Source organism: Brucella sp. 22210 (assembly GCF_052045675.1).
In the GTDB taxonomy this organism is placed as follows: domain Bacteria; phylum Pseudomonadota; class Alphaproteobacteria; order Rhizobiales; family Rhizobiaceae; genus Brucella.
On record NZ_JBQEPD010000004.1, the window covers coordinates 112,539 to 225,877 of the forward strand.

The window sequence follows — 113,339 nt, forward strand, 5'->3', positions numbered from 1 at the left end:
CTGCATTTCCAGCAAAAGTGCGAAGCGGTTTGGCGCGGGATAATGCGTGAAAACAAAGCTATAAGAGGCAAGACATGGACACCGGATTGATCGAACGTTTTGCCACTATCGTGGGTGAAAAGAACGCGCTCACCGCGCCGGAAGACATTGCGCCTTATCTGATCGAGCAACGCGATCTTTATAAAGGCAATTCGCCGCTGGTGCTGCGTCCGGGTTCGACGCAGGAAGTCGCGGCGATCATGAAGCTTGCCAGCGAAACGAAAACGCCGGTTGTGCCGCAGGGCGGCAATACGGGCCTTGTCGGCGCGCAGACGCCGGATGAGAGTGGCACGACGGTTGTGCTGGCCCTTGGCCGCATGAACAAGATCCGCGCGCTCGACACGGTCGGCAATCTGGTGACCGTCGAGGCAGGCGTCATCCTGAAAAATCTTCAGGACGCGACCGAGAAGGCGGGACGTCTTTTCCCGCTGTCGCTGGGCGCGGAAGGTTCTTGCCAGATTGGCGGCAATCTTGGCTCCAATGCAGGCGGCACCGCAGTGCTCGCCTATGGCAATATGCGTGAGCTATGCCTCGGTCTCGAAGTGGTTTTGCCAACCGGCGAAATTCTGGACGACCTCCGCTATGTGAAGAAAGACAATACCGGCTACGACCTGAAAGACCTGTTCGTGGGGTCCGAAGGTACGCTTGGCGTCATCACGGCGGCTGTGCTGAAAATCTTCCCGCAGCCGAAGGGCAAAGGCGTCGCCTATGCCGGAATGCGCAGCCCGGAAGATGCGCTGCGCCTGTTCCAGCTCGCAACCGAACATGCAGGCACGTCACTGACCGGGTTTGAGCTGATGCCGCGTGTCGGGGTCGAGTTCACCGTGCGCCATGTCGATGGCGCACGCGATCCGCTGGAAAGCCCGCATGACTGGTATGTGCTGATCGATATTTCCTCCACGCGCTCGGAAGAAGATGCGCGCACCACGCTGGAAACCATTCTGCACGAGGCCTTCGAAGCGGATATTCTTCAGGATGCGGCGATTGCAGAAAGTGTCGCGCAGGCGCAGTCCTTCTGGAAAATGCGCGAGGAAATGTCCTGGGCGCAAAAGCCGGAAGGCGGCTCGATCAAGCACGATATTTCCGTGCCGGTTTCATCCATCCCGGCCTTTATCCGCGAAGCCAATGCCGCGACGCTGGAAATGATCCCCGGCGCACGCATTGTCTGCTTCGGCCATATTGGCGATGGCAACCTGCATTATAACGTGTCGCAGCCGGTTGGCGCCGACAAGCAGGAATTCCTCTCGCATTGGGGCGCGCTCAATCATCGTATCCACACAATTGTTGCAAGTTACAGGGGATCGATTTCCGCCGAACATGGCATCGGTCGTCTGAAACGCGATGAGCTTGCGCATTTCAAACAGCCATTTGCGCTTGATCTGATGCGTCGCATCAAGAAGGCCTTCGATCCGGCGGGGATTATGAACCCCGGCAAGACGCTGTAAAACAAACAGAATTGCGATTTGCATGACGGGCGGTTTCTCCGCCCGTTTTGCTATCGGTAAACGCATATTAGGAAGAATTTCTGAATTCTTACACCTGGTTGCATTCTGATAACCAAAGGGAAAAGCAGGGAAAAGTTAACCCAACTCCTTAAGGCCGTCGGTAACAAACGCGGTCTATTCTCCATCTCAACGAGGGCAGAAAGCCCAATCAAAGAGAAGCTGGAATAACCGGCTCTCGAAAGAGACAGAGAGACAGAGGCGTTGACAATGATGAGCAAGGGACTGAAGCCAGACTGGGCAGGCCGTGAACTGCGGCTCGATCCGTTTCACTTTCCACAGGTGGTGAGCTACGCATCGCATGACGGCAATACTGACGTCACCTTCACCATCAACGAGCGTGGCGCGGTCATCCGGCAGGTTCTGCCGTCGAGCGGCCTGCCCATGTCGATTGCACTGCCGATCCATGCGTTTGTCGGTGTTGTGGCCCGTGCTGTCGAAGACGAATATGGCGAAATCACTGTTACGCTGGAACTGATGCATCAGGACCCGCAGCTTTCCGTGCCGCTTCTGGTGGCGCATGATCTGACCGATGTTGCTGCCGACTGGCGCGCCTGGGCGGCTGCGTTCAACCTGCCGATGATGCTGGTGGAAGAAGACGGCGTTGCCCGTCCGCTTTACGAAAGCACCGGCCCGGTTCGCACCGGCCAGCCGCAGGCTCGCCGTCAGGGACATGAAACACGCCGTCGCCGCCCGCGCTTCCTCGCACGCCGCAAGGCTGGCACGCTGGGCGTCCGTCTGGTGATCGAAGGCAAGGAAATCATCGCTCGCAATTGAGCTGACTAGAGGCGGTGCATTACCCGGACGGTTCACATTCTCGTGTGATCACGATCTTGACCCATTCTGCCGCTAGCTTTGAGAAACTGCTTCTTTGGAAGCTAAATTAATTGGCTGACCTCCAGACAAAGCCACCCGGATGGGTTTCCCCATCCGGGTTCTTTTTTATCGATCAGAGCCCGGATTTACTTCTTGCGGCTGAGAAAGGCCATGATGGCCTCACGCGCTTCGCTGGAGGTCAGGCGTTCGCCAAAAAGCTTCGCTTCCCGCGCAATACGATCTGCAATGTTTTCAGCCGGCAAGCGCATCAGTGAGCGGGCGATCTGCATGGCTTCCGGTGGCTTGGCGGCGATTTCTTCCGCAGCCTTCAGCACTTCCGTTTCCAGCTCGCCGCTTTCCACGATTTTATAGACGATACCCGCTTCAAGGGCGGCTTCCGCACTGAAACCATGGCCGAGCGCCAGAAGGGCAAAGGCCTTCTGATGCCCCATCAGCGGCGGCGCAAGCAGGCTGGAACCGGCTTCCGGCACCAGACCAAGATCGACGAATGGCGTGCGGAACAAGGCGTGCGACGTTGCAAATGTCAGGTCGCAATGAAAATGGATCGTTGTGCCCACGCCAATTGCGAGGCCATCAACGCCTGAGACGACCGGCTTTTTGGCGCTCGACAGGGCGTAGAGAAAATCCAGAATGTCCTTGCCCATATCGCCGCCGCCTGCGGCCGCAGCCATGAAGTCCTGCATGTCGTTGCCGGATGAAAACGCGCCCGGCACGCCAAGGAAAACATGGACGCGCACTGCATCATCGGCATCGCCATCCTTCAGCGCTTTGGCCATGGTGGCATACATGGCGCGGGTGATGGCGTTTTTCTTGTCGGCCCGGTTCAGCCGGATAATCTGCACCGCATCGCGACGTTCAACGAGAATATGTTCGCTCACGCTCAAGCCTCCAGCGCGGATTTGGCGGCAGCAAGGCTGGCTGCGCCGGTGATGACGGTGTCTTTCAGCGACGATACTTCAGCCAGCATGTTCTCGGCGAAGAAGCGGCAGAGAACAGCGCGCCCATTATCGTCGCCTGCAAGCGCCGCGCGGGCCAGATAGGCGCCGCCGGAAACGAGCGACAGAAGGCGCTGATAAGGCGTTGCACCGGCAAGTGCTGCCTCTGCGCCACCTTCGGCGACGGTCTTCTGCAGCCAGTCGGTTGCTTCTCGTGCTTCGGTCAATGCCTTTGCAAGACGTGCGCCGGTTTCGCCCAGTTCCGGGCGATTGGATGCGGTGGCCTTATCGGCATCCTGCTGCAATTCGTTGAGGAAACCCTTGATATGCTCGCCATTGCCGAGCGGCAGCTTGCGCATCACCAGATCGATGGCCTGAATGCCGTTGGTGCCTTCGTAAATCGGCGTGATGCGGGCATCGCGCAACAACTGCGCTGCGCCGGTTTCCTCGATAAAGCCCATGCCGCCATGAATCTGCACGCCGAGCGACGCGACATCGACACCGACATCCGTCGAAAAACTTTTGGCCAGCGGCGTGAGCAGACCGGCGCGGTCGCCCCAATGTTGCTTGTCTGCGCCCTCAGTCACATGGCTCATGTCGATGGCATGGGCGCAAGCATAGGTGATGGAGCGGGCGGCCTGCGTCAGCGCCTTCATGGTCAAAAGCATGCGCTGCACATCGGGATGCTCGATGATCGGACTCATGCCGTTCTTCGGGTCAGCACCGATGGCGCGGCCCTGCTTGCGCTCCTTCGCGTAAATAAGCGCCTGTTGATAGGCCGCTTCCGCAACGCCGACGCCCTGAATGCCGACCAGCAGGCGGGCATTGTTCATCATGGTGAACATGCAGGCGAGGCCGCGATTTTCTTCGCCGATCAGATAGCCGACCGCGCCCTGTTCCTCGCCCTTCACGAAGCCGTCGCCATAGATCATGGTGCAGGTCGGTGAGGCGTGAATGCCCAGCTTGTGTTCAAGGCCGGAGCAGAACAAATCATTGCGGCGACCGAGCGAACCATCCTCATTGACGAGGAATTTCGGCACGAGAAACAGCGAAATGCCCTTGGTGCCCGCAGGCGCATCGGGCAGGCGGGCCAGCACCAGATGCACGATATTGTCGGTCAGGTCATGCTCGCCATAGGTGATGAAGATTTTCTGGCCGAAAATGCGATAGGTGCCGTCATTGCTGCGTTCGGCGCGGCTGCGCAACGCGCCAAGGTCGGAGCCGGCCTGCGGCTCGGTCAGGTTCATCGTGCCCATCCACTCGCCGGAAATGAGCTTTTCGAGATAAATATCCTTCAATTCCTTGGAGGCGTGCTTTTCCAGCGCTTCGACAGCACCCATGGTCAGCGTCGGCGCAATGGCGAATGCAAGCGTGCCGGAATTCCACATTTCGCTGACGGCGACCGACATCATGGTCGGCAGGCCCTGGCCGCCATAATCCGGCGTGCCGGTTAGCGAGTTCCAGCCGCCCGCGATCCAGTCGCGGTAAAGGTCTTTCCAGCCCGGGGCGGTGGTGACGACACCGTCCTTGACGGTAGCGCCGTTGCGGTCGCCGGAAATGCGCAGAGGCTCGACGCGCTCGGCTGCAAATCTTCCGGCTTCTTCGAGAATGGCTTCGGCCAGATCGGCGGAAAATTCGGGAAAGCGGTTGTCTTCCAGCGCTTTCTCAAGCCCCGCAACCTTCATCAGCGTATGGGAAATTTCAGAAACCGGCGCGCGATACATCTTTCCTCCACATCGTGCTCATCGAGGCTCCTCCTCGGGAACCCCGGCCTCCAATCTGCCAGCGGGCAGAGGGAGTATCAGTCTTCTTCATGACAAGAGCTACCGGCTTATTACGTAAACGTCAATATTTTCCAGTGCTTTTATATTGCTTTGGCGCGGGCGAGGAGCAGGGCGCGTTCGCGCGCATTGCTTGTCAGTTCGGCTGCCCGGCGAAATTCTGCGCTGGCTTCCGCACTTCGCCCAAGTTTTTCCAGAAGATCGCCGCGCACGGTCGGCAGCAGATGCGAGTCTTTCAGGCGTGGCTCGTCGGCAAGCGCATCGACAATGGCCAATCCCTGCATGGGGCCAAAAGCCATGCCGACAGCCACAGCGCGATTCAATTCGACAATGGGTGAGGGCGCGACGAGAGCCAGCGCCTGATAATAGGCGGCAATGGCGATCCAGTCGGTCTCGGCGGCAGTGGCGGCGCGGGCATGGCAGGATGCGATCATCGCCTGAAGCTGATAGGCGCCGGGCGTTGGGGTGAGGGCCATGGCGCGGGTCAGTCCGTCGAGGCCGCGCCTAATCTGCGACCAGTCCCAGCGGCTGCGATACTGATCCAGCAGCAGGATCGGGTTTCCGGCCTTGCCGGTGCGGGCGGCAAAGCGCGATGCCTGCAATTCCATAAGGGCGGCAAGGCCGTGGACTTCGGGCTCGTTTGGCATCAATGCGGCAAGCGAGCGCCCGAGGCGCAGGGCTTCATGGCAAAGATCGGCACGCAGCCAGTGCGCGCCTTCACTTGCCACATAACCCTCGTTGAAAATGAGATAGACCACCTCCAGCACGGCGGCGAGACGCTGCCGCCGCCCGTCGCCCTGCGGTGTTTCGAAGACGGCTGCCGTTTCGCGCAACGTCCGTTTGGCGCGCACGATGCGTTGCGCCACGGTGGCTTCCGGCACGAGAAAGGCGCGTGCCACTTCCGGCGTCGACAGGCCGCCCAAGAGCCGCAAGGCCAGCGCTACCCGCTGCTCGGCGGGCAGCGCGGGATGGCAGGCTGTAAAGATCAGCCGCAATAGGTCATCGTCAATGTCTTCATCAAGCTTGGCTTCGATATTGGGATCGACCTGTTCCAGTTCCGTGAGGTCGATTGCCAGTTCGCGATACTTGCTGTCGATCAGCGTGGTGCGGCGCAGCCGGTCGAGCGCGCGGTTCTTCGCCACCTGCATCAACCAGGCGGCGGGGTTGCGCGGTATGCCGTCCTGTCGCCAGCGTTCCAGAGCCAGCACAAAGGCATCCTGCGCGATCTCTTCGGCAAGGCCGATATCGCGCAGCATACGCGCCAGTCTGGCGGTGAGCCTTGTCTGCTCGATCCGCCAGACCGCTTCTATGGTGGCGTCTGTCGTCACCTCTTGAGATCGCCGAAGCCTTCGGCGGCCTTTTGCACATCTTCGGGAAAGTCGCTCATTTCCTGAACGCGACGGACTTCGATAATGTCATTTTCCGAGGCCGGGCAGCGGCGCGCCCATTCGATGGCTTCATCGCGGGAACGCACGTCGATCATCCAGTAACCACCGAGCACTTCCTTGACTTCGGCAAAGGGGCCGTCAACGACGCTGGGCTTGCCGCCCTTAAAGCTGACACGCGCGCCGGTCGCGGGCGGGTGCAGACCATCCAGCGTCAGCAGAACGCCAGCCTTTTTCAGCTCCTCATTATACTTCATCATGGCTTCCACCGCTTCCGCGCTGGGCATGGCGTCGGGTGCTGCCGTCGCATAGCCACCGGGTATCATCAACATCATGAAACGCATTGGTCTTCCTCCTGAAGCGCAGCCCGTAAAATGTGAAATGGTTTTCGGACAGGATGCGCGTAAAACAAAGTTCTGAAGCGGTTCCGGCGATGTAGTCAAAACGCGAGTCGCTTCGACCGTTTCGGCTATACGACGAATGGTGAATGGCTAAATCGACAGGCTTGTAGAAAAAATTTCAAGTTATTTTGCGACAGGAAGAGGTGTCCGTATCAAAAGGCCATGCGGGCCGCACCAATAGGCGCAGAACAAGGCCTGCCGATTGCCGCGCTTAACTGAATCTTTGCTGCATTGTATTAGAATTTCCAAATGTTTGAGGGTGTTTTGCATATGACGCTTGTTCCGTTTTTTCTGACAGCCAATCTGACGGCGGCTTGCGTCTTCGTTCTGATATTCGCCTTTGTTTCCATTCAGGAAAAGAACTACGCCGCGCCGCGCTGGTTCACCATCGCGTCCATTTGTGCTGCACTTGGCGCGATTGTCAGCTACTGGATTCCAATTGCTGCCAATCCACGCCTGCCGAGCTTCATTTCCTTCGCACTGGTGATGTCGGTGTTTTTCGCGACCATTGTCGGCTTGCAGAATACCTATCGGCAGAAGACAGACTGGCGGCTGCTCGGCATATTTTTTCTCGCTGCCATTGTGTGCAATCTGCTGATCTTTGACCTGCCGAAGACGTCGCTGCCCTATCGCATGCTCTATCAGCTGCCGCTTTTCCTCGCGCAATTGATGATGATCCGCGTCATTCACCAATCCGGCATGCCGCGTGTGGTGGACAAGCTGCTGATGGCGCTGGCGGTTTTGAGCTGCATTCATTATTTCGCCCGCGTCTTCCTTGTCGGCTGGCCCGGCACTGACACGCGGACGCAGGACCAGTCGGACAGTTTGCATGTGATCGTGTCGCTGTCGGTGGGTGTTTTCGTGCAGGTGGCGCGGGGCCTGCTGCTGCTCTTGAGCACGGTTTCGCACATGGTGGGCGAGGCGAGCGAGCAGTCGGAAGTCGATCCGCTGTCAGAGATTTATAACCGGCGCGGCTTTGACCGTCATGTCTCACGTGTGCTGGCGCGCAAGGGCGACCGCATTCGTTATTCGGTGATCATGAGCGATCTGGATTTCTTCAAGCGCGTCAATGACACTTATGGTCATGACGGCGGAGATCGGGTGATCGCAGCCTTTGGCAAGCTTCTGAAAAACCATCTGCCCAAAACGGCGGTCGCGGCACGCATGGGCGGTGAGGAGTTTGTCGTCTTCATCCCCGATGCGGAACTGGTGTCGGCGCAGGCACTGGCGCAAAATCTGCGTGAAACGCTGAGTGGTCTGCGCTTTGAGGGCAAGGCAGAGGACTGGGGGCCGACGGCCAGTTTCGGCGTGGCGGAACAGATCGAGCAGGAGAGCCTCTACGAGACCATGCGCCGTGCTGACGGCGCGCTCTATCAGGCGAAGAAAGCCGGACGCAACCGCGTCCATACAGCATAAGAATCCGCAACCGCGGCCATACGGCGTAGAAGTTCGCAATCGCGCCCTGTACGGCTGAAGTGGAGGCCGCGATTGCGTTGTATTGGCTATTTGCCGGAACGTTCACGCTCCACAGCGCGCCAGCCGATGTCTGTGCGATAGAAACCTTCCGGCCAGTCGATCTTCTTGATGGCGTCATAAGCCTTGGCCTGCGCTTCGGCGACGGTTTTGCCCACGGCAGTCACGTTCAGCACGCGACCGCCATTCGCGACCAGCTGCCCGTCCTTCTCCGCCGTGCCTGCATGGAAAACCTTGACGCCGTCGATGCCGTCGAGCGCGTCGAGACCGCGAATGACGCTGCCCTTCTTCACATTGGTCGGATAGCCTTCCGCAGCCATGACGATGGTCAGCGCCGGATCATCTTTCCAGTCCAGCGAAACCTGATCCAGCTTGCCGTCGACAGCGGCATTGAGCAGCGCCAGCAGGTCACTGTTGAGGCGCATCATCAGCACCTGGCATTCCGGGTCGCCGAAACGGGTGTTGTATTCGATCAGTTTCGGGCCGTCCTTGCCGATCATCAGGCCGAGGAACAGAATGCCGGAGAAGGGCGCGCCAATTTCCGCCATGCCGCGCATGGTCGGTTCGATCAGTTCGCGCATGGTGCGCTCGACGATTTCCGGCGTCATGACCGGCGCCGGGGCATAGGCGCCCATGCCGCCCGTATTGGGACCGGTGTCGCCGTCGCCGACGCGCTTGTGGTCCTGCGCCGAGCCGAGCTGCACGGCGGTCTTACCGTCGCAGATGCAGAAGAAGCTTGCTTCTTCGCCGTCCAGAAATTCTTCCACCACCACTTCGGCACCGGCAGAACCGAATGCGCCTTCGAAGCAGGCATCGACGGCATCGAGCGCTTCATCGAGCGTCATGGCGACGACCACGCCCTTACCAGCGGCCAGACCATCGGCCTTGACCACGATGGGAGCGCCCTGCTGGCGGATATAGGCTTTGGCCTTTGGTGCATTGTTGAAGCGGCCATAGGCTCCTGTCGGAATATCGAAGCGGGCGCAAAGATCCTTGGTGAAACCTTTGGAGCCTTCAAGCTGGGCTGCGGCTTTGGACGGGCCGAAAACGCGAATGTTCTCGGCGCGCAGATCGTCGGCAAGGCCTGCAACCAGCGGGCCTTCGGGGCCGACGACCACGAGATCGATGGCGTTTTCCTTGGCGAAAGCAATCACGGCCTTGTGGTCGCTGACATCCATATCGACCAGTTCGGCAGCTTCCGCGATGCCGGGATTGCCCGGCGCGCAATAGAGTTTTGTCAGTGACGGAGAAGCGGCCAGTTTCCAGGCCAGAGCATGTTCACGACCGCCAGAACCGATTAAAAGAACTCTCATTGCTTGCTCCGTCTTCGTCGGGGTTATAGTGATGGCTGCATATATCAAGGATTTCGCCATGTCACAGCCCGAACTACACGGATCGATTCAGTCACGCAATGCGCAAGGACGTGTAAAGGACGCTCCGTCGGGCCATTGGGTCTATAAGTTGTTGCCGCAGGGATTGTGGCCCTATGCGCAGCTTGCGCGCTGGGACCGTCCGATTGGCTGGCAGCTTCTGTTGTGGCCGTGCTGGTGGTCGGCGGCACTGGTGGCGGGCGCCGGTGCACATCCGGGTGATGGCGCGTGGTCGGTTGTGCCGTCGATCTGGCACCTGTTTCTGTTTCTGGTCGGCGCTATCGCCATGCGCGGTGCGGGCTGTACCTATAATGACCTTGTCGATCAGGACATTGATGATCAGGTGGATCGGACCCGGTCGCGTCCGCTGCCTGCCGGGCAGGTGACCCGCGGTCAGGCCAAGGCTTTTCTCGTGCTGCAAGCGCTGGTCGGGCTTGTGGTGGTGCTGCAATTCAACTGGTTTTCGATTGCGCTCGGCATTTTCTCGCTTTTGATCGTCGCGGCCTATCCATTTATGAAGCGCATTACCGACTGGCCGCAATTCGTGCTGGGTCTTGCCTTTTCATGGGGCGCGCTGATGGGCTGGGCTGCGGTCGAAGGATCGCTCTCCTTGCCGCCGGTGCTGCTCTATATCGGTGCGATCCTGTGGACCATCGGCTACGACACGATCTACGCGCATCAGGACAAGGAAGATGACGCGCTGGTGGGTGTGCGCTCGACGGCGCGCCTGTTCGGTAAACACACCAAGACTGCGCTGATGATCCTTTATGGTGGCGCTATCGGCTTCTTCGCCGCCGCCTTTGCCGTGGCGCAGGTGCCGATGCCAGCACTTGCCGGATTGCTGGCCGCTGGCGTGCATCTCTATCGCCAGATCATCGTGCTCGATATCGACAATCCCGACCAGTGCCTGAAACTGTTCAAGTCGAACAATATCGTCGGCTGGCTGATCTTCCTCGGCCTCGTCTTCGGCAGCCTCTGGGTGGCGATCAAGCCGATTGTGTAACTCATAAAAAAGGCCGCTCTTGTGAGCGGCCTTTTTCTTTCCCCTTACGGATAAAGCCGGTCCTTGTTCCAGTCGCCTTCAGGCGCGGGCCGGGTGAACAAGACGCGGTCGTGCAGGCGGAACGCGCGGTCGTGCCAGAACTCGATCGAGACTGGACGAATGCGGAAACCCGACCAATAGGGCGGGCGCGGAATATCGCCAATGGCATATTTCGCCGTATATTCTGCGACGGATTTTTCCAGCGCAAAGCGGCTTTCCAATGGGCGCGACTGTTTCGAGGCCCATGCGCCGATGCGGCTGCCGCGCGGGCGCGACGCGTAATAGGCGTCGGCTTCGGCGTCGCTCACCTTTTCGACCGGGCCGCGCACGCGCACCTGACGGCGCAGCGATTTCCAGTGGAAGCACATTGCAGCCTTTTCAGCGGACAGAATTTCCTGCCCCTTCTTGCTTTCATAATTGGTGTAAAAGACAAAACCCTGCTCGTCGAAATCCTTCAGCAGCACCATGCGCACATTGGGCAGTCCGTCGGGATCGACGGTCGCCAGCGCCACGGCATTGGCATCGTTCGGTTCGGTCTTGCCTGCATCGGCCAGCCACTCCGCAAAGAGCTTGAAAGGCTGGGAGGACAGGGTGAAGTCGTCGCTTGAGCTGGTCATTTCCACTATTCTCGAATGAGGTATGGCCGGAACGGGAATCCCGACCTGAAAAACTGGCGCGAGCTTCCTCCATAAAACGCATCTTGTCCACCTCCAGACAGGTTGGATGCCGGGATGATTGCTTATGCCGCACCGTCAATATGGAGGGATATTTTTCCGCCAGTCGGCTATCGAAACCCACAGAGTTGCTGTTGTGCATTGGTATGGATTTGTTTACCTTGCCACCTCATCGCTTGTTAACCCACTGCCGCCATAATCGCTGCATCCATAGCGTGTAAATTTGAGGAAGTAGCGTTTGGCCGCTGGAACTGCCTGCCACCAGAAACATATTGGCTTTGCCGTTGATTATGCTGCGGCCTTGCGCAATGTCGTGCTCGGCATGACCATGTTTTCGCTCGCCGGTTGTGCGATGGGCGGCGTCAGCATCGACAAGGCCGTGCCTGATTCGACGACCATTACCGGTTCGGTCAAGCAGCCGACCGAGACGGATTCCGGCAAGCTCTCCGATCAGTCGGCGGTCCAGAACGTTGTTTCTGCGCTGAATTTCACGCAATGGGGCAAGAAGCCGGTTCCATGGGCCAATCCGAATACCGGCAGCCAGGGCACGATCACGACGATTGCCGAAAGCAACAAGAACGACCAGCTCTGCCGCGAATTCGAAACCTCGCGTGAGGCTTTTGACGGTGTTTCCATCTATCGCGGCGAAACCTGCATGCAGCGCGGCGGCCAGTGGACAGTGACGTCCTTCGCGCCAATCTGACAATAAGCGCGGCCTATAGTCTGTACAGACTGGAACTTTTCTTCCCTCATGCGCATATTAGGCTCAATGAGTCTTACCACTGACTTCACAGTCGTTTTCCTGAATGAGGAACTATATGCGCGATCCCTATAGCGTGCTGGGCGTCGCCAAAACGGCGAAGCCCGAAGAAATAAAATCGGCCTTTCGCAAGCTGGCCAAAAAGCACCATCCGGATCAGAACCAGGATGATCCGAAGGCGCAGGAGCGCTTTGCGGAAATTAATCAGGCCTATGAAATTGTCGGCGACAAGGACAAACGGGGCCAGTTCGACCGCGGCGAAATCGACGCGGAAGGCAAGCCGCTGTTTCAGGGTTTCCAGGGCGGGCAGGGCTTCGGCGGCGCGCATGGCGACCCGTTTGCCGGTTTTCGTCAGGGCGGCGGCAACAGCCATTTCGAATTCCGTTCCGGCCCCGGCGGCCATCAGGGCGCAGGCTTTGGCGGCGCGGAAGATATTCTGAATGACCTGTTCGGCAGCGCCTTTGGCGGTGGCGGGCGTCCCCGTGGCCGCGCCGCTGGCAATGCCAAGGGTGAAGACCTGACCGCATCTATCGACGTGACCCTGTCGCAGGCGGCAGGGGCGGAGAAGGTCGAGGCAATTTTCCCGAATGGCAAGCACCTCAACATCAAGCTGCCGAAATATGTCGAGGATGGCCAGACCATCCGCCTGAAAGGGCAGGGCGAACCGCTGATGGGTGGAACGCCCGGCGATGCGCTGGTGACGATCCGCTTCAAGCCGCATCCGCGTTTCCGCCTCGAAGGGCGCGATGTGCATGTGGATCTGCCTGTCAATCTCAGCGATGCCGCACTGGGCGGCAAGGAAGAGGTCGAGACGCTGGACGGGCGTATCGCGGTGAAAATTCCGGCCTGGTCGAGTTCGGATCGGGTGTTGCGCCTGAAGGAAAAGGGCCTGCCGCTGAAAGCGGGCGGGCGCGGCGACCTTTATGTGCATATCCGCATCATGCTGCCGGATGGCGGCGACGCGGAACTGGAAGAGTTCCTGAAGAAGCGCCGGGAAGGCTGATTCATGCCTTCCCAGAGCGGGAAGCTGCTGGGAGCGAATAGACCTGAACAACCAGGGTTGTTGCGATTCTGATCGATTGAATTGCTTTTTAATCGATCAGAACTGTTTTTCTGTGGTCACAAAGGCCAAAATGCGGGCCGGGTGTTGTAGCTTTGCGGCAGTAAGGTGACAATGCCCGGCTTTTTCGCTGCAATTGCTTGAAGGTGATGCAAGCCTGTGCGATAGGGCAACAAGTTTATTATTTTTCAATGAGGACCCTTAATGACCGCACAGTCAGGTTTGTTGCAGGGCAAGCGTGGATTGATTCTGGGCGTGGCCAACAACCGCTCCATCGCCTGGGGCATTGCCAAGGCCGCCCGCGATGCCGGCGCAGAGCTCGCATTCACCTATCAGGGCGATGCATTGAAGAAGCGCGTCGAGCCGCTGGCTGAAGAGCTTGGCGCTTTCGTTGCCGGTCATTGCGACGTGGCAGATGCCGCGAGCATCGACGCTGTTTTTGATGCGCTTGAGAAGAAGTGGGGCAAGATCGACTTTCTGGTGCATGCCATCGGTTTCTCCGACAAGGACGAACTGACTGGCCGTTACCTCGACACGTCGGAAGCCAACTTCACCAACACGATGCTGATTTCGGTTTATTCGCTGACGGCGGTTGCCCGCCGCGCGGAAAAGCTGATGGCGGATGGCGGCTCGATCCTGACGCTGACCTATTACGGCGCCGAGAAGGTTATGCCGAATTACAACGTCATGGGCGTTGCCAAGGCTGCACTCGAAGCAAGCGTGAAATATCTCGCCGTCGATCTCGGCCCGCAGAATATCCGCGTCAACGCGATTTCGGCTGGCCCGATCAAGACGCTGGCCGCTTCGGGCATTGGCGACTTCCGCTATATTCTCAAGTGGAACGAATATAATGCGCCGCTGCGCCGCACTGTGACGATTGAGGAAGTGGGCGATGTCGGCCTTTACTTCCTCTCCGACCTGTCGCGTTCGGTGACGGGTGAAGTGCACCATGCCGATAGCGGCTACCACGTCATTGGTATGAAAGCCGTCGACGCGCCGGACATTTCAGTCGTCAAGGACTGATACGACCCTTCTGAAATCCCGAAAAGTTGACATGCTTTTCGGGATTTTTCTTTGTCTTTCCCACGCCGGGAAAGTTATCCCTAATTTAGAGAAGAACAGTCGGCACGGTTTCGACAATCGTTTTCGATTGGCAACGCTTTAGAGGTAAGGCTTTGGCCCGGGAGATCATCTACTTTTCGCGTCATGGCGAAACGGACTGGAATGTTTCGCAGCGCATTCAGGGGCAGCTCGATATCGACATCAATGCCCATGGACGCACGCAGGCTGACCGCAACGGCGATATGCTGAAAGCGCTGATCGGCGACGGTGCGGGCTTCGATTTCGTGGCAAGTCCGCTGCGCCGCACGCGTGAGACGATGGAGCGCATCCGCTTGCGCATGGGCCTTGATCCGTATGATTTCCGCACCGATCCGCAGTTGATGGAAGTGAATTTCGGCGACTGGCAGGGCTTCATGATGGAAGACATCGCCAAGGACCGGAACGATCTCATCGAAGTACGCGCCCGCGACAAATGGAATTTCGTGCCGCCGGGCACCACTGCCGAAAGCTATATGGGCCTTTCGCAGCGCATTGGCCGCTGGGTGGAAGCCGTGGAATGGCCGACCGTCTGCGTGACCCATGGCGGCTGCATCCGCACGCTGTTCTATCTCTACGGCGATGTGGACGGCCATGAAGCGGCCAATCTCTCGATCCCGCAGGACAAAATTCTGAAGTTCGAAAACGGCAAGCTCGAATGGGTGTGACAAGCCGCTGATGGCGGCTATGATCGGCGGCAGAATTGCGCTCATATAGCGAAGGGTTGCTTTATGCCGTTCAAACACTTTGCCGTCATTGCGGATATCCATGGCAACAGCGATGCGCTGGCGGCGGTGCTTGCCGATATTGACGCACAGCGCATCGAAACCATCATCAATCTCGGCGATCATCTGAGCGGACCGCTCGCCGCACGCGAAACAGCCGACATGCTGATCGCCCGTGATATGATTTCCATTCGCGGTAATCATGATCGCTGGCTGGTCGAACAACCCATCGACGAGATGAGCCGTTCAGACCGTGCGGCGCGGGAGCAGATCGACGAGACGCATCTGGAATGGCTGCGCGCCTTGCCCGCAACGCGCACGCTGGCCGATGGTCGCATTTTCGCCTGCCACGCCACGCCGACGAGCGACACATGCTATTGGGTCGAGACTGTAACGGAAAACGGCGATGTCGTTTTGCAATCACGGGCGGCGATTGAAGCAGAAGCCGAGGATATTTCCGCGTCGCTGCTGCTGTGCGGGCACACGCATATGCCGCGCATTTTGCGCCTGAGCGATGGCAGTCTGCTGGTCAATCCCGGCAGTGTCGGTTGCCCTGGTTATGACGATGATCAGCCGCGCCCGCATGTCGTGCAAACCGGCAATCCGAATGCGTCCTATGCCGTGATAGAGGAAGGCCCGTCCGGCTGGCTGGTGACGATGCGCAGCATTCCTTACGACACATCGCGCATGGTGGCACTTGCCGAGAAGGCAGGGCGTCCGGATTGGGCGCGTGTGGTGCGCAGCGGCTGGTTTCACCCATGAAAAGAGCGGCTTTTCAGCCGCTCGTCAAACCTGCCAATTGCCTATAGCAAGCGCTTACGGCGCTTCCTGAATGTCGGTGATGAAGCGTGTATTGTCCACCATATCGTAAATGATGAGGACCTTCATGCCCTTGTTTATGGCGCTGTAATCGAACTCGCCGGGCAATTTGTAGGTCTTGCCATCATCAAGCGAAAGCGTTTCGCTGTCCTTGTTGATGGACGTGATCTTGCCTTCGGCATCGTCCGCCATTGCGACTGTTGAAAACAGCGAGGCGAGAATGAGGATCAATCCGACCAGATACTGCATGGGTTTCCGCTCCTTTTGCCCGCTTTTTCGCCCATTTGCATTGCCGTGTCCCGGTGAAGGCATCGCCTGAGCGAATCGACACGACGTCGTCATTTGTTCATTAGCGGCTTGCGCTTTGTTGCCCTCAATGTAGCGTACCGAATGTGTCAAAAAAAATACCGGATCGGGATGAACCGAAGGAAATTTCAGGTCGATGATGGCCATGATTTGACCGATCCGGAAAAGCTCAATAAAACGCCCGGTAAAGTAGCTGGTATCCTGCCCGTCAGGGTTTGCCTCCGGGGCAACCCAGGGTTATTTTAGTCAGGCGTCGCGCATGTCTCATAATAGTTTCGGTCATCTGTTCCGCGTAACCACCTGGGGCGAAAGCCACGGTCTCGCGCTGGGTTGCGTCGTGGATGGTTGCCCGCCCGGCATCACCTTTACCGAAGCCGAAATTCAGTCCTATCTCGACAAGCGCAAGCCGGGTCAGTCCAAATATACCACCCAGCGCCGCGAGCCGGATCAGGTACGCGTGCTGTCGGGCGTTCTTCTGGGCGAAGACGGCGTGACCATGACTTCCACCGGCACGCCGATTTCGATGATGATCGAAAACACGGATCAGCGTTCCAAGGATTATGGCGAGATTGCCCGCCAGTATCGTCCGGGCCATGCCGATTACACCTATGACGTCAAATACGGCATTCGCGATTATCGTGGCGGCGGCCGCTCGTCAGCGCGCGAAACGGCGGCCCGTGTGGCGGCTGGCGCTATTGCGCGGAAGATCGTACCAGGGCTGGAAGTCAAAGGTGCGCTGGTGGCCATGGGTATTCATGGCATCGACCGTCGCCGCTGGAACTGGTCGGAAGTGGACAACAATCCTTTCTTCTCGCCGGATGCAGGTTCGGTCGAACTGTTTGCGGATTATCTCGATGGCATCCGCAAGAGCGGATCGTCGGTCGGTGCAGTCATCGAGATCGTGGCTGAGGGTGTGCCTGCCGGTATTGGCGCGCCGATCTATGGCAAGCTCGATCAGGATATTGCCAGCCTGCTGATGTCGATCAACGCCGTCAAGGGCGTGGAAATCGGCAATGGCTTTGAAGCTGCGCGCCTGACTGGTGAGGAAAATGCCGACGAAATGCGGATGGGCAATGACGGCACGCCGCTATTCCTGTCCAACCATGCCGGCGGTATTCTGGGCGGCATCGCCACCGGTGCGCCGGTAGTGGCGCGTTTTGCGGTCAAACCGACCTCTTCGATTTTGACGCCGCGCCGCTCCATCGACAAGGATGGCAAGGAAGTGGACGTGATGACCAAGGGACGTCACGACCCATGCGTTGGCATCCGCGCCGTGCCGATTGGCGAAGCCATGGTCGCTTGCGCCATCGCGGATCATTATCTGCGTCACCGCGGCCAAACGGGTCGCGTCTGAAAAAGTGGCCAGCCAGGACGGATTTAACAGGGGTGTATGTCGATGAGCTATAATCAGAAGCAGGTTGTGGATGCATTGCGCGCATTTGAGCGCGGCGAGATTGTCGTCGTCATGGACGATGACGGCCGCGAGAACGAAGGCGATCTGATCGTTGCTGCCGTGCATTGCACGCCGGAAAAGATGGCCTTCATCGTGCGCCACACATCGGGCATCGTCTGCACGCCCATGCCACGCGACGAAGCCAGGCGTCTCAATCTCGCGCCGATGGTCGCCGAGAATGAATCCGCCCACACCACCGCTTTCACGGTCACGGTTGATTATCGCCATGGCACGACCACCGGCATTTCCGCGGAAGACCGCACGCTGACGGCGCGCAATCTGGCCAATCCGAATGCTGGTCCGGACGATTTCGTGCGCCCCGGCCATATTTTCCCGCTGATCGCGCGCGAAGGCGGCGTGCTGATGCGTTCGGGCCATACGGAAGCCGCCGTCGATCTCTGCAAGCTTGCCAATCTGCCGCCGATTGGCGTCATTTGCGAACTGGTCAATGATGACGGCTCGGTCATGCGCGGCCCCGATGTGAAGGCCTTTGCCGAAAAGCACACGCTGCACCGCGTGACGGTGGCGGATCTCATCGCCTATCGCCAGCGCAAGGAAACGCTAGTCAAGCGCGTCGGTGATGCGCCGGTCAAGACCTGCGCAGGCAATGCCCATGCCTATACTTACGAACTGCCGTGGGAACCGATGCAGCACGTGGCTGTGGTCTTCGGTGACATTCGCGACGGCGAGGAAGTGCCCGTGCGCCTGCATCGCGAAGACGTGCTGAACGATGTATTCGGCAAGGGCGGCAGCAATCTGGATGCAATCATGGAGCGCATGGGCAAGGAAGGCCGCGGCGTTCTGGTCTATCTGCGCGAAGGCTCGGTCGGTGTTCGTGCCGATCATCACGATGCACGCGCCCGCGATAATTTGCAGGCCGAGCATGAAAGCCATGCAGAAGCCCGTGCCCGCGAAGAAGAATGGCGTCAGATCGGCCTTGGCGCGCAAATCCTCAAGGATCTGGGCATCACCTCCATCGTGCTGCTGGCATCGCGCGAGCGTCACTATGTTGGCCTCGAAGGTTTCGGCATCGGTATTGCCCGCACCGAAATCATCTGAAGGCCGCATGCGGGATATGCACAGGACCGTCATGGTCATGTGCCCCGCTGCTGCTATAATACGCGCATGACAACACGGCTTTACTGGCATCCGATTTATCTGGAACATTTGACGCCATCCGGGCACCCCGAGCGACCGGATCGCATTCGCGCGCTGATGAGCGAGCTGGAAGGCCCGGACTTTTACCGGCTTGACCGTGTCGAGGCATCGAAGGCCAGCGAAGATACGATCCTCCTTGCCCATCCTGAAGAGCATCTCGATGCCGTGCGCGCCAATATCCCGGAGCCGGTCGAGGATGAGGAAGCGCTGCAGCCCGTCGTGAAACTCGACGGCGACACCTATGTCAGCCCGAAAAGCATGGAAGCAGCGCTCACCGCCATCGGCGCGACGATGGGAGCGGTCGACGACGTGTTTTCGGGCGCTGCCAGCAATGGTTTCGTCGCCGCGCGCCCGCCGGGCCATCATGCCGAGCGCGAGCGCGCCATGGGCTTCTGCCTGTTCAATTCCATTGCCATTGCGGCGCGTCATGCCCAGCGCCATCACGGTGCCGAACGCGTGGCCATCATCGACTGGGATGTGCATCACGGCAACGGAACACAGGATATTTTTCAGGACGATCCGAGCGTTCTGTTCTGCTCCACGCATCAGTTTCCGCTCTATCCGGGCACGGGCGCGAAGGATGAAATCGGCGTTGGCAATATCGTCAACGCGCCGCTTTCGCCCAATACGGGTAGCCGCGAATTTCGCGAAGCATTTAATAGTCGTGTATTGCCTGCTTTGGACAACTTCCGGCCAGATTTGATCCTTATTTCGGCTGGCTTCGATGCCCATTTTCGCGATCCGCTGGCCGAGATCAATCTCGACGAGGCGGACTTCGACTGGGCAACCGGCAAACTCATGGAACGGGCGGAACGCTATTGCGATCACCGGCTCGTGAGTGTGCTGGAAGGTGGATATGATCTAGAGGGCTTGTCGCAGTCCGCATCTACGCATATTACGCGGCTGTTGAAAGGATGAATCATGGTAACCGAACCGTCCAACGCCGATATTGCGGTCATGAGCTTCGAGGATGCGCTCAAGCAGCTTGAAAAGATCGTCGACGATCTGGAGCGGGGCGACGTGCCGCTGGAAGAATCCATTCGCATCTATGAGCGCGGCGAAGCGCTGAAGAAGCATTGCGACACGCTGCTGAAATCGGCTGAAGACAAGGTCGAGAAAATCCGCATCGGTCGCGACGGCCAGCCTGTCGGCACCGAGCCGCTCGACGCGGAATAATCAGAACCAAGCGCGCAGCTGGGTGACATAGGGCGCGAGCACGCCGCTCAGCAAATAGGGGCCAAGGCCCCAGCAGAGCGTCCAACCGGCAGCGCCAATCATATTTGCAGCCAGAAAATGCAGCGGGTTCATCTTCATGGAACCCGCAATAATGCCGTTGAGCTGCCGCAGCAGCACGACGAAACGCGCCGTTGCGACGACATAAAATCCCTTGCTGTCGAACATTTTTTCGAACTGGTCGAGCCTTTCCGGCGTCAGCTTCACCAGATGGCCATAGCGCAGGATCACCTTGCGTCCGCCGAAGCGCCCGATCAGATAGCCGGTACAATCGCCCAGCACTGCGCCGATAAACACCGCGAGCAGCACGGCTTCGATGTTCAATGTGCCATGCAGTGCCAGAAGCGAGCTTGCGATCAGCGCACTCTCGCCGGGCAGGGGCGCGCCGAACGACTCGAAATAGACGATGACAAAGAGCGCCAATGCGCCATAGGCCGTAATGTAGGGTTCGAGAAAGCTCATAAGCTCAACAACATATGTATCGGGTCGCCCGCTCTAATCGTCTACTCTAGAGCGCATCCCGAAAACCGTTTCACACTTTTCGGGATGCGCTCTAAAACAAAAATGGCTCCGGCGTAAACCGGAGCCGGCAATTTACTAAACAATATATATTAGCCGATGCTTCGTTTGCCGGTGATGGCGTGATAGGCCCAAAGCACGATGACTGCACCGACAATGGCGATGATGAGGCTGATCGGATCGAACGCGCCGGTGACGCCCCGACCGAAAAGTGAAGACGAAAGCACGCCGCCGACGATTGCGCCGACAATGCCCAATGCGATGTCAAAGAAGACGCCCTGACCGCTTTTATTGACGATTTTGCTGCCGATAAAGCCAGCAATCAGGCCGAGAATGATCCAGCTTATTATAGACATCTTATATCTCCTGAAGCGCGGATAAACATTTGTTTCGCGCTCACGGAAAATTTTCATATTTAGTGCGCAGAGGCAAGTTAATATGCTTGTCAAAACGAGAAATCGTTTTAACTTTAACTTACCGCGTGCACGTCAGCTGCATGGGATAACAGGGAGTATTGCGCCATGGGTAGTTACGACGATAACTCAAACGGTTCGCCGATCCCCGGCGGCAGTCTTGCCAAGCCAATCATGATTGCACTTGGCGCGTTGCTGGTCGGCAAGATGCTCGGCGGCAGCAAGGAAGAACCCGCACCGACGCAGGCGCAGCCGGTGCCTGACCAGTCGCAGGCTGGTGGCGGTTTGGGCGGTCTTCTCGGCGGCCTGCTTGGCGGCGGTGCTGCTGGCAATGCTTCGCCTACAGCGGCCAATGAGGCCGGCGGTGGATTGCTTGGCGGCATTCTCGGCGGTCTTGGTGGCCTGCTTGGTGGCGCCGCTGCGGGCAACGCTTCGGCTGCACCTTCCGCACCGGGCCCGCTCAGCGGTGGTCTCGGCGGCCTTCTGGAACAGCTCAATCAGGCAGGTCTTGGTGACAAGGTGGAATCCTGGGTCGGCCAGGGTCAGAACCATTCCATCGAGCCCGGCCAGCTTGGCGATGCCATCGGCCAGAAGACGCTCAGCGAGATCGCACAGCATGCAGGCATTGACCAGCAGGAACTGCTGAACCAGCTTTCGCAAGTCTTGCCGGGTCTGGTGGACAAGCTGACCGCCAACGGTCAGGTGCCGGACACGAACGCGCTTTCCAAGCTGTTGCAGGGTCGCTAATCCAGCGCCATATTGATGAGTGCGGACCGCACCGGCCTGCCGGTGCGGTTTTGTTTTGTGCTATCCGGCACCTCCCGAAGCACTGCGACGGTTTAATAAAGGAGTATGTCTCATGAGCTTTTTCCCCTGTCCTGATCCGGTACTTGGCGACAAGACGACAGTGGATGCGATTGAGACGCTGGTGATCCCGCGCACGAGCGATATTGGCGGTCTGGAAGTGCGCCGCGCGCTGCCGACTGTGCGCCGCAGACTGGTGGGGCCGTTCATTTTCTTCGACCGCATGGGTCCGGCAGTCTTGCGCGACGGCGATGCGCTGGATGTGCGCCCGCATCCGCATATTGGTCTTTCGACGGTCACCTATCTGTTTGACGGTCACATCCGTCACCGCGACAGCCTTGGCACGGAAATGGTGGTGCGCCCCGGCGATGTGAACCTCATGACGGCGGGACGCGGTATCGTGCATTCGGAGCGTTCGCCGGAAGAGGAGCGCAACGGGCCGCTTTCGATTTCCGGTGTGCAGACCTGGCTGGCTCTGCCTGATGCGCTGGAAGAAATCGATCCGCATTTCTATCACACCAACGCGCCCGATCTGCCGTTGATGAGTGATCCCGAATTCGACGGTCGCCTGATTATCGGGGCGATGCATGGGCTGAAATCGCCGGTCATCCAGCACGCGGACACGCTATATGCCGATATCCGCATCAAGCCGCATGGCCGTTTTCCCATTCCGCCGACAGCGGAAGAACGCGCGATCTATACGCTGAGCGGCAATGTCGGTATTGGCGGCGAAGTGTTTCCGCCGGACAGGCTTTTGGCCTTCCGTCCCGGTGACGATATTGTCGTGCAGGCGGGGCCTGAAGGCGCGCATATCATGCTTTTCGGCGGCGCGGCGCTCGGGTCGAAACGTTATATCTGGTGGAACTTCGTCTCGTCGTCAAAGGAACGCATCGAGCAGGCCAAGGAAGAATGGCGCACGGGCCGCTTCGATATCGTGCCGGGCGATGAACAGGATTTCATTCCCTTGCCTGAATAACGACGCGCTTTCGCTTTGCACAATTTGGCTTCATATCGTGTTAGATTGGCGCAGTTCAGCCGGCTGTGCTTGATCTGGCCACGATGCTGCTATACCGACGACCAATCCAGATAATCCCAAAGACAGGTTGTTTCGATGTCCCGACCCACGACCCCATTGCTCGACAAGGTGCCGACCCCGGATCGCCTGCGCGCTTTGCCGGAGCAGGACCTGCCGCAACTAGCGGAAGAATTGCGCGCCGAGCTGATCGACGCCGTGTCCACCACAGGCGGGCATCTGGGCGCGGGGCTGGGCGTGGTCGAGCTGACGGTTGCGTTGCATCATGTCTTCGACACGCCGCATGACCGCATCATCTGGGATGTCGGCCATCAGGCCTATCCGCACAAGATTCTGACCGGTCGACGCGACCGCATTCGCACGCTGCGGCAGGAAGGCGGCTTGTCCGGTTTCACCAAGCGTTCCGAAAGCGAATATGATCCGTTCGGCGCGGCGCATTCATCGACGTCGATTTCCGCCGGTCTCGGCATGGCCGTTGCAAGTGATCTTTCCGGCGAAAAGCGCAATGTCATTGCCGTCATCGGCGATGGTTCCATGTCGGCTGGCATGGCCTATGAAGCGATGAACAATGCCGGTGCGCTGGACGCGCGGCTGATCGTGATCCTCAACGATAACGACATGTCGATTGCGCCGCCAACCGGGGCGATGAGCGCTTATCTGGCGCGCCTCGTTTCGGGCCGCACCTATCGCAGCGTTCGCGAAGCTGCCAAGCAGGTGGCGCAGAAGCTGCCGAAATTCCTTCAGGACAAGGCACGGAAGTCGGAAGAATATGCGCGTGCCTTCTTCACCGGCGGTACGCTGTTCGAGGAGCTGGGTTTCTATTATGTCGGCCCCATTGACGGGCATAATCTCGACCATCTTCTGCCTGTGCTGAAAAATGTGCGCGATACGCAAAAGGGCCCTGTGCTGATCCATGTGGTGACGCAGAAGGGCAAGGGCTATGCGCCTGCGGAAGCTGCCGCCGACAAATATCATGGCGTCAACAAGTTCGATGTCATCACCGGCAAGCAGGCGAAACCGCCTGCCAATGCGCCGAGCTATACCAAGATTTTCGGCACGAGCCTGATCGAGGAGGCGCGTCACGACGACAAGATCGTGGCGATCACCGCCGCCATGCCGACCGGCACCGGGCTTGATCTTTTCGGCGAAGTGTTTCCGCAGCGCACCTTCGATGTGGGCATTGCCGAACAGCACGCGGTCACCTTTGCGGCGGGTCTCGCCAGCGAGGGCTTCAAGCCGTTCTGCGCCATTTATTCGACCTTCCTGCAACGCGGCTACGATCAGGTCGTGCATGACGTGTCGATCCAGAACCTGCCGGTGCGTTTCCCCATCGACCGCGCTGGTCTGGTGGGTGCCGACGGCGCCACTCATGCAGGCTCCTTCGATACGGGTTTCCTTGCCGCGCTGCCGGGCTTTGTCGTCATGGCCGCGTCCGACGAGGCTGAATTGCGCCATATGGTCCGCACCGCCGCCGAATATGACGAAAGCCCGATTTCCTTCCGCTATCCGCGTGGGGATGGCGTTGGCGTCGAATTGCCGGAACGCGGCTCGGTGCTTGAAATCGGCAAGGGCCGTATCGTGCGCGAGGGCACCAAGGTGGCGCTACTGTCCTTCGGGACACGCTTGCAGGAATGCCTTGCCGCTGCCGATGAGCTGGGCGCCGCCGGTCTTTCGACCACGGTTGCCGATGCGCGCTTTGCCAAGCCGCTCGATCACGATCTGATCCGCCGTCTTGCCCGTGAACACGAAGTGCTGGTGACGGTCGAGGAGGGCGCGGTGGGCGGCTTTGCCTCGCATGTGCTGCAATTCCTCGCCACCGACGGTCTGTTGGATCGCGGCCTGAAGGTTCGTGCGCTGACGCTGCCTGATCTCTATCAGGATCACGGCAAGCCGGATGCAATGTATGCCAGCGCAGGTCTCGACCGCGCCGGTATCGTGCACACGGTTTTTTCCGCGCTCGGTCGGGAAGCCATCGCGACACCGTTCCGTGCCTGATTTCAGGGCGTGATCTCATGAGCGTACCATCTGCCGATAGTCGCCCGCGCCTTGACCAACTGCTGGTCGAACGCGGATTGTTCGCCACGCGCTCGCGTGCTCGCGATGCGATCCAGCGCGGCACCGTCAAGGTGGATGGTAAAGCGGTCACCAAGCCGGGTCAGACGGTGGCGCAGAATGCTGCAATCGCGGTGGACGACCCCGCCAGCGCCTATGTTTCGCGCGCGGCGCTGAAGCTGATCGCGGCGCTCGATCATTTCGACATCGATGTCAAAGGGCGCACGGCGCTGGATATTGGCGCATCCACTGGCGGCTTTACACAGGTGTTGCTGGAACGCGGTGCAAGCCATGTCATCGCCATCGATGTCGGGCACGACCAGTTGCATGAGAGCCTGCGCGCTGACGCCCGCGTCACCAACAAGGAGGGCGTCAACGCCCGCGCGCTGGAATTGGCCCATCTCGACGGGCGCGACATTGATTGCGTCGTCTCGGATGTCAGTTTCATCTCGCTGAAGCTCGCTTTGCCCCCGGCATTGGCCTTTGCGCAAAAAGATGCTATCTGCGCGCTTCTCGTGAAGCCGCAATTCGAGGCAGGACGTGAAGCAATCGGCAAGGGCGGCATTTTGCGTGACCCTGCGGACGGCGAACGCATAGCAGAAGAACTCAAACTCTGGCTTGAGACGCAGCCTGGATGGCGCGCGCTCGGCCTTTGCCCGTCGCCCATCGAAGGTGGTGATGGCAATCGTGAATATCTCTTGGCAGGAAAGAAAGACCAATGACGACGCAAATTAATATCCGCTCGATTGGTGCGGGCGGCGATGGCGTCGCCAATCTTCCCGACGGTCAGATCTATGTGCCTTTCACGCTGCCGGGCGAAGTGGCCAATGTGGCGCGCGACAAGAACCGCGCGACGCTGATCGCATTACTGGAAACCTCGCCGGAACGGCAGGATCCGGCCTGCGAGCATTTCGAAGCCTGCGGCGGTTGTGCGCTGCAACACTGGCAGGATGAACCCTACCGTCTGTGGAAGCGCGAACTGGTTGTCTCGGCCCTGAAGGGCAGGGGCATCGATGTTGAAGTTGAACCGCTGGTGGCCTGCGCGCCGCATACACGCCGCCGCGCCGTCTTTGCCGCGCGCAAGACGGAGAAGGGCGTTCTGCTCGGCTTCAATCGCCATCTCAGCCATGAAATCATCGACATTGTCGAATGCCCGGTCACCGTGCCGGAAATCATCTCGCGCCTCAACGATCTGCGCGATGTTGGCGCATTGCTGGCGCCGGGTTCCAAGCCGTTCAAACTGGCGGCGACACTGACGGAATCCGGCCTTGATCTTGCTGCAAGCGGTTGCGGTGTGCTGGATGACGACCAGCGCCGCGCCTTGACTGCGCTTGTCATCAAGAAGGGCTTTGCACGCCTTTCGCATGAGGGCGAAATTATCGTCGAGCCGAAAAAGCCGTTGATCCATTTCGGTAAGGTTCCGGTTTCGGTGCCGCCCGGCTGCTTCCTGCAAGCAACCGCCGAAGCTGAAGAGGCGATGACGGCGCTGGTGCTGAACCATGTCGGCAAGGCAAAGCGCGTCGCCGATCTTTTCTGCGGTGTCGGCACTTTCGCGCTGAGAATGGCAGAGAAAAGTGCGGTCCATGCGGTGGAAAGCGATGCGGCTGCTCTGGCGGCGCTTGATCGTGGCGTGCGCCATGTACAGGGCCTGAAGCCGGTGAGCGTAGAACGGCGCGACCTGTTCCGCGGCCCGCTGATGCCAAAGGAATTGCTGCCATACAACGCCGTTGTCTTCGATCCGCCGCGTGCGGGCGCCGAAGAACAGGCGCAGGAACTGGCGAAGTCCAAGGTGGAAAAGGTGGTTGCCGTGTCGTGCAACCCGGTCACGCTTGCGCGCGATCTCGCCATTCTGGTGAAGGGCGGCTATCGCATCCAGCTTGTCACGCCTATCGACCAGTTTTTGTGGTCTCCGCATGTGGAAGCAGTTGTGACGCTGGTGAAGAAATAGGTGGCAATCCTTTCTGCTGGCATTTGACCAGTAACGGATTGACCGCCGATCGATTTCCTCAAGAATGTAATCAGTAATTTTTAGGGGCTGCTTTATGCGACCTCTATTCTGCGACTTTCAAAATACACCGAATTTGCATTAGTTCTACGGTCTTCCCGTGGAATGCGAATCAATGCGTATTCCTTTCCTATGAATTTTTGAGAACTGAATATTGCGATGATGAGTGTTTCCTTTTTTCTCTTCTTTGTTGGCCTGATTGCGACCTGGTTTAGAAGGCGGGCCATCGCGCTCGCATTCTGGGGCAGTGGTGTCGTCTGCATTTTGGCTTTGTTCAGCCTGCATGCCACGGATTCAATCAATATTGCATTGTGATACGGAAAAAAATGACCAGTAAATATTCGATCTGGCTCAATATTATCGGGCTGTCAGCCGTTTGTTTCACGCTCTTGTTCGCGTTTGCTGATCAGATCGTCCAAGGGAATATTCCATGCCCGCTTTGCATCTTGCAGCGCGCCGGTATCATCGCGGCCGGGTTCGGTCTCGTGCTGAATCTTAAGACTGGCATGCGCCCGAGCCATTACGGATTGATCGTTTTGGGTGCTGCAATCAGTGGATCTGTCGCAGCCCGGCATGTTCTCTTGCATATTGTTCCCGGAACGGGCGCTTATGGTAACGCCTTCCTCGATCTGCATTTTTACACTTGGGTCTTCATCATATCCGCGCTCATGATCACCGGCGCTGCGATCATGCTGCTGTTTGATCGCCAGTTCGGTGAGGTGCAGCCAGCTCTCACAATGAGAACTGCAGTCTACCTGCCGATCGCATTGTTCATGGTTCTCACGGTCGCGAATGGCGTTTCCACATTGCTGCAATGTGGTGGCGGTATCTGTCCAGCCGATCCGACAGGGTATCTGCTACTATCGTGATGTTATCCGCACGAACAAAATGCCGGGCAGAGCGCCCGGCATTTTTATTTCTATCGGCAGGGTCAGTTGGCCAGTCCGTCGAAATTCGTCAGAATGACGCTCCAGCCTTTGATGTGGCCGTCGCGTGCTTCGGGGCTGCGGAATTTGACCTGCTTCAGCGTGATGTCCGTGGTGTTTGGGTCCACTTCCTTCAGGTCGATCGTTACCACGCTGTCATCCAGCGAATGCGGCGAATTCCAGGTGAATGCCAGACGCGAATGTAGATCGATTTCCAGATAGGTGCCCGAATGCGGCACGTCGCGGTCGACCATATGCATCAAAATGGAAAAGCGGCCGCCTTTCACCGCATCGGTGCTGACATCGGACGGACCGGTGCTGTCGCTTGATGCGCGCATGAATTTCGCCAGCGTCACTGGCGAGAGCCATGCGTTGAAAACCTTCTCCCGTGGAGCGGCGATCCTGCGATTAACTGTCAGTTCAAGCTCACTCATTTTCCTGTTCCTTTGAAACGAGTACATCCTCCAGCGCCGTCAGGCGCAGTTCCCAGACAGACTTCAGTTCCGCGAACCAGTTTTCCACTTCCCGTACTGGTTCGAGTTCGGCGGCAATGAAATGCTCGCGGCCCAAAGTCTTGCGGGTGACCAACCCTGCCTCCTCAAGCACCTTGATGTGCTTGGAGACCGAGTTGAGCGACATGTCGAAATGAGCGGCGAGTGCAGTCACTCTTGAAGCGCCTTCCTGTACGAGCAGCGTCAAGATATGCCGTCGCGTAGCGTCTCCGACGGCTTTGAGAATATGTGACAGAGCATCATCGTTCATTATTCACCCGTAAGGTTGAATATACGTCATTCATAGGAATAGTCAACCATATGGTTGAACGTTTTTCAATGTGGCATGGCCAGCCGCTTATCGCAAGGGCAGCGGTGGAGAGACAGCGGCGTGCAAACAACAAAAAACCACCTGTACGGCGGTACAGATGGTTCAGTGCGTAACGAATAAGAAAGCTGCTCTCGCGAGGGCAGGGCTTACATCTTCTCGATGATTTCCGGGTTGCCTTCGCGCGGCTTGCCATTGGCGGCGAGGATGGCGGGCACGATATCTTCCGCTTTGTCGATCACCAGCGGCTGCACCTGATGAGCGGTATGAAGAAAACCTTCCGCGCGCATATGGTCGAGCAGCGACAGCATGGGCTGCCAGAACTGATTGATATTGGCGAAGACCATCGGCTTGCGATGCTTGCCGAGCTGCGCCCAGGTCATCATCTCCACGATTTCCTCGACCGTGCCGATGCCGCCGGGCAGGGTGACGAACGCATCCGATTTCTGGAACATCAGGTGCTTGCGCTCGTGCATATCGCCAACGACGACCAGCTCTGTCAGCTGTTCCGCCTTTTCGAGGCTGGCTTCCTTGTCGAGCAGGAAGGTCGGGATGATGCCGGTGACTTCGCCGCCAGCTTCCATCACGCCTTGCGACACCGCACCCATGATGCCTCTTGTGCCGCCGCCATAGACAAGGCGCAGGCCATGCTCGGCGATGGAGCGGCCAAGGGCAAGGCCAGCTTCGCGATAGATGGGGTTCTGGCCCATGGAAGAGCCGCAATAAACGCAAATGGATCGAATCTCAGACATAGTGCTTTTTTGGGCTTTTGATGCGTGAGCGTCAAGTCGGGCGTCACGCCGCAGGGCCGTAAAATCCGTTCATGTCCTGTACATTCAGGGCCGGTCTTCTAGGTCTTATTTTGCAAATCAAATTGGAGTGAATTTGAAAATGTTGTCTTCAGTAAAACTGTCCGTTGCGCTTTTTGCGCTGTCCCTGACCGCTTCGGCGGCGTCGGCTGCTGAAATCACCATCAAGCTGCCGGACGATACGGCGGTAACGACCAATTCCGTCCTCTATAAATGCGGCGAAAAGGACATGTCCGTAACCTATTACAATGCCGGTGACATTTCGCTCGCAGAGCTTGAGCTGGACGATGAAACTGTCATCGCTTCCAATGTGTTGTCCGGTTCCGGCGCAAAATATGCGGGCGGCGTTTATGTCTGGTGGACAAAGGGCCAGGAGGCCAGTCTTTACAACCTCATGGACGACCCGGAACAGGAAAAGCCCACAAGCTGTGCAGAACAATAAGCAAGCTAAGAAAAAACCTCGTACCTTTTGCTAATTCAGTGCAGATTTGTTGTGGGGGGAAGCCAAAAGCTATAAACCCATTCTAATGAGCATTTTCAGCAAAAGTGCGAAGCGGTTTTGCGTTGGATAATGCGCAGAAAAAATAGATAGCGCGGTTTCAACGTCTTCGTTTTAACTGGAAACGCGCTAATCTCTGGCGTGGGTCTCGAAACGAAATGCAGAAGAATAGCTTTGGATTGCTTGGCGCTGGCCTGCTGGCCGTGATTGTCGGGCTTGGCCTTTACTGGAATGCAAAGAAGACAGAGCCGGAAACACCTAAGGCTGGTGTTTCCGCGCCCGCTGCTTCCGGCGGCGAACAGCAGGCTGCACAGCCGCAAGCACCTCAGACAGAGGCACCAAAGCCAGTGCAATCTGCCGAGGCTGCGCCAAAGGCCGACAAGCCGACGGCCCCTGCCGATCAGGCCGCTGCTGAGCCGGAACAGCAGCACCAGACGCCGATCTTCGACGTACTGCGCGTAGAGCCGGATGGTTCCGTGGTGATTGCCGGCAAGGCCATGCCGAATTCGGATGTCGAAGTCGTGGCTGGCGCGAGTGTCGTGGGCAAAGCCAAGGCAGGTGCCAATGGCGATTTCGTCGTGGTGCTGGATCAGCCGCTGAAGCCAGGCGATCATCAGCTTGTGCTCCGCGCCTCGGGGCAGGACAAGGTTGCCACGTCTGCCCAGACGGCCATCGTCTCCGTGCCGGATTCAAAAGGCGGACAGGTTCTGGCGCTGGTTGAAGAGCCGGGCGAAGCAAGCCGTCTGATCACCAAGCCAGAAACTGCACCGGCGCAACCGGCAGACGGTGCGGCGGGTGCTGCAACAGCACCGACCGAAGGCGGGGCCTCACAGGCCAAGCCTGCCGAAGAACTGCCGATTGCCATCGAAGCGGTGGAAATCGAAGGCGACGCCATCTTCGTGGCCGGCAATGCCAAGGGCGGAAACCGCGTGATCGTTCATGCCAATGATATTCTGATCGGCTCCAGCACTGTTACGCCGGAAGGCCGTTTCCTCGTGCAGAGCAAACAGCCGCTTGCTGTGGCTGATTACATCATTCGCGCCGATCTTCTCGACAATGCGAACCGTGTCATTGCTACGGCGCGCGTGCCGTTCCGCCGCGAGGCTGGCGCCAATATTTCGGCAGTTGCTCCCGCAAGCAGCGGTACGGCGGAGGCAGGCGCCGAGGACAAGGCCGCGCTGCAAAAGGTTGACGGTTCGGTGATCATCCGCCGGGGCGACAATCTGTGGACGATCTCCAAGCGCGCCTATGGCAAGGGCACGCGCTACACGACCATCTATCTTGCCAATCGTGAGCAGATCAAAAACCCTGACCTTATCTGGCCGGGACAGGTGTTCCACATGCCGAAGGAGCCGCTGGGCGACGAGGAAGTGCAGCGCCAGACGCAGTAACCGCAGAACTGATCAGGTTCCGCTCTACCACTAAAGTTGCATTCTTCGTGATGCCGGTCTGCAACGCGCAATTTCCTGTGCTCCGGTGCTCGAAAATCACTCGTCTCGCCACGGCCTGACGCATTTGCAATTGTCGTGCTACTCAATAATCACGATAGCTTGTTTTTACTTTCGCGGCGTTTTTTGGAAAAGACGCCGCGAAATCTTGTGCTTTAAGGTATAATCGTATATCGTCGATATACGATGAAGATTTCCATGAATGATCAGGCCGCAGCCGATCTTGGCTCAATGGCGAAAGGCGACGAGGATGCCGCGCGGATTTATGCTGCGCTGGGCCATCCCGTGCGTATCGCCATTTTACGGCAACTGATCCTTGAGGACGCCTGCTGCTGCAAGGATATTGTCGGCAGGCTTGATCTCGCCCAATCCACCGTTTCCCAGCATTTGAAGGTTCTTGTGACCGCAAGGCTGATCGACTATCGACCCGAACGCCAGTCTTCGCGCTACAGCGTCAACTGGCAGCAAATCAATGCCATTCGCACCCACCTTGCCGCATTCGCCGGTGGTTGTTGCACGTTATGATCTGACCCGAAAGAACGCCTGATGAGTTCCTCCAAAACGGTTTCTGCCGAATCCGGCGAAACATTCAAGACACTGCGCAATCTCTGGCCCTATATGTGGCCGGAGGACAGGCCAGACCTGCGCATGCGCGTGGTGTGGGCGACGTTCTATCTGGTTATTTCGAAGATCGTTCTCATTCTCGTTCCCTATTTCTTCAAATGGGCGACGAATGCGCTGAACGGACAGTTGCATGCGCCGGGCTATGTGCCGCTTTTCCTGACCGGTGCGGTCATGCTCGTGGTGGCCTATAACGGATCGAGGATCGTGCAGGCTGGTCTCAACCAGCTGCGCGACGCCTTGTTCGCCAGTGTCGGCCAATATGCGGTGCGTCAGCTTGCCTATCGCACATTCGTGCATATGCACCAGCTTTCGCTGCGCTTTCATCTTGAGCGGCGCACGGGCGGTCTGTCACGCGTGATCGAGCGCGGTACGAAGGGCATCGAAACCATCGTCCGCTTCACTATTCTCAACACGCTGCCGACCATTCTGGAATTTGCAATGACGGCGGTGATCTTCGCGGTCTCCTACGGCATTTCCTATCTGGTGGTCGTTGCGGCGACGGTCTGGTTCTATACGTGGTTCACCATCAAGGCGAGCGACTGGCGTATCAACATCCGTCGCGAGATGAATGATTCCGATACGGACGCCAATACCAAGGCTATCGACTCCCTGCTGAACTTCGAAACGGTGAAGTATTTCGGCAATGAGACGATGGAAGCCAAGCGCTTCGATGCTTCCATGGCGCGTTATGAAAAGGCTGCGACCCAGACCTGGACCTCGCTCGGCTGGCTGAACTTCGGTCAGGCAGTGATCTTCGGCGTGGGCATGGCGATTGTCATGGTGATGTCGGCACTGGAAGTGCGCGCCGGAACGCAATCCATCGGCGACTTCGTGTTCATCAATGCGCTGTTGATGCAGCTTTCCATTCCGCTCAACTTCATTGGTTTCATCTATCGCGAAATCCGTCAGGGTCTGACCGATATCGAACAGATGTTCGACCTGCTCGATGTGAAGCAGGAAGTGAGCGACAAGCCGGGCGCCAAGCCGCTGCAGGTTGACAAGGGCGCGATCCGCTTTGACGACGTGCACTTTGCCTATGATTCCAACCGTCCGATCCTCAAGGGCATCAGCTTCGAGGTTCCGGCAGGCAAGACGGTGGCGATTGTCGGGCCTTCGGGCGCAGGCAAGTCCACGATCTCCCGGTTGCTGTTCCGCTTCTACGATATCCAGTCGGGTTCGGTGACAATCGACGGGCAGGACGTGCGTGACGTGACGCAGGAAAGCCTGCGCAAGGTCATCGGCATGGTCCCGCAGGATACGGTGCTGTTCAACGACACCATCGCCTATAATATCCGCTATGGCCGCACGGATGCGACCGAGGAAGAGGTGGAGAAGGCAGCCGAAATGGCGCAGATCTCCCGTTTCATCCAGCATCTGCCGGATGGCTACAAGGCCATGGTCGGCGAGCGCGGGCTGAAGCTTTCAGGCGGTGAAAAGCAGCGCGTCGCGATCGCACGCACGATCCTGAAAGCGCCGCCGATCCTGATCCTTGATGAAGCGACCTCGGCGCTGGATACGGCGACTGAGCAGGAAATCCAGTCGGCGCTGGATATCGTCAGCCGCGGCCGCACGACACTGGTCATCGCGCACCGTCTTTCGACGGTCATCGGTGCGGATGAAATCATCGTGCTCAAGGACGGTTTGATCGCCGAGCGTGGCACGCATCGTCATCTTCTGAAGCACAAGGGCCTTTATGCCTCGATGTGGGATCGCCAGCGCGAGGCCGACGAGGCCGAAGAGCGCCTGCGTCAGGTTCGCGAGAGCGACGATATGGGCGTGGTTGTGCGCGGAACGCCTGCGGCGGAGTGATCACGCCACCTGACAGTCGTGCATAAATTGCGAAATGCATTTTGAGATTCCGGGAGTCATGCGCTACATACGGCTAAAGCATCTTGCGGCCAAATGGGAACATTTGGCGTCGCATAAATGCGGCCCGAGCAACGATTTAGAGTGCCGGTCTGGTGAAGCCAGATCGGATGCGCTCTAAATACGAGGAACAAGCGATGAGCCTGACTGATACTATCCGCAACACTTTTGTGCCGATTCACCGGGAAGGCTATCCGTTCATAGCGGGCTTCTTCGTAGTTTCGCTGATCCTTGGCTGGTTGTGGAACCCGCTGTTCTGGATCGGTATGGTGCTCACAGTCTGGTGCATCTACTTCTACCGCGATCCCGAACGCGTGACGCCGATGGACGACGATCTCGTCATCAGCCCGGCTGACGGCAAGGTCTCTTTCGTCGGTCCGGCTATTCCGCCTGCGGAGCTTGATCTGGGCCTCGAGCCGCTGACGCGCGTTTCCGTGTTCATGAATGTCTTTTCCGTGCACATCAACCGTTCGCCGGTTCGTGGTCAGATCGTCAAGGTCGAGCATCGCCCGGGCAAGTTCCTCAATGCGGAACTGGACAAGGCGAGCACCGAAAATGAACGCAACAGTGTTCTGATCGAAAGCCCGCATGGCAAAGTCGGCGTGGTGCAGATCGCCGGTCTGGTAGCGCGCCGCATCGTGTGCTGGTCGAGCCAGGATGACGATCTGTCGGTCGGCGAGCGTTTCGGCCTTATCCGCTTCGGTTCCCGCGTTGACGTTTATCTGCCTGCCGATGCGACGGTGCGCGTTGCCGTGGGTCAGACGGCTGTTGCCGGTGAAACGGTGCTTGCCGATTACGGCAGCAACCGCAGCGAACCCGTTGTCCGGATTGCATAGAACATGGGAACACCCTTTCCGCCTTTTGAGCCCAATGGCCGCGTGGATTCATCCCGCGGCCCAAAGCTGTCGCAGATACCTCTGCGTATCGTTATTCCGAACCTCATCACGGTTCTGGCCATCTGTGCCGGTCTGACCGGCATTCGTCTTGCTTTCGAAAACCGCTTTGAACTGGCCGTCGCCATGGTGCTGGTCGCGGCATTCCTCGACGGCATCGACGGACGTGTCGCGCGCATGATGAAAGGCTCGTCGAAATTCGGCGAGCAGATGGATTCACTCGCCGATATCGTCAATTTCGGCGTTGCGCCTGCGCTGGTGCTTTATGCTTTCATGCTGGATCAGGCGCGTTCTTTCGGCTGGATTGCCGGTCTTCTCTATGCGATTGCCTGCTGCCTTCGTCTGGCGCGCTTCAATGTGATGCTGGAAGACCCGAACCGTCCTGCTTGGCAGAGCAACTATTTCATCGGCGTGCCTGCGCCCGCTGGCGCCATGCTGGTGCTGCTGCCGGTTTATCTCGGTTTCCTCGGCCTGACGCCTTCGCGCGGTCTGGCCTTCGGTGTTGCCATCTATACAGTGGCTATCGCGTTCCTGCTGGTCAGCCGCCTGCCGGTCTATAACGGCAAATCGGCGGGCAGTCTTGTGCGCCGCGATATCGTCATGCCGCTGATCCTCTGCGTGGTCGTCTATGTGGCGTTCCTGATGAGCTTCACATGGCAGACGCTCAGCCTGACGGCTCTGGTCTATCTGGCTTTCCTGCCGTTCAGCCTTGCTGCTTGGAACCGCCGCGAGGCTGCGGATCGTAAAGCGGCAGAAGAACCGGCGGCCGATAGCGAAGAAGAAAAGCCGTCTGCGTCAGAAGACAACTGACGGCATTTTTGTCAAAATGAACTCAACGCGCTCCTCGACCGAAGCTTTCGGCAGGAGCGCGATTTCATATCCGAACCGGCGATAGGTTGTTTCCATCGCTGTGAATGTTCGCACAGCCTCATCGAAATCCTGTTTGCGCTCGGCATCCTGCCCGAAAATCTCGGGCCATGGCGGGGCGAGAAACACTGTTTTGTTATAACGAATCTGCTGCGCAGCCGCTTCCATATGCGAAGGCACGGGCAAGCCGCAGAGCGAAAGATAGCCGATCACATCCAGCACGCCGCGATCAAAGAAGACCGGCCCGGAGTGGCGCTGTGCCAAGTGATGTGACCGCATTTCCCACGACAACATGAGTTCGGCGAAGAGAGCGCGGTTGTCCCAGGGCAGGGCCGTGCCACCGATGGCAACCTGATCCCGAATGATGGCGCGTCCGGCTTCCACGGTACGCGCAAAACCTCGCTGTTCGAGCGCATCGATCAGCGTGCTCTTGCCCGATCCGGGGCCGCCGCTGATGACGAGGTAACGTGCTTGGTTGTCAGTCATTCTGTTCTCCAGACAATGAATTGCGTTGCGGCGTGCGAAAGCGCATGCTGGTGACGATGGATTTCTTTGGGAGGGAGAGGGGAAAAGCCCACTAAAAAAGGCCGACGACAAGGCGGCGAGGGGAGCTAATATCAATAAAGTATCGCTAGCCTTGCGATTGACACGGCCAGCCTAAGAGCCTGTTCCAAAAGTCGCCCTGTGTGGCTGCAAATGGCGATTTTCTACATTCCGGTGCTCACGTACTAATAGTACGCTCCGCTCCGGTACTCGAAAATCACCATTTTCGCACACACATGCCGCTTTTTGATTCAGGCTCTAAGAGCATTACGACGGCATATGATAGTCGAGGAAGCGGTCCTGGCGGACGTCGAACAGCTTGCCTGTGACGTCGAGCGCCGGATCGGCAAGCTTGACGATCTTTTCGGCCACTTCCTGCGGTGTCGGCAGAGTGTCCGGGTCTTCGCCGGGCATGGCCTGCGCGCGCATGGCGGTGCGGGTTGCGCCGGGATTGACCGAATTGATGTTGAGGGCCATCTGCTTGGTCTCTTCGGCCCAGCTGCGGGCCATGACCTCGACAGCCGCCTTGGAGGCAGCATAGGGACCCCAGAAGGCGCGGCAGCTATGCGCAACGCCGGATGAAAGCAGAATGGCGCGTCCGGCATCGGAAAGACGCAGCAACGGGTCTGTCGAGCGGATCAGACGCCAGACGCTCGTCACGTTGACATTCATGACCTTTTCGAAGGTCTTTGCTTCCACATGGCCGATCGGCGAGATGGTGCCCAGCACGCCCGCATTGGCAACCATGATATCCAGCTTGCCCCAGCGCTCGTGGATTGAGCCGCCAAGACGGTCAATGGCTTCCATATCGGTGATGTCGAGCGGCACCAAAGTCGCGCTGCCGCCGAGCTTGCGAATATCGTCGTCCAGCTCTTCAAGACCGCCGACAGTACGCGCAACGGCGATCACATGCGCGCCGCGTTTTGCCAGTTCCAGTGAAAGAAAATACCCAATGCCGCGCGATGCGCCCGTTACCAAGGCCAGCCGGCCCGTAAGGTCGATTGTCATTCCGTCCCCAATGACTTTTTATGTGAAGGATTGGAGCGGCCCGCAGGCCGCCCAGTTCGCGAATTTGCGTTAGCCGTTGCTGGCCAGCAGCGACAGCGTGTGGATGTTGCTTTCGCCTTCCTGATCAAGAAGGCGGGTCGGGTAATCGCCCGTGAAATAGTGATCTGTGAAGGCAGGCGCGTTCGGGTCACGCGGCTTGCCGCCGACAGCCTTGTAAAGACCGTCGATAGACAGGAAGGCCAGCGAATCCGCGCCGATATAACGGCACATGGATTCCAGATCTTCGTGCTGGTTGGCGAGAAGCTTGTCGGCATGCGGCGTGTCGATGCCGTAGAAATCCGGATGATAGATCATCGGGCTTGCCACGCGCATATGCACTTCCTTCGCGCCGGCATCGCGCATCATCTGCACGATCTTGACCGAGGTGGTGCCGCGCACGATGGAATCATCCACCAGCACAACACGCTTGCCTTCAATCATGGCGCGATTGGCCGAATGCTTCAGCTTCACACCCAAGGCGCGAATCTGCTGGGTCGGCTCAATGAAGGTGCGCCCGACATAATGGTTGCGGATGATGCCATATTCGAACGGAATGCCGCTTGCCTGCGCAAAGCCGAGCGCCGCAGGCGTGCCACCATCGGGCACCGGCACGATGACATCGGCCTCGACACCGGCTTCACCAGCCAGTTCGATGCCCATATTCTTGCGCGCGACATAGACGCTGCGTCCGCCGACAACCGAATCCGGACGGGCGAAATAGACATATTCGAACAGGCAAAGCCGTTCCGGCTGCGGGTTTTCCGCCTTGATGGACTGGGTCGTGATCGAGCCGTCCTGCTGGATTTCGCAGACGATTACTTCGCCATTTTCGACGTCGCGAATGTATTTCGCGCCGATGATTTCGAGGGCACAGGTTTCCGAGCAGAAAATCGGCTTGCCATCCAGTTCGCCCATGACGAGCGGACGAATGCCGATCCGATCGCGTGCGGCGATCAGCTTGGTGCGGGTCAGGGCCAGCATGGCGTAGCCGCCTTCGACCTGACGGATCGCATCCACAAAACGGTCGGAAGACGAGGCGAAACGCGAACGGGCGATCAAATGCAAAACGACTTCCGTATCGGAAGTCGCCTGAAAGATCGCGCCAGAGGCGATGAGCTGTTTGCGCAGCGAAATGCCGTTGGTGAAATTGCCGTTATGGGCAATGGCAATGCCGCCGACTTCCAGTTCAGCGAAAAGCGGCTGCACATTGCGCAGGATCGTTTCGCCGGTCGTGGAGTAGCGCACATGGCCCATGGCGCGGTCGCCGGGCAGGCGGTTCAGCGTGGCGGCGTCGGTGAAATGATCCCCGACGAGGCCCATATGGCGTTCGGAGTGGAAGCGGCGATTGTGATAGGACACAATACCGGCGGCTTCCTGCCCGCGATGCTGGAGGGCGTGTAGACCGAGCGCCGTCAGCGCTGCGGCGTCCTCATGACCCAAAATGCCGAATACACCACACTCTTCATGCAGGGTGTCGTCATCCAGCATAAAGGAAGTCTCATCATGCGATTGTTGGAACATTGTCCGCAAGGCCTTTCGATTGCGGGTTGTTAAAAACAACATTTACATGAAAGGACGCCGTTTTGAAAGCGATCCCTTGAACCCGCGTCATTTAAGCTGATCATATAGGCCTTCATTGGGGCCAAAAACAGATGAAACCGGCACAAGCCGGTTTCAATTTTTTAAATCAGGTGCTGATTATTGCTGCGCTGGCGCGTCATCCGGAACAGGCGCTTCTTCCTGTTCGCCAGTGGCTGGTGCGTTGCGCTGCGGCTTGAACTTGTCGACCATCGATTCCGGGTCGGCAGGCAGAAGATTGCGCAGCTGTTCGCCGAAGGAATCGAGCATCGGCTTCGATTTCGCATTGGTGATCCAGGCAGGCTGGTTATCCGGCACCGCCCAGTTGAAGAACAGCATGGCGACGACCATCAGCAGAACACCGCGTGCCGCGCCGAACAGGAAACCCAGCGTGCGGTCGAGCGCGCCGATGCGGCTGTCGATGATGAAGTCCGCGATCTTCATGGTGATCAGCGAAACGACGATCAGCACCACGAGGAAAACCGCAGCCATGGCGGCGATCATCGCAAGGGTTTCGTTGTTGATATAGGGCTTTATGTAGGGCAGCACCGGCTTATAGAATAGGAAAGCGGCAGTTGCTGCCGCAGCCCAGGATACGAGCGACAGTACTTCGCGGGAAAAACCGCGCACCATCGCCAGAACCGCTGATACCAGCGTTATCCCGAGTAGAATTCCATCAAGCATGGTTATGGGCATTCTGGCCTGTCCTTAGTTTTTCGCGCAAGCGTTCCGGTGCGCAGGGCAGTCAAAGACGCGGAAGCTTACCACTGGAAGGTTGACAGAATCTTCCAGCTTCACATTCCCGATTTCTACTTCTTTCCGGCACCCGCCGCGGCAATGCGTGCAACGAGGTCGGGCAGGGCGGCTGTTTCCATAAGACGGAAGCTGCGATCTTTCCAGAGTTCGCCGCTACCGCTTGGCACTTCCGCCTGCCGGAAGCCGAGTTTCTCTGCTTCCTTCAATCTCTGTACTGCATGCGTCACCGCACGAACAGCACCGGAAAGGCTGATTTCGCCGAAATAAACACAATCTGGCGGAAGGGCAATACCGGCCATCGAGGAAACAAGCGCCGAGGCAACCGCAATATCGGCCGCCGGTTCGCTGATCCGATAACCACCCGCAACATTCAGATAGACGTCATGCTGGCCAAAACGCACCCCGCAATGCGATTCCAGCACGGCGAGGATCATGGCGAGACGCCCGCCATCCCAGCCCACGACAGCGCGGCGCGGCGTGCCAAGCGAGGAGGGGGCGACAAGAGCCTGAATTTCCACCAGAACCGGGCGCGTGCCTTCCATGCCAGCGAAAACCGCAGCTCCCGGTGCTTTTTCGTTGCGTTCGCCGAGAAAAAGCTCGGACGGATTGGACACTTCGCGCAAGCCGCCATCGGACATTTCAAAAACGCCGATTTCATCGGTGGGGCCGAAGCGGTTCTTCACCGTGCGCAGGATGCGGTAATGATGTCCGCCTTCGCCTTCGAAATAGAGAACGCCATCGACCATATGCTCGACCACGCGCGGACCGGCAATCTGGCCGTCCTTGGTGACATGGCCGACCAGCACCACCGCAGCGCCTGTCTGCTTGGCGTAACGGATCATTGCCTGCGCCGAGGATCGCACCTGCGTGACCGTGCCGGGGGCGGAATCCGCCATGTCGGTCCACAAGGTCTGGATCGAATCGATAATCACCAGATCGGGGCGTTTGCCATCGGAAATAGTGGCGATGATGTCTTCGACATTGGTTTCGGCGGCAAGTTCCACTGCCGATGTGGCGACGCCGAGACGCTGCGCGCGCAGGCGGATCTGCGCGACGGCTTCTTCGCCCGAAACATAGACGATGCGGTGGCCGCGATTGGCAAGGGCTGCCGCCGCCTGCGTCAGAAGCGTGGATTTGCCGATGCCGGGATCGCCGCCGATCAGCAGTGCCGAACCGCGCACGAAGCCGCCGCCGGTCACCCGGTCGAGTTCGCTGATGCCGGAAATAATGCGTGGGGCATCTTCAATGTCGCCGGAAAGCGAGGTCAGCGCCACGGCGCGACCCTTGCGCTTCGACAACATGGCGCCCGGACCGGAACCGATGCCGCTATTGGTGCCTTCCTCGACGAGCGTGTTCCACTCGCCGCAGGAATCGCACTTGCCCGCCCAGCGCGTATGCACTGTGCCGCAATTCTGGCAGATGAACTGAATGCGCGCCTTGGCCATCAGAGACGCGCCTTTTTCGAAGAAATACTATTCATACTGCTCCGGGAGATAGGAACCCTCGGCCAGATCTGCAAATCGCGTGAATTCGGACTGGAAGGCGAGCTTGACCGTTCCGGTCGGTCCGTGACGCTGCTTGGCGATGATGACATCGGCAGTGCCGCGCACTTTCTCGAAATGCTGCTTCCATTCTTCGTATTTCGGGTCGAATTCGTCGCGCGGCTCAAGGTTCTTGACGTAATATTCCTCGCGGAACACGAACAGCACCACGTCGGCGTCCTGCTCGATCGAGCCCGATTCACGAAGATCGGAGAGCTGCGGGCGCTTGTCGTCGCGGCTTTCCACCTGACGCGAGAGCTGGGAAAGCGCGATGATCGGAACGTTCAGTTCCTTGCCGAGCGCCTTCAAGCCGGTGGTGATTTCGGTGATTTCCTGCACGCGGTTCTGTGCCGAGGCCTTCGACGAGCCGGTCATCAGCTGTACGTAGTCGATCACCAGAACATCAAGGCCGCGCTGGCGCTTGAGACGACGGGCGCGGGCGGCCAGCTGCGCGATGGAAATACCACCGGTCTGGTCGATATAGAGCGGGATTTTCTGCATCACCTGCGAACAGGCGACCAGCTTTTCGAAGTCGGTCTCGGTGATATCACCACGGCGGATTTTCGAGGACGACACTTCCGTCTGCTCGGAAATGATACGGGTGGCGAGCTGTTCGGCCGACATTTCGAGCGAGAAGAAGCCGACGACGCCGCCATTCTTGGCTTTTACCGTTCCATCGGCCTGCTGGTCCGGCTCATAGGAATTGGCGATGTTGAAGGCAATATTGGTGGCGAGCGAGGTTTTACCCATGCCCGGACGTCCGGCGAGGATGATCAAGTCGGAAGGCTGCAAGCCGCCCATCTTGCCGTCCAGCGTATGAATGCCGGTCGAAACGCCGGACAGATGGCCATCGCGCATGAAAGCAGCATTGGCCATGTCCACGGCGGTGGTCACAGCATCCTTGAACGGCAGGAAGCCGCCATCGTAACGGCCGGTTTCGGCCAGTTCGAACAGGCGGCGTTCGGCGTCCTCGATCTGCTCCTGCGGTGCGTTGTCGACCGCTGCGTCATAGGCGACATTGACCATGTCCTCGCCGATCCCGATCAGCGCGCGGCGGGTCGCCAGATCGTAGATCGCGCGGCCATAATCCGCAGCATTGATGACGGTCACGGCCTCGACGGCCAGACGCTGCACATATTGGAATATGCTCATATCGCCGACCTTACCCTCGGGCAGAAAGGTCTTCATCGTAATCGGATTGGCCACTTTGCCGACGCGGATGAGATCGGTGCTGATCTCGTAGATACGGCGGTGCAGCGGCTCGAAGAAATGGGTCGGCTTCAGAAAGTCCGATATGCGGTAAAAGGCATCGTTGTTGATCAGGATTGCGCCCAGCAATGCCTGTTCCGCTTCGATATTGTGTGGTGCTTCCCGATAGAGTGCGTCCTTCTGATCGCGCACATCCTCGAGTTTGCGTACCGCCGCTTCCGCCATGATTCTTGATCCTGTCCCTGATGCTGCCAGCTAACCGTCATGTGATGCCAAACGCAACGCGGCTTCGGATGATTCCTGCTGGAACGGATAAGCTATACCATGATTCACACTGATTCACAGTTTGCGCCTGCGCATGGACGCTATGTTCTTGACGGGCGTTGCCGTGATTAACGGTGGATATTACTCTGCCTCGATCTCTGAAATTCATCTGCCCCGGATCGTGCGTGATTCCGGCGGCAGGCTCTTCATGCAAAGGTTCATTCATGCGGCATCGACTGATCGCAGCCGGGCTTTTTTCCTGCCTGGCTTATCTCGCTTCGTTTACGGCACAGGCTGCTGCTGCCGAACCGATCAAGGTCAAGGTTTTCATCGCGGCCATGTTCGAGATCGGGCAGAATAGCGGCGATCGAGCAGGCGAGTTTCAATGGTGGTATGAGCGCTATTGGAAAGACGCCAAGCCCATCGAAGTGAAAGGCGCGCTGAAGCCGGTTTATTGCAATGACGACGGTGTCTGCGGCTCGGTGCTGGGCATGGGCAAGGTCAATTCATCGGCCAGTATGCAGGCCATTCTTCTCGATCCGGCCTTCGACTTCTCGAAGAGCTATTACATTCTGTCGGGCGTTGCCGGTACGCCGCCATCGCGCGGCACCATCGGTGATGTGAGCTGGGCGACCTGGCTGGTCGATGACGATCTCGGCCATCGCTGGGCACCGGAAGAAGGCAAAGCCGGCGAGCCGGTTTTCATGCCGCGCAAGGGCTATGAGGATTATCGCGTTTTCAAGCTCAATCCCGATCTGGTTGCGGCTGCCATGCGCCTTGGCTCGAAGGTGGAGCTGCGCGATTCGCAGGAAGCCCAGAACTACCGCATGCGGTATCCGGACAAGGCTGCGCAGGCCAAGCCATCCCTGAAGACCGGCACGCATATGACTGGCGATACATTCTTTCATGGCCCCGGCCTGTCGAAAGAAGCGCAGTACATCGCACATCTCTACGGTGCCGATGATTATCTCGTGACTGAAATGGAAGCGGCAGCGATCACGCTGGTCATCAAGCGCCAGTTCGGCACGGATCGTATTGCCAGCCTGCGTGGCGCGGTGAATTTCGATCAGGGCAACCCGAATGAAACCACCTTGCAGCACCTCGACCCGGCTCCGGGTCAGACGGCAGGCGGTTTCGCCGAGACGGTGCAGAATATCTATCTCGTCGGTTCGCCGCTGGTCGATGACATTGTCGCCCATTGGGACAAGTGGGAGGCCGGAGCGCCGAAGGCCGACTGAAAATAGACACGTGCCGAAGGCCGACTGAAAATAGACACGTGCCGAAGGCCGACTAAAAACATAGGTTTGTGCCGAAGGCCGACTGAAAACGTAGGCCCGTGCCGAAGGCTCAATAGAGATTGTGGAATGAAAAAGGGCTGCCGGAGACGGCAGCCCTTTTTAATGGTGTGAACCGGGACTGCCGGATCAGGCATTCATGCTTTTCTTGACGGCGCGGGCCTCGCTATTGGCCCCCTTTGGTGCGCTGTCGAGCCGCTTCAGGCGCTTTTCTTCTGCTTCGATATAGTTGCGCGTCAGCGGAACCGATTCCTGCCGGTGCGCAATCTGGATGTGGAACACCATCATGTTCTGCCAGCGGAACGCGCTTTCCGATGCGGCAAGATAAAACTCCCACATGCGGCAGAAGCGTTCGTCATAAAGCGCCTTGGCCTGCGCGCGATTGGCCATGAAGGCCTCACGCCAGGCCTTGAGCGTTTCCGCATAATGCAGCCGCAGGATTTCGATGTCGGTGACATAGAGCCCGGCCTTTTCGATATGCGGTAGCACTTCCGACAAAGCAGGGATATAGCCGCCCGGGAAGATATATTTGCGGATGAACGGATTGGTCGCGCCCGGCCCGTCGGCACGCCCGATGGCATGCAGCAGGAACACGCCGTCCGGCTTCATCAGTCGCGCCACATGCTGGAAATATTCCGCAAAATGGCCGACACCGACATGCTCGAACATGCCGACCGAAACCAGCCGGTCGAACTTGTCATCGATGTTGCGATAATCGGTCAGCTCGAACTTGGCGCGATCCGAAAGTCCTTCATCCACGGCGCGCTGATTGGCGATGCCGTGCTGTTCTTCCGACAAGGTCACGCCGGTCACATTGGCCTTGAGGTGGCGGGCGAGATACAGGCCCATGCCGCCCCAGCCGCAGCCGATATCCAGCACCTTTTGGCCTTCCTTCACCAGCAGCTTCGCCGCGATATGGCGCTTCTTGGCGAGCTGCGCCTCGGCGAGCGTTGCATTTGGTGTTTCGAAATAGGCACAGGAATACTGCTTGTCCGGATCGAGAAACAGGTCGTAAAGCTCGCCGGACAGGTCGTAATGGCTTTTGATATTGTCGGACGAACGCGCAATCGTGTTCATCTGCTGGAAGCGGCGGAACAGAATGCGCAGCTTTGCAAGCGCCTTCATCCAAGGCTCAGTCGCGGCGGTCGGCCCGGTATTTTCGAATACGATCTGGAGCAGCGTGTAAATATCACCGTCCAGAAAGTCGATCTCGCCGTCCATGAAGCATTCGGCGAGTTTCAGTTCGGGGTCGAGCGCTACGGCGCGCTCGGCGTGCTTCGTCTTGAAGTGTATATGAACCGGCACACCGGTCTTGTCGCCATACTGTGAACGCGCACCACTAGAATCGGTGACCGTCAGGTCTCCGGTTTTAATCATATGCGAAAGAACAGTACGCATCATTCCATACATCGGCCCCATCTCCTTTTATGGATGAGGCAGGCGTAGCATCCATGCGGTTGCATGGCAGGCGGCTTGTGTATCCTCTTGTCGAGCCACACTGTCATTAGATTTTCAGGCAGTGGTCCATCAGGTCTACCGGCCTTGGGAACGCTGTCTTAAGCAACGCGGACGTTTCCGTCTGCACCCTCTCCAATACATTACCAAGGAGAAGAATAGGCAGTTTTCCCGTTCTGGAAAGAGAAAATGCCCGGCGGAGGCCGCCGGGCATGATCATTTAAAGTTTACCACCATTGGAACGCCTATTACGAAAACAGGCTTTCTGGAGATAATAGGTGGCTAATTAAGCCTGGTCTTCAGCTTCTTCGTCTTCGTCGAAGACTTCTTCCGAAAGCGGGGCTTCTTCGATGCCGTAGATGGCTTCGATCGAGGTGAGGTCTTCACCCTTTGCCTGACGTTCAGCTTCTTCGTTCGAACGAGCGATGTTGACGGTCACTTCAACTTGAACTTCCGGATGCAGCGAAATCGAAACTTCGTGCAGGCCGATCGTCTTGATCGGATGGTTCAGTTCAACCTGGTTGCGGTGCAGGGTGAAGCCGTTTGCGGTGATGATGTCGGCGATGTCGCGGGTCGAAACCGAACCGTAGAGCTGGCCGGTTTCACCAGCCGAACGCACAACGATGAAGCTCTGGCCGCTGAGCTTTTCAGCAACGGCGCTTGCTTCGTTCTTGCGTTCCAAGTTCTGGGCTTCGAGCTGAGCGCGCTGGCCTTCGAACTTCTTCTTGTTGGCTTCGTTGGCACGAAGAGCCTTGCCCTGCGGGAGCAGGAAGTTACGGGCATAGCCGTCCTTGACCTTGACGGTTTCGCCCATCTGGCCGAGGCGGCCAATGCGTTCCAGAAGAATGACTTCCATTGGAGTTTCCTTTCGAGTGTTTGATTCGGGTTACTGTTGTTTATCGGTGCTCTTGTCGCTGCCCGGAATTTTCGAGATCGGCGCGCCACGCGACGTATCGAAAAGGCCGACAACCATGAAGACGAAGAGCAGGAATGCGAAGAGAATGATTGCAAGATAGGCAAACCACAGCGCCACCGGGCGCCATACCTTGCCGCGTGTGCGCATATGCATGATGGCAAGACCTGCCATCATGAAGCCTGCGCCGAGTGCGCCCACCACCACGGTTGCCACCAGACCGGCGGCGCCCGAGAAGAAGGCGACAGCAAGCGCGATTGCGAAAACGATCAGCGCCGGCCGCGGCATGCGCAGCGTTGCGGGCCAATCGTCACGCGGACGGCGCAGACGCCCCGACATGGCGGTCAGGCGCAGCGCCAGATAGAGATTACCGACCAGAATGGCGAGGCAGGTGGCGGGCTGGATCGCCGGAAGGGCGAACATCAGCAGCGCCGACATCGTGTCGCGCATTTCATCGCTGGCGGTGAATTGTGGGTCAGCTTCCGCAACGCGGTCGATAACCGTATTGGCCAGCTCCCGGGCCATATCCGGGCCGAAGCCGAGAATTGCGCCGATGACGACGAAGGAGACCGCAACCATCAAGGCGAGGCGGAAAACGATATCCGACAGCGGATACCAGACCATCACGTCCTTCGGTCCGCCCAGTTCTTCGGCGGGACGCGCAAGACCGGACAGATATGCGCCGACGGCGGCAGGGACATAGCTCGTCAGCGCCATCAGCAGGGCGGCCATCGGAACGGCAAAAACGCCGACAGCGACGGTTGCGACGGCTGCTGCAACGATACCGGCGGTGGAACCCCAGCCGAGTGCCGCAACGAAGATGGGAAGCGGTGTCAGGAAATACAGAACCATCGCCATGCCCGACTGGACAATGACGCCGGACGACATCAATGCCGAGGCAAGCCCCGCCAATATGCCGACACCAACTATGGTTCCGTTGAATTTCATCAGTCTCGCTGTCCTGCTCCGGCAATTCCGGTTTTGCAGTTAGAGACGGCACGAGGGCTGCGTCTCAACTTGGGTTTTTAGTACACTCCGTCGCGCCCATCGCGATGGAGGAAAGGGGTCCGGGAGGCAAACTCTGAAGAGAATGCCTCCCGAAAAAGTCTTACTTCACAACGTAAGGCAGCAGGCCGAGGAAACGAGCGCGCTTGATCGCCTTGGCGAGTTCACGCTGCTTCTTCTGGCTGACAGCCGTAATACGGGAAGGAACGATCTTGCCGCGTTCGGAAATGTAACGCTGCAGAAGCTTGATGTCCTTGTAGTCGATCTTCGGTGCGTTTGCGCCGGAGAACGGGCACGTCTTGCGACGGCGATGGAAAGGACGGCGGGTCGGGATCTGATTGATATCAACCATGATTATGCTCCTTCACCAGCTTCGTTGTCGCGCGGGCGACGTGGGCCGCGATCACCGCGATCGCCGCGATCACCGCGATCGAAACCACCTTCACGGCGGCGCGGACGGTCATCACCATCACGCTCGCGACGGTCGTCACGGCGGGTCAGCATAGCCGACTGGCCTTCTTCGTGTTCTTCAACGCGAATGGTCATGAAGCGCAGGACGTCTTCATTGATACGCATCTGACGTTCCATTTCAGCAACGGCAGCAGCCGGAGCGTCGATGTTCAGAAGCGTATAATACGCCTTACGGTTCTTGTTGATACGGTAGGTGAGGGGACGCAGACCCCAAGCTTCGACCTTACCGACCTTGCCGCCATTAGCTTCGAGGACACCCTTGTACTGTTCGACGAGAGCGTCGACCTGCTGCTGGGAAATGTCCTGGCGGGCAAGAAGCACATGTTCATAAAGAGCCATTGGCTTTGCCTTTCTTCGTTATATCACGCCGACACCAGCGGCTAAGCCCCTGCGACTTCTCTTTTGCCGGAAAACCGGTGAAGAAAGGACGCGTACTTGAGACGGTCGAGAGCGGAGACACGGGAGGCAGAAGCGCTTATGACTTCCAACGTGCTATCCTGCATTTTACAGCAAGAAGACACGGCCCTCCGTTCAGCCCCCAGCTGGTGCCGAGCAATGAACGGGCGGCTATTACGTGTTTTTCCCCTTGTTTGCAAGCGCGATATCCCCGAAAAACCGACAAATGCTTGACTTTTCGCCCAAGGCTAAGGCACATCGCGCCAAATTGTGCATTAATTGCAGGGCATGTCGGCGAAAACGGATACCGGTTTCGACATTATCATATGCTTAAAACCAGAATGAGGCATCAATGGCGGTAGCATTTACCTTTCCCGGACAGGGCAGCCAGGCGGTAGGCATGGGCAAGGCCCTGGCCGAACAGTTCGCGGAAGCGCGCGCCGTCTTTGACGAAGTGGACGCAGCGCTCGGCGAAAAGCTGTCCGCCACCATGTTCGAAGGCCCGGAAGACGTTCTGACACTCACCGCCAATGCACAGCCTGCGTTGATGGCCGTGTCGATGGCCGTCCTGCGCGTTATGGAAGCGCGTGGCTTCTCGCTGAAGGAAAAGGTTTCCTACGTAGCCGGTCATTCGCTGGGCGAATATTCGGCGCTTTGCGCTGCCGGCACATTCTCGCTTGCCGATACGGCGCGTCTCCTGCGCATTCGCGGCAATGCGATGCAGAAGGCTGTTCCGGTTGGCGAAGGCGCGATGGCCGCCATCATCGGTCTGGAACATGGCGACGTTGAAGCGATCTGCACGGAAGCCAAGGCTTCCGGTTCTGTTCAGATTGCCAATGACAATGGCGGCGGCCAGCTGGTAATTTCCGGTTCCAAGGCTGCGGTCGAGCTGGCGGCTTCGCTTGCGTCCGAGAAGGGCGCCAAGCGCGCCATCATGCTGCCGGTGTCCGCACCCTTCCATTCGACCCTGATGGCGCCTGCCGCCGATGCGATGCGCGAAGCGCTGGCCACTGTCGAAAAGCACAATCCGGTTGTGCCGCTCATCGCCAATGTGCGCGCAGCGCCGGTGATCGACGCCAACGAAATTGCCGATCTGCTGGTCGAACAGGTAACGGGTCAGGTGCGCTGGCGCGAGACCGTGGAATGGTTTGCCGCCAATGGCGTGACTTCGCTTTATGAAGTAGGTTCGGGCAAGGTTCTGACCGGTCTGGCGCGTCGCATCTCCAAGGATGTGTCTGGCGCTGCCGTTGGTTCGGCTGAAGAAATCGAAGCAGCGATAGCGTCGTTATCTTGAAGTTCGCTCGCCGTTGATATCGATCTCGGAGGCGAACTTCGAGATTAAAACGACGCTAGAAATATTTAGTTGCTAGTGTCCTTTCGTTTCTGAAATTCGTATTGATCTCGATATGGGCGGGATGCGAATTTCAGAAACGGGACACTAGCTGCTCTCAACGCTTAAAAGGGATTTCGCATGTTTGATCTGACTGGCCGCAAGGCTCTCGTAACCGGTGCGACCGGCGGTCTGGGTGAAGCGATTGCTCGCGCTCTCCATGCACAGGGCGCTATTGTCGGCCTGCATGGCACGCGCGAAGAAAAGCTGAAGGAACTGGCTGCCGAACTCGGCGACCGTACTTTCATCTTCCCGGCCAATCTGTCGGACCGCGAAGCCGTTAAGGCGCTCGGCCAGAAGGCGGACGAAGAGTTGGGCGGCGTTGATATTCTGGTCAACAATGCCGGTATCACCCGCGACGGTCTGTTCGTGCGCATGAGCGACGAAGACTGGGATGCTGTTCTCAACGTCAATCTCACCTCGGTTTTCAACCTGACGCGTGAGCTGACCCATCCGATGATGCGCCGCCGCAATGGCCGCATTATCAACATCACTTCCATCGTCGGCGTGACCGGAAATCCGGGTCAGGCGAATTATTGCGCATCGAAGGCGGGTCTTATCGGCTTCTCCAAGTCGCTGGCGCAGGAAATCGCGAGCCGCAATGTGACGGTGAACTGCATTGCGCCGGGCTTCATCGAATCGGCCATGACCGACAAGCTGAACGACAAGCAGAAAGAAGCGATCATGGCCAATATTCCCATGAAGCGCATGGGCGTGGGCGCTGATATCGCTGCTGCTGTGGTCTATCTGGCCAGCGATCAGGCCGGTTACGTGACGGGCCAGACGCTGCACATCAATGGCGGCATGGCCATGATCTGATCCCCTTCACCCCCCTGAATTATGGTATAAAATACCTTAATAGCGGGGGCGTGACAGGAAAAGGCGCTTTGCCTCGCCCAAGAAGCGTGGTAATGCGCCCATCGAGAGTTGCGGTGTTTCTAATGGAAATGCCGCGATCCTGTTCCGAAAGGAATATCCACAGGATGGCTGTCCGGGCGACATCGCTTGAAGCTGACAGGCATCTTATAACTTGATTACAATCCTGCATGCCGCTAACCAAGGCAGAGCAACAAACACACAGGTCGAGGTTCCGACATGAGCGATACCGCAGAGCGCGTCAAGAAAATCGTTGTTGAACATCTGGGCGTAGATGCCGACAAGGTCACGGAAGGCGCAAGCTTCATTGATGATCTCGGCGCAGACAGCCTCGACACCGTCGAGCTGGTCATGGCTTTCGAAGAAGAATTCGGCGTTGAAATTCCTGACGACGCTGCAGAAACGATCCTCACGGTCGGCGACGCCGTGAAGTTCATCGACAAGGCTTCTGCCTAATCAGAACCAGAGTTGAGGGCTGGGCTCTTCGGATCCCGGCCCTGCCTGTATTCTGAGCTATAGTCTGACATTGCCGGATGCGGCGCCTTTGCAAAGAGGCCGCTCGTGTTCGGGAATGCCAGCAGCTACAACGTACAGAACAGTCTTATGGATGTCTGTGCGTGCCGTTTTCGGCATTCAAGTGAATTTGCCGGGATGCCAAGTGTCGTCCAAGTTTCGACTGGCTCCTGTGACAGACTCCGATTTAACGATTGGAGCATCATCCCTTATAACAGGCCCGGACGTTGCATCTGCCGGTGAAAGCCTGCGGATCGATGCTCGTGACATAACAGTTTTAAGGGGTGGATATGAGGCGTGTCGTCATCACCGGTCTCGGTCTGGTGTCACCGCTTGCAAGCGGTGTGGAAGAGTCCTGGAAGCGGCTTCTGGCTGGCGAAAGCGGGGCTCGCCGCATCACGGAATTCGAGGTTGATGATCTGGCCTGCCAGATTGCCTGCCGCATTCCGGTAGGCGATGGTACCAACGGCACGTTCAATGCCGACCTCCATATGGAGCCCAAGGAACAGCGCAAGGTCGATCCGTTCATCGTCTATGCCGTCGGCGCTGCCGATCAGGCACTGGATGACGCGAACTGGCATCCCGAGAGCGACGAAGATCAGGTGCGCACCGGCGTTCTGATCGGTTCCGGCATTGGCGGCATCGAAGGCATCGTCGAAGCAGGCTACACGCTGCGCGACAAGGGCCCACGCCGTATTTCCCCGTTCTTCATTCCCGGTCGTCTGATCAACCTGGCTTCCGGCCATGTGTCGATCAAGCACAATCTGCGCGGCCCGAACCATTCGGTTGTTACCGCCTGCGCAACGGGCACGCACGCCATTGGCGATGCCGCACGCCTGATCGCTTTTGGCGATGCCGACGTGATGGTTGCCGGTGGTACGGAATCGCCGGTGAGCCGCATTTCGCTGGCGGGCTTTGCAGCCTGCAAGGCGCTTTCCACCAAGCGCAACGACGATCCGACTGCCGCGTCGCGTCCTTATGACGATGACCGTGACGGTTTCGTCATGGGCGAAGGTGCTGGCGTTGTGGTTCTGGAAGAACTCGAACACGCGTTGGCGCGTGGCGCGAAGATCTATGCCGAAGTGATCGGTTACGGCCTGTCGGGCGATGCCTATCACATCACCGCTCCGACCGAGAGCGGCGAAGGCGCCGAGCGCTGCATGGTTGCGGCTCTCAAGCGCGCTGAAATCACGCCGGACCAGATCGACTACATCAATGCCCATGGCACATCGACCATGGCTGATACGATCGAGCTCGGCGCTGTTGAGCGTGTGGTCGGCGATGCGGCTTCGAAGATTTCCATGTCCTCGACCAAGTCGTCCATCGGCCATCTTCTGGGTGCTGCCGGTGCTGCCGAAGCGATTTTCTCGACGCTGGCCATTCGCGACAATGTTGCGCCTGCGACCCTCAATCTCGACAATCCGGCAGTTCAGACCAAGATCGATCTGGTGCCGCACAAGGCGCGTGAACGCAAGATCGACGTGGCCCTGTCGAACTCCTTCGGATTCGGCGGAACCAACGCTTCGCTGGTGCTGCGTCGCTATTCCTGACCGGCTTTTCTGGTCGGAAAGTCAAAATCTAATAGGAATAAATAAAAACGCGGGGATTTCTCCGCGTTTTTGCCAAAATATAACCGGAAGCGATATTTAAAATCTGCAACAGCGGTTAGGGTAAGCCTGCTTCGGCTGCTTTAGAGCGTCGAAGGCATGAATTGCGGAGAGCCGCTCGGGACGGACAGGTGACGCATTGTTGCGGCGCCGTCTGTCAAGGCCACAGGACCGAGGTGATGGAGTGAATTCAGAGGTAAAGCCCGGGGAACAACCCGGAAACAACTCTGCCGAAGAGCAAGCGAAGGCTGCAAAGCCCGAAACGCCGTCGGAAACGACAGCGGCGGCAAAGCCGTTTGTTCCCAAATCCGCGTCCGAAGCCCTGCGCCCTGAACCTGGCACGCCGCCGCCGCGCAAGCGTTCGCGCCATGCGCGCAGCCAGATCGTCGTGTTCATGAATTTCATGCTGTCGCTGGTCGTGCTGGCTTTGCTCGGCGCATCGGCGCTGTTCTATTTCGGCAAGATGCAGTTCGACGGTCCGGGACCGCTGACAGACGCCACCACTTTCCTGGTCAAGCGCGGCGCTGGCATTTCCGAAGTGACGAACAGCCTCGAAGCCCGCGAAATCATCAGCGATGGACGTATTTTCCGGTTCGGCATGCGCGCCTATGGTCACGAAAACGACCTCAAGGCCGGTGAATATGCCATTCCGGCTGGCGCAACCATGCGCGACGTGATGAATATTCTCATCAGCGGCAAGTCGATCATGTATCCGCTGACGGTCCCTGAAGGGCTGACCGTCAAGCAGATTTTCGACCGTATATCCGCCGATCCGATCCTTGTGGGCGATATGCCGAAGGATTTTCCGCCGGAAGGGTCGCTGTTTACCGACACGCTGCACTTCACGCGCGGCACCTCGCGTACCGAAATCATTGACCGCATGGTCGCTTCGCAAAAGAAGCTGGTTGACGATATCTGGGCGAAGCGCGGCCCGGACCTGCCGGTCAAGGATCGCAATCAATTCGTAACGCTGGCTTCCATCGTCGAGAAGGAAACGGGCATCGCATCCGAGCGTCCGCATGTTGCTTCGGTCTTCGTCAATCGTCTGAACAAGAATATGCGCCTGCAATCGGACCCGACGATCATCTACGGCCTGTTCGGCGGCGCGGGCAAACCGTCCGACCGTCCGATTTTCAAGTCGGATATCGAAAAGCCAACACCCTACAACACCTATGTCATCAATGGCTTGCCGCCGACGCCGATTGCCAATCCGGGCAAGGCGGCACTTGAGGCGGTGGCCAATCCGCTCAACACGCAAGACCTGTATTTCGTAGCGGATGGTACTGGTGGGCATGTCTTCTCGAAGACCTTGCAGGAACACAACGCCAATGTTCGCAAGTGGCGCAATGTGGAACAGCAGAACAGCACTGGTAGTGCCGCTGGTGGCCAGAATACAAATCAGAGCAACGGCCAGAGTGCGGGGCAGTAAAAGCTGTTGAAACGTATCTGTGCGAATTTTTCAGAGCCGGTTGCTGAATAGCGCCGGCTCTGTATGTTTGATTGAATACAGTGTTTTTGCGTGTTGAGGCGAGGCGCTTTGAGTGAGTTTCGATGCACAGGCAGGCCAGTCGCCCCTGTGCACAGTTGAGGGGAACGGCGCATGGCGCTCCAGAGCATGACCGGATTTGCGCGCTACGCAGCGCAGCACGACGGCGCCAATGGCGAGGCGCGCATCGTTTGGGAAGTGCGCTCGGTCAATGGCAAGGGGCTTGATCTGCGCCTGCGCCTGCCACAAGGGCTTGAAGCCGCCGAACATCCGGTGCGGTCCATGCTGGCCCGCCATTTCTCCCGCGGTAATTTTCAGGCGAGCCTCAGTGTCGAGCGTGCCGACGAGCAGGCCAATTTTGTCATCAACCATGCCATGCTGGCCGAGGTGCTGAAACTTGGCGCGGAATTGCAGGAAAAGCATGGTCTGGCGCCTGCAAGTGTCGATGGTGTTCTGTCGCTGCGTGGGATGATCGATCAGGCGCAGGTTGCGGAAGATGACGATGCCCGCACCGGGCTGGAAGCGGCTATCGTGGCAGCCTTCGAAGGCGCCCTGAAAGCCATTGCCGAGGCGAGGGCGCAGGAAGGCAAGGCGCTTTTCACGATCTTGTCCGGCCATGTCGATACGATCGGCCGTCTGACGGAAGCGGCGCGTCAGGACCCGTCGCGGAGCACGGACGCCATCAAGGCGCGGCTCGCCGCGCAGGTTGCGCTGCTGCTCGATGGCCCGCGCGATCTGGATGAAGCCCGGCTTTATCAGGAAGCGGCCTTCCTTGCGACCAAGGCGGACATTCAGGAAGAGCTGGACCGGCTCGACACCCATGTCGCCTCCGCACACAAATTGCTCGCCGATGGCGGGCCTGCCGGGCGCAAGCTCGATTTTCTTTCACAGGAATTTAATCGTGAAGCGAATACACTGTGTTCCAAATCGAACGCGGCGTCGATCACGGCCATCGGGCTGGAACTGAAAGCGGTCGTCGATCAGTTTCGCGAACAAGTACAGAATCTGGAGTAACAGTACATGGCCATCTCTTCAGTTGAAAATGGCGTCGCGCGCAGAGGCTTGATGGTGGTGATCTCGTCGCCGTCGGGCGCTGGAAAATCCACAATTGCCCGGCTGTTGCTGGAAGACAAGAAGATGGACCTTTCGCTGTCGATCAGCGTGACGACGCGCCAGCGCCGTCCAAGCGAGATCGAAGGGGTGCATTATCACTTCAAGACCATTCGCGAGTTCGAGCGCCTGCGCGACAATGACGAACTGATCGAATGGGCGGAAGTGCACGGCAATTTCTACGGCACTTTGCGCGAAACCGCCGAGATTGCGCTGGCCGACGGTCAGGACATGCTGTTCGACATCGACTGGCAGGGCGCTGACCAGCTTCAGGCCAAGATGCCCGCCGATGTGGTGTCGATCTTCATCCTGCCGCCGACGATGCGCGAATTGCAGCAGCGCCTCAACCGCCGTGCGGAAGACACGCCGGAAGTGATCGAGACGCGCTTGCAGAACGCCCGTTTTGAAATCCAGAAATGGGTGAAATACGATTATATCGTCATCAACGAAGACCTCGACCGCTCCTTTGCGGCGATCAAGTCGATCATCGAGGCCGAGCGCCTGCGTCGTGACCGCCGCCCCGGCCTGTTCGATTTCGTGACCGGCCTGCTCGAAGAAGAGCCGGGCATCTGAGCCAGAGCATTAGAGCATTTCCAGCAAAAGTGCGTAGCGCCTACGCAGGGAAATCAGTCCACTGGACTGATTTCTGATCCTGCTTCGATGCGTAGGATAATGCGTAAAAACAAATAGATAGAGCGGTTCCACGATTCCGTTTTAACCGGAACCGCTCTGGCAATAAAACCGCCCTTGAGGCGGTTTTATTTTAAGCGATTGCAGGCTGCATCAGGCGAGAGCAGCTATGGCGTCCAGACGGGCCTTGTGTTCGGCGCTGATCGTCAAGGCAGCCGCGGCGATATTCTGGCGCAGATGGGTTCTGCGCGATGTGCCGGGGATCAGCAGAATATTCGGGCTGCGTTGCAGAAGCTAGGCCAGAGCCACGCTTTGCGGGCTTTCGCCCATTTCTTCCGCGACCCGGTTCAGTTCGTCCGTCTGCAACGGGTTGAAGCCGCCCAGCGGGAAGAAGGGGACGTAAGGGATACCGTCTTCAGCCAGATGGTCGATCATGGCCTCATCGCTTCGGTTCACCAGATTATAGAGGTTCTGCACACAGACAATCGGGGCGATGTCGCGCGCTGTCTGGAGTTGCTTTGGGTCGATATTGCTGATGCCGATATGGCCGAGCAGGCCTTCATCCTGCATCTGCCGCATGGCCCGCATGGGCGCGGCAACGTCATCGGCAGGTTCGCCCATCCGCAGATTGACGATGGCGATCTGGTCAAGACCGAGGCGTTCGAGATTGTCTTCGACAGAACGGCGCAGGAAATCCGCATCGCGCTGCAAGATCCAGTTGCCCTTGTCGTCGCGCCGCGCACCAATCTTGGTCACCAGCGTCAGCTCGGCGGGGTAGGGGTAAAGCGCCTCGCGAATGAGGCGGTTGGTCACATATGGACCGTAGAAATCGCTGGTGTCGATATGGTCGATACCGAGCGTCAAGGCTTCGCGCAGCACGGCGCGGGCTTCATCAGGGTCGCGCGGTTCACCAAACACATGCGACCCGGCAAGTTGCATCGCGCCGTAACCCATCCTGTTGACGGAAATCGAGGTGCCGGGAAAGGTGAAGCGACCGGCTGCGGCTGCCGGGCTGCTTTGAATATCCGTTACAGGGGCGGCGGAAGAATGATTGCTCATCTGAAATCTCCTTTTCCCGAACTATGACTGATCGCATAAGCATTGATAACCGGGCTTGAAGCGGATAGCTTGTTCGCTATGGCGAACAATAGGCAGCTTCTTCCCCTCGATGACGTATCGGTCTTTCTGGCGGTGGCCCGTTCCGGCGGCTTTCGCAATGCAGCGCGGTGGCTCGGCGTTTCGGCCTCCATGGTCAGCGAGACGGTCTCGCGACTGGAGGCGCGGCTGGGCGTTCCACTGTTGATCCGCACCACGCGCAGCGTTCACCTGACGGAGGCGGGCAGCGCCCTTGTGGAACGGCTTGGGCCGGTGATGGCCGAAGCGCGCGCCGCCCTTGATGAAGCTGCCAGTTCGCAGAACGAGGTGCGGGGCAGGCTGAAGCTGAACGTACCCGGCGCAGTCATGTATGACATTCTGCCGCCGCTGATCGACGGCTTTCTTGCCAAACATCCGGACGTGCAGATCGAGGTCATGGTGGATGATCGGTTCGTCGATTTCAATGCCATTGGCTGCGACGCTGGTATCCGCTATGGCGAGCATCTGGCGCAGGATATGATCGCAGTGCCCATCGGGCCGCGTCAGCAATGGGGCGCACTGATGGCTGCACCAAGCTACATAGACAAACGAGGGATGCCGCAGCATCCAGCTGACGTGCTGGAGCATGATTGTATCCGCATGCGTTTTATCAGCGGCGCGCTGACCGATTGGGAATTCGAGAAGGACGGCGAGATTGTCACGGTCGATCCGCCGGGGCGGCTGATCATCGGCACGACAGGTGTTTGGGGCGCTTTCAATCTGGCAGTGGCGGGACATGGCCTGATCTACAGTTTCCGCAACTGGCTGGAACCCTATCAGCAGCGCGGCGAACTGGTGCCGGTGCTGTCCGACTGGTGGCCAGCCTTTGACGGGCCGCATCTCTATTTCTCCAGCCGGGTCATGCCGAAGCCATTGCGCGCCTTCATCGATTATGTGCGGGCCTTGCCTTAAAAGTAGTCCCTTATCGCGCCCGCATTTCGCGGGGTGGAGTGCCGTAGGCGCGGCGATAATCGCGGCTGAACTGCGTTGGGCTTTCATAGCCGACAGCAAAAGCAACCGATGAAACCGGCACGGCGGTCTCGCTCAACTGGCGGCGCGCTTCCAGAAGCCGCAGCGCCTTTTGATATTGCAGCGGCGTGGTGGCCATGACGGATTTGAAATGCTCGTGGAAGCTGGAAGGGCTCATTCCGGCAATATCCGCCAGTTCTTCTGTGCGGATCGGGTCGTTCCAGTGCTGCTTGATATGGGTGATCGCTTTTGCGATGCGGCTTGCCGGACTGCCCGGCTGGGCCAGCTGGCGCAGCATCGCACCGTTGCGGGTCAGAAGCACACGGAAATGCAGTTCCTTGCGGATCATCGGCTCGAGAACGCGGCGTTCGAGCGGTTTGTCGCGCAGATCGAGCAGTCGTGTCATGGCATCGGTCACACCCGTATCGGCCCTGCCAGTGGCCACGGCTTCACTGCGCGCTGCCGCAATCATATCCGGCTCAATCTCGCCCTGAAGCGCGCGCAAAATCTCCAGATCGATCCGGCAGGCAAGAGCCACATAGGGCCTATCGGTGCTGGCTTCGACAATTAGCGCGCCTGTGATCAATTCGTGCGAGACTATCGCCGTCATGCCCGCATCGAAACGAACGGCGCGTTCGCCATGCAGAATTTCTTTGGCCCCCTGGAGGACCAGGCAAATCATCGGCTGATACATATCGGGCCGGATCTCCGATACGGCCGGTGAACATACCACCGTAACACCTTCGATACCTGTCGGCGCAGGATAAGGCCCCGCCGCAGTTTCCTGGGCGATTTCGATGCAGCGGGCTGCGAGATTTGAAGCATGTTCGGACATGGCAAAAGCATAGCAAGCCTTTATTTCTGGCGACACAGAAATCGGAGCCTTCGGAGGATTGGGCATGTTTCGCGGAGAAAGAGGCAGGCCGAACGAACGGGAAAGAGCCAATATAGGAACCAGAGTTCGTTGAACGAAGGGAAACTGACATGACGATTGCACTCATCACGGGCGGTAGCCGAGGGCTTGGCCGCAACGCAGCATTTCATCTGGCCAAGCAGGGCGTCGGCATCGTCCTGACCTATCAGAGCAATGCGAAAGCAGCAGAAGAGACAGTTTCCGAAATCGCAGCCGAGGGCGGCACCGCCATTGCCTTGCCGCTGGATACCGCGAAGGTTGCTAGTTTTGCGGGTTTTGCAGAAAAGCTGCGGCAGGCGCTTCAGGATAAATGGCAGCGGACGCGCTTCGACTATCTGGTGAACAATGCCGGCTATGGCGTTCACAAGCCTTTTGCCGAAACCACGGAAGAAGATTTCGACGGTCTGGTCAATGTGCATCTGAAAGGCGTCTTCTTCCTGACGCAGACCCTACTGCCACTGATCGAGGATGGCGGCAAAATCCTCAATGTCTCGACCGGGCTCGCCCGTTTTGCGCTGCCGGGCTATTCGGCCTATGCGACCATGAAGGGTGGCATCGAGGTTCTGACGCGCTATCTTGCTCGCGAGCTTGGCCCGCGCGGCATTGCGGTGAACGCGATTGCGCCCGGCGCCATCGAAACGGATTTCGGCGGCGGCTTGGTACGCGACATGCCAGAAGTCAACAAGATGATCGCGAGCACAACGGCCATGGGTCGCGTCGGTCGTCCGGACGACATTGGTGGTGCTGTGGCTGCCATTTTGTCGGGCGGCACGGGCTGGATCACCGGCCAGCGCATCGAAGTGTCCGGCGGGCAGAATATCTGACGATCTAACACTACAGTCGCATTCTTCGTGATGCCGGTCTGCAACGAGCAATTTCCTGTGCTCCGGTGCTCACGTATCCAAAAGTACGCTCCGCTCCGGTGCTCGAAAATCACTCGTTTCGCCGCGGCCTGACGAATTTGCAACTGTAGTGCTAAGCTAGCCTGATCGAAATGCGGCTGGTGTCATGCACCAGCCGTTTGAAGGCTTCCAGAAAAGGCTTGCCTCCGAGCGTGTGCAGTTCGCTCAGCGCTTCTGTGTTTTTGAACACAAGCTCGCATTCGCCGGGCCAGCCCGGCCCCTGCCACTGCACGGCATCCCAGAAAGAATCGAGCGTATAACCGAAGGATTGTGCATCCTGCGCCGGGACCACAGCAAGATAGCGTCGCCAGAGTTCGTCCGGCGTTGTTACACCTGCACAGTCGATTTCGTAAACGGGCACCATTAACCGAGCAGGATCAAAAGCCCGTCCACAAGCCCCAACAGCAGAATGAGCGCGCCCATCGCGATCGCCGTGATGATGAGCATGCGCTTCTGCCGGTTGCGCTTGTCGGGTTGCTTTCCTGTCCAGTCGTATGAAGAACCAGGCATATGCATCTCCAGATCAGCCTATATTTTCTATAAGCCTTCTGAGAGCTTTATAAACGCCTTCGGTGCAGATTTTCAAATGCGCTGAATTTCCGTTGCGAAACGGCGATACATCAGACCGCCGTGCCGCCCACAGTGACCTGATCCATGCGCAGATGCGGCTGGCCAACCCCGACTGGAACCCACTGGCCGCCCTTGCCGCAATTGCCGCTGCCGGTATCGAGTTTCATGTCGTTGCCGATCATCGAAATGCGCTGCATGGCGTCCGGGCCGTTGCCGATCAGCATGGCGCCCTTGATCGGTGCGGCAACCTTGCCGTCCTCGATCATATAGGCTTCCGTGCAGCCGAACACGAACTTGCCGGAGGTGATGTCCACCTGTCCGCCGCCAAACGAAACGGCATAAATGCCTTTCTTCATGGAGGCGATGATCTCTTCCGGTGTCTTGTCGCCCGAGAGCATATATGTGTTGGTCATGCGCGGCATCGGCGCATGGGCATAGGATTCACGGCGTCCGTTGCCGGTTGCCTCCATGCCCATCAGGCGCGCATTCTGGCGGTCCTGCATGTAGTTGACCAGCTTGCCATCATCGATCAGCACCGTGCGATTGGTCGGCGTGCCTTCATCGTCGATGGTCAGCGAGCCGCGACGCTCGGCAATCGTGCCGTCATCGACGACCGTGACACCCTTGGACGCCACTTGCTGGCCGAGAAGTCCGGCAAAGGCCGAGGTCTTCTTGCGGTTGAAATCGCCTTCGAGGCCATGGCCGACCGCCTCATGCAGCATGACGCCCGGCCAGCCATTGGCGAGAACAATGTCGAACGTGCCTGCCGGGGCAGGGATCGCTTCCAGATTGACCAGCGCCTGCCGCAGAGCTTCGTCGGCTGCGTGCTGCCAGCTTTCGACGGTGATGAATTCGCCAAAGCCCTTGCGCCCGCCCAGCGTATGCGAGCCGGATTCCTGGCGGTCGCCGCTGCCTGCCACGACCGATACGGTGAGCCGCACCATGGGGCGGATATCGCGCACGAAATGGCCGTCAGCGCGCAGGATTTCAACCTGCTGCCATGAACCGGCGAGCGAGACGGATACCTGACGGACCTTTGGGTCCTTGGCGCGCAGATAGCCATCGATCTGCTGCAAAAGCTGCACTTTCGCATCGAAGGTCGGCGAGCCGATCGGGTTTTCGTCGGTATAGAGATGGCGATTGGTACCGGCCGGTGCTGCGGCATAGGTGCCGCCATAGCCCTTGATGGTCGCGGAAACCGCATCTGAGGCGCGCTTCAGCGCGGCCATCGAAAGATCGCCCGCATGGGCGTAGCCGATGGCTTCTCCGGCAACCGAGCGCAGGCCGAAACCCTGATCCTGATTGAAGGAACCGGTCTTGAGGCGGCCATTGTCGAAAACGAGCGCTTCAGCTTCGCGATATTCGATGAAGAGTTCGCCGTCGTCGCTGCCCTTGAGGCTCGCGGCGACGAGGCGTTCGATATCGTCACGTCCGGTATCGAAACTGTCGATCAGGCTTTTCATAAAACAAATCCTGCAGCATGTGTCTGCTGCAGGATGTAAGCCTTAAAACGGTTGAGAACAACCGCTCATCGCAGTTGTGATCAGGGAAGGGCGTCGAAGCCTTCACCAAACCCCTTCAGATCCACCGGAATGCCGACGCCTTCTTCCGGCGTCTGGAAGACGATGAAGGTTGCGGCTTTGCCGGAACGCAGCGTCTTCAGAAGTTCGTCTTCGAGAATGACTTCCGCATAGCAGCCGTCTTCGAAGCAGCGCACGAAATAGGCGCGGCCGATATCCTTGCCGTCAACATTGAGGCCAAGACCGTTCGGCAGCAGAACGCCGAGCGGGGCCAGCACGCGAAGAATGCGCGCCTTGTTGTCGGCGGTTTTCAGAACCACGACCGAAAGGCCGAGTTCCGGGCGCTTCGCGGCAACCACGTTCTGGATCAGCGCGCATTGCTCGGTCTTGGCGCCGGCAGGCGTATCGCAGAGTACAGCCCATGCGCCGTGCTGCGACTTCAGCTTGCCGCTTTGCTGCGGGTTGGTCGGGGCGGCCTGCGACTGCGCAGCCGGGGCCTGATCCGGTGTCTGCAACGGCGCGGGCGTGTCCTGCGCGGCAGACGGCAAGGTCGCGGCGGCAAGCGACAGGCTAACACCAGCGGCAAGAGCCATCAGGCGCTGAAGAATCGGGCGGTTGGCAAGCATGCGGACAGTCATGAAATCTCCAGATCGAATCCCTGATCGAATCAGTGGGACGTTAACGCGCAGCATCAGCCATGAAAAGCAATCAGAGACGCGATTATCAGTCATCGTCAATTAAAGCCGTCATCGCAACGGTGATATCGCCTGTTGGATCGATTGTCACGTAGCACGTGCGGCAAAACCTCTTTTCAAATCATGGCTTCATTATGAGATTTGTAGGTTTTTCCCAAGTTTTTGCCGGTTTACGGATGCGCTGTCATAAGGTTAGGAATCCGGGCGGAATTGGGAGCGGTTCTGTCTGCGGGCAAAAGCTGCGCGCAAAAATGCCGCACAGGAACATATTCGCCTTCCTTGCGGTGTGCGTTAAGGTGTGATTTGAACGCCGACGGGGGATGCGGCCGTCATTTGCGTCCGGCGTCCAGCCTGAAAGGGCGAAAAGGGAGAGAGTTCTGGTGGATAAGATTGTTGCCACAACGAAGGGCGCCGTCGTTGGTGCTCTTGCAGTGCTGTGGATGACCGGTGCCGCTTTGGCGGATCAGCCGCGTCCATGGGAATGGAGATTTCAGGACGCTGCAACGGGTATTGCCGAGCAGATTCATTGGTTTGAGCGCTATACGCTCTGGTTCATTATTCCGGTTACGTTGCTGGTTCTGGCGTTGCTGGTGATCGTTGTGCTTCGCTTCCGGGCGAGCGTCAATCCGGAACCGTCGAAGACCAGCCACAATACGATGATCGAAGTGATCTGGACCGTCGGTCCCGTGATCATTCTTTTGTTCCTGGCTGTGCCGTCGTTCCAGCTTTTGACCGCGCAATATTCGCCGGAAGACCCGTCCCTGACGATCAAGGCGACCGGCTACCAGTGGTACTGGGGTTATGAATATCAGGTCGACAATCCGGTCAGCTTCGATGCCCTTCTGTTGAAGGATGGCGATCGCGCCGCTGCGGGCAAAGAGGATAAGTCCCGCTATCCGCGCCTTCTGGCCGTCGACAATGAAGTGGTCGTTCCGGTCGGTGAAAGCGTTCGCCTTCTGGTGACTGCTGCCGACGTGATCCATTCCTGGACCATTCCTGCCTTCGGCGTAAAGATGGACGCCGTTCCTGGCCGTATCAACGAAATCTGGTTCAAGGCTGAAAAAGAAGGCCTCTATTACGGTCAGTGCTCCGAGCTTTGCGGCAAGGATCACGGGTTCATGCCAATCGCCGTGCGCGTTGTCTCGAAAGACCAGTATCAGACCTGGCTCGCCGCTGCGGGTTCGGATCTGAACGGTGCGAACAAGGCGCTGCAAGCTGCCGTCGAAGGTGGCGAAAACAATAAAGTGGCTGCGGCGGGTCTCTGATCCCGAACGCCAAACTGTTGAAAAACGGGAGCGAATTCCATGGCTGGCACAGCAGCTCACGAGCATGGTGCCCACGACGACCACAAGCCGCACGGCTGGGTTCGTTGGGTATACTCGACCAATCATAAAGACATCGGTACCCTGTACCTGATCTTCGCAATCATTGCCGGTATCATCGGCGGCGCACTGTCTATCGCGATGCGCGCCGAGCTTCAGGAACCGGGCATTCAGATTTTCCATGGCCTTGCGTCCATGGTCTACGGTGTTGAGGGCGATGCCGCGCTTGATGCCGGCAAGCAGATGTTCAACGTGTTCACCTCGGCGCACGCGCTGGTCATGATCTTCTTCATGGTCATGCCTGCGCTGATCGGTGGTTTCGCCAACTGGATGGTGCCGCTGATGATCGGCGCGCCGGACATGGCGTTCCCGCGCATGAACAACATTTCGTTCTGGCTTCTGCCGCCTGCGCTGACGCTGCTTCTGATCTCGCTGTTCATGCCTTCGGCACCTGGCGGCTGGGGTCCTGGTGGCGGCTGGACGCTGTATCCGCCGCTTTCGACGAGCGGTCAGCCTGGCCCGGCAATCGATTTCGCCATTCTGGCGCTGCACATTTCCGGTGCGTCGTCGATCCTCGGTGCAATCAACTTCATCACCACGATCCTGAACATGCGCGCTCCGGGCATGACGCTGCACAAGATGCCGCTCTTCGCCTGGGCTGTTCTGGTGACGGCGTTCCTGCTTCTGCTTTCGCTGCCGGTTCTGGCAGGCGGCATCACCATGCTGCTGACCGATCGCAACTTCGGCACGACCTTCTTCGCGCCGGATGGCGGTGGTGATCCGATCCTCTATCAGCATCTGTTCTGGTTCTTCGGTCACCCGGAAGTGTACATCCTGATTCTGCCGGGCTTCGGTATCGTCAGCCACATCGTGTCGACCTTCTCGCGCAAGCCGATCTTCGGTTATCTCGGCATGGCCTATGCCATGGTCGCGATTGGTGTCGTCGGCTTCGTGGTCTGGGCGCACCATATGTACACGGTCGGCCTGTCGCTCGACACGCAGCGCTATTTCGTGTTCGCCACGATGGTCATCGCGGTTCCCACAGGTATCAAGATCTTCTCATGGATCGCGACCATGTGGGGCGGTTCGATCACCTTCCGCGCACCGATGCTGTGGGCAATCGGCTTCATCTTCCTGTTCACGGTCGGTGGTGTGACGGGCGTTCAGCTCGCCAATGCCGGTCTCGACCGTGCACTGCACGACACCTATTACGTTGTGGCGCACTTCCACTACGTTCTGTCGCTCGGCGCTGTCTTCGCGATCTTTGCGGGCTGGTACTACTGGTTCCCGAAGATGAGCGGCTACATGTATAACGAGTTCACCGCGAAGCTGCATTTCTGGGTCACCTTCATCGGCGTGAACCTGATTTTCTTCCCGCAGCATTTCCTCGGTCTCGCTGGCATGCCGCGCCGTTACATCGACTATCCGGATGCCTATGCAGGCTGGAACATGGTGTCGTCCTACGGTTCCTATATTTCGGGCTTTGCCGTGCTGATCTTCCTCTACAATGTCTTCGAGGCATTCGCGAAGAAGCGTGAAGCCGGTGCAAACCCATGGGGCGAAGGCGCAACCACGCTGGAATGGCAGCTTCCTTCTCCGCCGCCGTACCACCAGTGGGAACAGCTGCCGCGCATCAAGTAATCGTGCGAAGGGCGAGGTCTGCAAAAGACTTCGCCCTTTCCAACAAATTGTGCTAAAGGCGGGCGACATTCTGTTCCGCCCATCGCGTTATGACCGTACTGGCAGGTTTGGCCTGCCGACAATTGCACGGCATTTCCGGCAGGAACGGATGTTCTCCGGGAGGGACAAGTTGTGTTGGTTGTCGAACTGCATCGAACAAGATGCGGTGGTCGGACCGGTGAATTTGAGGTTATTGAAGTCTAATGTCGCTGGTGGAAAAAAACGTAAGCGTTTCGGGCCCGAATGACGCAGTCGCGTTCTCGGAGGCAACGGCGCGGGACTATCTGGTTCTGCTGAAGCCGCGCGTGATGTCCCTTGTGGTATTCACGGGGCTGGTCGGACTTGTCCTTGCTCCGGGCACGATGAACCCTGTTCTGGCTGCCATCAGCATTTTGTGCATCGCAGTCGGCGCTGGCGCGTCCGGTGCGCTGAACATGTGGTACGACGCGGATATCGACGCGGTGATGAAGCGTACCCGTAACCGCCCGATTCCGGCCGGTGTGATTGCGCCCAATCAGGTTCTGGCTTTCGGTCTGACGCTGTCGGTCTTCTCGGTGCTGACGCTCGGCCTGATGGTCAACTGGCTGTCGGCAGCGCTTCTGGCCTTCACCATCTTCTTCTATGCCGTCATCTATACGATGTGGCTCAAGCGTTCGACGCCGCAGAATATCGTCATTGGCGGCGCTGCGGGCGCGTTCCCGCCCATGATCGGCTGGGCAGCGGCAACGGGCGAGATCACTTGGGACAGCGTTGTGCTGTTCATGATCATTTTCCTCTGGACACCGCCGCATTTCTGGGCGCTGTCGCTGTTCTCGACCAATGATTACGAAGCTGCGCGCATTCCGATGATGCCGAATGTGAAGGGCGAGCTTTCAACGCGCCGTCAGGCGATGTTCTACACGCTGCTCATGGCGCCGGTCGGCGTATTGCCATGGGCCATGGGTTTTGCAGGCCCGGTTTACGGCGCCGTATCGGTGCTGCTGGGCGGAGCCTTTGTTTATTATGCCTGGCGCATGTGGATGGCCGCATCGCAGCCCGCCATGCTGGTGGCCGCGCGCAAGCTGTTTCGCTTTTCGCTGGTGTACCTGTCGGGCCTGTTCGCGGTTATGCTGGTTGAGGCACTGACGTTGAAGGCGCTTCATGCCTTTGGAGTGTTGTAATGGATAAGACGGTAGAAAAGCCGGTGCCAGTATCGGTACATGAGAAGCTGGAACTGGTCGTACCGACCGAACAGCAAAAGAAAGCCCAGCGCAACCGGTCCTGGGGACTGGCAATTGCTTTGGCGCTGTTCGTGCTGCTCGTCTATGTCGGTACGATAGCGAAACTGGGTGCCAATGTTCTGGTACGGCCGCTCTGACGAAAAGTTCGGGTTAGGCTGTTTCGGGAGGGAAACTGGGAGGAGACCATGGCAGATCAGCAGGATAAAGACGAAAAGCTCAAGCGGCAGCAGCGTTCCAACCGGACCATTGCCATTGCCTGCGTGTCTTTCTTCGTTTGCATGATCGGCGCAGCCTATGCGTCTGTTCCGCTTTACACGCTTTTCTGTCAGGTCACGGGTTATGGCGGCACCACGCAGCGTGTCGAACAATATTCCGATACGATCCTCGACAGGACGATCAAGGTGCGTTTCGACGCCAATACGGCCAATGGCCTGCCTTGGGATTTCAAGCCCGTGCAGCGCGAAGTGACGGTGCGTATCGGCGAAACCGCCATGATCAAATATGAAGGGCGCAATCTGTTTGATCAGACGACGTTTGGCCGGGCGAGCTTCAATGTCTCGCCGGGCCGCGCAGGCGCTTATTTCAACAAGGTCCAGTGCTTCTGCTTCACGGATACCACGCTGAAGCCGGGCGAAGACATGGAAATGCCGGTGGTTTTCTTCGTCGATCCGGAGATCGTCAACGACCCCGATCTGAAGGATGTGAAGACCATCACGCTTTCATACACCTTTTTCCCGATCGAAAAGCCGAAGCCGGTTGCTGACGCGAAGCCGGCGACGAAGACCGAAGCTGCGACGAGCAGCGGGGGATAAAGGGACACGAGTTTCGATGCGGCACATAATGCCGCAAAGACAAATGCGATGACTGGTTTTATTGTCGGATTCGGACCGTCGGTAAAACCGCTTGATTATTGACGGTATGCGGCATCTGGTCAGGGAGCCATCTGACGCAAAACATAGTCGCGCTTGCGTGTGTCCCTTGGCGGATTTCAGCAGGCAGGCACGAGAGAGGAGCCCCTCAGGGGATTACGGGGAGAGACATGGCGGACGTACACGAGAAGAACCACGATTATCACATTATAGCGCCCAGCCCTTGGCCGTTCCTGAGCTCGATGGGCGCTTTTGTGCTCGCAATCGGCGGCATCGCCTGGATGCGTTACATCAATTCGAGTGAGCTGCCGTTCTTCGGGCACAACCTCGTAACGCCGTGGCTTTTCTTCATCGGCCTCGCAATCGTGCTGTATTGCATGTTCGGCTGGTGGTCGGACACGATCAAGGAAGCGCATGAGGGTCATCACACCCGTGTGGTGTCGCTGCATCTGCGCTATGGCATGATCATGTTCATCGCCTCGGAAGTCATGTTCTTCGTGGCATGGTTCTGGGCGTTTTTCGATGCAAGCCTTTTCCCGAATGAAGTGCATCAGGTTGCACGCGCCACGTTTACGGGCGGCGTCTGGCCTCCGAAGGGTATCGAGGTTCTCGATCCGCTTCACCTGCCGCTCTACAACACCGTGATCCTGCTTCTGTCGGGCACGACCCTGACCTGGTCGCACCATGCGCTGCTGCATAACGACCGCAAAGGCATGATCACCGGCCTCGCCATCACCGTGGTGCTCGGCATTCTGTTCTCGTTCGTGCAGGCCTATGAATACATGCACGCTCCGTTCGCGTTCAAGGACTCGATCTACGGCGCGACCTTCTTCATGGCCACCGGCTTCCACGGTTTCCACGTGATCATCGGCACGATCTTTTTGCTGGTCTGCCTGTTCCGCGCAATCGGTGGCGATTTCACGCCGAAGCAGCATTTCGGTTTCGAAGCTGCCGCCTGGTACTGGCACTTCGTTGACGTGGTCTGGCTGTTCCTGTTCTTCGCCATCTATGTCTGGGGTGGCTGGGGTGCGCCGATGCATGGCGGCTAATTGGCCGTAATCTGAATTTCGAGGCGGCCTTGGCAACATGGCCGCCTTTTGCTTGTCTGGAGCAGTATTGAAATGAAGGAGCGCGCTATGCCTGATGCCAATCTCTATCCGCCGGTTGATCCGATCAAAAGCGGTATTGCCGGGCGCTGCCCGCGCTGCGGCGAGGGCAAGCTCTTCAATGGTTTCCTGACGGTTGCGCCGCGCTGCAACTCCTGCGGGCTTGACTATTCCTTCGCGGATTCCGGTGATGGCCCGGCGGCCTTCGTGATCCTGATTATCGGCTTCATTGTCGTCGGGCTGGCGCTTTGGATGGAAGTCAATGTTGGCCCGCCGCTGTGGGTGCATTTCATCCTGTGGGTGCCGCTGGCGATCATCCTCAGCCTTGTCGCCATGCGATGGATGAAGGGTATTCTGATCAATATGCAATATCGCAACAAGGCTGCCCCCGGCACGATACAAACAAATGCCGACAGCCAGCCGGATACGAAAGAATGACAGAGCGTCAGGTTTCCCGTCGTTTTCCCTGGGGTGTTGTCATCGCGTCCGGCATCGCGCTGATCATTCTGCTCGTGCTCGGCACCTGGCAGGTGGAGCGGCTGTTCTGGAAGGAAGCGTTGATCGCTTCCACCAATGAGCGCATCAAGGAACCGCCCTTGTCGCTGGCGGATATGGAAAAGCTCTATAAGGAAAAGGGTACGGTCGAATATCTGCCGGTCACGGTGTCGGGCACCTTCATGCATCAGGGCGAGCGGCACTTCCTGTCCACCTATGAAGGCGCTGCGGGCTATAATGTCTATACGCCGCTGATGCTGGAAGATGGCCGCTTCGTGCTGGTCAATCGCGGCTTCGTTCCCTATGAAAAGAAGGACCCGGCCACCCGCGCCGACGGGCAGCTGGACGGCCCGGTGAGCATCACCGGGCTGGCGCGTGATCCGTTGTCAGCGAAACCGGGCTTCTTCCTGCCGAATAACGATATCGCCAAGAATATCTTCTTCTGGAAGGACTGGGCGGCTATGGCCGAAAGTGCCGATCTGCCGGATATCAATCAGGTCGTGCCGTTCTTTATCGATGCCGACAACAAGCCCAATCCGGGCGGTCTGCCCATTGGCGGGGTGACGATCATCGAATTTCCCAACAATCATCTGCAATATGCCGTGACGTGGTATGGCCTCGCACTGGCGCTGCTCGGGGTTGTTGGAACGTGGCTATGGCGCTATCGAAAACAGCCAAGGGGTTGACTTTAGCCGCGTTGCGGCCCAACTCCGTGTCTACAGACCTTAGATTTTAGTCACGCCGAACCCGCGAGCTTCTTCATGACCGATCAGCGCCCCCCACTGGAAATCCGCCTTTGCGGTCCGCGCGGCTTTTGCGCCGGTGTCGACCGGGCGATCCAGATCGTTGTGCTGGCGCTGAAGAAATATGGTGCACCGGTCTATGTCCGCCATGAGATCGTGCATAACCGCTATGTGGTCGAAGGGCTGCAATCCCGCGGCGCGATCTTTGTCGAAGAGCTTGATGAAATCCCGGCGGAGCATCGCGATCAGCCAGTGGTTTTCTCCGCTCATGGCGTGCCGAAGTCGGTGCCTGCCGATGCTGAATCCAAGAACCTCTTCTATCTAGATGCGACCTGCCCGCTGGTTTCCAAGGTGCACAAGCAGGCCATGCGCCATCAGCGGCTTGGACGCCATGTCATTTTGATCGGTCATTCCGGCCATCCGGAAGTCATCGGCACGATGGGCCAGTTGCCGGAAGGCGCGGTTACGCTGATCGAGACGGTCGAGGATGCCCGCAGCTGCCATTTTGCCGATGAGGATAATCTGGGCTTCGTCACGCAAACAACGCTCTCGGTGGACGATACGGCAGGCATTATCGAGGAATTGCAGGCGCGCTTTCCCAATCTTTCGGCACCAGCGGCAGAATCGATCTGCTATGCCACCACCAACCGTCAGGATGCGGTGCGCGCGGCAGCGCCGGGCTGCGACCTTTTCCTGATCGTCGGTGCGCCGAACTCGTCCAATTCGAAACGTCTGGTTGAGGTGGCGGAGAAGGCCGGCGCACGCATGTCCATGCTGGTGCAGCGCGCCGCCGATATCGAGTGGGACAAGATCGGCGATATTTCTGTTGTCGGTCTTTCGGCAGGCGCTTCTGCACCGGAAATCATCGTCGATGAAATCATCGCATCGTTCCGCGATCGCTTCGATGTGCGCATCGAACTGGCGGAAACGGCAGTGGAAACCGAGAACTTCCTTGTGAATCGTGAAATTCGCGATGTGGAACTGACGGTGCAGGATATGGCATTCGTCAATGGCGAGAACAGGGTTGCCGGTATTCCGAAGCTGGCGCCCCAGATCATGCCCAAGATAATGCCCAAGGTCATATAGGGGAAATAAACGGCATGGCCGTCTATACTGATATTAATGAGATCGAACTTGGCGCATTCCTGCAGCAATACGATATCGGCACGCTGACTTCCTATAAGGGCATTGCCGAGGGTGTGGAGAATTCCAACTATCTCCTGCACACGACATCCGGTTCCTTCATTCTGACGCTTTACGAAAAGCGCACCAACCGTGAAGATCTGCCATTCTTTCTGGGTCTGATGCAGCATCTGGCGCAGCGCGGTCTCGACTGCCCGCAGCCGGTGGTGCGCAGCGATGGCGAAACGATTGGCGAACTTGCCGGGCGTCCGGCGGCCATCGTCACATTCCTCGAAGGCATGTGGATGCGCAAGCCAACCGTCGCTCATTGCGAGGCCGTGGGTGAGGGGCTGGCGCGCATGCATCTTGCAGGCGAGGATTTCGCCATGCGCCGCCGCAACGGGCTGACGCTGCCCGACTGGCGTCCGCTCTGGGACATGTCGCGTGAACGCGCTGACACGGTTGAACCGGGGCTGGTCGAGGAAGCGGAAGCCGACCTCAATTTTCTGGAGAAAAACTGGCCTGCCGATCTGCCGCAAGGCGTGATCCATGCTGACCTGTTTCCTGATAATGTGTTTTTCCTCGGCGACAAGCTGTCGGGCTTCATCGATTTCTATTTCGCCTGCACCGACATTCTGGCTTATGACGTCGCCATCTGCCTGAATGCATGGTGCTTCGAAAAGGACTTTTCCTACAATCGCACCAAGGGCGCGGCCCTTTTGCGCGGTTACACGTCGATCCGTCCGCTTTCGACGGCGGAAGCCGGTGCGCTGCCTGTTCTCTCACGCGGCGCTGCAATGCGCTTCATGCTGACGCGGCTTTATGACTGGCTGACCGTTCCCGATGGCAGTTTCGTCATGAAGAAAGACCCGATGGAATATGTGCGTAAGATGCGCTTCCACCGCCAGATTGTTTCGGCTGCCGAATATGGGCTGGAACCGCAGGGAGCGGATGCGTGAAGCAGATCGAGGCTTACACCGACGGCGCCTGCTCAGGTAATCCCGGCCCCGGCGGCTGGGGCGTGGTGCTGCGCTGGAACGGCAACGAGAAAGAGCTGAAGGGCGGCGAGGCCGACACCACCAACAACCGTATGGAGTTGATGGCGGCAATTTCTGCGCTATCTGCGCTCAAAGAACCTTGCGAAGTCGATCTCTATACGGACTCGGTCTATGTCCGCGACGGTATTTCCGGCTGGATCGAAGGCTGGAAGCGCAATGGCTGGAAAACGGCGGCAAAGAAGCCGGTGAAGAATGCCGAGCTATGGCAGTTGCTGGATGAGGCGCGCAAGCCGCACAAGGTCAATTGGCATTGGGTCAAGGGCCATGCCGGTCATCCGGAAAACGAACGGGCCGACGAATTGGCCCGGGCCGGTATGGAGCCGTTCAAATATGGCGGTCGCAAATCGCTAAAGGTGCAGTAAGCGCCGGGTAAAACGATGTTTTGGGTATGAGAAAAGGGCGGTTTTCACCGCCCTTTTTGAATTTGATCAAAGCTGCTCGAGAATTGCCGATGCAGCCGAAGTGACGGCCTGACCGGCCTGTTCTTCGATATTGAGCGTCTTGACCACACCGTCTTCGACGATGGCCGAATAGCGCTTGGAGCGAATGCCAAGGCCGCCAGCGGTTGCGTCGAGTTCAAGGCCTGCTGCCTTGGTGAAGGTGGCCGAACCGTCTGCGAGATAGAGGATCTTGCCTTCGCCGCCGGTGCTCTGTGCCCAAGCGCCCATCACGAAGGCGTCGTTGACGGCGATCACGGCGATCTGGTCCACACCCTTGGCGAGGATTGCATCGCGATTGTCGAGATAGCCCGGCAGGTGGTTGAGGCTGCAGGTCGGCGTGAAAGCGCCCGGAACGGCAAAGAGAACGACCTTCTTGCCCTTGAAGACTTCGTCGGTCGTCACTTCCTTGACGCCGTCCGCAGTCTTGACCTTGAAGGTTGCTGCCGGAAGCGTGTCGCCAACTTTGATCGTCATCTGTTTTCTCCTGAGGGCAGGGGACAAATCGCCGTCTGGTCCGCTGCCTGATTTTAAAACTGTCATTGCCGCACCGCGAAGCGCGAGCCGCGACAGTTAAACCGATAACGGGGCGCTCGACAATTTCAAAACGCTGATGTCGCCATCAAAATAGGGGAGGATGGGCAGCCGCTTCAGGCGAAGCAGAAATCGCCGGGATCAGTCGAGCGTGACCTGTCCTGACACTGCCTTGCCATTCTGCACGATGGTGTAGTCGACGGTTGCATACCGCGCATCACCCTTGACCTTTATGGTGAAGTTGCGACCGTCAGAGGCGACCGGATCGGACAGGCGAAGCTTGTCGCTGGCGACAAAAAGCTCGGCAGGCGCTTTCGGGTCCGGCACGGCCAATGTGAAGATTGCGGTGTCCTCATCACGCTTCACGGCGCTGACGCCGAAAGTGGGAGAAGCCGTGGCCGGAAGACGCCCGAACGCTGTTTCCACGATGGTGCGCGCGGCAATAGCCTGCGGCTCGGCGGATTCAGCACTTTCGCTCACGGGGAAGTCGAACTCCGCCTGCACGGGAATGCAGATATGTTCGCAAACGCCGAGAAAGGCATGGCCTTTAAGGCGGGTATCATTGGGCTGCAGCTTGAAGATGATGGGCAGAGAAACCGGCTTCTTATAGCCGATGCCATCATCGTCACCACCGAACCGCACCGGCGCGGGATAATCGATCTGGGCGTTGGCGTTTCCGTCGAGATTGATCTGTGGCGGCACACCGGCATCGCCCGGATTGCGCCAGTAGGTTTTCCATCCCGGCTGCAACTCGATCTGCAACGCGCCGCGTATCTCGCGCCCGGGCCCGGCTTCAGCCGAAACCGTACCATCCTCAATGATGACGCGCACACGCCCGCCGGGGGTTTCCGTCCAGGCGGAGGTCGAAGCATATGCTGGCAAAGCTGAGGCTGCCAGCAGGCCGAGAGCGAGAATATTCAAGCGTGTTTTCATGACTTAAAAATGAAATGAAATCATGGTTGCTTCAAGTCCAACATTGTTGGGAGCAATTATATTTTTGCGTCCTTTGAAGACAAATTTGCGACGCCCATTGTTATTTTCTACAGGCTTGCTACCTTCATCACTATGACCACGATGCGGAAGCCAAACCAGGAGCAGGGGTTCTTAAACGGGCAATTCCTGCTTGCCATGCCCGGCATGAGCGACGAGCGTTTTGCCCGGTCGGTGGTCTATATCTGCGCCCATTCCGATGAGGGCGCGATGGGTTTCATCATCAACCAGCTTCAACCGATCGGGTTCCCGGATATTCTGCGCCAGATCGGCGTGATTGACGAGGATGAGCTGATTATACTGCCCGAGCGCACGCAGCATATGGTGGTGCGCAATGGCGGTCCGGTGGATCGCACGCGCGGCTTTGTGCTGCATTCCGACGATTACATGGTTGATTCCACAATGCCGGTTTCTGAAGAAGTTTGCCTGACGGCAACGGTCGATATTCTGCGCGCCATTTATGGCGGCAAGGGTCCGTCGCAGGTTTTGATGGCGCTGGGTTATTCCGGCTGGGCGCCGGGGCAGCTCGAAGCCGAACTGGCCGATAATGGCTGGCTATGCTGCGATGCGCCGCTCGACATGCTTTTCGACAGCGACATCGAAGGCAAATATTCGCGCCTCATGATGCATATGGGCATCGACATGTCGCGGCTGGTTTCCGACGCGGGACATGCGTGAGTTAAGGGAGTAGGGGAATAGGGCAGTAAGGGAGTAGGTCAAAAGGACTTGCTTCAGCTCATCCGATTCGGTTTTATTCCCCTATTTCACGCTGCCGCCGCTTCCAGCTGTTCCTTGATCATGCGCGTGGCATCTTCGCGGCTGGTCGGCTGGCCGAACATGAAGCTCTGCACATATTCACAGCCCATCTGGCGAAGCTGGAGGGCGTCGCTTTCGCTCTCCACGCCTTCCGTCACGACCGCCAGACCCAGATCATGCGCCATGCTGACGATGGAACGCAGAAGGGTGGTCTTCTGCGGCTGGTCGCCCTTCACGAAGGAGCGGTCGATCTTGATGATGTCGAACGGGAAGCGCGTCAGATAAGCGAGCGACGAATAGCCGGTGCCGAAATCATCCAGCGACAGGCCAATCCCCATGGTCTTGAGGCGGGCCAGCACATGGGCTGACTGCTCTGGATTTTCCATGAGGACGGATTCGGTCAGTTCCAGCTTCAGGCTGCCCGGATTGAGGTGAATGCGCGACAGCACGGAGCGGACATCGTTGATGAGGTCTTGCCGGATCAGTTGCGTGGAAGACAGGTTGACCGAGACGAACAGGTCGAGTTTCGGGAACTGTTCCTGCCAGGCGAACAGGTCTTCGGCGGCGCGCTGGATGGCAAAAAGGCCAAGCTGCACAATCAGGCCGGAATTCTCGGCAATCGGAATGAATTCCGACGGAGAGATTGCGCCACGGCGTGGATGTTCCCAGCGCATCAGCGCTTCGAAACCGGCGATGGTGCCTTCGTCGAGCTTGACGATCGGCTGGTAGGCCATGCTGATTTCATCGCGTTCAAGTGCGCGGCGCAGATCGGATTCCAGCTGCAGCTTGTCGCTGCCGATGGCGCGGAAAGCCGGGCGGAACGGCTCAATCCGGTCGCCGCCAAAGCGCTTGGCCTGATACATGGCCAGTTCCGCATCCTTCACGAAATCTTCCGCCGTGGTGGCAGTTTTCGTCCATGTGATGAGTCCGACAGAGGCAGTCAGAACGATCTCGCGCTTGGCATAGGCAATCGGCGCGCGGGTGGCCTGGCGCAGCGCTTCCGCGAAGGCTGCGATGCGGCCCGGATCGCTTTCGGAGGCAAGCAGCAGGCCGAACTGGTCGGAAGACAGGCGCGACAGCGTGTCCTGCGGCTTCATCAGGCGGGCCAGACGGCGCGAAATGGTGAGAAGGATCGTATCGCCTGCCGACATGCCCAGACTGTCATTGACCTGCTTGAAGCGGTCGATATCGATCATGAACACGGTCGGATGCAGATTGCTCTCGCCGCGCGCCATGTTCATCACATTGCTCAGGCGGTCGAGGAAAAGCTCGCGATTGGGCAGGCCTGTCAGATTGTCGTGCACGGCATCGTGCAGCAGACGCTCTTCGGCCTTCTTCTGTTCGGTAACATTGACCAGCGTGCCGACGCAACGCACGACTTCGCCATCCGAACCGATCACTGGACGGGCACGCAACGCATACCAATGGTAATGGCCGTCATTGGCGCGCAGGCGGAAGATCTGGCCGATGCGTCCGCGACGGTTTTCCAGAATGGCGTCGAGTGTCGAGCGGAAACGGTCGCGGTCGTCGGAATGCATGACCGGGAGCCAGTTGCGCACCGGACCCTGCAAACTGCTTGCCGTATTGCCGAGCTGGTTGGCGATGTCCGGCGTCGTGACCACACGGTCGCGGGGCACATCCCAGTCCCAGACGATGTCGCCCGCGCCGATGACGGCGAGCGCCTGCCGCTCCATGTCGGACAGCAGCCCTTGCTGGAGCGCGCCGCCTGCAAAGGCGTGCTGCATGACCGTAAAGCCGATCAGAAGCACGATGAGAACGAGGCCGCCGCCAAGCGCCGGTTGGACAATGTCATTATCGAGGCGACCGGTAACGGCCATCCATGCGCCGAGCAGCCATATCAATGTAAGAAGCCAGGCAGGTATCAGCATGACCGCCCGGTCATATCCCTTCACCGCGAGATAGCCGATGATTGCGACACCGGAAACGACGGTGAGCGCGAGCGAGATGCGGGCAATGCCTGAAGCAATGGGCGGATCGAAAACCGCAACGCCAGCAAGCGCCAGCAACCCCAGAACCCATGTCACCGCGCCATAGCTAAAATGGTCGTGCCAGCGGTTGAGGTTGAGATAGGCGAAGAGGAAAATCACCAGCGAGGCGGCAAGCGCCACCTCTGTGCCTGCGCGCCATATCTGTTCATTGCCGGGCGTGATTTCCATCAGTTTGTTCCAGAAGCCGAAATCGACGCAGATATAGGCGAGGACCGCCCATGCCAGCGCCGCCGTGGCGGGAAACAGCGAAGTGCCCTTGACGACGAAAAGAATGGTCAGAAACAGCGCCAGCAGGCCTGAAATGCCAAGCAGGATGCCGCGATAGAGCGTGTAGGAATTGACGGTGTCCTTGTAGGCTTCCGGTTCCCACAGGTAGAGCTGCGGCAGATTATGCGAGGAAAGCTCGGCGACGAAGGTGACGACGCTGCCCGGATTGATCGTGATGCGGAACACATCCGCGTCGGCGCTTGGCTGGCGGTCGAGCGCAAAGCCTTCGCTGGGGGTGATCGACGCAATACGCGGCGAGCCGAGATCAGGCCAGATGATGCCGGAACCGACGAGACGGAAATGCGGCGCGACGATCAGGCGGTCGATCTGCTGGTCGGTCGGGTTGGCGATGGAGAAAGCAGCCCAGTCGCCGGATGCATTGCTGTTCTGGTCGGCCTGCACTTCGATGCGGCGCACGATGCCATCGGGGCCGGGCGCGGTGGAAACCTGAACGCTTTCACCCTTGTTGCGGATAAGTTCAACGGCGCGCGACAGATCAAGGGCGGTGTCGTCCTTGGATATCTTGATCGGTTCGACGGCAGACGCATGGACGGTCGAAAAGGCCAGAAGGACGATCAGCGCGAGAAAACGCGCGGCGTTCTGGAAAAGCTTTTCAGAAAGACCCCTCACGAGCGTTCAACCTTGCCATTGATCATGCGGCTATCCAACATACGTTTGTCGCTTTCTATGAGGGCAAACAGCAGGTGGTCCTGCCAGAAGCCATTTATCTTGAGATAGGAGCGCAACAGTCCTTCTCTCTGAAATCCGGCTTTTTCGAGAAGCCGGACCGAACGTACATTATGGGGAATACAGGCAGCTTCAACCCTGTGCAACCGCAGTTGGTCGAATGCAAAGGGGATAACCAGAGACAGTGCCTCTGTCATATAGCCTTTGCCCGCGAAAGGAGCGCCGCTCCAATAGCCGATCATGCCGTTCTGTCCTACTCCGCGGCGGATATTGCCGAGCGTGATACCGCCGAGAATGCGGTTGTCGCTGTTGCGGAAAATGAAGAAAGGATAGCCGGTTCCGGCAGAAATTTCTTCCTGAAAACGCCGCATCCGGTAGCGGAAGGCGCTTTTCGTCAGATCGTCGTCGGGCCAGGTCGGCTCCCATGGAGACAGAAAGGCCCGGCTTTGCTCACGCAAATTCGACCAGCCCGCAAAATCACCCATCATAGGCTCGCGCAGATAAATGCGCGGTCCACGCAGAATAGTCGGATTATTGCGCCGGAACGACAGGCCGATCATTGGAGTTAAGGGAGTAGGGGAATAGGTGAGTAGGGGAATAGGAAAAACGAAATCTTCACGGCCACATACTCCCCTATTCCCTTATTCCCCTACTGCCTTAAACAGCTATCTTCCTCTTATGCGCATTGGTCGAAAGCGCATCGGACAGATCGTCAAAGCTCATCAGGCGGCCCACCGGACCGACACCTGCGATTGTCGGCTTGTTGTCGAGGAACAGGCGACCTGCGAGATCCGTCAGGCGTTCTGGCGTGATCAGGGAAAGACGTTCCATCAGCTCGTTATTGTCGACCGGGCGGCCATAGAGCAGGAACTGGCGGGCGAGCTGACCTGCGCGGCTGGCCGCGCTTTCCTGCGACATGAGAAGGCTGGCGCGATATTGCGCGCGGGCGCGGTTGACTTCCTCGATGCTGATCGAGTCCGCTGCCTTGTGCAGCTCGTCAATGATGACCGGAACCAGTTCGACCAGTTCGTCGCGACCCGTGGCGGCATGGATGCCGAACAGGCCCGTATCCGAAAAGCCCCAGTGGAACGCATAGACCGAATAGCACAGGCCACGCTTTTCGCGCACTTCCTGGAACAGACGCGAGGACATGCCGCCGCCCAGCACCATGGACAGGAGCTGTGAGGCGTAGAAGTCACGCACATGATAGGCGCGGCCTTCAAAGCCGATCAGCACCTGTGCATCCATCAATTCACGGTTTTCGCGGAAATCGCCGCCAACATAGGTCGCAAGATCGAGGGTCGGCGCCGTGTTATGGGCGCGGAAGCCGCCGAGACGCTTTTCAACTTCCTTGACGAAAGCATCGTGGTCCACGCCGCCGGCCGCCGTCACGACCATGCGATCGGCGCTGTACTGCTCGTCCATATATTGGCGAAGGTCGGCAGAGGAAAAGGACATCACCGTGTCCGGCTCGCCGAGAATGGCGCGACCGATAGGCTGGTGACGATAGGCGGTTTCGGTGAAACGGTCGAAGACGATATCGTCCGGCGTGTCGTGCGCCGCGCCGATCTCCTGCATGATCACCTGCTTCTCGCGCTCAAGTTCGTCTTCGTCGAACTTTGATGCGGTCAGGATATCGGAGAGAATATCGATGGCGAGCGGCATGTCATTGCGCATCACGCGGGCATAATAGGATGTGGTCTCGACGCTGGTGGCGGCGTTGATCTCGCCGCCGACGTCTTCGATATCCGATGCAATCTGCCAGGCGGAGCGGTTTTCCGTGCCCTTGAAGGCCATATGTTCAAGTAAGTGAGCTATACCGTGCCGATCGGCGGCTTCGTTTCTCGCGCCAGCTTTAACCCAGATTCCCAGCGCTACGCTTTCCACATGTGGCATGGTATCGGTGGCTATCGTCAACCCGTTGGGAAGACGTGTTACTTCAACACTCATAAGCGAACTGCTCCCTGCATTCCTCGCTCTGACTTTTTTTCAACCCGATCCCGAAACAGGTATCTCCGTTCGGGGCCGGGCTTAAATTTCCTTTCCAGAGCCTCAGGCGTGAGCTCTGGAATGGCGGCTCACGTATTCTTCTACGATTTTCAGGTCGTTGTGAAGAACTGTGAAGCTTTCTTTTCGTTGCATCAAATCCGACAACCATGCGGGAAGCTGCGGTTCGACACCGCATGCAGCCTTTACGGCGTCGGGGAATTTGGCCGGATGCGCGGTGGCGAGCGCCACCATCGGAACAGCGCCGGACACATTTTCGCGAGCCACTTTCACGCCGATGGCGGAATGCGGATCGAGAAGATAGCCGTCATCGGCCAGAACCGATTTGATGGTCTCCGCCGTTTCCGCAACCGTCGAACGTCCAGCCGAGAATTCGGCCCGGATGGCCGAAAGCGGCTTTTCGGAAATGGTGAAGCCGCCGGACTGTTTCAGGCTCTGCATGAGGCCGCGCACGGCGGCAGCATCGCGGCCATGGGTTTCGAACAGCAGACGTTCAAAGTTGGATGAAATCTGGATATCCATTGACGGCGAGGTGGTCTGGGCCACACCGCGCATTTCATAAGCGCCGGTGTCGAGCGTGCGCGAAAGAATGTCATTGTCGTTGGTTGCGACGATCAGGTGCTCGATGGGCAGGCCCATGCGCTTGGCCACATAGCCCGCGAAAATATCGCCGAAATTGCCGGTTGGAACGGTGAAGGAAACCGCACGGTCTGGAGCGCCGAGGCTCAAGGCGGCGGTAAAGTAATAGACCACCTGCGGCATGATCCGCGCCCAGTTGATCGAATTGACGCCCGAAAGCGACAGCGCATCGCGGAAGGCGAGGTCGTTGAACATGCCTTTCACAAGGTTCTGGCAGTCATCGAAATTACCTTCGATGGACAGTGCATGAACATTGGCAAAGCCCGACGACGTCATCTGGCGCTGCTGCACCGGCGACACGCGGCAATTCGGGAACAGGATGAAGATATCGGTGTTGTCGCGACCGCCAAAGGCTTCAATTGCCGCGCCGCCGGTATCGCCGGACGTCGCGCCGACAATGGTCGCGCGTTCGCCACGGCTTGCCAGAACGTAATCCATCATGCGCGCCAAAAGCTGCATGGCGACGTCCTTGAAGGCGAGCGTCGGGCCGTGGAAGAGTTCGAGAACGAATTCATTTGCGCCGGTCTGGACCAGCGGGCAGACGGCGTCATGCCGGAAGCTGCCATAGGCCTCGCGCACCATGCGCTCGAAATCAGCTTGCGGAATTTCGCCGCCGGTGAAAGGCGTCAGCACGGCAAGCGCGATATCGACATAGGATTTTCCGCGCAGGCTGCGGATTTGTTCCGGAGAAAATTGCGGATATTCCTGTGGCAGATAGAGGCCGCCATCGCGAGCTAGTCCGGCGAGCAATGCATCGCTGAAACCCAGGACCGGGGCTTCGCCGCGGGTGCTTACATATTTCATTTCGTCAGGCCTTCATTTCAGATCGGCTGCGCAAGTCTCATTCGACGCGCATCTTATTGGGATGCGTTTCAAAGCTGTGCAAATGCAATAGGGCGTCCATAAAAAAGCCGCAAGAAATTAAAACATCCCGGAGGGGATGGGGTTGCTCTTCGCGGCAAAAAACGGGAAAACGTCATCGCGCACTGTTTTGTGCGCAGTGGTATAGAGCATTTCCAGCAAAAGTGCGAAGCGGTTTTGTGTTGGACAATGCGACAGAGGAAGAGTTTGCATTTCCAGCAAAAGTGCGAAGCGGTTTTGTGTTGGACAATGCGACAGAGGAAGAGTTTGCATTTCCAGCAAAAGTGCGAAGCGGTTTTGTGTTGGATAATGCGACAGAGGAAGAGTTTGCATTTCCAGCAAAAGCGCGCAGCGGCTTTGCTGGTGGGAAAATGTGGCGGCGGAACAAATTGGGGTGGTCTGGCGATTTCAATGAAATTGCGGCGCTCTCAAACAAACAGATTAGTGCAGGGAAGCCCGGTCTATGCAGAAAGCATCACAGAATCGTTCATCGTTGTTTCCAGTCTTTGCAACGGTTTTGCTCACGGCACTCGCTGGCTGCACGACCAGCGGCGGCGACAAGCCGGGGGCAACAGCCTCTGCGGATCAGCCGCGGGTCAAGGCATCCGAACTTCGCGCTTATTGCCCGACGGTGACGCTGCGTGACGGGACTGCCTTCTTCAGCACCTATGCCAAGGGCGGCGACAAGGATCCGGCGCAGGTCATCTATCAGGCTTCGCTGACCGATGTGACGCGTGCGTGCCAGTATGGCGATGGCACGATCACCATCGATGTGGCTGCCGCGGGCAAGGTTGTGCCGGGCCCGCAATATAAGAGCGGCACCATCACCATGCCGGTCCGCGTGGCCGTGCGCCAGGGCGATCAGGTGGTTTATTCCAAGCTGCACAAGCAGACTGTCACGATCACCAACAGCGATACCGCAACCCAGTTTGTCTTCAACGACAAGGGAATTTCGCTGCCGATGCCGGACAGGCAGAATATCCAGATTTTCGTCGGATTTGATGAAGGCCCGAATGCCAAGTGATTTTCGCAGCGCCTGACAGGGCGACGCACGAATGAAAGCTGGAATGCGCGGGAGAAATCTCGCGCATTTTTTATTTTAGCATTTGATAAATAACAAAACTGCCGACGCGCTATATTTGAACATCCTAATAGAAAAATAAAAAAATGCCCCTTAATTAATATCGTTTCCAAAAGACGTTCTTCGTGCAATACTCGCATTGTTTTTATATGTTTATAATTGATGCTGTAGGTCGGTGCTTATATTTGATGCCTCTGCTTATGCGGGATAAGCAGCATGGTTTTCTGCCACAGATCGTTTGCGAGGGTTCAAGGGCGGATGGTGCGCAGGCGGAACAATGGCAGCGGTCTTTTCAATCCAGTTCCGCTTATCCTTCTGTTGCTGCTCTTATGCGGCGCTGTGGCAGGGCATTGGGTTGGCGAGAAGCTGCGAAGGATGGGCGACGAGCGACAAGTGGACGCCTATATGGAGGCGTTGCTGTCCTATGCGGGTCGACTGATCGACTCGGCGCACAGCACGCTTGATCAGGCAGAACAATCACCCTACCCAATTTGCTCGGCGGAAGAGCGCATCTATCTGCGTCGGCTCCTGTTCACGGCCTATCAGATCAAGGATATTGGCCGGCTGGTCGATGGCCGGTTGAATTGTTCCACGCTGCTGCCCGATCTTGGGCGGCAAGAGCCCCGTTCGACGGCGGATTTGCTGCTGCCAGACGGCACTTACATCTATGGCGAACGCCCACTCGTCACGCCGGGAACCTCCGGTCCAGTCATGGGCAAGGGCAATTCCAATGTTGTGTTGAGCCCCTCGGCCTTCGACTTCATGCATACGCCGGGCTACTCCTTCGCGATGTTCATGAGCGACCCGACGCGTGAAAATTTCGCGCGCTTCTACGAATATCCGGCCAAGGCCGATCTGGAGCCACTTTCGGACGGGCGCATGACGGAGCTTCTCGAAGATCACGACCAGCTCCGGTCCTATGTCTGCGAGCCGAACAAGTTCATCTGTATTGCGCTGAAAACGCAAATCGACCGCACCAGCCTGCACGCGCGATTGCGATCATTTCTCTCGATCGTGCTCGGCATGCTGGTTGCTGGCTGTCTGGGCCTCGGCTGGAGGGCCTATCATAATCGCGACCGGTCGCTGATGACGCTCCTGTCCAAAGCCCTGACCAGAAAGGAACTGGACGTTGTCTATCAGCCGGTTGTCAATGTTGTCAGCGGCGAGATCGTCGGCTTTGAGGCTTTGATACGCTGGGAGATTCACAAGGGGGACTTCGTTCCGCCGGATGTCTTCATCACACGGGCGGAAAAGAGTGGCCTCATCCACCGGATAACGCTCTATGTGCTTGATGCCGTGATCAGTGAAATGGGCGATCTGTTGCGCGGCAAGCCCGGTCTGCGCATCAACATCAATATAAGTGCGCGCGACCTGCATGATGTGGACTTCGCGAGCCAGTTGGAAAAGCGTCTGGTGAAAGCCGCAATTGATCCGCAGCAGATCGGTCTGGAGCTAACTGAGCGCACGGCGGTCGATTTCGTAAAGGCTTCCGCCGCTATCCAGCTTCTGCGTGAGAAGGGGCACCGGATTTATATCGACGACTTCGGCACGGGCTATTCCAGCCTTGCCTATCTGGGCGCGTTGAATGTGGACGCGATCAAGATCGACAAGACATTCACCCGCACGGTCGATAATGGCAGTACGGTTTCGATTGTCCCGCAAATTCTGGCCATGGCGCAGCAGCATTGTCTGGACGTGGTCGTGGAAGGTGTGGAAACCGAGGCGCAGGCAGCCTATTTTGCCGAGGAAAGTGCGGGCGACGCTGTGCCGATCAAAGCGCAGGGCTGGCATTTCGGCAAACCCGTTTCCGCAATAATTGCGCGTACGCTGGTGGTCGCCAAACCGGCAAAGCGCCGGAAGACGACCCGCAAGGGATCATTCCTCGGCATCGGCAGTGAGCCGCCAGTCTAGAGCGTAGAGGCGTATTTCGCAGCGAAATCAATAATTTGGACGGACTTTCGGTCCGTTTTGGATGAAATAAGACATGCGGGCGGTCAAGCACTTAAACGCATTCTGTGCATATCCTAAAAGTGCAGCGCGCTTTAGCTAAAATTCGAATTAAATTTAGCAGTGAAGTTCAAACGAAAAGCAACGAGTCTGCGCTAGTCTGCACCCATGAAACAGAAATTTGAACGTATTCTCGAACCGACGGACACCTGGGCGATCTTCGATACGTCCACGGGTGAACCCGTCATGATGGGGACCCGGCTGCTGATCGGTCTTGACGAGCAGGAAGCCGAAGAGCTGCTCGCCATCCTCAACGCGCCGCCGAAGGGGCGCAACAAGCGCTCTGCCGCCTGAGGCAGCGGGGTCGATAGCCCGGATGCTCGGGCTAGAGCATTTCCAGCAAAAGTGCGTAGCGGTTTTGCGCAGGATAATGCGTAAAAACAAATGGATAGAGCGGTTCCACGATTCCGTTTTAACCGGAACCGCTCTATCGCGATAATCAGATCAGGCCGTCCGGTCAGCTGGAGCCTCTGCGTCAGGCGTCGGTCCAGATCGAAAGGGCTTCGATCACGCTAGGCAGGTCCTTGTGACGGTGGATCACTGTCTCGGCGCCTGCGTCGGTCAGCCGGTCGGCATGGCCGGGATAGGTATGTGCTCCGCCCGTAAAGCCGATGACGCGCATACCGGCAGCTCGCGCGCCCTGAATGCCGTGCACGGAATCCTCAATCACGATCACATTGCCTGGATCGACGCCGAAATGCTTGGCGGCATAGAGGAACACATCCGGAGCAGGCTTGGTCTTCTTGGTGCCGACTTCCTTGGCCGAAAAAATATTTGGCGCGAAAAGGTCATAAAGCTCGACGCGCTTCAGCATCATTTCCAGCCGTGCGCTGGTCGAGTTGGAGCAGATGCATTTCGGCAGCTTCAGCGCTGAAACCACTTCCACGATATCGTCGACAGCCTGCACCTCATTTTTGAGGCGCTCGTCAAGAATGCTCTCCGATTTGTCGATCAGCGATGCGGAAAGCGCTATGCCTGCCTCGCGCTCGACCGTGAGCAGAATATCCTGCCAGGTGAGACCAGCGAAACGTTCGGCCAGTTCGTCGGCGGAAATCGGAAAACCGGCTTCAGTCAGAAGCACGGATTCAACTTCCGCAGCGATGATTTCGGAATCCACCAAAACGCCATCGCAATCGAAAATGATGAGGGACGGAGCCGCCATGTGGGTAGCCTTCTTCTTGGGAGGGGGACGCATTCACATTCGCAGGAACGCATCGGGAATTCAGCTACAACTTTATCGCCCCAGCGTCAAACCTCGCCGGAGACTTCGCGTCGTCTGCGGTCCAGCTCTTCACTATAGCGGCGCAGCGTATGGGCTTCACTCAACAGGCCCATGACTTTGCGTTCCTGCGCATTGTTGACCACGGCGAGCGCTTCGCTTTCGGAACGGTCAAACCGCACGACAGCTTCCTTGGCGTTCATCTGTGGCAACAGGAATTCATCCTGATACTTCAAAAGCTCGCTGATGCTGTGGTTTTCCGAACTGTCGAAACTGTCTGCATAGACTTCCGGTACCGGGATCATGCCGACATAGCGCCCCTGCGCATCCACCGCGATAACGCGCTGGGTGGAGCCCAGCGGGAAATCGTGGCGGAAGGTTTCAATATCCGTGTCGATCAGCACGGTGCGCACATCGTGACGCATCATGCGGCTGACGGTCAGATTGCGTATCCAGCCGATATCATGTGCCGAGCGGATGGCTTCGCCGCGCAGATGGAAGCGCCAGGTGGCGAAGGAGTAGCCGAAGGTCTTGCGGACCATCAGAGAGGAAGACACGACGGCTCCGAGCACCAGCATGGAGATCGGAAAGTCGCCGGTCAGTTCCAGCGCCAGAAAGGTCATGGTCATAGGGCCGCCGACAATCGCGACGGCAAGCGAGGACATGCCGATCACGGCATAGACTTCCGGCGCAAGCGTCAGGCTGGTCGGCAGCACCACGCCTGCCACGGCTGCGAAAAGCTTGCCGGTCAAAGCGCCCAGAAACAGCGATGCAAAGAACAGGCCGCCGCGAAAGCCGGAGCCGATGGAGATTGCGGACGCCAGCGACTTTGTCAGGATCAGCAGCAATAGCGCCGAGATGGTGATATTCGCATTGAGATCGAGATGCAGCGCGCCGTGGCCGGAGGCCAGAACCTGCGGTGAGAAGAAGGCGATCAGCCCGACAATCGCACCGCCGATGGCGGGGGTGAGAACATTGGGCAGAAAGCTGCGTCGGGTGATTGTTTCGACGAAGGTCACGCCGCGCATGATCAGAATGGCAATGCCCGCCGAGACGAAGCCGAGCAGCAAGGCAGGCACGTAATCGCGTGGGGTGATGGCGTCGATATGGCCGATATCGATCAGGAAAGGCGCGCCGCCAATGGCTTGCGTCACCAATGTGCCGACAATCGCCGCAACGACGACCGGGGCCAGCGTGGCGATGGAGTAAACGCCGATGATCAGCTCGAACGCATAAAATGCGCCGGTGAGGGGGGCGTTGAACGCGCTGGCAATGGCCGCCGCAGCGCCGCAACCGACCAGCGTGCGCAAATCAGCCCGACGCAGCTTGAGTGCGCGCCCGATGCGTGAGGCGAAGCCGCTTGCCAGCTGTGTATAGGCGGCTTCCAGCCCGACCGAAGCGCCAAAGCCGTTGGAAATCAGGTTCTGCCCGACGAGGATAAAACTGTCGGTCAACGACAGGCGTCCGCCGTGCAATGCGTTGGCTTCGATGGGATCGACGATGGGACGCTTGCGCCATCGCGCCAGAACCCAGATGACGACCCCCATGAGAATACCGCCAGCCAGCGGGGCGATGAAGGCGCTGGGATAAAGCTGTGCTGCTGCACTGAGCTTTTCGCCGGGTTCGAGCGCGAAAAGCGCCTGATGCATCCACTGCGATATGCCGCCAATGGCTGCAACTGCAACACCTGAGATGATGCCGATCATGACACCGGCGATGACGAGGCCGATTTCGCTGCCGCGCACAACGGCACGCATGCGGAAGGGGACGAAGAAGACTCTCAGATAACGATTGTGGCGCAGTTCTGCGAAATTCATATGCAAAGACCTGACAGGCACCGGTTCGGTCGGCTTAGTTTCTCCGAAGGCTGGATTGTTCGCAAATCATATACGCAAATGAATAACCGAGCCTTATTGGACACGACGCATTACCGGTCGGCCTTTGCATTTCGATGACGGCGTTAAGATGGCAGCCGCGAAAATGTTGCTGATTGTTTGAAACGAAAAAGCCCGGAAAGCCGGGACTTTGCCGCCTTTTTAAGAAAAGGTTTACGATTTCAATCACTTGGCGTTAACGCCATATTTACCCTGTCCGGTAACCATAAGGACAAGTTTTCGCGTCCACAGGTAATCGAGTATCCCATGTCCCTAGTACGTCTTGCCCATGAGTTGCCCATCGAGGCCCCGCGTACCGCCTGGCTCGACTCCATCATCAAGGGTGATTGCGTTTCCGCTCTGGAACGCCTGCCGGATAATTCCGTCGATGTCATCTTTGCCGATCCGCCCTATAATCTCCAGCTCGGCGGCGATCTGCATCGCCCGGATCAGTCGATGGTCAGCGCTGTTGACGATCATTGGGATCAGTTCGAGAGCTTTCAGGCCTATGACGCGTTTACCCGCGCCTGGCTTTTGGCCTGCCGCCGCGTTTTGAAGCCGAATGGCACGATCTGGGTCATCGGCTCCTATCACAATATTTTCCGCGTCGGCACGCAGTTGCAGGATCTGGGCTTCTGGCTCCTCAATGATGTCATCTGGCGCAAGACCAATCCGATGCCGAATTTCCGTGGCCGTCGTTTCCAGAACGCGCATGAGACGCTGATCTGGGCATCGCGCGACCAGAAGGGCAAGGGCTACACCTTCAATTATGAAGCGATGAAGGCCGCCAATGACGATGTGCAAATGCGCTCGGACTGGCTGTTCCCGATCTGCACGGGTTCCGAACGCCTGAAAGACGAGAACGGCGACAAGGTTCATCCGACGCAAAAGCCGGAAGCGCTTCTGGCTCGCATCATGATGGCTTCCAGCAAGCCCGGTGACGTCATTCTTGACCCGTTCTTCGGCTCCGGCACGACCGGTGCTGTGGCCAAGCGCCTTGGACGCCATTTTGTCGGCATCGAACGCGAACAGGCATATATCGACGCTGCAACCACCCGGATCGATGCGGTGGAGCCGCTCGGCAAGGCTGAGTTGACGGTCATGACCGGCAAGCGCGCTGAACCGCGTGTCGCTTTCACCAGCGTATTGGAAGCAGGCCTTCTGCGTCCCGGTACTGTTCTTTGCGATGCGCGCCGTCGCTTTGCCGCGATCATTCGTGCCGATGGCACGCTGGCCGCCAATGGCGACGCTGGTTCGATCCACCGCATTGGTGCGAAAGTGCAAGGGTTCGATGCCTGCAATGGCTGGACGTTCTGGCACTATGAAGTGGACGGCGTTCTGAAACCTATCGACGATCTGCGCCAGGTTATCCGCGATGAAATGGCAGTCGCTGGTGCATAACCAGCACCTTTTATTCTACCGCATTCTTGCGATTCCAAATGTTTCAATTTGGTAGCAAGATGCTCTATCGGACGGCCTCCAGCAAAGTCTGATCATGGGGCGCTCGGAGCGAAAGCTCCGGGCGCTTTCGTTTTTTAAAAGCTGAGGCCCAGAGATTTCAGATCGGCGGCAAGTTTCGGCGCACCGGTGAAATGAACGGCCTGCCAGCCGGCAGATTTTGCGCCGTCCACATTATGCAGCGAGTCATCGATGAACAGCGTTGCCGCCGGGTCAAGGTCGAACGCCGCGACATGCGCGTCGTAGATTTCCCGGTCGGGTTTCAGCATCTTCACGTCGCCCGAAACGGTGACACCCCGGCTTTCCGTCAGAAAAGGAAACCGGACCTGCGCTTCGAGGAAGGTGTCTGAGGCGAAATTGGTCAGCATGGTGACATCGTTCCCCGAGGCGATCAGCCCGCGCAGAATGGCGACACTTTCATCATAGGCATGCGGCACCATGCGCGACCAGTTTTGCCGGAAAGCCAGAATCTGCTCGCGCCATTCCGGGTAGGTGTCGATCAACAGCGCTTCGGCATCCTGCCAGCTACGCCCGCGATCCTGTTCGACATTCCACGGGCCTGTGCAGACCGTTTCCAGAAACCAGCGCCGCCGCTCGGTGTCGGGAATGATGTCGAGATAGGCCAGTTCCGGATCGTAATGGATGAGAACCTTGCCGATATCGAAAACGACATGTTTGATTTGAGAGATCACGTTTTCGTCCTTTTGGGTTTGCCAGTCTGCTTGAAGGCATCCGGCACCGCCGCTGCAATGGCTTTCTTCATCACGGTGGGCAAAGCTTCTCCGGCGAGCTCGTCCGGCGCTGACCACCAGCCATTTGCGGCCAAACGCTCGCTCACATTCTCGGCGCGGTAGACCGAGAGGCGCAATTCGAAATGGGTGAAGACATGGGTAATGCTGCCCGCCGGAATCCAGGATGCCGGAAAGGGGGCCGCATTTATGGTCGCGTCGCCGTCGATACGCGCGGTCCACGGGCTGCCCGGCACTTCCGACATGCCCGCAAGCAGGCCTTGGCGCTCACGCTTTTGCAGAAAAATCGCCCCATCTCCGTTGATTGCAATGAAAGCCGCACCAGTGCGGATCGGCTTTTCCGCCTTGGGCGCCTTGACCGGAAATTCCTCCGGGTCGCGGGTGGCGAGTGCGATGCAATTATCGTTGACCGGGCAGATCGCGCAGGCGGGTCTGCGCGGTGTGCAGATCGTTGCGCCGAGATCCATCATCGCCTGTGCAAAGTCGCCGGGGCGGTCTGATGGCGTCATCTCGGCCATCAGGGCGCGGATTTGCGGCTTGGCAGCTGGCAGCGGCGTGTCGATGGCATAAAGCCGCGAAATGACGCGCTCGACATTGCCGTCCACCACTGCGGCATTTTCGCCGAAGGCAATCGCGGCGATAGCTGCCGATGTGTAGTCGCCGATGCCGGGCAGTTCCTTCAATGCTGCGGCATTGTCTGGAAATTCGCCGCCATATTGCGTGGCAACGAGATCGGCGCATTTCTTGAGGTTGCGGGCGCGGGAATAGTAACCAAGCCCGGCCCATGCGCGCAGAATATCGTCTTCGCTGGCATTCGCCATGGCGTGCACATTTGGCCAGCGTTTGACGAAAGCGGTGAAATAGGATTTCACGGCCTCAACGGTCGTCTGTTGAAGCATGATTTCCGAAAGCCAGACCCGGTAAGGATCGGGCCGTATGCCGCGCGTCTGTTCTGAGGGCGTCACGCGCCAGGGCAGAACACGGTGATGGCGATCATACCAGCTCAAAAGCTGGCCGCTGCGTGTGGAACCGCTTTTGGCTTGAGGCGAAGCAGTGATCGGGCGGGCGGTGGAATTCAAAGTCGCAGCGGCTTTCCAAAAAATGTCACGTTTACTGTAGTTGATAGAAAAAACAGCGATAGTGTAAAGCCAAACATTGTCAGTACTTGGCAAATGGGTCTGGCGCGTTACAAATCCTCCCATCGCGCTTTTGCCGTGGAAAGAGAATCAGTGATTAATTCCGTACCGGTTTATGTCATCAATCTCGCGCGTTCGCGAGACCGATGGGAGCGCCTGCAACAAAGCGCTGACGCGTTTTCGCTCGATCTGCGGCGCGTCGAGGCTGTGGAAGGCAAGCTTTTGCAGCCAGACGAGCTGGGCAATTTCGACGATGCCGGTTTTCGCCGCTGTCATGGCAAGATCGCAATGCCTGCCGAGATCGGCTGCTATTTCAGCCATATCCGAGCGCTTGAAGTCATTGCTGCGGCACTGGAGCCTTTTGCGGTTCTAGTTGAGGACGATGTCCTGTTCACGCCCGCTTTCGTAACATTCGTTGATAAGGCTACGAAAATCAGCGGCTGGGACGTGATCAAACTGGTCAATCATCGCACAGCAGCGTTTAGACCGTTCTGTCAGGTCGATGATGAATTCGCAATCGGGCGTTGTCTGCATGGACCGCTGGGAAGCTCTGCGGCTTATATCGTGACACGGGAAGGGGCTGCGAAACTGCTGGCTGGGATACGCCCCATGCGGGTCCCTTACGATGTTGCACTTGAACGAGGATGGGCTGGCCATTACGAGATTTTCACTACCGACAAACCGGTGGTGGAATTCTCCGACGTTGCTGTATCGACAATTGCACAGGGCCGTTCAGCTTACGCTAAAAAGCGATTGCCGCCATACAAAAGGCTAACTACGCTTTTTTTCAGGACTGCCGATTATGTCAGGCGAATCGTTTATGCACTTGCGAAGAGGAATCTCAGAGAGGCAACCGATTGAGTTATTTCAAAAAATCCTTTTTAGTTCGCCGCAGGGTAGATCCCTGGATTTTGGGCGTGGCTTCGGCGGCGATGCCTATCCGGGTCGGCCTCGGTCCTTTGATTTTATTCGTCTTTTCTTGCATCGGGATCTATATGGCTTGCGGTCGCCATGCGGTCGCGCGGCTCCATTGCAAGAAATTCTATATTTTCATTCTGCTTTATGCGGCCTGGTCGCTTGGGCTGATCCTGTTTCGTGGTGAACCGTTCAACGACAACCGTCAGATCGGCTATACGCTGCTGATTGCGGTTTTCGCCTTTGCAGGCTCCGGCATGGCTTTGATCCGCGACCCGCTGCGCGCCTATGTGCTTGGCGCGCGTGTCGGCGTCCTCGTCGCCACTATTGCTGCGCTATATCTTGCGGTCACCGCTGGCGGACGTATCGGGATCGGCGGCAATCAGGCGGTTTTTGCCTTTGTTGTGGGCGTCTCGGCCATCTCGGCAGCGATACCTTTGCGCCAGGCATCGCGCTATCTCCCGAACGGGCCGCACTGGCTCGTGCTTGGTCTGGCGGCGGTTTTGACCTCCGAAACCCGGGCCGTGATCGTGGTTCTGCCTATCTTTGCTGCGATTGAAATCATTTTCTTTCTGAAGCGTTTCAGCATCCGCCAGCAGGGGAGTGTTTACGCCGCGCTGGGCGTTGCTTTGGCGGCGCTGGTTGTCGTCGGTCCTGTTGGCGACATCATTTCGAAGCGCTTTTCGGGCATGATCGAGTATTACGACACCGGTGACAGCAAGCAGTGGGAAGACAAGATTTCTGCCGATATTCGTGAGGTGCTGTGGAAAAGCGCCAGCAAGATCATCGTGCAGCATCCGATAGCGGGCGTCGGTTCCTATTCCAAAATGAATGAGGTGCGGACGGAAGCGGGCGAACAGGCTCCGATGCTGGCCGGGTTCCGCCATGTGCACAATACTGTTCTCGACGAATTGCTGAATGACGGTATCATCGGCCTGATCTTCATGACCGGTGCCTTCCTGTCCATTTTCGTCTATCTGTGGCGAACCGCAGATAGCTGGGCAATGCGCAGAGCCCTGATTTATTTCGCGGTGGTCAGCGGCAGTTATGGCATGCTGCACAATCCGTTGCTGCATGAAGTCACGATTTCGTCGACCATGTTCTTCCTTGCGGCGCTGAATGCAGCCGCGTCCCGTCGGGTCATGGCCGCACGGCGCGCCGGACTTGAAATGTGCGTATTCGGAAAGAAGTCGATTGCATGAAAGCGATAGTAACGGGGGCCGCCGGTTTCATCGGATACCACACGGCACAACGCCTGTTGGACGAAGGCTGGCTGGTTGTCGGCATCGATAATGTCAACGACTACTATCAGGTCGAGCTGAAGGAAACGCGGCTCGCCAAGCTCCACGCGCGCGACGGCTTTCGTTTTGCCAAAGCCGATATTGCGGATGCGGAAGCGATCAAGAGTGCCATTGGCGCGGATAGGGATGCCGATGTGATCGTGCATCTCGCCGCGCAGGCGGGCGTTCGTTATTCCATCGAAAACCCGGCTGCCTATGTTTCGGCCAATGTCATGGGGCAGGTCAATATTTTCGAGACCGCGCTGAAGCTCGAAAAGCGCCCGCCCGTGGTCTATGCCAGCTCGTCGTCGGTTTATGGCGCAAACGAGAAAATTCCTTTTTCGGAAAGCGATCCGGTCAATCATCCGGTATCGGTCTATGCCGCGACGAAGCGCTCGGGCGAATTGCTGGCTTTTTCCTACAGCCATGTACACAAGCTGCATTCGACGGGCTTGCGCTTTTTCACGGTTTACGGCCCCTTTGGACGACCGGATATGGCGCCATGGCTTTTCACTTCGGCGATCCTGAAAGGGGAGCCCATCCGCGTTTTCAACAATGGCGAGATGCAGCGCGATTTTACGTTCGTGGAGGATATCGTCAGCGGCGTTGTCGGCGCCGTGAAACGCATTCTGGAAAAGCCGGAGGAAACCGCGCCGGTCTATAATCTCGGCAACAACCGCCCGGTCATGCTCAATGATTTCATTGCGGCAATCGAGAAGGCGACGGGTAGGGAAGCGATCCGTAAGCTTGAACCGATGCCTGCCGCAGACGTTCCGCGCACCTATGCGGATATCACGCTGGCCGCCCGCGATCTGGGTTTCAGCCCCAAAACGACGCTCGATGAAGGTATTCCTTTGTTTGTGGAGTGGTTTCGCGGCTATAATGGAGCGCGATGAGCGAGCCAAAATCAAAACGCGGATTTCGACCGCTGGCAGATATGACCTCGGGTCTGATGGACCCGATGCTCCAGAAACGTGCGGGCATCAATCTCTCGCTCCTGCAATCCTGGGAAGATATCGTCGGCCCGGCCATTGGCGCCACATCGCGCCCGTTGCGTATTCTCTGGCCGCGTCGCCTGCATGAAGATGACCCATTCAAACCTGCGACCTTGATCATCGCTTGCGAAGGTTTTGCCGTCTTACAGATCCAGCACGAGACCGGCGAAATCATCAGTCGCGTCAATGGCTTTCTTGGCTTTTCGGCCATCGGGCGCATCCGCATCGAGCAAAAGCCGCCCGCTATACCGGCCAAGCGCCGGGCCAAGCGGCTTGCTCCGCTGGCCCCTTCGGAAGAGCGCCGGATCGACAAGGCAACGGACGGAATTGAGGATGATGCCTTGCGGGCAGCACTTGCACGGCTCGGTAAGAATATTCTGGCGGAAAAGCGCAGCTCTGGCAAAAAGACGGATTAAGAGACTGAATCAAAAAGCGGTATGTGTGTGCGAAAATGGTGATTTTCGAGTACCGGAGCGGAACGTACTTAAGGCACGTGAGCACCGGAATGGAGAAAATTGCCATTTGCAGCCACACAGGGCGACTTTTGGAACAGGCTCTAAGAAACTCCCACAATTGCAAAAACTCTTAATTGCGATACAAGCCGCCATAAATTTGATGCAAGCCTTGGGCAGTTTGCAGCGAGTCGAAGCAAGAACCGGGCTAGTCGTTCTGAATATGGAAACAATATCGGCGCTCTTCTGACTTTCATGTGAACGATGCGGGTCTGGCGAATATTTCTCGGCCGCCTTAAATTATATATCGAACAACCAAATGAAACAGGACTGGATGATTCGGATGCCTGCCGTACTTAATCGCAGACACGTCATTTCTCTCGCTGGATCGGCTGCTGCCGGACTGGCTTTTGCAGGAGCTTCTGCAACGGGTGCTCTGGCGCAGGACCGTGCCCCGGAAGGCACTGTCGATGCGGCGAAGATCGCCGAGCCGGGCAAGCTCAAGGATATGGTCTACGGCAAGGCCGATGCACCGGTGACGATCGTCGAATATGCATCGCTGACCTGCCCGCATTGCGCCGAATTCACGATCAATACTTTCCCGAAGATCAAGGAAAAATATATCGATACAGGCAAGGCGCGGCTCATCTTCCGCGAATTCCCGTTCGATCCGCGCGCAACCGCTGCGTTCATGTTGGCGCGCTGCGCTCCGGAAGATCGCTATTTCCCGATGGTCGACGTGTTCTTCAAGCAGCAGCAACAGTGGGCAACCGCCGAAGATGGTGAAGCTGCCCTGCTACAAATCGCAAAACTTGCCGGTTTTACACAGGAGTCCTTCAAGGCTTGCTTGACGAACCAGCAAGTTCTCGATGATGTGAGAGCCACGATGGAACGTGGATCGAAGGATTATGGAGTCAATGCGACGCCAACCTTCTTCATCAACGGCCAAAAATACGCTGGAGCCCTTTCGGTTGACGAAATGTCGGCAATCATCGACAAGATTCTCTGACCCGTTTTCCCGGATGAAAAGCGGACGCATCATTGCGTCCGCTTTTGTCGTTTCTGGAATGGGCGATAAAACTGGAGGAGCTTGCTGATGCGCTTCTCCAAACTGCGCTTGGTCGGTTTCAAGTCCTTCGTCGAACCCATGGAGTTCGTCATCGAAGGCGGGCTGACCGGCGTTGTCGGGCCGAATGGCTGCGGCAAATCCAATCTGGTGGAAGCCTTGCGCTGGGTGATGGGTGAAAACTCATACAAGAACATGCGCGCTTCCGGCATGGACGATGTCATTTTCTCCGGTTCTGCCACGCGCCCGGCGCGCAATACGGCGGAAGTGACGCTTTTCCTCGACAATTCCGACCGCACGGCTCCCGCGAGCTATAATGACGCCGATGAGTTGCAGGTGTCGCGCCGTATCGAGCGCGAGGCAGGCTCCGTCTATCGCATCAATGGTAAGGAAGCTCGCGCCAAGGATGTGCAGTTGCTCTTTGCGGATCAATCGACCGGCGCGCGTTCGCCGTCCATGGTCGGGCAGGGGCGCATCGGCGAACTCATTCAGGCCAAGCCGCAGGCGCGCCGCGCGCTTCTGGAAGAAGCTGCCGGTATTTCCGGCCTTCATACGCGCCGCCACGAAGCGGAACTACGCCTGCGTGCTGCCGAGGGCAATCTAGATCGTCTTGACGATGTGGTCGGCGAGTTGGGTAGCCAGATCGAAAGCCTGAAGCGTCAGGCGCGTCAGGCCAACCGTTTCAAGGCGCTGTCCGCCGATATCCGCCGTGCGGAAGCCGCCTTGCTGCATCTGCGCTGGAGCCAGGCCAAGGTGCAGGAAGGCGAGGCGCAAAGCGCCTTGTCGGCTGCGACCGCGACTGTCGGCGATATGGCGCAGGCGCAGATGAACGCGGCCCGCGATCAGGCGATTGGCGCGCATAAGCTGCCGGAACTGCGCGAGGCCGAAGCCAAGGCCGCTGCCGCCTTGCAGCGCCTTTCAATTGCCCGCACCCAGCTGGACGAAGAGGACGGACGCATTCGCGCCCGCCGCGCCGAGTTGATGAAGCGGCTGGAACAGCTGACTGCCGACATTGCTCGCGAAGAGCAGATGGTGCGCGAGAACGCCGATATTCTGGCGAAACTGGAGGAAGAAGAGCAGGAACTGGTCGCTTCCAACGAAGCATCGGGCGAGCGCGACGAGGAATTGCGTGCGCTGTTCGAAGAGGCGGAAATTCGCCTGACCGATAGCGAAGGCGCGCTGGCGCGGGTGACCGCCGAACGGGCGGAAGCGACCGCCGAACGGGCGCAGATCGAACGCGCTTTGAAGGAAACGCAGGATCGCCGCGACCGGCTTGCCGCGCAGATGGACGCCATCGAGCGCGATATTGCCGCTGTTGTCCAGCAGATCGGCGGTCTGTTCGACCCGGCTGAAAAGCGCATCGTGGTTGATGCCTGTGCGGATGCGCTTGCTGCGGCTGAAAAAGCGGTTGTTGCGGCAGAAGAACTGGTCGCAGGCGCACGCGAAGTGGAAGCGGCGAGCCGTCAGCCACTGAACGAAGCGCGCACCGAACTGAACCGCATCGAGACCGAAGCACAGACACTGGCGCGTATCCTTAATGCTGGCGAGACCGGCCAGTTTCCGCCTGTGGTGGAAGAGCTGCGTGTCGAGAAGGGCTATGAAGTCGCACTTGGCGCGGCGCTTGGTGAAGACCTCGACGCGGCAAGCGACGAGCATGCGCCCGTCTACTGGGCTTATAATCCGGCGCCGGAAGCTGATCCGGTCTTGCCGCAGGGCGCGACGCCGCTCGACCGGCTGGTCGATGGGCCGCAGCAGCTGCGTCGCAGGCTGGCGCAGGTTGGTGTCGTGTCGGACAGCGACGGTCAGCGCTTACAGGCGCTCTTGCGTCCCGGTCAGCGACTGGTGAGCAAGGCCGGTGCGCTGTGGCGCTGGGATGGCTATACGGCAAGCGCCGATGCGCCGACACCGGCTGCTCAACGTCTGGCCCAGAAAAACCGGTTGAGCGAGCTGGAGCAGGAATCGGTCGCCGCCCGCAAACATGTCGAGGAGGCCGAAAAGGCTGTGCATCGCGCCGAAGCTTCGGTACGTGAAGCTGTCGAGCATGAGCGTGTCGCTCGCGACCAGTGGCGCACCAACCAGCGCAAGCTAGACGAGGCGCGTGAAGCGCTGGCGGTCGCCGAGCGTGCGGCAGGGCAGCTTGCAACCCGTCGTTCGGCTTTGGATGAATCCAAGGCGCGGCTGGAAGAAAATCTGGAAGAAGCGCAGATTCGTGTTGCGGAAGCGGAAGACCGGCTCGGTGAGATGCCGCATCTGGACGCCATTGCCCAACGCCTTGCGGCGCTGACAAGCGAAGTTCTATCCGACCGCACGGCTCTGGCCGAAGCGCGCGCCGCTTATGAAGGGCTGCGTCGCGAAGCCGAAGCGCGGTTGCGCCGTCTGGACATGATTGCGCTGGAGCGACGCAACTGGATTTCGCGCGCGGAAAATGCCGACCGGCAGATTGCGTCGCTGAACGACCGCCGCGCTGAGACGGCAGACGAGGCGGAAGGTCTGGCCGAAGCGCCGGACGAGATCGAGGCGCGCCGCCGGGCGCTGTTGAACGAGCTTTCGCTGGCCCATGATCGTCGTAAAGAAGCCGCTGATATTCTGGCTGCGGCTGAGACCGCGCAGGCCGAACTCGACAAGGCTGCGACGCTTGCCATTCAGCATCTGGCATCAAGTCGCGAGCAGCGTGCCCGCGCCGAAGAACGTCTTGCCGCAGCCGAAGAGCGGCGCAAGGACGCGGAAGTCCGTATCGTTGAGGCGCTCAACTGTGCGCCGCATGAAGCGATCCGCCATACCGGGCTGAAGGCCGATGATGCTATTCCCGACCCCGATCAGCTGGAACGCCAGCTGGAGCGGCTCAAGATCGAGCGCGAGCGGCTTGGCGCGGTGAACCTGCGCGCGGAAGAGGAAAGCCAGGAGCTTTCGGACCGTCTCGACGCGATCGTATCCGAGCGCGAGGATGTCATCGAGGCGATCAAGAAATTGCGCCAGGCGATCCAGAGCCTGAACCGCGAAGGACGCGAGCGTCTGCTGGCTGCCTTCGAGGTGGTGAATGTGCAGTTCCAGCGCCTGTTCACGCATCTGTTCGGCGGCGGCACGGCGGAACTACAACTGATTGAAAGCGACGATCCGCTGGAAGCCGGGCTTGAAATTCTCGCCCGTCCACCCGGGAAAAAGCCACAGACCATGACGCTGCTTTCAGGCGGCGAGCAGGCGCTGACTGCCATGGCGCTGATCTTTGCGGTGTTTCTCACCAATCCCGCGCCGATCTGCGTGCTGGACGAAGTGGACGCGCCACTCGACGACCACAATGTTGAGCGCTATTGCAATCTGATGGACGAGATGGCGGCTTCAACCGAAACTCGTTTCGTGGTCATCACGCATAATCCGATCACCATGGCGCGTATGAATCGTCTGTTCGGCGTCACCATGGGCGAGCAGGGTGTCAGCCAGCTTGTTTCGGTCGATCTCCAAACGGCGGAACGCCTGCGTGAAGCGAGCTGATCACGCTTCGTATTTTTCGGGATGTGCTTCAGACCTGACGTCTATTCTTCTTCCACGTCTTCATCGTCGTCATCGGATTCGATGACTTCCCAGATGAAGGCGTGAAGGCGGTCTTCGATACTCTTTTTGGAAGCGCCTGCCGCTTCCATTTCACGTTTGATCCGGAAGAACCGATCCTTGTCGGCCTGGGATAAGTATCGCGCTGCGGCTTCGAGGGCTGACAAGGATGTGGACATGGGCTGCTCTAATTTTCACTCCATACTGCGAGTTCATTACCCGCCGGATCAGTGAAATGAAAGCGGCGTCCGCCCGGAAATGCAAAGATCGGCTTGACGATGGTGCCGCCAGCTTCGGTCACGGCTTGAAGCGCGGTTTCGAGCCTCAGCGCATAAAGCACGGGTAGCGGCTTCGATGTCGCTTGCGGGTCGGCGTCAAAGCCGCCGTCCAGCCCCTCGGAATAGGCCGAATAAGTGGGACCGTAATCGGTGAACGACCAGCCGAATGCCCGTGCATAAAAGCTTTTTGTCGCGTCGAGTGAGCCATTGGCGGCGGGCATTTCCAGATAATCGAGTTTGCCAGTTGTGCGCATCATCATCTCCAAGTGTTCACTATTTGTTCTTATTTTTGAGGCAACTGAGAAGGAGAGTCAATCGTCCAGTGTGGACCTCAACTGTTGAATCGTTTCGATTGTCGCGCCCCAACTTTTTCGTTGGCGCAGATAAGGTGATTGCATTAGCAACGGGGAAGGGGTTGCGACTGCCTCAGGGGTTCATGAACCGGTCGTGTTCTGGCAGCTCGTCCTTGAGACGTTTTCTAAAAGTTGTGTGGCTTTTTATTTTGCCGTTGTCGCTCTCCCCAATCGCTTTTTTCAGCTTTCACGAAGCCGCGCCACGAATTCTTCGAAACTGTGATTGAGTTTCACATCGGCGACCTCATTTGCGCTAGTCCTGCCTTAGCGGTTCGGCCGGTTTAACTGTAACTTGTTTTATACGTTCGATCAGCATCTCTATTTGTCCATCGTTACGAGAAAATACGAAATTTAGATCAATTTACGCCCTACGCTTATTCTAGCCAGACATAAGGGTCGAATTTAACTAATCTAAAAAAGATAGTAAAAAACGTTTGTCTGTGCAATTATCCAAATCGACACTACCGAAATTCCAACCTGATTTTCGTCCCGGAGTTGGGAGCTGACTTTTGGCAAGCAGCAGGATTGGGTTGGTTGGCACGTTTGTGAGGTCAGGAGTTAATCGTGGCAATCATGTTCGTCAGAGCACAGATGATCAGCAGAGGGGCGGGCCGTAATATTATCTCCGCGGCTTCTTATCGGCATCGCACCCGGATGAGAGACGAACAGACCGGAATCTCATTCAACTATCGTGGTGGCGACGATGATCTGGTCCATGAAGAGCTGGCTTTGCCGGAAGATGTTCCGGGTTGGTTACGGTTGGCGATAGATGGCAAGACCGCCGCGGGTGCGAGCGAAGTGTTGTGGAACGCCGTCGATGCATTTGAGACGCGGGTGGATGCACAGCTTGCTCGTGAGCTGATTATTGCGCTCCCAGAAGAACTGACGCGGGCGGAGAATATTGCCCTGGTGCAGGAGTTCGTCCGGGACAATCTGACTGTGAAGGGTATGATTGCTGACTGGGTCTATCACGACAAGGATGGTGATCCCCATATTCACCTGCTGACTGCGCTCAGACCCCTGACAGAAACGGGTTTCGGTCCGAAATATGTGCCGGTTCTCCGACCTGACGGGAAACCATTGCGTGAGGTAAAGTCGAACCGCCATAACGGGGATATTGTTTATACGTGTTGGGCTGGCGACAAAGAAACGATGAAGGCGTGGAAGGTTGCTTGGGCAGAGACGGCGAGCCGCTACTTGGCTCTGGCTGGCCATGATATTCGCCTTGATGGGCGCTCTTACGCTGAACAGGGTCTGGATGGAATTGCCCAGAAACATCTTGGGCCAGCAAAGACTGCAATGGCTCGCAAGGGCGTGGAGATGTATTTCGCGCCGGCCGAACTTGCGCGTCGGCAGGAAATGGCTGATCGACTGCTTGCTGACCCCGGACTTCTTCTCAAACGCCTCGGCATTGAGCGTTCGACCTTTGATGAGAAGGATATCGCCAGGACATTGCATCGTTATGTTGATGATCCGGGCGATTTTGCCAATATTCGCTCACGGCTGATGGCGTCTGACGATCTAGTACTGTTGAAGCCGCAACAGGTGGATCAGCAAACCGGCAAGGCAAACGGGCCCGCAATTTTTACCACCCGCGAGATCCTGCGGATTGAATATGACATGGCGCAGTCAGCTGAGGTTTTGTCAAAGCGCAAGGGCTTTGGAATTGGTGCTGCGAAGATTGAAGCGGGCATCCAAAAATTCGAAACGGCGGATCCGGGCAAATCTTTTAAGCTTGATCTAGAGCAGATTGACGCCATTCGTCATCTTACTGGCGACAGTGCCATCTCCGCCGTGGTCGGGCTTGCGGGCGCTGGCAAGTCGACGCTTCTTGCCACTGCCCGTATTGCCTGGGAAAATGAGCGCAGGGATGTCTTCGGAGCAGCCTTATCCGGTAAAGCTGCGGAAGGATTGGAGGATAGCTCTGGCATAAAATCGCGAACCCTTGCCGCTTGGGAACTTGGCTGGGAGAATGGTCGTGATCTTCTCAAACGCGGAGACATCTTCGTAGTGGACGAAGCCGGCATGGTGTCTTCTGAGCAGATGGCACGCGTGTTGAAGGCGGTTGAGAATGCCGGTGCAAAAGCCGTTCTGGTCGGTGATGCGATGCAGCTTCAGCCGATCCAGGCCGGTGCAGCCTTCCGGGCAATAACGGAGCGGATTGGTTTCGCCGAGCTTGCCGGTGTCCGCCGCCAACGAGAAGCCTGGGCACGCGATGCCTCCAGGCTTTTTGCGCGGGGCAAGGTCGAAGGGGGGCTCGATGCCTATGCTCAAAAGGGGCACATAATCGAAGCCGAGCGACGCGCTGAGGTTATAGAACGTCTTGTTGCCGACTGGAGCGATGGGCGCCGAGAGGCGATCGCACAGTCGCGGACGGCAGGGAAAGATGGAAAGCTGCGCGGCGACGAGATGCTGGTGCTCGCTCATACCAATAAAGATGTAAGGCGCTTGAACGAATCCCTGCGCATCGTCATGCACAGGGAGGGTGCTCTGACAAACGCTCGTGAGTTTCGCACAGAGCGCGGCGTTCGAGAATTTGGCTGCGGCGACCGGGTCATCTTTCTAGAAAATGCCCGCTTTGTCGAAACGCGCGCAAAGCATCTTCGTCCGCAATATGTCAAAAACGGTATGCTCGGTACTGTCGTTTCGACCGGTGGCAAAGGTGGGCGTCCGCTGTTATCGATCCGTCTCGACACTGGCCGGGATGTGGTGCTCAGCGAGGACAGCTATCGCAATATCGATCATGGTTATGCTGTGACCATCCATAAATCGCAAGGCGTGACCGTTGGTCGGACATTTGTGCTTGCTACCGGCATGATGGATCAGCATCTGACCTATGTGTCCATGACCCGTCATCATGACCGCGCCGATCTTTATGCGGCGCGGGAGGATTTTGAGACAAAAGCGGAATGGGGCGGGAAATCGCGGGTTGATCATGCAGCCGGTGTTGCCGGCGAACTGATTGCGACCGGTATGGCAAAGTTCCGGCCACAGGATAAGGATACGGATGAAAGTCCCTATGCTGATGTGAAGATAGATGACGAAACCGTGCATCGGCTCTGGGGCGTCAGTTTGCCCAAGGCGTTGGCTGACGGAGGCGTATCAAAAGGCGATACCGCACTTCTCCGAAAAGACGGCGTTGAAATCGTCAAGGTCAAAATCCCTGTCACAGACAAGGAGACCGGCCGGAAGAGTTTTGAGGAACGCGAAGTCGAGCGAAACGTCTGGACGGCAAAGCAGCTCGAAACTGCTATTATACGAAGTGAGCGGATCGAGCGCGAAAACCATAGGCCGGAATTGTTTGGGCAACTGGTTGAACGTCTTGGCCGTTCAGGCGCAAAAACCACGACGCTCGATTTTGAGAATGAAGCTGGTTATCGGGCGCATGCGCATGACTTTGCCCGTCGGCGAGGTATCGACACGCTTGCCGGAGTTATGGCGAGCATAGAAGAGCGGGTCGGACAAAAGCTGGCGTGGCTTGATGACAAGCGCGGACAAGTGGCAAAGCTTTGGGAACGGGCCAGTGTGGCGCTCGATATCATGATCGAACGCAACAATAGCGTTTCCTATAACGAACAACGTTCGCAGCAGCTTGCAGCACGACCACCTGAAACATCAGAGCAACGAGGCAACAACGGACCTCATCTTCTTCCCCCAATAACCCAGTTCGCCCGCAGCCTCGAAGAGGATGCCCGACGTGCGCAATTACATTCAGATCGCTGGAAGGAGCGGGAGGTCATTCTTCGACAAGTGTTGGAGAAGATATATCGAGATCCAGATGGTGCGCTGGCAAGGCTCAATGCACTTGCCTCCAACAGGCAAATAGAACCGCGAAGCCTTGCTGAGGATATTGCCGCTAAACCAGAACGTTTTGGCCCGATCCGGGGATCGGGTTCTCTGTTTGACGGTCGCGTCGCTCGGGATGAACGCAAGGCCGCGCTTGGCGCTCTTTCTGAACTTGTTCCGCTGGCGCGTGCGCATGCGACAGAATTCCGTCGCCAGGCGGAACGCTTTGGCAAGCGCGAAGAGCAACGTCGCGGCTATATGGCACTGTCGATCCCTGCACCCTCGCAGCAGGCAATGGCCCGCCTTATCGAAGTCGAAGCGGAGTGCAAGCGCGGTGTAACAGATGCCTATAAGACGGCCTTTTCCCATGCTGCGGGGGACCATCAGTTGGTCCAGCAAGTGAAGGCGATCAATGAGGCGTTGACCGCGCGCTTTGGCTGGTCGGCCTTTACCGACAAAGCTGATGCCGTGGTTGAACGCAATATCCTCGAGCGCATGCCGGAGAATCTCAATTCAGATCGGCGCGAGAAACTGACGCATCTTTTTACAATCGTACGCCGTTTTGCCGAGGAACAGCGTTTTGTCGAAACAAGGGACCGCGCGAAGGTCGTTACAACTGCCAGCATCGAGCCAGGCGCGAAAACAAATGCCGTGTTGCCGATGCTGTCAGCTGTGACGGAGTTCAAAACGCCAATAGAAGATGAGGCAAAGGAGAGGGCGTTCACAGCCAATCATTACCAATACAATCGCGCAGCCCTTGCTAAAACAGCCTCCAACATCTGGCGTGATCCGGCAGGTGCCGTCGACAAAATTGAAGCCTTGATTATCAAAGGTTTTGCGGCTGAGCGCATCGCGGCGGCGGTTGCTAACGATCCCGCAGCCTATGGGGCATTGCGTGGTTCTGACCGCATCATGGATAAGTTTCTGGCATCTGGGCGTGAACGAAAGGAAGCCCTTTTGGCTGTCCCGGACGCAGAAAGCCGTGTTCGGTCGTTGGGTGCATCTTACGCGACCGCTCTGAGCAACGAGACCAAAGCGATTACCGGGGAGCGCCAGCGTATGGGAATTGCCATTCCAGGTTTGTCACCTGCAGCCGAAGTGGTATTGCGTGAGCTGACAATGGCAATGCAGAAAAAAGATGCCAAGCTCGACATTGCGGCTCGATTAATTAATGCCGATATCCGTGAGGAATTTAAGTGTGTCAGTCGGGCACTCGACCTCCGTTTCGGTCGCGATGCGATCTTGAAGGGTGAGAAGAACCTCATCACGAATGCGTCGTCTATGCAGCGTCCGGCATTTGAAGCACGTCGTGAGCGGTTACAGACCCTCCAGAAGACCGTACGGCTGCAGGCAAGCGAGAAAATCTTGGGCGAACGTCAGCAACGCCGTATCAATCGGGGACGCGACTTATCTCATTGAGCCAAAGCTCAACAACTCATGTTTTTTTACTTGTCTGAGCCTCTCACGGCAGAACAGAATGAAAAATACCCAACCTGAAAAATAGTCAGAGAACCATGTATAGAGCGCTTTTTATTCGGGTTCTATTGCGTTCAGATGAGTGCAAAGCTCTTCTATTAAAGCGATTAGGATATTCGCGCGTGCTAAAAGCCATTTTAATGCTTCCTCTGTGATCTCGAAGTGAGGTGAATAACGACCCTTGACGTAAGCTTCATTGACGATATTGAACCAAGCCTTGTAGCGCTGTTGATCCTGAGGCCACGCCTTAGCCAATTCGCTTCGCTTTCCTTCGGCGAGACGTCGCAAGAATTTCAGATTATGCGAAGCTGGGGCGTAATTTGTGGTTACCAGGAGAAAAGTTGAATAAGCCTGTTCAATTGCCTGATGTAGTAAAAAAGCGGCTTCCCTCAAATCTCTCTGTTCAATACCATAACGAGAAAATTTTATAAAGGCACTCGCGTGCGGTAGTCGGTCGTCAAAATATTCCTTCGCGATACGATAGGCATCTTCCGCATTGAGAATCCCAGGCCGTGCAAGTGGCTCTGGATCGAGTTCGTAAAGGACGATGCCTTCTTTGCGAATGTCAGTGAAGAAATATCGTCCTTCCTTAATTCGCGTGTTCACCTCGCGAAGCGAATGGACGATGAAGTTTACCGGTGTCTGCACATCTCGCAGGCGCATAAGCCGGTCTTCGGTTTTGCGCCAGAACTCAAAGTCCGCCAGTTTCCGGTTGTTGACGATAATCAGCAGATCAAAATCAGAGCGGTAACCTTTGCCAGTATGCGGCTCATCCACCTGTGTGCCGCGCGCATAGGATCCAAACAGAATTACCTTGACGATGCGACCCCGCTTCTTGAATTCCGCCGCGCCCTCCTTGAGCGCATCCTCGAATTCCTCGAATATTGTTTCCAGCACGCGCTGCAACTCACGCTGCTTTACGTGGGGCAAATGATCAACACGGTCTTTCATCAGCACGGGCGCACCTGTCGGTTTGAAGTGAAAGCCGAACTATCCGGTGTGTCGGCCTAAATTGCAAAATTTAACGACGCTGATCAACAAAGCCTTTGCGAAGATCATACGGTTTTACTCCTATATGCCGCCGTAACAGATCTAAAATTACCAGATAGCAGCTGCCTCGGCCTTTATGTCCAGCGCATATTCCCCTTTGTTGTTGCATTCCTGAAAATATCTTGAATTTCATCTAAACCCTCTAACCGATTGTTGTCACAACTATTTGATTCTGTTACAAGACAATGCATATCTGACCAACACATGCCAGGGACGACGATACAGCGCCTGCTGTTAAAAATCCGCTATGCGGTCTCTCTAACGTCCGGCTCCATTCTATTTTCCCCTCCGCCGGACGCAGGAGGAATGGTTGTGTTGCAAATTTCGAATGTAAAAGCTGCCCGGGAACTTTTGCAGCAGGACGCTATCCGTCATGGCACGGAAGTCAGTCTGATCGTTGATGCCACGAGGCGAATCTACGCAGATACAGCGCCGACAGCTGCCGCGCTTTTTGCACTCGACGCCTGGTTCGAAAATGATCAACGTAATTTTCAGTTCTGGACGCGGATTTTTCAGCGCCTCATGAATTGAAACTTACTGTAATGGGTCCGCCCACCGATCGAGAGCGTAGCCCCGACCCTGGGCTGTTCTGATCAAATTTGGACCGTGCCGCGCCAATGCACGCCGTATATGGCCGATATGAATGTCGACCGTGCGTGGCTCGACGATAGCTCCCTGGCCCCATACTGCGTCGATGAGGTCCTGCCTGCTCCAGAACGTATCTTTCGTCGGTGTGATATGCGGTTTTCTGCATGAATCATGCGGAGAATTCTACTAGCGACACTGTGAATCAGGCCCTGACATCCGAGGTTTTGACGGCGGAACCTGTGCGAAGCCGACGGCGGCCACGTGACTGGTCGGATGACGAGAAAGCGCTGATTGTGGCTGCGTCGTTAAAGCCCGGGGCCAACGTCTCGGCGGTTGCACGGTCTGAAGGACTGGATCCCTCGCAGCTTTATGGATGGTGTCGTAAGGCGCTTGCATCTGGTGTTGTTTCACCAGTAACAGCGGGACTGGCCAGTCCGGCCATGTTTGCACGGGTTGAAACGACTAGTAGCGTTTCGATCGATATTGTTGTCGCCGACATGGTAGTTCGCGTCGGTTCAGCCTTCGATCCGGATCGTTGTTGCTAGCTGGCTTGCCCAGCGCAAATCACTCACATCTGCACGTCAGTTTATTCAGCTCTCATATCTCTTTTACCGACATCAAATTTTTTTGCACTTGTAAGTTTGAAGAAGCCGCCTCGGAGATGTTGTAATTTTCCTGTTTTGTCACCATCGCCCAGAAAGTTCGAGCCATTTTTACTGGCCAGTACGATCGCCACAAGGATACGCAGTTTTCGCGCCAACATCCGCTCGAACGATGATTATGGGCGGTCGCTTCAAAATTGTTATTACTTCCGAACCGTCTGGCCAATAAAACCAATTCGCTCACCCACCGATCCTTCTCTAATCGATTCTATTGTCGCGGCCCGTCTTTTTTGGTTGGCAGCAGCCTTGCGGATCGCATATGCAACGGTCAGCAGGTTCTGGGAGTACTTGCAATTGTTGCAAGCCTTTTGTGAACCGTTCCTGCATCAAGGGAGGCCATAATGGCAAAATGGGTGTACACGTTCGGCGACGGCCAGGCAGAAGGTGCGGCAAGCGACCGTAATCTTCTCGGCGGCAAGGGAGCGAATCTGGCTGAAATGAGCAGCCTCGGTCTGCCCGTACCGCCCGGCTTTACGATCACCACCGAAGTCTGCACCTATTATTACGACCATGACCGCAATTATCCGTCCGAACTGGACGAGCAGGTGCGCGCAGCGCTTGTCCATATCGCCAAGGTGACAGGTCGCAATTTCGGCGATGCTGATAAGCCGCTGCTGGTGTCGGTTCGCTCCGGCGCGCGCGCCTCCATGCCCGGCATGATGGATACGGTGCTTAATCTCGGCCTCAATGACGAAACCGTGCAGGCCATCGCCCGCGAAGCCGGTGACGAGCGCTTCGCCTATGACAGCTACCGCCGTTTCATTCAGATGTATTCGGATGTGGTGCTGGGCGTCGATCACGGGTTCTTCGAAGAAATTCTCGAAGACAAGAAGGCCGATCTCGCCGTCGATGTCGACACGGCGCTGACGGCGGACGACTGGAAAGATGTCATTTCGCTCTACAAGGCCAAGGTCGAGGAAGAGCTGGGCCAGCCTTTTCCGCAGGACCCGCATGAGCAGCTTTGGGGCGCCATAGGTGCTGTTTTCTCCAGCTGGATGAATGCCCGCGCCATCACCTATCGCCGTTTGCACAATATCCCGGCGGCCTGGGGCACGGCGGTCAATGTGCAGGCCATGGTGTTCGGCAATATGGGCGAGACTTCCGCCACGGGCGTAGCCTTCACACGCAATCCTTCGACCGGCGAGAAGAAGCTTTACGGCGAATTCCTCGTCAATGCGCAGGGCGAAGATGTGGTGGCGGGCATTCGCACGCCGCAGAACATCACCGAAGAAGCGCGCATCGCAGCCGGTTCCGACAAACCGTCGCTGGAAAAGGTGATGCCGGAAGCGTTTGCCGAATTCCTCAAGGTCGCCGACCGGCTGGAACAGCATTATCGCGACATGCAGGATCTGGAATTCACCATCGAGCGCGGTAAGCTCTGGATGCTCCAGACCCGTTCGGGCAAGCGCACCGCCAAGGCCGCGCTGAAAATGGCCGTCGAAATGGCTGGCGAAGGGCTGATCACCGAGGAAGAGGCCGTGCTGCGTATCGATCCCGCGGCGCTGGATCAGCTGTTGCACCCGACCATCGATCCGCGCGCCGAGCGCCAGATCGTCGGTCAGGGCCTGCCCGCCTCGCCGGGCGCTGCGACGGGTGAAATCGTCTTCTCGTCGGAAGATGCCGAACAGGCGAAGTCGGAAGGCCGCAAGGTCATTCTGGTTCGTATCGAAACCAGCCCGGAAGACATTCATGGCATGCACGCAGCAGAAGGCATTCTGACGACACGCGGCGGCATGACCAGCCATGCGGCGGTCGTGGCGCGCGGTATGGGCAAGCCTTGCGTTTCGGGTGCGGGATCGCTGCGCGTCGATTATCGCAACGGCACCATGCTGGCTGCCGGCCAGACCTTCAAGAAGGGCGATGTTGTCACCGTCGACGGTTCGAGCGGGCAGGTGCTGAAAGGCGCTGTCGCCATGCTTCAGCCGGAGCTTTCCGGCGACTTTGGCCAATTGATGGAATGGGCCGACCGCCAACGCCGCATGAAAGTACGCGCCAATGCCGAAACGCCTGCGGATGCCCGCACGGCCCGGTCTTTCGGCGCGGAAGGCATCGGTCTTTGCCGCACCGAACACATGTTTTTCGAGGGAAGCCGCATTGTTGCGATGCGCGAGATGATCCTCTCCGACAATGAAGAAGGCCGTCGCGCAGCGCTGACCAAGCTTCTGCCGATGCAGCGTTCCGACTTTGCCGAACTGTTCGAAATCATGAAGGGCCTGCCGGTCACGATCCGTCTGCTCGATCCGCCGCTACACGAATTCCTGCCGCATACGGACGAGGAAGTCGCCGAAGTGGCCAGCTCCATGGGCGTTGACGCGGTGAAGCTGCGCGAGCGCGCCGAAAGCTTGCACGAGTTCAACCCGATGCTGGGCCATCGCGGTTGTCGCCTGGCGATTTCCTATCCGGAAATTGCGGAAATGCAGGCGCGCGCCATTTTCGAGGCTGCCGTCGATGCAGGCAAGAAAACCGGCGAACCGGTCGTGCCGGAAGTTATGGTGCCGCTGGTCGGCCTCAAGGCGGAACTGGATTTCGTCAAGGGGCGCATCGATGCGGTGGCTCAGGACGTCATGAAGGAAGCGGGCGTCAAGATCGACTATATGGTCGGCACGATGATCGAACTGCCGCGTGCAGCTTTGCGCGCAGCGGAAATCGCCGAAACGGCAGAGTTCTTCTCGTTCGGCACCAACGACCTGACCCAAACCACTTTCGGCATTTCGCGCGATGACGCGGCGGGCTTCCTCACCACCTATCAGCAGCGCGGTGTGGTGGAGCAGGACCCGTTCGTGTCGCTCGATGTGGATGGCGTGGGCGAACTGGTGCAGATCGCCGCCGAACGGGGACGCAAGACGCGCGACAAGATCAAGCTCGGCATTTGCGGTGAGCATGGTGGCGATCCGTCGTCGATTGCCTTCTGCGAAAAGACCGGCCTTGATTATGTGTCCTGCTCGCCGTTCCGCGTGCCGATTGCCCGGCTCGCCGCCGCACAGGCAGCCGTGCGCAAGGCGTAAAGCCAAAAGAACGCGCTCCCGAAAAGGAAGGAGCGCTTTCGCTCTGGCAAGGAAAATCCCTATAACAACAAAGTGTTAGTATGTCGGCCCCATTCAGTTGGGTCGGCACACTGGACAATATTGCCCGACGTATTAAAATCCTTCGAAATTTACACTTTCAGAAGAACGGGCCATGCGTCGTTTCATTTCTGCGGCGGGGGCCGCGCTTGTTTTCGCTTGCAGCACGGCAGGCGCTGTCGAGGTTTCACCGCAGGATGCGGCCCAACCGGAAAAGGTTCGGATCGTGGAGCCGCAGCTGCGCATCGCACGCGGCGGCGCCGATACGCCGCAAGTGGCGCTGACGCTCGATGCCTGCATGGGCAAGACGGACCATCGCATTCTCGATACGCTGGTCAAGGAGCGCATTCCCGCGACGATCTTTGTGACCGGGCGCTGGTTGAAACAAAACGCAGAAGCCTTTGCGGTGATGAAAGCCAATCCCGACCTGTTCGCGATTGAGGATCACGGCGCCATGCATGTTCCGGCCATTACCAATGTGCCGACCATGTATGGCATCAAGACCGCCGGATCGCTGGATGCCGTGCGCTCGGAAATCGAGGGCGGATCGACGTCGATTGTCGGGGCTGGTGCGCCAAAGCCGCAATATTATCGCGATGCGACAGCCCGCTATTCGACCGACGCCGTGGCGCTCGCCACAAGCCTTGGCTACAAGATCGGCGGTTATTCGCTGAATGGGGATCAGGGCGCATCGTTGCTGGCGCCGACTGTGGCGCGGCGCATATCGGCGGCCCGCGATGGCGATGTCATCATCTCGCATATCAATCAGCCGACACGGTCGGCGGGCGAGGGCGTTGCCAAAGGAATAATGGCGCTGAAGGCCAAGGGAATGAAATTCGTGCTGCTGCGCGATGTTGAAACGTCGATGACGCTGAACCCGGTGCCTGCGCACAATCTTCAGGCGGGTGTTCCAGGCGTCAAAAAATCCACCCCGCCGAAATGATCAAGCGCCGTTGGTCTGCTCCTTCGGCGACAGGCTTTTCATGACGGCGGCATAGTTGCGACCAAGGCTTTCGAAAAGCGCATTCTCGCCCTTCGGCGGTTCGACCGACAGGGTTGTGCCGTCATTGCGCAGCGTGACGAAAATCACCTGATCCTGCGGCTGCCCGGCAATGGCGATCGCGCCGATGCGCTGGGCTTCGCTGGTGTCGAGCGCCGGCATGTTGAACAGAACTTCGCCACCCACACGTTCTGCGGCCTTGGCAAGCGCTGCATCAAACCCCTCGATCAGCACGTCAATGGCCCCGAGCGCAAATTCCAGCTCGACGGCTTCGAGCGTCATCGTACTTGTTTCAAGACCCGTCTGGGCGCTTTCTTCGGCGCTGCCCGACCGGGTGGTGGTGCCAATCCCGTTGGCACTGTTTTCAGGCGCGTGGTTCATTCCGTCCTCTCCGACGAATCCGAAAAAAGCCCCCTAATAATCGATCATGCCCTTCATTAGTAGTTGCTGCAATGCTCTTTTGATTGATTTACCTCGCTTTTTTCTGTTCGGCGGCAATAGTGAGCCAAAAATAGCCTGCACTTCATGCGTTTTTAGTGTGCCATGATCGCGCAATACGTGTGCTTTCCAGGCAGTAAAGATGATTATGCAAAACTGTACAGCTGGATGTTTTGCCGGGTTCAAATCTCTCTGCTATTCATAAGCGTGGCTGAATGTTGTGGCCGTTTTGGGATTCTGCCGAAAAGTGCGTTGTATTTTTCGGGATGTGCTTCTGGGAACCTGGATGAGAAAACTTCGCTATCAGCGGCGACAGTCGCGTTCTGCGGTCTGGGCCTTGCGGTTCGGGGTCTTCGCTGCCGTATTGCTGGCGCTGGCTTTCGTGTTGCACCGCTTCTGGAAGCTTGAAACGCCTGATTTCGTCCTTGCCGCCGGGTTGAGCGGCGCTCTGGCCCTGCTGGCGCTGATCTGCGCAGCCAAGGGTTTTCGCAATCTCTGGGTCAATGGCGACAAGGGCGGGGCGCGATCCTTCACGGCCTGCGTGTTTGCCTGCATCGTGCTGGCGCCGCTCGGTTTGCTGGGCATTCTCTGGATCAGCTCGCCAGCGCTCTACGATATTTCGACCGATTTCGAGACGCCGCCGCAATTTCCCACCGACATGCCCGCCCGCCTGCAATGGATGAACCCGCTGACACCGGCGGTCAGCGGCGATGCGCTGACACAGCTCACCGCCTATCCCGATGTACTGGGCCGCCGCTATGAGGCAGCGCCCGACCGCGTGGCGCAGGGTGTGCAGACCGTGTTGAAGAGTTTCGGCTGGCAGGTGATCGTCAACGATGTGCCGTCGCCGGAGGAAAGCGCCACCCGCTTTGTCGCGACGGCACATAGTTTCATTCTCGGTCTCAAGAGCGATATCGTCATCCGGCTGCTGGATGAAGGTGAAACCACCTATGTCGATATCCGTTCGCTCTCGCGCTATGGAAAACGCGATCTGGGGCAGAATGCGGCCTTCATCACCGAATTTCTTGGAAGCCTGGAAGGCGAAGTGAACAAGGCACCTGCGGACGTCGAATAGCGTTGTTTATGCAGGCTGGTAGATGTTGTCGAGCGATGGGTCGCCTTCGGTCACGATTTCCCCGCGCCCGACCAGATCTTCCAGATGCGCCAGCACCGACAGAGCTGCTGCGCCATGCAAGCGCGGATCGGTGTCGCGATAGATCGCCTTCACCATGTCGCCGATGGTGCGGTCGCCTTGCATGATCCGCTGAAAAACCGCGCGCTCACGCATTTTGCGATGGGCCCGCAATCCGCGCACAAAGGCGGCGGGCTTGGTCACCGCACCGCCATGGCCGGGCAGATAGACATGATCGTCACGTGCCAGGAGTTTTTCGAGCGAGGCCATATAGTCGCTCATCGAGCCATCCGGCGGGGCGACGATGGAGGTAGCCCAGGCCATCACATGATCGGCCGAAAACAGGATATCCGTGCCTTTCAGCCCGAATGCCATGTGGTTCGCTGCATGACCCGGTGTGTGGAGGCCTTGAAGCGCCCAGCCATCGCCCTCCACGGTTTCGCCATCGGCAAGCACGATATCGGGCGTAAAATCCGTGTCGGCGCTGGCTTCGAGCACGTTCACTTCGCCCGCATGAT

General features: G+C 57.9%; 109 protein-coding genes and 2 pseudogenes (1 of these 111 only partly in view). 64 read left to right on the forward strand and 47 right to left on the reverse strand.

From position 1 onward, the window contains the following. Positions 1-74: 74 nt before the first annotated feature. A complete protein-coding gene (locus tag ACTJKP_RS07580; RefSeq protein WP_440630210.1) occupies positions 75-1,484 on the forward strand; it encodes an FAD-binding oxidoreductase in 1,410 nt (469 codons plus the stop codon). 267 nt (positions 1,485-1,751) lie between these two features. After that, a complete protein-coding gene (locus ACTJKP_RS07585; RefSeq protein WP_078338019.1) occupies positions 1,752-2,318 on the forward strand; it encodes a DUF6101 family protein in 567 nt (188 codons plus the stop codon). 185 nt (positions 2,319-2,503) lie between these two features. Here ACTJKP_RS07585 and ACTJKP_RS07590 read toward each other — a convergent pair whose 3' ends face one another. The 4 genes from ACTJKP_RS07590 to ACTJKP_RS07605 all read right to left on the reverse strand — a co-directional run bounded on the left by ACTJKP_RS07590 (position 2,504) and on the right by ACTJKP_RS07605 (position 6,823). Next, positions 2,504-3,256 carry a crotonase/enoyl-CoA hydratase family protein gene (locus ACTJKP_RS07590; RefSeq protein ID WP_078338020.1) on the reverse strand — a complete coding sequence of 251 codons (753 nt, stop codon included), beginning with the start codon at positions 3,254-3,256 and terminating at the stop codon, positions 2,504-2,506. Between the two features lie 2 nt (positions 3,257-3,258). After that, complete coding sequence (locus ACTJKP_RS07595) at positions 3,259-5,037, reverse strand: acyl-CoA dehydrogenase (RefSeq protein ID WP_440630211.1); 1,779 nt, start codon at positions 5,035-5,037, stop codon at positions 3,259-3,261. Between the two features lie 140 nt (positions 5,038-5,177). Then, positions 5,178-6,422, reverse strand: coding sequence for an RNA polymerase sigma factor (locus tag ACTJKP_RS07600; RefSeq protein WP_440630212.1), 1,245 nt, complete (start codon positions 6,420-6,422; stop codon positions 5,178-5,180). After that, a complete protein-coding gene (locus tag ACTJKP_RS07605; RefSeq protein WP_440630213.1) occupies positions 6,419-6,823 on the reverse strand; it encodes a YciI family protein in 405 nt (134 codons plus the stop codon). The genes ACTJKP_RS07600 and ACTJKP_RS07605 overlap by 4 nt, the downstream gene beginning before the upstream one ends. 327 nt (positions 6,824-7,150) lie before the next feature. On the opposite strand from ACTJKP_RS07605, the gene ACTJKP_RS07610 reads away from it, so the two are divergent. Continuing rightward, positions 7,151-8,296, forward strand: coding sequence for a diguanylate cyclase (locus tag ACTJKP_RS07610; protein WP_440630214.1), 1,146 nt, complete (start codon positions 7,151-7,153; stop codon positions 8,294-8,296). An 86-nt stretch (positions 8,297-8,382) separates the two neighbouring features. Here ACTJKP_RS07610 and purD read toward each other — a convergent pair whose 3' ends face one another. Next, positions 8,383-9,666 carry a phosphoribosylamine--glycine ligase gene (gene purD, locus ACTJKP_RS07615; RefSeq protein WP_440630215.1) on the reverse strand — a complete coding sequence of 428 codons (1,284 nt, stop codon included), beginning with the start codon at positions 9,664-9,666 and terminating at the stop codon, positions 8,383-8,385. Between the two features lie 58 nt (positions 9,667-9,724). Between purD and ubiA the strand changes: the two genes are divergently transcribed. After that, complete coding sequence (gene ubiA, locus ACTJKP_RS07620) at positions 9,725-10,726, forward strand: 4-hydroxybenzoate octaprenyltransferase (protein ID WP_151677266.1); 1,002 nt, start codon at positions 9,725-9,727, stop codon at positions 10,724-10,726. 44 nt (positions 10,727-10,770) lie between these two features. On the opposite strand, the gene pdxH is transcribed toward ubiA, so the two are convergent. Next, positions 10,771-11,382, reverse strand: coding sequence for a pyridoxamine 5'-phosphate oxidase (pdxH, locus tag ACTJKP_RS07625; protein ID WP_440630216.1), 612 nt, complete (start codon positions 11,380-11,382; stop codon positions 10,771-10,773). A gap of 328 nt (positions 11,383-11,710) precedes the next feature. Here pdxH and ACTJKP_RS07630 point away from each other — a divergent pair, with 328 nt between their 5' ends. The 5 genes from ACTJKP_RS07630 to ACTJKP_RS07650 all read left to right on the forward strand — a co-directional run bounded on the left by ACTJKP_RS07630 (position 11,711) and on the right by ACTJKP_RS07650 (position 15,844). Then, positions 11,711-12,142, forward strand: coding sequence for an RT0821/Lpp0805 family surface protein (locus tag ACTJKP_RS07630; RefSeq protein WP_440630320.1), 432 nt, complete (start codon positions 11,711-11,713; stop codon positions 12,140-12,142). 115 nt (positions 12,143-12,257) lie between these two features. Beyond that, a complete protein-coding gene (locus ACTJKP_RS07635; RefSeq protein WP_440630217.1) occupies positions 12,258-13,202 on the forward strand; it encodes a DnaJ C-terminal domain-containing protein in 945 nt (314 codons plus the stop codon). Positions 13,203-13,463: 261 nt separating this feature from the next. Then, positions 13,464-14,282, forward strand: a complete 819-nt coding sequence (fabI, locus tag ACTJKP_RS07640; protein ID WP_109368447.1) for an enoyl-ACP reductase FabI — start codon at positions 13,464-13,466, stop codon at positions 14,280-14,282. 152 nt (positions 14,283-14,434) lie between these two features. Then, positions 14,435-15,025, forward strand: coding sequence for a histidine phosphatase family protein (locus ACTJKP_RS07645; RefSeq protein ID WP_440630218.1), 591 nt, complete (start codon positions 14,435-14,437; stop codon positions 15,023-15,025). 63 nt (positions 15,026-15,088) lie between these two features. Next, positions 15,089-15,844: a metallophosphoesterase family protein gene (locus tag ACTJKP_RS07650; RefSeq protein ID WP_440630219.1), complete on the forward strand. Its 756-nt coding sequence runs from the start codon at positions 15,089-15,091 to the stop codon at positions 15,842-15,844. Between the two features lie 54 nt (positions 15,845-15,898). Here ACTJKP_RS07650 and ACTJKP_RS07655 read toward each other — a convergent pair whose 3' ends face one another. Beyond that, on the reverse strand, positions 15,899-16,150 hold the full coding sequence (locus tag ACTJKP_RS07655; protein ID WP_078338126.1) for a DUF1344 domain-containing protein: 252 nt from the start codon (positions 16,148-16,150) through the stop codon (positions 15,899-15,901). Between the two features lie 316 nt (positions 16,151-16,466). On the opposite strand from ACTJKP_RS07655, the gene aroC reads away from it, so the two are divergent. The 4 genes from aroC to ACTJKP_RS07675 all read left to right on the forward strand — a co-directional run bounded on the left by aroC (position 16,467) and on the right by ACTJKP_RS07675 (position 19,994). Further along, on the forward strand, positions 16,467-17,561 hold the full coding sequence (gene aroC / locus ACTJKP_RS07660; RefSeq protein ID WP_113534698.1) for a chorismate synthase: 1,095 nt from the start codon (positions 16,467-16,469) through the stop codon (positions 17,559-17,561). A gap of 42 nt (positions 17,562-17,603) precedes the next feature. Continuing rightward, entirely contained in the window at positions 17,604-18,719 is a 1,116-nt protein-coding gene (gene ribB, locus ACTJKP_RS07665; RefSeq protein ID WP_440630220.1) for a 3,4-dihydroxy-2-butanone-4-phosphate synthase, read from the forward strand. A gap of 66 nt (positions 18,720-18,785) precedes the next feature. After that, positions 18,786-19,736, forward strand: a complete 951-nt coding sequence (locus tag ACTJKP_RS07670) for a histone deacetylase family protein (protein ID WP_440630221.1) — start codon at positions 18,786-18,788, stop codon at positions 19,734-19,736. 3 nt (positions 19,737-19,739) lie between these two features. Then, complete coding sequence (locus ACTJKP_RS07675; protein ID WP_078338030.1) at positions 19,740-19,994, forward strand: exodeoxyribonuclease VII small subunit; 255 nt, start codon at positions 19,740-19,742, stop codon at positions 19,992-19,994. Here the strand turns inward: ACTJKP_RS07675 and ACTJKP_RS07680 are convergent, their stop codons facing one another. Both ACTJKP_RS07680 and ACTJKP_RS07685 read right to left on the reverse strand, forming a co-directional pair. Then, the gene (locus ACTJKP_RS07680; protein ID WP_138786599.1) at positions 19,995-20,513 is read right to left on the reverse strand and encodes a DedA family protein; all 519 of its coding nucleotides are present in this window, start codon (positions 20,511-20,513) and stop codon (positions 19,995-19,997) included. Between the two features lie 149 nt (positions 20,514-20,662). Further along, a complete protein-coding gene (locus ACTJKP_RS07685) occupies positions 20,663-20,926 on the reverse strand; it encodes a GlsB/YeaQ/YmgE family stress response membrane protein (RefSeq protein WP_078338128.1) in 264 nt (87 codons plus the stop codon). Positions 20,927-21,091: 165 nt separating this feature from the next. On the opposite strand from ACTJKP_RS07685, the gene ACTJKP_RS07690 reads away from it, so the two are divergent. From ACTJKP_RS07690 to ACTJKP_RS07720, 7 genes are all read left to right on the forward strand, one after another. Continuing rightward, positions 21,092-21,730 (forward strand): YidB family protein, encoded by a 639-nt coding sequence (locus ACTJKP_RS07690; protein WP_440630222.1) that lies wholly within the window; start codon positions 21,092-21,094, stop codon positions 21,728-21,730. Positions 21,731-21,842: 112 nt separating this feature from the next. Next, a complete protein-coding gene (locus tag ACTJKP_RS07695; protein WP_078338033.1) occupies positions 21,843-22,763 on the forward strand; it encodes a pirin family protein in 921 nt (306 codons plus the stop codon). Positions 22,764-22,898: 135 nt separating this feature from the next. After that, a complete protein-coding gene (gene dxs, locus ACTJKP_RS07700; protein ID WP_151590346.1) occupies positions 22,899-24,815 on the forward strand; it encodes a 1-deoxy-D-xylulose-5-phosphate synthase in 1,917 nt (638 codons plus the stop codon). 17 nt (positions 24,816-24,832) lie between these two features. After that, on the forward strand, positions 24,833-25,594 hold the full coding sequence (locus ACTJKP_RS07705) for a TlyA family RNA methyltransferase (RefSeq protein WP_440630223.1): 762 nt from the start codon (positions 24,833-24,835) through the stop codon (positions 25,592-25,594). Then, entirely contained in the window at positions 25,591-26,820 is a 1,230-nt protein-coding gene (locus ACTJKP_RS07710; protein ID WP_440630224.1) for a class I SAM-dependent RNA methyltransferase, read from the forward strand. The genes ACTJKP_RS07705 and ACTJKP_RS07710 overlap by 4 nt, the downstream gene beginning before the upstream one ends. 216 nt (positions 26,821-27,036) lie before the next feature. Continuing rightward, complete coding sequence (locus ACTJKP_RS07715; RefSeq protein ID WP_440630225.1) at positions 27,037-27,192, forward strand: DUF5993 family protein; 156 nt, start codon at positions 27,037-27,039, stop codon at positions 27,190-27,192. Between the two features lie 11 nt (positions 27,193-27,203). After that, entirely contained in the window at positions 27,204-27,746 is a 543-nt protein-coding gene (locus ACTJKP_RS07720) for a disulfide bond formation protein B (RefSeq protein WP_440630226.1), read from the forward strand. 62 nt (positions 27,747-27,808) lie between these two features. Here ACTJKP_RS07720 and ACTJKP_RS07725 read toward each other — a convergent pair whose 3' ends face one another. The 3 genes from ACTJKP_RS07725 to ACTJKP_RS07735 form a co-directional block, all read right to left on the reverse strand. Continuing rightward, the gene (locus ACTJKP_RS07725) at positions 27,809-28,237 is read right to left on the reverse strand and encodes an SRPBCC family protein (RefSeq protein WP_440630227.1); all 429 of its coding nucleotides are present in this window, start codon (positions 28,235-28,237) and stop codon (positions 27,809-27,811) included. Further along, positions 28,230-28,565, reverse strand: coding sequence for an ArsR/SmtB family transcription factor (locus ACTJKP_RS07730; RefSeq protein ID WP_078338039.1), 336 nt, complete (start codon positions 28,563-28,565; stop codon positions 28,230-28,232). The genes ACTJKP_RS07725 and ACTJKP_RS07730 overlap by 8 nt, the downstream gene beginning before the upstream one ends. A 206-nt stretch (positions 28,566-28,771) precedes the next feature. Beyond that, on the reverse strand, positions 28,772-29,374 hold the full coding sequence (locus ACTJKP_RS07735; protein WP_078338040.1) for a TIGR00730 family Rossman fold protein: 603 nt from the start codon (positions 29,372-29,374) through the stop codon (positions 28,772-28,774). A 139-nt stretch (positions 29,375-29,513) separates the two neighbouring features. Here ACTJKP_RS07735 and ACTJKP_RS07740 point away from each other — a divergent pair, with 139 nt between their 5' ends. The 6 genes from ACTJKP_RS07740 to pssA all read left to right on the forward strand — a co-directional run bounded on the left by ACTJKP_RS07740 (position 29,514) and on the right by pssA (position 35,571). Next, the gene (locus ACTJKP_RS07740; protein ID WP_440630228.1) at positions 29,514-29,873 is read left to right on the forward strand and encodes an MliC family protein; all 360 of its coding nucleotides are present in this window, start codon (positions 29,514-29,516) and stop codon (positions 29,871-29,873) included. Between the two features lie 215 nt (positions 29,874-30,088). After that, a complete protein-coding gene (locus tag ACTJKP_RS07745; protein ID WP_440630229.1) occupies positions 30,089-31,321 on the forward strand; it encodes an Ig-like domain-containing protein in 1,233 nt (410 codons plus the stop codon). Positions 31,322-31,564: 243 nt separating this feature from the next. Then, the gene (locus ACTJKP_RS07750) at positions 31,565-31,903 is read left to right on the forward strand and encodes an ArsR/SmtB family transcription factor (protein WP_078338043.1); all 339 of its coding nucleotides are present in this window, start codon (positions 31,565-31,567) and stop codon (positions 31,901-31,903) included. 21 nt (positions 31,904-31,924) lie between these two features. Continuing rightward, the gene (locus ACTJKP_RS07755) at positions 31,925-33,811 is read left to right on the forward strand and encodes an ABCB family ABC transporter ATP-binding protein/permease (protein ID WP_440630230.1); all 1,887 of its coding nucleotides are present in this window, start codon (positions 31,925-31,927) and stop codon (positions 33,809-33,811) included. Between the two features lie 167 nt (positions 33,812-33,978). Beyond that, entirely contained in the window at positions 33,979-34,704 is a 726-nt protein-coding gene (locus ACTJKP_RS07760; RefSeq protein ID WP_440630231.1) for a phosphatidylserine decarboxylase, read from the forward strand. A gap of 3 nt (positions 34,705-34,707) precedes the next feature. Next, positions 34,708-35,571, forward strand: coding sequence for a CDP-diacylglycerol--serine O-phosphatidyltransferase (gene pssA, locus ACTJKP_RS07765; RefSeq protein ID WP_078338046.1), 864 nt, complete (start codon positions 34,708-34,710; stop codon positions 35,569-35,571). Here pssA and ACTJKP_RS07770 read toward each other — a convergent pair. The 6 genes from ACTJKP_RS07770 to ACTJKP_RS07795 all read right to left on the reverse strand — a co-directional run bounded on the left by ACTJKP_RS07770 (position 35,557) and on the right by ACTJKP_RS07795 (position 42,527). Next, on the reverse strand, positions 35,557-36,114 hold the full coding sequence (locus ACTJKP_RS07770; protein ID WP_440630232.1) for an AAA family ATPase: 558 nt from the start codon (positions 36,112-36,114) through the stop codon (positions 35,557-35,559). The genes pssA and ACTJKP_RS07770 overlap by 15 nt on opposite strands. 324 nt (positions 36,115-36,438) lie before the next feature. Next, positions 36,439-37,179: an SDR family NAD(P)-dependent oxidoreductase gene (locus ACTJKP_RS07775; protein ID WP_440630233.1), complete on the reverse strand. Its 741-nt coding sequence runs from the start codon at positions 37,177-37,179 to the stop codon at positions 36,439-36,441. Positions 37,180-37,248: 69 nt separating this feature from the next. Then, positions 37,249-38,739: an amidophosphoribosyltransferase gene (purF, locus tag ACTJKP_RS07780; RefSeq protein WP_078338049.1), complete on the reverse strand. Its 1,491-nt coding sequence runs from the start codon at positions 38,737-38,739 to the stop codon at positions 37,249-37,251. A gap of 177 nt (positions 38,740-38,916) precedes the next feature. Next, entirely contained in the window at positions 38,917-39,492 is a 576-nt protein-coding gene (locus ACTJKP_RS07785; RefSeq protein WP_440630234.1) for a CvpA family protein, read from the reverse strand. A 113-nt stretch (positions 39,493-39,605) separates the two neighbouring features. Further along, positions 39,606-40,997, reverse strand: a complete 1,392-nt coding sequence (gene radA / locus ACTJKP_RS07790) for a DNA repair protein RadA (protein WP_078338051.1) — start codon at positions 40,995-40,997, stop codon at positions 39,606-39,608. Positions 40,998-41,024: 27 nt separating this feature from the next. Then, a complete protein-coding gene (locus ACTJKP_RS07795; RefSeq protein WP_440630235.1) occupies positions 41,025-42,527 on the reverse strand; it encodes a replicative DNA helicase in 1,503 nt (500 codons plus the stop codon). 263 nt (positions 42,528-42,790) lie between these two features. On the opposite strand from ACTJKP_RS07795, the gene ACTJKP_RS07800 reads away from it, so the two are divergent. After that, the gene (locus tag ACTJKP_RS07800) at positions 42,791-43,804 is read left to right on the forward strand and encodes a purine-nucleoside phosphorylase (protein WP_440630236.1); all 1,014 of its coding nucleotides are present in this window, start codon (positions 42,791-42,793) and stop codon (positions 43,802-43,804) included. A gap of 186 nt (positions 43,805-43,990) precedes the next feature. On the opposite strand, the gene ACTJKP_RS07805 is transcribed toward ACTJKP_RS07800, so the two are convergent. From ACTJKP_RS07805 to rpsF, 5 genes are all read right to left on the reverse strand, one after another. Continuing rightward, positions 43,991-45,271 (reverse strand): SAM-dependent methyltransferase, encoded by a 1,281-nt coding sequence (locus tag ACTJKP_RS07805; protein ID WP_078338054.1) that lies wholly within the window; start codon positions 45,269-45,271, stop codon positions 43,991-43,993. Positions 45,272-45,602: 331 nt separating this feature from the next. Next, the gene (gene rplI / locus ACTJKP_RS07810) at positions 45,603-46,172 is read right to left on the reverse strand and encodes a 50S ribosomal protein L9 (protein ID WP_078338055.1); all 570 of its coding nucleotides are present in this window, start codon (positions 46,170-46,172) and stop codon (positions 45,603-45,605) included. A 30-nt stretch (positions 46,173-46,202) separates the two neighbouring features. Next, positions 46,203-47,177, reverse strand: coding sequence for a DUF2232 domain-containing protein (locus ACTJKP_RS07815; protein ID WP_113534703.1), 975 nt, complete (start codon positions 47,175-47,177; stop codon positions 46,203-46,205). A gap of 160 nt (positions 47,178-47,337) precedes the next feature. After that, positions 47,338-47,586, reverse strand: coding sequence for a 30S ribosomal protein S18 (gene rpsR / locus ACTJKP_RS07820; RefSeq protein WP_006466219.1), 249 nt, complete (start codon positions 47,584-47,586; stop codon positions 47,338-47,340). Between the two features lie 2 nt (positions 47,587-47,588). Continuing rightward, on the reverse strand, positions 47,589-48,044 hold the full coding sequence (rpsF, locus tag ACTJKP_RS07825; RefSeq protein WP_121537353.1) for a 30S ribosomal protein S6: 456 nt from the start codon (positions 48,042-48,044) through the stop codon (positions 47,589-47,591). Between the two features lie 409 nt (positions 48,045-48,453). Here rpsF and fabD point away from each other — a divergent pair, with 409 nt between their 5' ends. The 7 genes from fabD (at position 48,454) to gmk (ending at position 55,656) form a co-directional block, all read left to right on the forward strand. After that, entirely contained in the window at positions 48,454-49,395 is a 942-nt protein-coding gene (gene fabD, locus ACTJKP_RS07830) for an ACP S-malonyltransferase (RefSeq protein ID WP_440630237.1), read from the forward strand. Between the two features lie 177 nt (positions 49,396-49,572). Then, complete coding sequence (gene fabG / locus ACTJKP_RS07835; protein WP_440630238.1) at positions 49,573-50,310, forward strand: 3-oxoacyl-[acyl-carrier-protein] reductase; 738 nt, start codon at positions 49,573-49,575, stop codon at positions 50,308-50,310. A 276-nt stretch (positions 50,311-50,586) separates the two neighbouring features. Next, positions 50,587-50,823: an acyl carrier protein gene (locus ACTJKP_RS07840; protein ID WP_002963616.1), complete on the forward strand. Its 237-nt coding sequence runs from the start codon at positions 50,587-50,589 to the stop codon at positions 50,821-50,823. Positions 50,824-51,170: 347 nt separating this feature from the next. Beyond that, positions 51,171-52,430 (forward strand): beta-ketoacyl-ACP synthase II, encoded by a 1,260-nt coding sequence (fabF, locus tag ACTJKP_RS07845; RefSeq protein WP_138786576.1) that lies wholly within the window; start codon positions 51,171-51,173, stop codon positions 52,428-52,430. Positions 52,431-52,671: 241 nt separating this feature from the next. Further along, a complete protein-coding gene (gene mltG / locus ACTJKP_RS07850; protein ID WP_440630239.1) occupies positions 52,672-53,916 on the forward strand; it encodes an endolytic transglycosylase MltG in 1,245 nt (414 codons plus the stop codon). Between the two features lie 171 nt (positions 53,917-54,087). After that, the gene (locus tag ACTJKP_RS07855) at positions 54,088-54,987 is read left to right on the forward strand and encodes a YicC/YloC family endoribonuclease (RefSeq protein ID WP_440630240.1); all 900 of its coding nucleotides are present in this window, start codon (positions 54,088-54,090) and stop codon (positions 54,985-54,987) included. A gap of 6 nt (positions 54,988-54,993) precedes the next feature. After that, a complete protein-coding gene (gene gmk, locus ACTJKP_RS07860) occupies positions 54,994-55,656 on the forward strand; it encodes a guanylate kinase (protein ID WP_078338062.1) in 663 nt (220 codons plus the stop codon). Positions 55,657-55,866: 210 nt separating this feature from the next. Here the strand turns inward: gmk and ACTJKP_RS07865 are convergent. Beyond that, a pseudogene (locus ACTJKP_RS07865) lies at positions 55,867-56,772 on the reverse strand (oxidoreductase). Between the two features lie 78 nt (positions 56,773-56,850). On the opposite strand from ACTJKP_RS07865, the gene ACTJKP_RS07870 reads away from it, so the two are divergent. Next, the gene (locus ACTJKP_RS07870; protein WP_440630241.1) at positions 56,851-57,759 is read left to right on the forward strand and encodes a LysR family transcriptional regulator; all 909 of its coding nucleotides are present in this window, start codon (positions 56,851-56,853) and stop codon (positions 57,757-57,759) included. A gap of 10 nt (positions 57,760-57,769) precedes the next feature. On the opposite strand, the gene ACTJKP_RS07875 is transcribed toward ACTJKP_RS07870, so the two are convergent. Continuing rightward, on the reverse strand, positions 57,770-58,651 hold the full coding sequence (locus tag ACTJKP_RS07875) for an AraC family transcriptional regulator N-terminal domain-containing protein (RefSeq protein ID WP_440630242.1): 882 nt from the start codon (positions 58,649-58,651) through the stop codon (positions 57,770-57,772). 149 nt (positions 58,652-58,800) lie between these two features. Between ACTJKP_RS07875 and ACTJKP_RS07880 the strand changes: the two genes are divergently transcribed. Beyond that, positions 58,801-59,553: an SDR family NAD(P)-dependent oxidoreductase gene (locus tag ACTJKP_RS07880; protein ID WP_440630243.1), complete on the forward strand. Its 753-nt coding sequence runs from the start codon at positions 58,801-58,803 to the stop codon at positions 59,551-59,553. A 151-nt stretch (positions 59,554-59,704) separates the two neighbouring features. On the opposite strand, the gene ACTJKP_RS07885 is transcribed toward ACTJKP_RS07880, so the two are convergent. The 4 genes from ACTJKP_RS07885 to ACTJKP_RS07900 form a co-directional block, all read right to left on the reverse strand. Next, positions 59,705-59,995, reverse strand: a complete 291-nt coding sequence (locus tag ACTJKP_RS07885) for a hypothetical protein (protein WP_440630244.1) — start codon at positions 59,993-59,995, stop codon at positions 59,705-59,707. Then, positions 59,995-60,141 (reverse strand): hypothetical protein, encoded by a 147-nt coding sequence (locus ACTJKP_RS07890; RefSeq protein ID WP_182522620.1) that lies wholly within the window; start codon positions 60,139-60,141, stop codon positions 59,995-59,997. The genes ACTJKP_RS07885 and ACTJKP_RS07890 overlap by 1 nt, the downstream gene beginning before the upstream one ends. Positions 60,142-60,251: 110 nt before the next feature. Then, complete coding sequence (tldD, locus tag ACTJKP_RS07895) at positions 60,252-61,664, reverse strand: metalloprotease TldD (RefSeq protein ID WP_078338068.1); 1,413 nt, start codon at positions 61,662-61,664, stop codon at positions 60,252-60,254. An 80-nt stretch (positions 61,665-61,744) separates the two neighbouring features. Next, positions 61,745-62,359 carry an invasion associated locus B family protein gene (locus ACTJKP_RS07900; RefSeq protein ID WP_078338069.1) on the reverse strand — a complete coding sequence of 205 codons (615 nt, stop codon included), beginning with the start codon at positions 62,357-62,359 and terminating at the stop codon, positions 61,745-61,747. Between the two features lie 437 nt (positions 62,360-62,796). On the opposite strand from ACTJKP_RS07900, the gene coxB reads away from it, so the two are divergent. From coxB to rnhA, 11 genes are all read left to right on the forward strand, one after another. Continuing rightward, positions 62,797-63,681, forward strand: a complete 885-nt coding sequence (coxB, locus tag ACTJKP_RS07905; RefSeq protein WP_138786570.1) for a cytochrome c oxidase subunit II — start codon at positions 62,797-62,799, stop codon at positions 63,679-63,681. Between the two features lie 39 nt (positions 63,682-63,720). Beyond that, positions 63,721-65,379, forward strand: coding sequence for a cytochrome c oxidase subunit I (gene ctaD, locus ACTJKP_RS07910; RefSeq protein ID WP_078338071.1), 1,659 nt, complete (start codon positions 63,721-63,723; stop codon positions 65,377-65,379). Between the two features lie 242 nt (positions 65,380-65,621). Continuing rightward, on the forward strand, positions 65,622-66,578 hold the full coding sequence (locus ACTJKP_RS07915; protein ID WP_440630245.1) for a heme o synthase: 957 nt from the start codon (positions 65,622-65,624) through the stop codon (positions 66,576-66,578). Then, complete coding sequence (locus ACTJKP_RS07920) at positions 66,578-66,775, forward strand: hypothetical protein (RefSeq protein WP_078338073.1); 198 nt, start codon at positions 66,578-66,580, stop codon at positions 66,773-66,775. Before ACTJKP_RS07915 ends, ACTJKP_RS07920 begins: the two co-directional genes overlap by 1 nt. A 48-nt stretch (positions 66,776-66,823) precedes the next feature. After that, positions 66,824-67,450 (forward strand): cytochrome c oxidase assembly protein, encoded by a 627-nt coding sequence (locus ACTJKP_RS07925; RefSeq protein ID WP_078338074.1) that lies wholly within the window; start codon positions 66,824-66,826, stop codon positions 67,448-67,450. Positions 67,451-67,677: 227 nt separating this feature from the next. Next, complete coding sequence (locus tag ACTJKP_RS07930; RefSeq protein ID WP_078338075.1) at positions 67,678-68,556, forward strand: cytochrome c oxidase subunit 3; 879 nt, start codon at positions 67,678-67,680, stop codon at positions 68,554-68,556. Positions 68,557-68,643: 87 nt separating this feature from the next. Beyond that, positions 68,644-69,051 carry a DUF983 domain-containing protein gene (locus tag ACTJKP_RS07935; RefSeq protein WP_440630321.1) on the forward strand — a complete coding sequence of 136 codons (408 nt, stop codon included), beginning with the start codon at positions 68,644-68,646 and terminating at the stop codon, positions 69,049-69,051. After that, complete coding sequence (locus ACTJKP_RS07940; RefSeq protein WP_440630246.1) at positions 69,048-69,794, forward strand: SURF1 family protein; 747 nt, start codon at positions 69,048-69,050, stop codon at positions 69,792-69,794. Before ACTJKP_RS07935 ends, ACTJKP_RS07940 begins: the two co-directional genes overlap by 4 nt. 75 nt (positions 69,795-69,869) lie before the next feature. After that, a complete protein-coding gene (gene ispH / locus ACTJKP_RS07945; RefSeq protein ID WP_078338077.1) occupies positions 69,870-70,937 on the forward strand; it encodes a 4-hydroxy-3-methylbut-2-enyl diphosphate reductase in 1,068 nt (355 codons plus the stop codon). A 14-nt stretch (positions 70,938-70,951) separates the two neighbouring features. Then, complete coding sequence (locus ACTJKP_RS07950; protein WP_440630247.1) at positions 70,952-71,932, forward strand: homoserine kinase; 981 nt, start codon at positions 70,952-70,954, stop codon at positions 71,930-71,932. Continuing rightward, complete coding sequence (rnhA, locus tag ACTJKP_RS07955) at positions 71,929-72,393, forward strand: ribonuclease HI (RefSeq protein ID WP_078338079.1); 465 nt, start codon at positions 71,929-71,931, stop codon at positions 72,391-72,393. Before ACTJKP_RS07950 ends, rnhA begins: the two co-directional genes overlap by 4 nt. A gap of 66 nt (positions 72,394-72,459) precedes the next feature. On the opposite strand, the gene ACTJKP_RS07960 is transcribed toward rnhA, so the two are convergent. Continuing rightward, positions 72,460-72,945, reverse strand: coding sequence for a peroxiredoxin (locus ACTJKP_RS07960; protein WP_151590396.1), 486 nt, complete (start codon positions 72,943-72,945; stop codon positions 72,460-72,462). A gap of 198 nt (positions 72,946-73,143) precedes the next feature. Further along, entirely contained in the window at positions 73,144-73,935 is a 792-nt protein-coding gene (locus ACTJKP_RS07965; protein ID WP_113534708.1) for a protein-disulfide reductase DsbD domain-containing protein, read from the reverse strand. Between the two features lie 132 nt (positions 73,936-74,067). Here ACTJKP_RS07965 and ACTJKP_RS07970 point away from each other — a divergent pair, with 132 nt between their 5' ends. Continuing rightward, positions 74,068-74,670: a YqgE/AlgH family protein gene (locus ACTJKP_RS07970; protein WP_113534709.1), complete on the forward strand. Its 603-nt coding sequence runs from the start codon at positions 74,068-74,070 to the stop codon at positions 74,668-74,670. A gap of 86 nt (positions 74,671-74,756) precedes the next feature. Here the strand turns inward: ACTJKP_RS07970 and ACTJKP_RS07975 are convergent, their stop codons facing one another. The 5 genes from ACTJKP_RS07975 to ACTJKP_RS07995 all read right to left on the reverse strand — a co-directional run bounded on the left by ACTJKP_RS07975 (position 74,757) and on the right by ACTJKP_RS07995 (position 81,560). Continuing rightward, on the reverse strand, positions 74,757-77,654 hold the full coding sequence (locus ACTJKP_RS07975) for an EAL domain-containing protein (RefSeq protein WP_440630248.1): 2,898 nt from the start codon (positions 77,652-77,654) through the stop codon (positions 74,757-74,759). After that, a complete protein-coding gene (locus ACTJKP_RS07980; RefSeq protein ID WP_078338083.1) occupies positions 77,651-78,271 on the reverse strand; it encodes a GNAT family N-acetyltransferase in 621 nt (206 codons plus the stop codon). The genes ACTJKP_RS07975 and ACTJKP_RS07980 overlap by 4 nt, the downstream gene beginning before the upstream one ends. Positions 78,272-78,368: 97 nt before the next feature. Beyond that, on the reverse strand, positions 78,369-79,661 hold the full coding sequence (locus tag ACTJKP_RS07985; RefSeq protein WP_113534711.1) for a M16 family metallopeptidase: 1,293 nt from the start codon (positions 79,659-79,661) through the stop codon (positions 78,369-78,371). A 102-nt stretch (positions 79,662-79,763) separates the two neighbouring features. Next, a complete protein-coding gene (gene thrC, locus ACTJKP_RS07990; RefSeq protein WP_440630249.1) occupies positions 79,764-81,161 on the reverse strand; it encodes a threonine synthase in 1,398 nt (465 codons plus the stop codon). A gap of 117 nt (positions 81,162-81,278) precedes the next feature. Further along, positions 81,279-81,560: a hypothetical protein gene (locus tag ACTJKP_RS07995; RefSeq protein WP_440630250.1), complete on the reverse strand. Its 282-nt coding sequence runs from the start codon at positions 81,558-81,560 to the stop codon at positions 81,279-81,281. A 121-nt stretch (positions 81,561-81,681) separates the two neighbouring features. On the opposite strand from ACTJKP_RS07995, the gene ACTJKP_RS08000 reads away from it, so the two are divergent. The 3 genes from ACTJKP_RS08000 to ACTJKP_RS08010 all read left to right on the forward strand — a co-directional run bounded on the left by ACTJKP_RS08000 (position 81,682) and on the right by ACTJKP_RS08010 (position 84,600). After that, positions 81,682-82,242 (forward strand): hypothetical protein, encoded by a 561-nt coding sequence (locus tag ACTJKP_RS08000; RefSeq protein ID WP_078338086.1) that lies wholly within the window; start codon positions 81,682-81,684, stop codon positions 82,240-82,242. Between the two features lie 315 nt (positions 82,243-82,557). After that, entirely contained in the window at positions 82,558-84,210 is a 1,653-nt protein-coding gene (locus ACTJKP_RS08005) for an EAL domain-containing protein (RefSeq protein ID WP_440630251.1), read from the forward strand. 204 nt (positions 84,211-84,414) lie between these two features. Beyond that, positions 84,415-84,600, forward strand: a complete 186-nt coding sequence (locus tag ACTJKP_RS08010) for a hypothetical protein (protein ID WP_113534713.1) — start codon at positions 84,415-84,417, stop codon at positions 84,598-84,600. Positions 84,601-84,781: 181 nt separating this feature from the next. On the opposite strand, the gene ACTJKP_RS08015 is transcribed toward ACTJKP_RS08010, so the two are convergent. After that, positions 84,782-85,468 carry an HAD family hydrolase gene (locus ACTJKP_RS08015; RefSeq protein WP_440630252.1) on the reverse strand — a complete coding sequence of 229 codons (687 nt, stop codon included), beginning with the start codon at positions 85,466-85,468 and terminating at the stop codon, positions 84,782-84,784. A gap of 86 nt (positions 85,469-85,554) precedes the next feature. After that, positions 85,555-87,342, reverse strand: a complete 1,788-nt coding sequence (locus ACTJKP_RS08020; RefSeq protein WP_440630253.1) for a chloride channel protein — start codon at positions 87,340-87,342, stop codon at positions 85,555-85,557. Between the two features lie 324 nt (positions 87,343-87,666). Between ACTJKP_RS08020 and ACTJKP_RS08025 the strand changes: the two genes are divergently transcribed. Further along, positions 87,667-88,800 (forward strand): site-specific DNA-methyltransferase, encoded by a 1,134-nt coding sequence (locus ACTJKP_RS08025; protein WP_440630254.1) that lies wholly within the window; start codon positions 87,667-87,669, stop codon positions 88,798-88,800. 134 nt (positions 88,801-88,934) lie between these two features. On the opposite strand, the gene ACTJKP_RS08030 is transcribed toward ACTJKP_RS08025, so the two are convergent. Both ACTJKP_RS08030 and mutY read right to left on the reverse strand, forming a co-directional pair. Next, a complete protein-coding gene (locus tag ACTJKP_RS08030) occupies positions 88,935-89,549 on the reverse strand; it encodes an HAD family hydrolase (RefSeq protein ID WP_440630255.1) in 615 nt (204 codons plus the stop codon). Beyond that, positions 89,546-90,664 (reverse strand): A/G-specific adenine glycosylase, encoded by a 1,119-nt coding sequence (gene mutY, locus ACTJKP_RS08035; protein WP_440630322.1) that lies wholly within the window; start codon positions 90,662-90,664, stop codon positions 89,546-89,548. Before mutY ends, ACTJKP_RS08030 begins: the two co-directional genes overlap by 4 nt. Between mutY and ACTJKP_RS08040 the strand changes: the two genes are divergently transcribed. The 6 genes from ACTJKP_RS08040 (at position 90,593) to ACTJKP_RS08065 (ending at position 98,939) form a co-directional block, all read left to right on the forward strand. Further along, complete coding sequence (locus tag ACTJKP_RS08040) at positions 90,593-91,603, forward strand: glycosyltransferase family 25 protein (RefSeq protein WP_440630256.1); 1,011 nt, start codon at positions 90,593-90,595, stop codon at positions 91,601-91,603. The genes mutY and ACTJKP_RS08040 overlap by 72 nt on opposite strands. A gap of 134 nt (positions 91,604-91,737) precedes the next feature. After that, positions 91,738-92,859, forward strand: a complete 1,122-nt coding sequence (locus ACTJKP_RS08045; protein ID WP_244597156.1) for an O-antigen ligase family protein — start codon at positions 91,738-91,740, stop codon at positions 92,857-92,859. Continuing rightward, positions 92,856-93,833 carry an SDR family NAD(P)-dependent oxidoreductase gene (locus ACTJKP_RS08050; protein WP_404574207.1) on the forward strand — a complete coding sequence of 326 codons (978 nt, stop codon included), beginning with the start codon at positions 92,856-92,858 and terminating at the stop codon, positions 93,831-93,833. The genes ACTJKP_RS08045 and ACTJKP_RS08050 overlap by 4 nt, the downstream gene beginning before the upstream one ends. Beyond that, positions 93,830-94,348, forward strand: coding sequence for a DUF721 domain-containing protein (locus ACTJKP_RS08055; RefSeq protein ID WP_440630257.1), 519 nt, complete (start codon positions 93,830-93,832; stop codon positions 94,346-94,348). The genes ACTJKP_RS08050 and ACTJKP_RS08055 overlap by 4 nt, the downstream gene beginning before the upstream one ends. 379 nt (positions 94,349-94,727) lie before the next feature. Continuing rightward, complete coding sequence (locus tag ACTJKP_RS08060) at positions 94,728-95,393, forward strand: DsbA family protein (RefSeq protein ID WP_440630258.1); 666 nt, start codon at positions 94,728-94,730, stop codon at positions 95,391-95,393. Between the two features lie 87 nt (positions 95,394-95,480). Next, positions 95,481-98,939 (forward strand): chromosome segregation SMC family protein, encoded by a 3,459-nt coding sequence (locus ACTJKP_RS08065; RefSeq protein ID WP_440630259.1) that lies wholly within the window; start codon positions 95,481-95,483, stop codon positions 98,937-98,939. A gap of 41 nt (positions 98,940-98,980) precedes the next feature. Here ACTJKP_RS08065 and ACTJKP_RS08070 read toward each other — a convergent pair whose 3' ends face one another. Both ACTJKP_RS08070 and ACTJKP_RS08075 read right to left on the reverse strand, forming a co-directional pair. Continuing rightward, positions 98,981-99,175, reverse strand: a complete 195-nt coding sequence (locus tag ACTJKP_RS08070) for a hypothetical protein (protein WP_109368520.1) — start codon at positions 99,173-99,175, stop codon at positions 98,981-98,983. Positions 99,176-99,183: 8 nt separating this feature from the next. After that, positions 99,184-99,528, reverse strand: coding sequence for a VOC family protein (locus ACTJKP_RS08075; RefSeq protein WP_121537399.1), 345 nt, complete (start codon positions 99,526-99,528; stop codon positions 99,184-99,186). Between the two features lie 663 nt (positions 99,529-100,191). On the opposite strand from ACTJKP_RS08075, the gene traA reads away from it, so the two are divergent. After that, positions 100,192-104,832, forward strand: a complete 4,641-nt coding sequence (traA, locus tag ACTJKP_RS08080; protein WP_440630260.1) for a Ti-type conjugative transfer relaxase TraA — start codon at positions 100,192-100,194, stop codon at positions 104,830-104,832. 111 nt (positions 104,833-104,943) lie between these two features. On the opposite strand, the gene ACTJKP_RS08085 is transcribed toward traA, so the two are convergent. Then, positions 104,944-105,840, reverse strand: a complete 897-nt coding sequence (locus ACTJKP_RS08085) for a nucleotidyltransferase and HEPN domain-containing protein (protein WP_440630323.1) — start codon at positions 105,838-105,840, stop codon at positions 104,944-104,946. 303 nt (positions 105,841-106,143) lie between these two features. Between ACTJKP_RS08085 and ACTJKP_RS08090 the strand changes: the two genes are divergently transcribed. Beyond that, on the forward strand, positions 106,144-106,470 hold the full coding sequence (locus ACTJKP_RS08090; RefSeq protein ID WP_440630261.1) for a hypothetical protein: 327 nt from the start codon (positions 106,144-106,146) through the stop codon (positions 106,468-106,470). Between the two features lie 3 nt (positions 106,471-106,473). Here the strand turns inward: ACTJKP_RS08090 and ACTJKP_RS08095 are convergent. Then, positions 106,474-106,653: pseudogene (locus ACTJKP_RS08095) on the reverse strand (winged helix-turn-helix domain-containing protein); the annotation flags it as partial. Between the two features lie 38 nt (positions 106,654-106,691). On the opposite strand from ACTJKP_RS08095, the gene ACTJKP_RS08100 reads away from it, so the two are divergent. Next, positions 106,692-107,072 carry a transposase gene (locus tag ACTJKP_RS08100; protein ID WP_440630262.1) on the forward strand — a complete coding sequence of 127 codons (381 nt, stop codon included), beginning with the start codon at positions 106,692-106,694 and terminating at the stop codon, positions 107,070-107,072. A gap of 41 nt (positions 107,073-107,113) precedes the next feature. On the opposite strand, the gene ACTJKP_RS08105 is transcribed toward ACTJKP_RS08100, so the two are convergent. Continuing rightward, the gene (locus ACTJKP_RS08105) at positions 107,114-107,263 is read right to left on the reverse strand and encodes a hypothetical protein (protein ID WP_440630263.1); all 150 of its coding nucleotides are present in this window, start codon (positions 107,261-107,263) and stop codon (positions 107,114-107,116) included. 267 nt (positions 107,264-107,530) lie between these two features. Here ACTJKP_RS08105 and ppdK point away from each other — a divergent pair, with 267 nt between their 5' ends. Both ppdK and ACTJKP_RS08115 read left to right on the forward strand, forming a co-directional pair. Next, entirely contained in the window at positions 107,531-110,194 is a 2,664-nt protein-coding gene (gene ppdK, locus ACTJKP_RS08110) for a pyruvate, phosphate dikinase (protein ID WP_440630264.1), read from the forward strand. A gap of 172 nt (positions 110,195-110,366) precedes the next feature. Continuing rightward, a complete protein-coding gene (locus ACTJKP_RS08115) occupies positions 110,367-111,194 on the forward strand; it encodes a polysaccharide deacetylase family protein (protein WP_440630265.1) in 828 nt (275 codons plus the stop codon). Here ACTJKP_RS08115 and ACTJKP_RS08120 read toward each other — a convergent pair whose 3' ends face one another. Continuing rightward, positions 111,195-111,533 (reverse strand): hypothetical protein, encoded by a 339-nt coding sequence (locus ACTJKP_RS08120; RefSeq protein ID WP_036592710.1) that lies wholly within the window; start codon positions 111,531-111,533, stop codon positions 111,195-111,197. Between the two features lie 442 nt (positions 111,534-111,975). On the opposite strand from ACTJKP_RS08120, the gene ACTJKP_RS08125 reads away from it, so the two are divergent. Next, positions 111,976-112,764: a DUF1499 domain-containing protein gene (locus ACTJKP_RS08125; RefSeq protein ID WP_121539524.1), complete on the forward strand. Its 789-nt coding sequence runs from the start codon at positions 111,976-111,978 to the stop codon at positions 112,762-112,764. A gap of 6 nt (positions 112,765-112,770) precedes the next feature. On the opposite strand, the gene ACTJKP_RS08130 is transcribed toward ACTJKP_RS08125, so the two are convergent. Then, positions 112,771-113,339, reverse strand: the 3' portion of a protein-coding gene (locus tag ACTJKP_RS08130; RefSeq protein ID WP_440630266.1) for an MBL fold metallo-hydrolase. 337 nt of this gene lie beyond the right edge of the window; 569 of the gene's 906 nt are visible here — the last part of the coding sequence; the start codon falls outside the window, past its right edge — the gene reads right to left on this strand; the stop codon is at positions 112,771-112,773.

Coding starts and splice junctions, on each gene's coding strand:
- ACTJKP_RS07580 (WP_440630210.1), top strand. CDS start 75: ATGGACACCGGATTGATCGAACGTTTTGCCACTATCGTGGGTGAAAAG.
- ACTJKP_RS07585 (WP_078338019.1), top strand. CDS start 1,752: ATGATGAGCAAGGGACTGAAGCCAGACTGGGCAGGCCGTGAACTGCGG.
- ACTJKP_RS07595 (WP_440630211.1), bottom strand. CDS start 5,037: ATGTATCGCGCGCCGGTTTCTGAAATTTCCCATACGCTGATGAAGGTT.
- ACTJKP_RS07605 (WP_440630213.1), bottom strand. CDS start 6,823: ATGCGTTTCATGATGTTGATGATACCCGGTGGCTATGCGACGGCAGCA.
- ACTJKP_RS07610 (WP_440630214.1), top strand. CDS start 7,151: ATGACGCTTGTTCCGTTTTTTCTGACAGCCAATCTGACGGCGGCTTGC.
- purD (WP_440630215.1), bottom strand. CDS start 9,666: ATGAGAGTTCTTTTAATCGGTTCTGGCGGTCGTGAACATGCTCTGGCC.
- ubiA (WP_151677266.1), top strand. CDS start 9,725: ATGTCACAGCCCGAACTACACGGATCGATTCAGTCACGCAATGCGCAA.
- pdxH (WP_440630216.1), bottom strand. CDS start 11,382: ATGACCAGCTCAAGCGACGACTTCACCCTGTCCTCCCAGCCTTTCAAG.
- ACTJKP_RS07635 (WP_440630217.1), top strand. CDS start 12,258: ATGCGCGATCCCTATAGCGTGCTGGGCGTCGCCAAAACGGCGAAGCCC.
- fabI (WP_109368447.1), top strand. CDS start 13,464: ATGACCGCACAGTCAGGTTTGTTGCAGGGCAAGCGTGGATTGATTCTG.
- ACTJKP_RS07650 (WP_440630219.1), top strand. CDS start 15,089: ATGCCGTTCAAACACTTTGCCGTCATTGCGGATATCCATGGCAACAGC.
- ACTJKP_RS07655 (WP_078338126.1), bottom strand. CDS start 16,150: ATGCAGTATCTGGTCGGATTGATCCTCATTCTCGCCTCGCTGTTTTCA.
- aroC (WP_113534698.1), top strand. CDS start 16,467: ATGTCTCATAATAGTTTCGGTCATCTGTTCCGCGTAACCACCTGGGGC.
- ribB (WP_440630220.1), top strand. CDS start 17,604: ATGAGCTATAATCAGAAGCAGGTTGTGGATGCATTGCGCGCATTTGAG.
- ACTJKP_RS07670 (WP_440630221.1), top strand. CDS start 18,786: ATGACAACACGGCTTTACTGGCATCCGATTTATCTGGAACATTTGACG.
- ACTJKP_RS07675 (WP_078338030.1), top strand. CDS start 19,740: ATGGTAACCGAACCGTCCAACGCCGATATTGCGGTCATGAGCTTCGAG.
- ACTJKP_RS07680 (WP_138786599.1), bottom strand. CDS start 20,513: ATGAGCTTTCTCGAACCCTACATTACGGCCTATGGCGCATTGGCGCTC.
- ACTJKP_RS07685 (WP_078338128.1), bottom strand. CDS start 20,926: ATGTCTATAATAAGCTGGATCATTCTCGGCCTGATTGCTGGCTTTATC.
- ACTJKP_RS07690 (WP_440630222.1), top strand. CDS start 21,092: ATGGGTAGTTACGACGATAACTCAAACGGTTCGCCGATCCCCGGCGGC.
- ACTJKP_RS07695 (WP_078338033.1), top strand. CDS start 21,843: ATGAGCTTTTTCCCCTGTCCTGATCCGGTACTTGGCGACAAGACGACA.
- dxs (WP_151590346.1), top strand. CDS start 22,899: ATGTCCCGACCCACGACCCCATTGCTCGACAAGGTGCCGACCCCGGAT.
- ACTJKP_RS07705 (WP_440630223.1), top strand. CDS start 24,833: ATGAGCGTACCATCTGCCGATAGTCGCCCGCGCCTTGACCAACTGCTG.
- ACTJKP_RS07710 (WP_440630224.1), top strand. CDS start 25,591: ATGACGACGCAAATTAATATCCGCTCGATTGGTGCGGGCGGCGATGGC.
- ACTJKP_RS07715 (WP_440630225.1), top strand. CDS start 27,037: ATGATGAGTGTTTCCTTTTTTCTCTTCTTTGTTGGCCTGATTGCGACC.
- ACTJKP_RS07720 (WP_440630226.1), top strand. CDS start 27,204: ATGACCAGTAAATATTCGATCTGGCTCAATATTATCGGGCTGTCAGCC.
- ACTJKP_RS07725 (WP_440630227.1), bottom strand. CDS start 28,237: ATGAGTGAGCTTGAACTGACAGTTAATCGCAGGATCGCCGCTCCACGG.
- ACTJKP_RS07730 (WP_078338039.1), bottom strand. CDS start 28,565: ATGAACGATGATGCTCTGTCACATATTCTCAAAGCCGTCGGAGACGCT.
- ACTJKP_RS07735 (WP_078338040.1), bottom strand. CDS start 29,374: ATGTCTGAGATTCGATCCATTTGCGTTTATTGCGGCTCTTCCATGGGC.
- ACTJKP_RS07740 (WP_440630228.1), top strand. CDS start 29,514: ATGTTGTCTTCAGTAAAACTGTCCGTTGCGCTTTTTGCGCTGTCCCTG.
- ACTJKP_RS07745 (WP_440630229.1), top strand. CDS start 30,089: ATGCAGAAGAATAGCTTTGGATTGCTTGGCGCTGGCCTGCTGGCCGTG.
- ACTJKP_RS07750 (WP_078338043.1), top strand. CDS start 31,565: ATGAAGATTTCCATGAATGATCAGGCCGCAGCCGATCTTGGCTCAATG.
- ACTJKP_RS07755 (WP_440630230.1), top strand. CDS start 31,925: ATGAGTTCCTCCAAAACGGTTTCTGCCGAATCCGGCGAAACATTCAAG.
- ACTJKP_RS07760 (WP_440630231.1), top strand. CDS start 33,979: ATGCGCTCTAAATACGAGGAACAAGCGATGAGCCTGACTGATACTATC.
- pssA (WP_078338046.1), top strand. CDS start 34,708: ATGGGAACACCCTTTCCGCCTTTTGAGCCCAATGGCCGCGTGGATTCA.
- ACTJKP_RS07770 (WP_440630232.1), bottom strand. CDS start 36,114: ATGACTGACAACCAAGCACGTTACCTCGTCATCAGCGGCGGCCCCGGA.
- ACTJKP_RS07775 (WP_440630233.1), bottom strand. CDS start 37,179: ATGACAATCGACCTTACGGGCCGGCTGGCCTTGGTAACGGGCGCATCG.
- purF (WP_078338049.1), bottom strand. CDS start 38,739: ATGTTCCAACAATCGCATGATGAGACTTCCTTTATGCTGGATGACGAC.
- ACTJKP_RS07785 (WP_440630234.1), bottom strand. CDS start 39,492: ATGCCCATAACCATGCTTGATGGAATTCTACTCGGGATAACGCTGGTA.
- radA (WP_078338051.1), bottom strand. CDS start 40,997: ATGGCCAAGGCGCGCATTCAGTTCATCTGCCAGAATTGCGGCACAGTG.
- ACTJKP_RS07795 (WP_440630235.1), bottom strand. CDS start 42,527: ATGGCGGAAGCGGCGGTACGCAAACTCGAGGATGTGCGCGATCAGAAG.
- ACTJKP_RS07800 (WP_440630236.1), top strand. CDS start 42,791: ATGCGGCATCGACTGATCGCAGCCGGGCTTTTTTCCTGCCTGGCTTAT.
- ACTJKP_RS07805 (WP_078338054.1), bottom strand. CDS start 45,271: ATGTATGGAATGATGCGTACTGTTCTTTCGCATATGATTAAAACCGGA.
- rplI (WP_078338055.1), bottom strand. CDS start 46,172: ATGGAAGTCATTCTTCTGGAACGCATTGGCCGCCTCGGCCAGATGGGC.
- ACTJKP_RS07815 (WP_113534703.1), bottom strand. CDS start 47,177: ATGAAATTCAACGGAACCATAGTTGGTGTCGGCATATTGGCGGGGCTT.
- rpsR (WP_006466219.1), bottom strand. CDS start 47,586: ATGGTTGATATCAATCAGATCCCGACCCGCCGTCCTTTCCATCGCCGT.
- rpsF (WP_121537353.1), bottom strand. CDS start 48,044: ATGGCTCTTTATGAACATGTGCTTCTTGCCCGCCAGGACATTTCCCAG.
- fabD (WP_440630237.1), top strand. CDS start 48,454: ATGGCGGTAGCATTTACCTTTCCCGGACAGGGCAGCCAGGCGGTAGGC.
- fabG (WP_440630238.1), top strand. CDS start 49,573: ATGTTTGATCTGACTGGCCGCAAGGCTCTCGTAACCGGTGCGACCGGC.
- ACTJKP_RS07840 (WP_002963616.1), top strand. CDS start 50,587: ATGAGCGATACCGCAGAGCGCGTCAAGAAAATCGTTGTTGAACATCTG.
- fabF (WP_138786576.1), top strand. CDS start 51,171: ATGAGGCGTGTCGTCATCACCGGTCTCGGTCTGGTGTCACCGCTTGCA.
- ACTJKP_RS07855 (WP_440630240.1), top strand. CDS start 54,088: ATGGCGCTCCAGAGCATGACCGGATTTGCGCGCTACGCAGCGCAGCAC.
- gmk (WP_078338062.1), top strand. CDS start 54,994: ATGGCCATCTCTTCAGTTGAAAATGGCGTCGCGCGCAGAGGCTTGATG.
- ACTJKP_RS07870 (WP_440630241.1), top strand. CDS start 56,851: ATGGCGAACAATAGGCAGCTTCTTCCCCTCGATGACGTATCGGTCTTT.
- ACTJKP_RS07875 (WP_440630242.1), bottom strand. CDS start 58,651: ATGTCCGAACATGCTTCAAATCTCGCAGCCCGCTGCATCGAAATCGCC.
- ACTJKP_RS07880 (WP_440630243.1), top strand. CDS start 58,801: ATGACGATTGCACTCATCACGGGCGGTAGCCGAGGGCTTGGCCGCAAC.
- ACTJKP_RS07885 (WP_440630244.1), bottom strand. CDS start 59,995: ATGGTGCCCGTTTACGAAATCGACTGTGCAGGTGTAACAACGCCGGAC.
- ACTJKP_RS07890 (WP_182522620.1), bottom strand. CDS start 60,141: ATGCCTGGTTCTTCATACGACTGGACAGGAAAGCAACCCGACAAGCGC.
- tldD (WP_078338068.1), bottom strand. CDS start 61,664: ATGAAAAGCCTGATCGACAGTTTCGATACCGGACGTGACGATATCGAA.
- ACTJKP_RS07900 (WP_078338069.1), bottom strand. CDS start 62,359: ATGACTGTCCGCATGCTTGCCAACCGCCCGATTCTTCAGCGCCTGATG.
- ctaD (WP_078338071.1), top strand. CDS start 63,721: ATGGCTGGCACAGCAGCTCACGAGCATGGTGCCCACGACGACCACAAG.
- ACTJKP_RS07915 (WP_440630245.1), top strand. CDS start 65,622: ATGTCGCTGGTGGAAAAAAACGTAAGCGTTTCGGGCCCGAATGACGCA.
- ACTJKP_RS07920 (WP_078338073.1), top strand. CDS start 66,578: ATGGATAAGACGGTAGAAAAGCCGGTGCCAGTATCGGTACATGAGAAG.
- ACTJKP_RS07925 (WP_078338074.1), top strand. CDS start 66,824: ATGGCAGATCAGCAGGATAAAGACGAAAAGCTCAAGCGGCAGCAGCGT.
- ACTJKP_RS07930 (WP_078338075.1), top strand. CDS start 67,678: ATGGCGGACGTACACGAGAAGAACCACGATTATCACATTATAGCGCCC.
- ACTJKP_RS07935 (WP_440630321.1), top strand. CDS start 68,644: ATGCCTGATGCCAATCTCTATCCGCCGGTTGATCCGATCAAAAGCGGT.
- ACTJKP_RS07940 (WP_440630246.1), top strand. CDS start 69,048: ATGACAGAGCGTCAGGTTTCCCGTCGTTTTCCCTGGGGTGTTGTCATC.
- ispH (WP_078338077.1), top strand. CDS start 69,870: ATGACCGATCAGCGCCCCCCACTGGAAATCCGCCTTTGCGGTCCGCGC.
- ACTJKP_RS07950 (WP_440630247.1), top strand. CDS start 70,952: ATGGCCGTCTATACTGATATTAATGAGATCGAACTTGGCGCATTCCTG.
- ACTJKP_RS07960 (WP_151590396.1), bottom strand. CDS start 72,945: ATGACGATCAAAGTTGGCGACACGCTTCCGGCAGCAACCTTCAAGGTC.
- ACTJKP_RS07965 (WP_113534708.1), bottom strand. CDS start 73,935: ATGAAAACACGCTTGAATATTCTCGCTCTCGGCCTGCTGGCAGCCTCA.
- ACTJKP_RS07970 (WP_113534709.1), top strand. CDS start 74,068: ATGACCACGATGCGGAAGCCAAACCAGGAGCAGGGGTTCTTAAACGGG.
- ACTJKP_RS07980 (WP_078338083.1), bottom strand. CDS start 78,271: ATGATCGGCCTGTCGTTCCGGCGCAATAATCCGACTATTCTGCGTGGA.
- ACTJKP_RS07985 (WP_113534711.1), bottom strand. CDS start 79,661: ATGAGTGTTGAAGTAACACGTCTTCCCAACGGGTTGACGATAGCCACC.
- thrC (WP_440630249.1), bottom strand. CDS start 81,161: ATGAAATATGTAAGCACCCGCGGCGAAGCCCCGGTCCTGGGTTTCAGC.
- ACTJKP_RS08000 (WP_078338086.1), top strand. CDS start 81,682: ATGCAGAAAGCATCACAGAATCGTTCATCGTTGTTTCCAGTCTTTGCA.
- ACTJKP_RS08005 (WP_440630251.1), top strand. CDS start 82,558: ATGGTGCGCAGGCGGAACAATGGCAGCGGTCTTTTCAATCCAGTTCCG.
- ACTJKP_RS08010 (WP_113534713.1), top strand. CDS start 84,415: ATGAAACAGAAATTTGAACGTATTCTCGAACCGACGGACACCTGGGCG.
- ACTJKP_RS08015 (WP_440630252.1), bottom strand. CDS start 85,468: ATGGCGGCTCCGTCCCTCATCATTTTCGATTGCGATGGCGTTTTGGTG.
- ACTJKP_RS08020 (WP_440630253.1), bottom strand. CDS start 87,342: ATGAATTTCGCAGAACTGCGCCACAATCGTTATCTGAGAGTCTTCTTC.
- ACTJKP_RS08025 (WP_440630254.1), top strand. CDS start 87,667: ATGTCCCTAGTACGTCTTGCCCATGAGTTGCCCATCGAGGCCCCGCGT.
- ACTJKP_RS08040 (WP_440630256.1), top strand. CDS start 90,593: ATGGCGATCATACCAGCTCAAAAGCTGGCCGCTGCGTGTGGAACCGCT.
- ACTJKP_RS08045 (WP_244597156.1), top strand. CDS start 91,738: ATGGCTTGCGGTCGCCATGCGGTCGCGCGGCTCCATTGCAAGAAATTC.
- ACTJKP_RS08050 (WP_404574207.1), top strand. CDS start 92,856: ATGAAAGCGATAGTAACGGGGGCCGCCGGTTTCATCGGATACCACACG.
- ACTJKP_RS08055 (WP_440630257.1), top strand. CDS start 93,830: ATGAGCGAGCCAAAATCAAAACGCGGATTTCGACCGCTGGCAGATATG.
- ACTJKP_RS08060 (WP_440630258.1), top strand. CDS start 94,728: ATGCCTGCCGTACTTAATCGCAGACACGTCATTTCTCTCGCTGGATCG.
- ACTJKP_RS08065 (WP_440630259.1), top strand. CDS start 95,481: ATGCGCTTCTCCAAACTGCGCTTGGTCGGTTTCAAGTCCTTCGTCGAA.
- ACTJKP_RS08070 (WP_109368520.1), bottom strand. CDS start 99,175: ATGTCCACATCCTTGTCAGCCCTCGAAGCCGCAGCGCGATACTTATCC.
- ACTJKP_RS08075 (WP_121537399.1), bottom strand. CDS start 99,528: ATGCGCACAACTGGCAAACTCGATTATCTGGAAATGCCCGCCGCCAAT.
- ACTJKP_RS08085 (WP_440630323.1), bottom strand. CDS start 105,840: ATGAAAGACCGTGTTGATCATTTGCCCCACGTAAAGCAGCGTGAGTTG.
- ACTJKP_RS08090 (WP_440630261.1), top strand. CDS start 106,144: ATGCCAGGGACGACGATACAGCGCCTGCTGTTAAAAATCCGCTATGCG.
- ACTJKP_RS08100 (WP_440630262.1), top strand. CDS start 106,692: ATGAATCATGCGGAGAATTCTACTAGCGACACTGTGAATCAGGCCCTG.
- ppdK (WP_440630264.1), top strand. CDS start 107,531: ATGGCAAAATGGGTGTACACGTTCGGCGACGGCCAGGCAGAAGGTGCG.
- ACTJKP_RS08115 (WP_440630265.1), top strand. CDS start 110,367: ATGCGTCGTTTCATTTCTGCGGCGGGGGCCGCGCTTGTTTTCGCTTGC.
- ACTJKP_RS08120 (WP_036592710.1), bottom strand. CDS start 111,533: ATGACGCTCGAAGCCGTCGAGCTGGAATTTGCGCTCGGGGCCATTGAC.
- ACTJKP_RS08125 (WP_121539524.1), top strand. CDS start 111,976: ATGAGAAAACTTCGCTATCAGCGGCGACAGTCGCGTTCTGCGGTCTGG.